This is a genomic window from Caballeronia eucalypticola, assembly GCF_047608185.1.
In the GTDB taxonomy this organism is placed as follows: domain Bacteria; phylum Pseudomonadota; class Gammaproteobacteria; order Burkholderiales; family Burkholderiaceae; genus Caballeronia.
In genome coordinates this window covers 1-91406 of the sequence record NZ_JBLKRU010000033.1, presented here as the reverse complement: position 1 = coordinate 91406, position 91406 = coordinate 1, and the positions used below count along the sequence as shown (strand labels likewise).

General features: G+C 58.5%; 84 protein-coding genes and 2 pseudogenes. 46 read left to right on the top strand and 40 right to left on the bottom strand.

What is annotated here, in order from left to right; genetic code table 11:
- Nucleotides 1-1259: IS110 family RNA-guided transposase (locus ACMX25_RS29275; RefSeq protein WP_414953438.1), on the bottom strand; the 1259-nt coding region annotated here is incomplete at its 3' end.
- Nucleotides 1260-1968: 709 nt separating this feature from the next.
- On the opposite strand from ACMX25_RS29275, the gene ACMX25_RS29270 reads away from it, so the two are divergent.
- From ACMX25_RS29270 to ACMX25_RS29260, 3 genes are all read left to right on the top strand, one after another.
- Entirely contained in the window at nucleotides 1969-3264 is a 1296-nt protein-coding gene (locus ACMX25_RS29270) for an MFS transporter (protein WP_414953437.1), read from the top strand.
- 182 nt (nucleotides 3265-3446) lie between these two features.
- Nucleotides 3447-4355, top strand: a complete 909-nt coding sequence (locus ACMX25_RS29265; RefSeq protein ID WP_414953440.1) for an SMP-30/gluconolactonase/LRE family protein — start codon at nucleotides 3447-3449, stop codon at nucleotides 4353-4355.
- A 145-nt stretch (nucleotides 4356-4500) separates the two neighbouring features.
- The gene (locus ACMX25_RS29260) at nucleotides 4501-5721 is read left to right on the top strand and encodes a porin (RefSeq protein ID WP_414953436.1); all 1221 of its coding nucleotides are present in this window, start codon (nucleotides 4501-4503) and stop codon (nucleotides 5719-5721) included.
- A 100-nt stretch (nucleotides 5722-5821) separates the two neighbouring features.
- Here the strand turns inward: ACMX25_RS29260 and ACMX25_RS29255 are convergent, their stop codons facing one another.
- Nucleotides 5822-6121: a VF_A0006 family four-cysteine protein gene (locus tag ACMX25_RS29255; RefSeq protein ID WP_414953435.1), complete on the bottom strand. Its 300-nt coding sequence runs from the start codon at nucleotides 6119-6121 to the stop codon at nucleotides 5822-5824.
- Nucleotides 6122-6565: 444 nt separating this feature from the next.
- Here ACMX25_RS29255 and ACMX25_RS29250 point away from each other — a divergent pair, with 444 nt between their 5' ends.
- Nucleotides 6566-8467: a putative bifunctional diguanylate cyclase/phosphodiesterase gene (locus ACMX25_RS29250; RefSeq protein ID WP_414953434.1), complete on the top strand. Its 1902-nt coding sequence runs from the start codon at nucleotides 6566-6568 to the stop codon at nucleotides 8465-8467.
- Nucleotides 8468-8604: 137 nt separating this feature from the next.
- Here the strand turns inward: ACMX25_RS29250 and ACMX25_RS29245 are convergent, their stop codons facing one another.
- The gene (locus ACMX25_RS29245) at nucleotides 8605-9492 is read right to left on the bottom strand and encodes an SDR family oxidoreductase (RefSeq protein WP_414953433.1); all 888 of its coding nucleotides are present in this window, start codon (nucleotides 9490-9492) and stop codon (nucleotides 8605-8607) included.
- A 277-nt stretch (nucleotides 9493-9769) separates the two neighbouring features.
- Here ACMX25_RS29245 and ACMX25_RS29240 point away from each other — a divergent pair, with 277 nt between their 5' ends.
- The 3 genes from ACMX25_RS29240 to ACMX25_RS29230 are packed head-to-tail and all read left to right on the top strand — an operon-like array spanning nucleotide 9770 to nucleotide 12997.
- Nucleotides 9770-10783 (top strand): succinylglutamate desuccinylase/aspartoacylase domain-containing protein, encoded by a 1014-nt coding sequence (locus tag ACMX25_RS29240; RefSeq protein WP_414953432.1) that lies wholly within the window; start codon nucleotides 9770-9772, stop codon nucleotides 10781-10783.
- A 14-nt stretch (nucleotides 10784-10797) separates the two neighbouring features.
- Complete coding sequence (locus ACMX25_RS29235) at nucleotides 10798-12120, top strand: MFS transporter (RefSeq protein WP_414953431.1); 1323 nt, start codon at nucleotides 10798-10800, stop codon at nucleotides 12118-12120.
- Nucleotides 12113-12997, top strand: coding sequence for an MBL fold metallo-hydrolase (locus ACMX25_RS29230; RefSeq protein WP_414953430.1), 885 nt, complete (start codon nucleotides 12113-12115; stop codon nucleotides 12995-12997). The genes ACMX25_RS29235 and ACMX25_RS29230 overlap by 8 nt, the downstream gene beginning before the upstream one ends.
- Nucleotides 12998-13001: 4 nt before the next feature.
- Here the strand turns inward: ACMX25_RS29230 and ACMX25_RS29225 are convergent, their stop codons facing one another.
- The gene (locus ACMX25_RS29225) at nucleotides 13002-13937 is read right to left on the bottom strand and encodes a LysR family transcriptional regulator (protein WP_414953429.1); all 936 of its coding nucleotides are present in this window, start codon (nucleotides 13935-13937) and stop codon (nucleotides 13002-13004) included.
- Nucleotides 13938-14180: 243 nt separating this feature from the next.
- Here ACMX25_RS29225 and ACMX25_RS29220 point away from each other — a divergent pair, with 243 nt between their 5' ends.
- Together ACMX25_RS29220 and ACMX25_RS29215 are read left to right on the top strand one after the other, a co-directional pair.
- Nucleotides 14181-14987 carry a DeoR/GlpR family DNA-binding transcription regulator gene (locus tag ACMX25_RS29220; RefSeq protein WP_414953428.1) on the top strand — a complete coding sequence of 269 codons (807 nt, stop codon included), beginning with the start codon at nucleotides 14181-14183 and terminating at the stop codon, nucleotides 14985-14987.
- Nucleotides 14984-16135, top strand: a complete 1152-nt coding sequence (locus tag ACMX25_RS29215; protein ID WP_414953427.1) for an MFS transporter — start codon at nucleotides 14984-14986, stop codon at nucleotides 16133-16135. Before ACMX25_RS29220 ends, ACMX25_RS29215 begins: the two co-directional genes overlap by 4 nt.
- 1028 nt (nucleotides 16136-17163) lie before the next feature.
- On the opposite strand, the gene ACMX25_RS29210 is transcribed toward ACMX25_RS29215, so the two are convergent.
- On the bottom strand, nucleotides 17164-17901 hold the full coding sequence (locus ACMX25_RS29210; protein WP_414953426.1) for a DUF2968 domain-containing protein: 738 nt from the start codon (nucleotides 17899-17901) through the stop codon (nucleotides 17164-17166).
- Between the two features lie 203 nt (nucleotides 17902-18104).
- Nucleotides 18105-18977: a LysR family transcriptional regulator gene (locus ACMX25_RS29205; protein ID WP_158938927.1), complete on the bottom strand. Its 873-nt coding sequence runs from the start codon at nucleotides 18975-18977 to the stop codon at nucleotides 18105-18107.
- A 271-nt stretch (nucleotides 18978-19248) separates the two neighbouring features.
- Between ACMX25_RS29205 and ACMX25_RS29200 the strand changes: the two genes are divergently transcribed.
- From ACMX25_RS29200 to ACMX25_RS29180, 5 genes are all read left to right on the top strand, one after another.
- The gene (locus tag ACMX25_RS29200) at nucleotides 19249-20223 is read left to right on the top strand and encodes a sugar ABC transporter substrate-binding protein (protein ID WP_414953425.1); all 975 of its coding nucleotides are present in this window, start codon (nucleotides 19249-19251) and stop codon (nucleotides 20221-20223) included.
- Nucleotides 20224-20422: 199 nt separating this feature from the next.
- Nucleotides 20423-22036 (top strand): sugar ABC transporter ATP-binding protein, encoded by a 1614-nt coding sequence (locus ACMX25_RS29195; RefSeq protein WP_414953424.1) that lies wholly within the window; start codon nucleotides 20423-20425, stop codon nucleotides 22034-22036.
- A complete protein-coding gene (locus ACMX25_RS29190; protein ID WP_414953423.1) occupies nucleotides 22033-23034 on the top strand; it encodes an ABC transporter permease in 1002 nt (333 codons plus the stop codon). The genes ACMX25_RS29195 and ACMX25_RS29190 overlap by 4 nt, the downstream gene beginning before the upstream one ends.
- A 226-nt stretch (nucleotides 23035-23260) precedes the next feature.
- Nucleotides 23261-24193 carry a ribokinase gene (rbsK, locus tag ACMX25_RS29185; protein ID WP_414953422.1) on the top strand — a complete coding sequence of 311 codons (933 nt, stop codon included), beginning with the start codon at nucleotides 23261-23263 and terminating at the stop codon, nucleotides 24191-24193.
- A gap of 207 nt (nucleotides 24194-24400) precedes the next feature.
- Entirely contained in the window at nucleotides 24401-25507 is a 1107-nt protein-coding gene (locus ACMX25_RS29180) for a nucleoside hydrolase (RefSeq protein WP_414953421.1), read from the top strand.
- Nucleotides 25508-26574: 1067 nt separating this feature from the next.
- Here ACMX25_RS29180 and ACMX25_RS29175 read toward each other — a convergent pair.
- Nucleotides 26575-27711 (bottom strand): acyltransferase family protein, encoded by a 1137-nt coding sequence (locus ACMX25_RS29175; protein WP_414953420.1) that lies wholly within the window; start codon nucleotides 27709-27711, stop codon nucleotides 26575-26577.
- A 316-nt stretch (nucleotides 27712-28027) separates the two neighbouring features.
- Between ACMX25_RS29175 and ACMX25_RS29170 the strand changes: the two genes are divergently transcribed.
- Entirely contained in the window at nucleotides 28028-28744 is a 717-nt protein-coding gene (locus tag ACMX25_RS29170; protein ID WP_414953419.1) for a ferredoxin reductase domain-containing protein, read from the top strand.
- Nucleotides 28745-28863: 119 nt separating this feature from the next.
- On the opposite strand, the gene ACMX25_RS29165 is transcribed toward ACMX25_RS29170, so the two are convergent.
- Nucleotides 28864-29187 carry a carboxymuconolactone decarboxylase family protein gene (locus tag ACMX25_RS29165; protein WP_414953418.1) on the bottom strand — a complete coding sequence of 108 codons (324 nt, stop codon included), beginning with the start codon at nucleotides 29185-29187 and terminating at the stop codon, nucleotides 28864-28866.
- A gap of 51 nt (nucleotides 29188-29238) precedes the next feature.
- Here ACMX25_RS29165 and ACMX25_RS29160 point away from each other — a divergent pair, with 51 nt between their 5' ends.
- Complete coding sequence (locus ACMX25_RS29160) at nucleotides 29239-29715, top strand: Lrp/AsnC family transcriptional regulator (protein ID WP_414953417.1); 477 nt, start codon at nucleotides 29239-29241, stop codon at nucleotides 29713-29715.
- 35 nt (nucleotides 29716-29750) lie between these two features.
- Here the strand turns inward: ACMX25_RS29160 and ACMX25_RS29155 are convergent, their stop codons facing one another.
- The gene (locus ACMX25_RS29155) at nucleotides 29751-30887 is read right to left on the bottom strand and encodes a branched-chain amino acid ABC transporter substrate-binding protein (protein ID WP_414953416.1); all 1137 of its coding nucleotides are present in this window, start codon (nucleotides 30885-30887) and stop codon (nucleotides 29751-29753) included.
- A gap of 369 nt (nucleotides 30888-31256) precedes the next feature.
- On the opposite strand from ACMX25_RS29155, the gene ACMX25_RS29150 reads away from it, so the two are divergent.
- On the top strand, nucleotides 31257-31622 hold the full coding sequence (locus ACMX25_RS29150) for a VOC family protein (protein ID WP_414953415.1): 366 nt from the start codon (nucleotides 31257-31259) through the stop codon (nucleotides 31620-31622).
- Between the two features lie 25 nt (nucleotides 31623-31647).
- On the opposite strand, the gene ACMX25_RS29145 is transcribed toward ACMX25_RS29150, so the two are convergent.
- Nucleotides 31648-32406, bottom strand: a complete 759-nt coding sequence (locus tag ACMX25_RS29145; protein WP_414953414.1) for a DUF4410 domain-containing protein — start codon at nucleotides 32404-32406, stop codon at nucleotides 31648-31650.
- Between the two features lie 167 nt (nucleotides 32407-32573).
- Between ACMX25_RS29145 and ACMX25_RS29140 the strand changes: the two genes are divergently transcribed.
- The 3 genes from ACMX25_RS29140 to ACMX25_RS29130 all read left to right on the top strand — a co-directional run bounded on the left by ACMX25_RS29140 (nucleotide 32574) and on the right by ACMX25_RS29130 (nucleotide 34893).
- Nucleotides 32574-32999 carry a nuclear transport factor 2 family protein gene (locus ACMX25_RS29140; RefSeq protein WP_414953413.1) on the top strand — a complete coding sequence of 142 codons (426 nt, stop codon included), beginning with the start codon at nucleotides 32574-32576 and terminating at the stop codon, nucleotides 32997-32999.
- Between the two features lie 391 nt (nucleotides 33000-33390).
- On the top strand, nucleotides 33391-34119 hold the full coding sequence (locus tag ACMX25_RS29135; protein WP_414953412.1) for a hypothetical protein: 729 nt from the start codon (nucleotides 33391-33393) through the stop codon (nucleotides 34117-34119).
- Nucleotides 34120-34434: 315 nt separating this feature from the next.
- Nucleotides 34435-34893, top strand: coding sequence for a hypothetical protein (locus ACMX25_RS29130; protein ID WP_414953439.1), 459 nt, complete (start codon nucleotides 34435-34437; stop codon nucleotides 34891-34893).
- 115 nt (nucleotides 34894-35008) lie between these two features.
- On the opposite strand, the gene flhC is transcribed toward ACMX25_RS29130, so the two are convergent.
- Both flhC and ACMX25_RS29120 read right to left on the bottom strand, forming a co-directional pair.
- Nucleotides 35009-35668 (bottom strand): flagellar transcriptional regulator FlhC, encoded by a 660-nt coding sequence (gene flhC / locus ACMX25_RS29125; RefSeq protein WP_414953411.1) that lies wholly within the window; start codon nucleotides 35666-35668, stop codon nucleotides 35009-35011.
- 74 nt (nucleotides 35669-35742) lie between these two features.
- Nucleotides 35743-35880 (bottom strand): hypothetical protein, encoded by a 138-nt coding sequence (locus ACMX25_RS29120; protein WP_414953410.1) that lies wholly within the window; start codon nucleotides 35878-35880, stop codon nucleotides 35743-35745.
- A gap of 636 nt (nucleotides 35881-36516) precedes the next feature.
- Here ACMX25_RS29120 and ACMX25_RS29115 point away from each other — a divergent pair.
- Complete coding sequence (locus ACMX25_RS29115) at nucleotides 36517-36897, top strand: hypothetical protein (protein ID WP_414953409.1); 381 nt, start codon at nucleotides 36517-36519, stop codon at nucleotides 36895-36897.
- A gap of 142 nt (nucleotides 36898-37039) precedes the next feature.
- On the opposite strand, the gene ACMX25_RS29110 is transcribed toward ACMX25_RS29115, so the two are convergent.
- From ACMX25_RS29110 to ACMX25_RS29095, 4 genes are all read right to left on the bottom strand, one after another.
- The gene (locus ACMX25_RS29110) at nucleotides 37040-37711 is read right to left on the bottom strand and encodes a flagellar basal body L-ring protein FlgH (RefSeq protein WP_414953169.1); all 672 of its coding nucleotides are present in this window, start codon (nucleotides 37709-37711) and stop codon (nucleotides 37040-37042) included.
- A gap of 161 nt (nucleotides 37712-37872) precedes the next feature.
- Nucleotides 37873-38019 (bottom strand): DUF6726 family protein, encoded by a 147-nt coding sequence (locus ACMX25_RS29105; protein ID WP_366144565.1) that lies wholly within the window; start codon nucleotides 38017-38019, stop codon nucleotides 37873-37875.
- A 70-nt stretch (nucleotides 38020-38089) separates the two neighbouring features.
- Complete coding sequence (locus ACMX25_RS29100) at nucleotides 38090-38374, bottom strand: hypothetical protein (protein ID WP_414953168.1); 285 nt, start codon at nucleotides 38372-38374, stop codon at nucleotides 38090-38092.
- A 146-nt stretch (nucleotides 38375-38520) separates the two neighbouring features.
- Nucleotides 38521-39240, bottom strand: coding sequence for a hypothetical protein (locus ACMX25_RS29095; RefSeq protein ID WP_414953167.1), 720 nt, complete (start codon nucleotides 39238-39240; stop codon nucleotides 38521-38523).
- Nucleotides 39241-39708: 468 nt separating this feature from the next.
- Here ACMX25_RS29095 and ACMX25_RS29090 point away from each other — a divergent pair, with 468 nt between their 5' ends.
- On the top strand, nucleotides 39709-39969 hold the full coding sequence (locus ACMX25_RS29090) for a hypothetical protein (RefSeq protein WP_414953166.1): 261 nt from the start codon (nucleotides 39709-39711) through the stop codon (nucleotides 39967-39969).
- Nucleotides 39970-40017: 48 nt separating this feature from the next.
- Here ACMX25_RS29090 and ACMX25_RS29085 read toward each other — a convergent pair whose 3' ends face one another.
- Nucleotides 40018-40230 (bottom strand): hypothetical protein, encoded by a 213-nt coding sequence (locus ACMX25_RS29085; protein WP_414953165.1) that lies wholly within the window; start codon nucleotides 40228-40230, stop codon nucleotides 40018-40020.
- 110 nt (nucleotides 40231-40340) lie between these two features.
- On the opposite strand from ACMX25_RS29085, the gene ACMX25_RS29080 reads away from it, so the two are divergent.
- Complete coding sequence (locus ACMX25_RS29080) at nucleotides 40341-40709, top strand: hypothetical protein (RefSeq protein WP_414953164.1); 369 nt, start codon at nucleotides 40341-40343, stop codon at nucleotides 40707-40709.
- A gap of 291 nt (nucleotides 40710-41000) precedes the next feature.
- On the opposite strand, the gene ACMX25_RS29075 is transcribed toward ACMX25_RS29080, so the two are convergent.
- Entirely contained in the window at nucleotides 41001-42251 is a 1251-nt protein-coding gene (locus ACMX25_RS29075) for an HD-GYP domain-containing protein (protein ID WP_414953163.1), read from the bottom strand.
- A gap of 512 nt (nucleotides 42252-42763) precedes the next feature.
- Here ACMX25_RS29075 and ACMX25_RS29070 point away from each other — a divergent pair.
- A complete protein-coding gene (locus ACMX25_RS29070) occupies nucleotides 42764-43321 on the top strand; it encodes a lysozyme inhibitor LprI family protein (RefSeq protein WP_414953162.1) in 558 nt (185 codons plus the stop codon).
- A 133-nt stretch (nucleotides 43322-43454) separates the two neighbouring features.
- Here the strand turns inward: ACMX25_RS29070 and ACMX25_RS29065 are convergent, their stop codons facing one another.
- Nucleotides 43455-43925 carry a hypothetical protein gene (locus ACMX25_RS29065; RefSeq protein WP_414953161.1) on the bottom strand — a complete coding sequence of 157 codons (471 nt, stop codon included), beginning with the start codon at nucleotides 43923-43925 and terminating at the stop codon, nucleotides 43455-43457.
- Nucleotides 43926-44210: 285 nt separating this feature from the next.
- Here ACMX25_RS29065 and ACMX25_RS29060 point away from each other — a divergent pair, with 285 nt between their 5' ends.
- The 3 genes from ACMX25_RS29060 to ACMX25_RS29050 all read left to right on the top strand — a co-directional run bounded on the left by ACMX25_RS29060 (nucleotide 44211) and on the right by ACMX25_RS29050 (nucleotide 47966).
- On the top strand, nucleotides 44211-45659 hold the full coding sequence (locus tag ACMX25_RS29060) for an NfeD family protein (RefSeq protein ID WP_414953174.1): 1449 nt from the start codon (nucleotides 44211-44213) through the stop codon (nucleotides 45657-45659).
- The gene (locus ACMX25_RS29055) at nucleotides 45659-46432 is read left to right on the top strand and encodes a slipin family protein (protein ID WP_414953173.1); all 774 of its coding nucleotides are present in this window, start codon (nucleotides 45659-45661) and stop codon (nucleotides 46430-46432) included. The genes ACMX25_RS29060 and ACMX25_RS29055 overlap by 1 nt, the downstream gene beginning before the upstream one ends.
- A 199-nt stretch (nucleotides 46433-46631) precedes the next feature.
- Nucleotides 46632-47966 (top strand): chloride channel protein, encoded by a 1335-nt coding sequence (locus ACMX25_RS29050; protein WP_414953160.1) that lies wholly within the window; start codon nucleotides 46632-46634, stop codon nucleotides 47964-47966.
- Nucleotides 47967-48163: 197 nt separating this feature from the next.
- Here ACMX25_RS29050 and ACMX25_RS29045 read toward each other — a convergent pair whose 3' ends face one another.
- Complete coding sequence (locus ACMX25_RS29045) at nucleotides 48164-49525, bottom strand: MFS transporter (RefSeq protein ID WP_414953159.1); 1362 nt, start codon at nucleotides 49523-49525, stop codon at nucleotides 48164-48166.
- A 354-nt stretch (nucleotides 49526-49879) separates the two neighbouring features.
- Nucleotides 49880-51034: a peptidyl-alpha-hydroxyglycine alpha-amidating lyase family protein gene (locus ACMX25_RS29040; protein WP_414953158.1), complete on the bottom strand. Its 1155-nt coding sequence runs from the start codon at nucleotides 51032-51034 to the stop codon at nucleotides 49880-49882.
- A 486-nt stretch (nucleotides 51035-51520) separates the two neighbouring features.
- Here ACMX25_RS29040 and ACMX25_RS29035 point away from each other — a divergent pair, with 486 nt between their 5' ends.
- Nucleotides 51521-52249 carry a DUF899 family protein gene (locus ACMX25_RS29035; protein WP_414953157.1) on the top strand — a complete coding sequence of 243 codons (729 nt, stop codon included), beginning with the start codon at nucleotides 51521-51523 and terminating at the stop codon, nucleotides 52247-52249.
- A 75-nt stretch (nucleotides 52250-52324) separates the two neighbouring features.
- On the top strand, nucleotides 52325-53530 hold the full coding sequence (locus ACMX25_RS29030; RefSeq protein WP_414953156.1) for a multidrug effflux MFS transporter: 1206 nt from the start codon (nucleotides 52325-52327) through the stop codon (nucleotides 53528-53530).
- Nucleotides 53531-53588: 58 nt separating this feature from the next.
- Here the strand turns inward: ACMX25_RS29030 and ACMX25_RS29025 are convergent, their stop codons facing one another.
- Nucleotides 53589-54035: a hypothetical protein gene (locus ACMX25_RS29025; RefSeq protein ID WP_414953155.1), complete on the bottom strand. Its 447-nt coding sequence runs from the start codon at nucleotides 54033-54035 to the stop codon at nucleotides 53589-53591.
- Nucleotides 54036-54851: 816 nt separating this feature from the next.
- Here ACMX25_RS29025 and glpK point away from each other — a divergent pair.
- Nucleotides 54852-56351 carry a glycerol kinase GlpK gene (gene glpK, locus ACMX25_RS29020; protein ID WP_414953154.1) on the top strand — a complete coding sequence of 500 codons (1500 nt, stop codon included), beginning with the start codon at nucleotides 54852-54854 and terminating at the stop codon, nucleotides 56349-56351.
- A 103-nt stretch (nucleotides 56352-56454) separates the two neighbouring features.
- Nucleotides 56455-57315 (top strand): MIP/aquaporin family protein, encoded by an 861-nt coding sequence (locus ACMX25_RS29015; RefSeq protein WP_414953153.1) that lies wholly within the window; start codon nucleotides 56455-56457, stop codon nucleotides 57313-57315.
- A gap of 266 nt (nucleotides 57316-57581) precedes the next feature.
- Here ACMX25_RS29015 and ACMX25_RS29010 read toward each other — a convergent pair whose 3' ends face one another.
- The 3 genes from ACMX25_RS29010 to ACMX25_RS29000 form a co-directional block, all read right to left on the bottom strand.
- Nucleotides 57582-57875, bottom strand: coding sequence for a DUF4148 domain-containing protein (locus ACMX25_RS29010; RefSeq protein WP_414953152.1), 294 nt, complete (start codon nucleotides 57873-57875; stop codon nucleotides 57582-57584).
- A gap of 710 nt (nucleotides 57876-58585) precedes the next feature.
- Nucleotides 58586-59293 carry an MgtC/SapB family protein gene (locus tag ACMX25_RS29005; protein WP_414953172.1) on the bottom strand — a complete coding sequence of 236 codons (708 nt, stop codon included), beginning with the start codon at nucleotides 59291-59293 and terminating at the stop codon, nucleotides 58586-58588.
- A 581-nt stretch (nucleotides 59294-59874) separates the two neighbouring features.
- Nucleotides 59875-61350, bottom strand: coding sequence for an aminotransferase-like domain-containing protein (locus ACMX25_RS29000; protein WP_414953151.1), 1476 nt, complete (start codon nucleotides 61348-61350; stop codon nucleotides 59875-59877).
- A gap of 213 nt (nucleotides 61351-61563) precedes the next feature.
- On the opposite strand from ACMX25_RS29000, the gene ACMX25_RS28995 reads away from it, so the two are divergent.
- On the top strand, nucleotides 61564-61926 hold the full coding sequence (locus ACMX25_RS28995; RefSeq protein ID WP_414953150.1) for a hypothetical protein: 363 nt from the start codon (nucleotides 61564-61566) through the stop codon (nucleotides 61924-61926).
- A 19-nt stretch (nucleotides 61927-61945) separates the two neighbouring features.
- Here ACMX25_RS28995 and ACMX25_RS28990 read toward each other — a convergent pair whose 3' ends face one another.
- Both ACMX25_RS28990 and ACMX25_RS28985 read right to left on the bottom strand, forming a co-directional pair.
- Nucleotides 61946-62401, bottom strand: coding sequence for an MEKHLA domain-containing protein (locus tag ACMX25_RS28990; protein WP_414953149.1), 456 nt, complete (start codon nucleotides 62399-62401; stop codon nucleotides 61946-61948).
- 129 nt (nucleotides 62402-62530) lie between these two features.
- On the bottom strand, nucleotides 62531-62947 hold the full coding sequence (locus tag ACMX25_RS28985; RefSeq protein WP_414953148.1) for a DUF302 domain-containing protein: 417 nt from the start codon (nucleotides 62945-62947) through the stop codon (nucleotides 62531-62533).
- Nucleotides 62948-63200: 253 nt separating this feature from the next.
- Here ACMX25_RS28985 and ACMX25_RS28980 point away from each other — a divergent pair, with 253 nt between their 5' ends.
- Together ACMX25_RS28980 and ACMX25_RS28975 are read left to right on the top strand one after the other, a co-directional pair.
- Complete coding sequence (locus tag ACMX25_RS28980) at nucleotides 63201-63887, top strand: glycerophosphodiester phosphodiesterase family protein (protein WP_414953147.1); 687 nt, start codon at nucleotides 63201-63203, stop codon at nucleotides 63885-63887.
- Complete coding sequence (locus ACMX25_RS28975) at nucleotides 63866-64102, top strand: PI-PLC domain-containing protein (RefSeq protein ID WP_414953146.1); 237 nt, start codon at nucleotides 63866-63868, stop codon at nucleotides 64100-64102. The genes ACMX25_RS28980 and ACMX25_RS28975 overlap by 22 nt, the downstream gene beginning before the upstream one ends.
- Nucleotides 64103-64140: 38 nt before the next feature.
- Here ACMX25_RS28975 and ACMX25_RS28970 read toward each other — a convergent pair whose 3' ends face one another.
- The 5 genes from ACMX25_RS28970 to ACMX25_RS28950 form a co-directional block, all read right to left on the bottom strand.
- A complete protein-coding gene (locus tag ACMX25_RS28970) occupies nucleotides 64141-64977 on the bottom strand; it encodes an amidohydrolase family protein (RefSeq protein WP_414953145.1) in 837 nt (278 codons plus the stop codon).
- The gene (locus ACMX25_RS28965; protein WP_414953144.1) at nucleotides 64974-65996 is read right to left on the bottom strand and encodes an NAD(P)-dependent oxidoreductase; all 1023 of its coding nucleotides are present in this window, start codon (nucleotides 65994-65996) and stop codon (nucleotides 64974-64976) included. The genes ACMX25_RS28970 and ACMX25_RS28965 overlap by 4 nt, the downstream gene beginning before the upstream one ends.
- Nucleotides 65993-67057 carry a LacI family DNA-binding transcriptional regulator gene (locus ACMX25_RS28960; protein ID WP_414953143.1) on the bottom strand — a complete coding sequence of 355 codons (1065 nt, stop codon included), beginning with the start codon at nucleotides 67055-67057 and terminating at the stop codon, nucleotides 65993-65995. The genes ACMX25_RS28965 and ACMX25_RS28960 overlap by 4 nt, the downstream gene beginning before the upstream one ends.
- Before the next feature lie 12 nt (nucleotides 67058-67069).
- Nucleotides 67070-69028 (bottom strand): TRAP transporter large permease, encoded by a 1959-nt coding sequence (locus ACMX25_RS28955; RefSeq protein WP_414953142.1) that lies wholly within the window; start codon nucleotides 69026-69028, stop codon nucleotides 67070-67072.
- Nucleotides 69029-69105: 77 nt separating this feature from the next.
- The gene (locus ACMX25_RS28950) at nucleotides 69106-70155 is read right to left on the bottom strand and encodes a TRAP transporter substrate-binding protein (protein ID WP_414953141.1); all 1050 of its coding nucleotides are present in this window, start codon (nucleotides 70153-70155) and stop codon (nucleotides 69106-69108) included.
- A gap of 563 nt (nucleotides 70156-70718) precedes the next feature.
- Between ACMX25_RS28950 and trpS the strand changes: the two genes are divergently transcribed.
- Together trpS and ACMX25_RS28940 are read left to right on the top strand one after the other, a co-directional pair.
- Entirely contained in the window at nucleotides 70719-71774 is a 1056-nt protein-coding gene (trpS, locus tag ACMX25_RS28945) for a tryptophan--tRNA ligase (RefSeq protein WP_414953140.1), read from the top strand.
- A gap of 192 nt (nucleotides 71775-71966) precedes the next feature.
- Nucleotides 71967-72776 carry a class II aldolase/adducin family protein gene (locus tag ACMX25_RS28940; RefSeq protein ID WP_414953139.1) on the top strand — a complete coding sequence of 270 codons (810 nt, stop codon included), beginning with the start codon at nucleotides 71967-71969 and terminating at the stop codon, nucleotides 72774-72776.
- A 63-nt stretch (nucleotides 72777-72839) separates the two neighbouring features.
- On the opposite strand, the gene ACMX25_RS28935 is transcribed toward ACMX25_RS28940, so the two are convergent.
- Nucleotides 72840-73835 carry an ABC transporter substrate-binding protein gene (locus ACMX25_RS28935; protein WP_414953138.1) on the bottom strand — a complete coding sequence of 332 codons (996 nt, stop codon included), beginning with the start codon at nucleotides 73833-73835 and terminating at the stop codon, nucleotides 72840-72842.
- A gap of 284 nt (nucleotides 73836-74119) precedes the next feature.
- Between ACMX25_RS28935 and ACMX25_RS28930 the strand changes: the two genes are divergently transcribed.
- The 8 genes and pseudogenes from ACMX25_RS28930 (at nucleotide 74120) to ACMX25_RS28895 (ending at nucleotide 80924) form a co-directional block, all read left to right on the top strand.
- The gene (locus ACMX25_RS28930) at nucleotides 74120-74827 is read left to right on the top strand and encodes a PadR family transcriptional regulator (protein WP_414953137.1); all 708 of its coding nucleotides are present in this window, start codon (nucleotides 74120-74122) and stop codon (nucleotides 74825-74827) included.
- Nucleotides 74828-74850: 23 nt separating this feature from the next.
- A complete protein-coding gene (locus ACMX25_RS28925; RefSeq protein WP_414953136.1) occupies nucleotides 74851-75669 on the top strand; it encodes a siderophore-interacting protein in 819 nt (272 codons plus the stop codon).
- Nucleotides 75670-75721: 52 nt separating this feature from the next.
- Nucleotides 75722-76974: pseudogene (locus ACMX25_RS28920) on the top strand (MFS transporter).
- A gap of 84 nt (nucleotides 76975-77058) precedes the next feature.
- Entirely contained in the window at nucleotides 77059-78042 is a 984-nt protein-coding gene (locus ACMX25_RS28915) for a GNAT family N-acetyltransferase (protein ID WP_414953135.1), read from the top strand.
- Nucleotides 78043-78173: 131 nt separating this feature from the next.
- Nucleotides 78174-78635 carry an SRPBCC family protein gene (locus tag ACMX25_RS28910; RefSeq protein WP_414953134.1) on the top strand — a complete coding sequence of 154 codons (462 nt, stop codon included), beginning with the start codon at nucleotides 78174-78176 and terminating at the stop codon, nucleotides 78633-78635.
- A complete protein-coding gene (locus ACMX25_RS28905) occupies nucleotides 78619-78984 on the top strand; it encodes an ArsR/SmtB family transcription factor (protein WP_414953133.1) in 366 nt (121 codons plus the stop codon). The genes ACMX25_RS28910 and ACMX25_RS28905 overlap by 17 nt, the downstream gene beginning before the upstream one ends.
- A gap of 472 nt (nucleotides 78985-79456) precedes the next feature.
- The gene (locus ACMX25_RS28900; protein ID WP_414953132.1) at nucleotides 79457-80326 is read left to right on the top strand and encodes a DMT family transporter; all 870 of its coding nucleotides are present in this window, start codon (nucleotides 79457-79459) and stop codon (nucleotides 80324-80326) included.
- 214 nt (nucleotides 80327-80540) lie between these two features.
- Nucleotides 80541-80924: a substrate-binding domain-containing protein gene (locus tag ACMX25_RS28895; protein ID WP_414953131.1), complete on the top strand. Its 384-nt coding sequence runs from the start codon at nucleotides 80541-80543 to the stop codon at nucleotides 80922-80924.
- On the opposite strand, the gene ACMX25_RS28890 is transcribed toward ACMX25_RS28895, so the two are convergent.
- The 5 genes from ACMX25_RS28890 to manD form a co-directional block, all read right to left on the bottom strand.
- Complete coding sequence (locus ACMX25_RS28890) at nucleotides 80917-81696, bottom strand: GntR family transcriptional regulator (RefSeq protein ID WP_414953130.1); 780 nt, start codon at nucleotides 81694-81696, stop codon at nucleotides 80917-80919. The genes ACMX25_RS28895 and ACMX25_RS28890 overlap by 8 nt on opposite strands.
- Before the next feature lie 209 nt (nucleotides 81697-81905).
- Nucleotides 81906-83204: an MFS transporter gene (locus ACMX25_RS28885; RefSeq protein WP_414953129.1), complete on the bottom strand. Its 1299-nt coding sequence runs from the start codon at nucleotides 83202-83204 to the stop codon at nucleotides 81906-81908.
- Between the two features lie 61 nt (nucleotides 83205-83265).
- Entirely contained in the window at nucleotides 83266-84303 is a 1038-nt protein-coding gene (locus ACMX25_RS28880) for an L-idonate 5-dehydrogenase (protein ID WP_414953128.1), read from the bottom strand.
- Between the two features lie 47 nt (nucleotides 84304-84350).
- Complete coding sequence (locus tag ACMX25_RS28875) at nucleotides 84351-85721, bottom strand: MFS transporter (protein ID WP_414953127.1); 1371 nt, start codon at nucleotides 85719-85721, stop codon at nucleotides 84351-84353.
- A 68-nt stretch (nucleotides 85722-85789) separates the two neighbouring features.
- Nucleotides 85790-86998 (bottom strand): D-mannonate dehydratase ManD, encoded by a 1209-nt coding sequence (gene manD, locus ACMX25_RS28870; RefSeq protein WP_414953126.1) that lies wholly within the window; start codon nucleotides 86996-86998, stop codon nucleotides 85790-85792.
- Between the two features lie 95 nt (nucleotides 86999-87093).
- Between manD and ACMX25_RS28865 the strand changes: the two genes are divergently transcribed.
- Complete coding sequence (locus tag ACMX25_RS28865; RefSeq protein ID WP_414953125.1) at nucleotides 87094-88611, top strand: mannitol dehydrogenase family protein; 1518 nt, start codon at nucleotides 87094-87096, stop codon at nucleotides 88609-88611.
- Here ACMX25_RS28865 and ACMX25_RS28860 read toward each other — a convergent pair.
- A complete protein-coding gene (locus tag ACMX25_RS28860; RefSeq protein WP_414953124.1) occupies nucleotides 88594-89523 on the bottom strand; it encodes a DMT family transporter in 930 nt (309 codons plus the stop codon). The two genes, ACMX25_RS28865 and ACMX25_RS28860, sit on opposite strands and share 18 nt — an antisense overlap.
- A gap of 123 nt (nucleotides 89524-89646) precedes the next feature.
- Between ACMX25_RS28860 and ACMX25_RS28855 the strand changes: the two genes are divergently transcribed.
- Entirely contained in the window at nucleotides 89647-90567 is a 921-nt protein-coding gene (locus ACMX25_RS28855; RefSeq protein WP_414953123.1) for a LysR family transcriptional regulator, read from the top strand.
- Between the two features lie 198 nt (nucleotides 90568-90765).
- On the opposite strand, the pseudogene ACMX25_RS28850 reads toward ACMX25_RS28855, so the two are convergent.
- Nucleotides 90766-91290: pseudogene (locus tag ACMX25_RS28850) on the bottom strand (spherulation-specific family 4 protein); the annotation flags it as partial.
- Between the last annotated feature and the right edge of the window lie 116 nt (nucleotides 91291-91406).

The window sequence follows — 91406 nt, the reverse complement described above, 5'->3', positions numbered from 1 at the left end:
ATGCTGCGCTGCCGTTGCTGTTCTTCGTAGTGCTGCTGGCCCTGATCGACGAAGGCTTCGCCCCGCGTGAGCATGAAGTACACAATACGGGCGAGCTTGTGGGCGACGGCGGTATTGGCGCGCGGCTTGTCCATGCGTGAGCACAACCGCCGATAAAACGCGCCGAGCGCCGAGTCGTTGCGCGACAGGCTCATGGCGGCCAGCTTGAGCGCCTGGCGCACCCGGTTGGTGGAGCGCCGGGTGCGCGCGCTGAGCACCTTGCCGCCGCTGACCTTGGTCCCAGGACACAGTCCGAGCCACGAACAGAAGTGCTTGACGTTGGCAAAGCGACTCAGGTCTGGGCCGATCTCCGAGAGGATCGTCATCACGGTGGTGACCGCCAGCCCGTTGATGCGCGTCAGGTCCACGCCCGCCCAGCGCGCCAGCGCGGTGCGTGCATCAAACTGCGGGGCGTTCTTGCCGCGCCGTTTGCCCGGCCCGTCCAGCTCGAGCTCGTGACGACCCAGTGGCACCAGCAACGCCTCGATCTTCGCGTCGCACTCGAGCACCCGCTGGGCCAGGCTGTCGACCATCGCCAGGGCCTGCCCGAGCACGAACAGGTGCTCCTCGCGCCAGTTGCCCGTCAGCGCCCGCTCGATGTCGGCCGCGCTGGCCTTGACGTGGCCGTTGCGATGCCGGGCCAGCACCCTGGGGTCACGCTCGCCGGCCACAATCGCCCGCACGATGGCCTGCCCGGTCATGCCCATCACGTCAGTGAGCACCTCGGTAAGCTGGAGGTTCATCTGCACCAGCGCCTTCTGCATGCGCATTACCCAGCTGGCTTGTTCGGCGAGCAGCACTTCGCGCTGACGCACTACCGCGCGTACCACGCAAACCTCATCGCCCGGGCGCCAGGCCGCGCGCAGCAGCCCCAGGCTCATCAGCTTCTGCAACCACTGGCAATCCTGCACGTCGCTCTTGCGGCCGGGCACGTATTTCATCTGCCGTGCATCGACCAGCCACACCACCAGTCCGCGCCGCTCCAGCACCTCGTAGACCGGGATCCAGTACACCCCGGTGGACTCCAGTGCGACGGTATCCACGCCACACGCGAGCAGCCAGTCGGCCATCGCGTTCAGGTCATCAGTCATCGCTCCGAATTCACGCACCGGCTCGTCATCGGCCTGTCGGGGCACCGCTACCCAGTGGCTCGAGCCGCCCACATCGATCCCCGCTGCGTTCGGGAACACCTCGTCTTCTTCTCGCTTGCGCATCGCCATGGCCTGCTCCAGAATCGTCAGTGAACGGCAGCGCCATGGGAGTCGTCGAAATTGACTCGATCTCCTGAACGGGATGCGGCTTGCGCCGCTCACCACTGTCGCCGACGAATCCCGGACCATGCTCTCTAGCGGGCTCACTGCGCGGCCTGCATGCCGCGAGCACGCACCATTGGTCTTGCGGTCATCGCAGCGCTGCCGTTCACCGGTATACCTCATCTCCGTTTCTCCGCCAACGCCGAGCCCGGCACGGGATTGGAATGCTCTTTAGCAATAGAGGCTTTACGAACGGCTTCCACCGGCGACCTGGATTACGAAATTCCAGGCTCAAACTGCCGCAGATTTCCGTTTGAAAGCCTCAGTAGAAGCCCGTTGTTGTCTGACATCATTTAACATTAAAGCAGCGTTCGCCCGCCCAAAACCCACGTCACACCACTCTCCGTCTGTGCAAAAAGCCCTAAAAATCCATGAAATTAAAAGCTTGCAGAAAATATTACTAGTGTAAACGCCGATACTCCGCGTATTGCGCGAGATAAGTCATCTGACATACGATGCGTTCACATTACTAACATAACTTACCGCGGCGATTGTTGCGCGTTGTCATCGCAACCCGAGTCGGTCGAATGAAGAACATCGAACGCGCACGCAGCGGTGTCAGCCAACCGAGCGGCCGACGAAAAAAAAGAACGCAAAGAAACGGAGACGAACCGACATGGCAATCAAGTTAAAAGGGCTGCGCTGGTGGATGATCGCCCTGCTGACCCTTGGCACCGTCATGAACTATCTGGCGCGCAGCTCGCTCAGCGTTGCCGCCCCCACGGTCATGCAGGACCTGCATATCAGCACGGCGCAGTACGGCTGGATCACCGGCGCCTTCTTCGTGATGTACCCGCTCGGCGGCCCGGTAACGGGCTACCTGATGGACCGCATCGGCTTGCGTTTCGGCTTCCTGATCTGCGGCGTCGCGTGGTCAGTCGTGTGTATCGCGCACGGCTTTGCAAACGGCTGGGTCGGCCTCTTCGTGCTGCGCGGTTTGCTCGGACTGGCCGAAGCTTCGTTCATCCCTGCCGGCATGCGCATGGCCGCGTTCTGGTTCCCGGCGCGGGAACGCGGGCTGGCTGCGGGTATCTTCAACATTGGCACATCGATAGGCGCCATTGCCGCGCCGCCGCTCATCGCCTGGTCGATCCTCAAGTACAACTGGGAAATGGCCTTCGTGATTGCCGGCTGTCTCGGCCTCGTATGGGCGGTGCTGTGGATCGTCTTCTACCGGCATCCGAGCGAACACAAGGCACTCACCGCGACGGAAGCGGCTTATATCGTCGAAGGTGAACACGCTGAACTCTCCGATAACGGCGCCAAACCCAACCTGCGCGCGATCTTCAAGCAACGCAACTTCTGGGGCATCGCCCTGCCGCGCTTTTTCGCCGACCCGGTGTGGACCACGCTCGTGTTCTGGATGCCGCTCTATTTGCATCAGGCACGCGGATTCGACCTCAAGGCGATTGCCATGACGGCATGGCTGCCGTTCGTCGCGGCGGACGTGGGCTGCCTGATGGGCGGATCGATTTCGCTGTTCCTTAACAAGCGCTTCAACATTGCCGTGATCAACGGCAAGCGCATCGTCTTCACGATCGGCGCAGTGATCATGACGGCCATGGCCGGCGTGGGTTATGTGAAAGACCCGGGCATGGCGATCTTCCTGCTGTGCCTTGGCGGCTTTGCGCACCAGACGCTTTCCGTCGCCGTCATTTCGATGTCCGCCGACTTGTTCCCGCGCCGCGAAGTGGCAACCGTGACGGGCTTTGCGGGATTGTCGGCGGGGCTCGGCAACCTGATTTTTACGCTCGTGATCGGCGGGCTGGTTGCGACCATCGGCTATGCACCGTTCTTCGTTGCGCTCGGCTTCGGCGACCTGATCGGCGTGGTCCTGCTCTGGACGCTGGTGCGCCCTGCGCTGGTCAACAGACGCGCCGACGCCAACCTGCCCAGTCCTGCCGGTGCCTAGCGCGCGGTCGCGGTACGTTGCCGGGCGTGAACCAAAACGTGCCTCGCACCCGCTGTCCTCCACCACTGCGCGACGCCGGTTTTGAACGCCGCGCGTGCGCCACATTCGCGCCGTATTCGTGCGACACCGCTCGCAGCAACGAGCGGGCTGTACTGGCTGCTGAGACCCTCGCCATGAACAACATGCAACCTGAAACACTGGCGTTCGAACGCCTCGAGGCCGCGGACCAGGCACCTTGCGAAGTGGGCGAAAGCCCGGTCTGGCGAGAACAGGAACAAGCGTTGTATTGGGTCGATATCCCTGCTCGAACGATCGCTCGCCTGATCGTGGGCGAAGCGAGGCGCACCGAGTGGCGCCTGCCTGAAAAGGTGGCCTGCATCACCTTCGACCGTCACGGCACCGTGCTCGCCGGATGCGAAACGGGACTCTTCGCGATTACGCTTTCTGACGCGCGCGAGGCAAGTGGCCGCAAGCTAGCCGCGCCCGTTTTTCCGCTGCCGGGCATGCGCTTTAACGACGGCCGCTGCGATCGTCAAGGCCGCTTCTGGGCCGGCACGATGGCGCAGGACATGGCTGCCGCCAACCCGTCGGGGTCGCTGTATCGATACGACGCTGAGGGCACACTTTCCGCACCTGTCGTCGACGGGCTGATCGTGCAGAACGGACTTGCGTGGTCGCCGCAAGGCACGACGATGTATCTCTCCGATTCGCATCCGGCGCGCAGGCTTGTCTGGGCTTTCGACTACGACATCGATACCGGCGAACCCCATAACCGCTGCGTCTTTGCCGACCTGAATCAGTTTGCGGGGCGCCCGGACGGCGCGGCGGTGGACGCCGACGGCTGCTACTGGACCTGCGCCAACGACGCGGGTCTGCTGCTGCGTTTTGCACCTGACGGCCGCCTGGACCGAAGCATCGCGTTGCCCGTCTCGAAGCCATCGATGTGCACGTTTGGCGGCCGCGAACTGGATACGCTCTTCATCACATCGATTCGTCCGTCAAGCGGCGCGAACGAACACGACGGTCATGTGCTTACGGTGCGTCCGGGTGTAAGCGGCGTGGCGGAATCCAGCTACGCAGGAGTTCTATAAGGATTACAGATGATTTTTCGGGCGGTTCGGGAGACATCGCCTGAAGGTTTTTGACGGTAAGAGATTTCGTTAAATGAGCAAGCAGGAAAACCCGCGACGTTGCTGGGCACGTCGCAATCAGTGATACAACAAGAGGAGATAAATCATGCAGTCACTTGATGTCAAGAAAGCGGTCAAAAAAACTGTACTAATTAGCCTCGCCACTCTCGCCTCGCCGGTCTTCGCTCAAAACAGCGTGACGTTGTACGGGATTATCGACGACTCCATTTCGTACCAGAGCAGCCAGACGTCGCTGGGTTCAAACAAGGGCGGACGCTCGAACATCAAGATGCTCTCCGGAGTCTGGGCGGGCAGCCGCTTCGGCCTCAAGGGGTCGGAGGACCTGGGTGGCGGAACCAAGACCATCTTCCAGTTGGAGTCGGGTTTTAACGCGGCGTCGGGTGGTCAGCAATACACGAACGCAATGTTCGGCCGGCAGGCATGGGTAGGCTTGACTAACCCGGTCTACGGTACGCTTACCGCGGGCCGCCAATACACGTCCTACTACAATCTGCTTTCGCCCTATAGCCCGACGACCTGGCTTACGGGCGCCTTCGGCGCGCATCCGGGCGACCTCGACGAAATGGACACCATTTATCGCGCGAATAATTCGCTCGTGTACACGTCACCGAAGTTCTTCGGCTTCACGGCCAGCGGTTCGTATTCGTTTGCCGGCGTTCCGGGCAGCGTGAACCAGGGCTCGACATGGAGCGGCGCGCTTCAATACATCAATGGTCCATTCGGGCTCGCAGCGGGCATTACGCGGATCAACAACTCGACCCCGGGCGGCGGCGCGTTTGGCGCAGATTCCACCACCAACTCTGCGGGCCAGTCCGGCGTATCGGCGATCACGAACGGTTATCAGACCGCTCAGGCACAGCAGCGCATTGCTGTCGCGGGCGGTTATACGTTCACGCAGACGCTGGATGTCTCGTTCACTTACTCGAACGTGCAATACATCCCGGGTATCAACTCGAACTTCAGGACCACGGAAATCTTCAATACGGGTGGCGCAGTGCTGCACTGGAAAGCACTGCCGCTGGTCGACCTCGCCGCCGGCTACAGCTACACGCGTGCGACGAAAGCCAACGGCATTACGAGTTCAGCGCAATACCAGCAATTCAACCTGTCCGAGTACTATTCGCTCTCTAAGCGCACCGGCCTTTATGCATTGCAGGCCTATCAGCGCGCGAACGGCAAAACGCTCGGCACGAGCGCGGGCAGCATCATCAATGCGACCGCATCGGTTGGCGACGGGTTCCAGTCTGCACCGTCGTCGTCCCCCAGCCAGTTTGCTGCGGGCGTAGGTATCATCCACCGCTTCTGATCGGTTGAAGTGACGCGGCGGGCTGCTCAGGCAGTGCGCCGCGTCTCCGTGGCGTATGACTTTGTTAAGCGTTCATCGACATGCTTAGGGCAACATCGACTCAACCGCCATTCGTCCGGCGACAGGCTAGCGCCACTTGTTGCGCAGCGTAGTCGTTCTCTATTCCTTGCAGGTTCTGAACCAGGCAGACGCGATAATTCTTTTCGTTGTTATTCAGGAAAGCGCTTTCCTTATAGAGCTTCCGGCACGACGATGTAATCAGATCGGTCGCTTGCCTGCTCCTTACTCCCTTGAGCGATTGCAGCACGCACTGGTTGTACGACGCGTCTCCGTCAAAGGCCATCGCGAGCCCCGGAGCTGCGATGGTGAACGCAATCAATGAGCAAATGCCACGCTTCATTTTTGTTCTCCAAGTCAAAATCCGTACGACAGGATGCGCCATTCGGGATCGCTAAAGCGCTAGCGTTCACGCAAGACCAAGCCGCCGCTTCATTCCTTGCATGTTACCTTCGGTCGCACGGAGCCTGTCATCAAGCCAATTCCGTCGTCATGCTGCGGCGCAAGACAAACGTCGATCCGTATTATTTCCCGGGGAGCTGATTTGCCTCTTGCAGACAAGGCCGCGCTAGAAATATCCCAGCTCACCCGCGTCCCTCCTAGGCTTGCCAAGCATTTTTGTCATAGCGCCGAATTGTTCCGCCCTCTGATACGCTTGCAACCCGCCTAAGTCATACAAGTGCAATATCATATTTATTCGGGCACCGGACACATTTACCGGGATAATCAAGCTCAGAAAAAAGCCAGTCGCGCCGATAACCAAGTACCTACCTATATTGCGCATGCTATGGCGTTTAGTGAACCGAGGTTGCCGTTTTTTAAATGGCTAGTAGGATCCGCTCAGGACCTGAGCGCAGAAAATCGACAGATATTGCTGTCGAACCTGTTCACCCGGACGGCGTCGATTGCGATGGCGTCAGTTTGCGAGATCAGCGTTTGCATCACCGCCTATTATCTTCATCCAAGCGTCCTCTACGCGGCATGGACGCTTGCAGTAATCGCGCTCCTGATCGTGCGCCTGTCCTTGATTGCCATCTGCTGCAGGCGCAGCGCACGTAACGAACCTACGCCAACATCGGCGTTCTTGCTTGCCAGTATCCTGTGGAGCGTGCTTCTCGGATTCGGCGCCCTCTTGTGCAATATCAGTGGAGACCAGACGCTTTTCCTGCTTGGCAACGTTTGCGCGGTTGGCGTGGTGGGCGGATTGGCCGGCCGTAACGCAGGCATACCCCGGCTTGTCCTGATCCAGATTTCTATCATCTTCACGCTGCTCGGCATCGGCGCCGCCATGTCCCCCGGCTCTGGGAAAATAGTCTTGCTATTCCAGGCACCGTTTTGCGCGGCTGGGTTTTTTACCGTTGCTGTCCGCAGCAACAAGGACACCGTTGCGCTGCTGCTCGCGCGGGAAACGAGTAATCGCCTTGCACGCCACGACAGTCTCACGGGCCTGCCAAACCGCGCCCGCATCAGCGAACTCCTGCTGAACCGTACCGATGCCGAACCCGCGGTCAGGCCCGGATCGTTCGCGGTGCTCCTGATCGATCTTGACGGTTTCAAGGCCATCAACGACAGCCTCGGGCACGCGGCCGGCGACCTCGTGCTTCAGGAATCCGCCAAGCGTTTGCGGGCGGTCTTGCGTCAGGGCGATGTAGTCGGCCGTCTCGCAGGCGATGAATTCGTCGCCATTTCCAGCGACTCTTCCATGAGCGAAGAGGTCCGGCTGCTGGCGGACCAGATTGTGAAAACCCTTGCGCGCCCGTTCGTACTGAACGAGGCGCTGGTGCGCATTGGCGCGAGTGTCGGGATTTCGCAGTATCCCGAGCACGGAGAAACGGGACCGCAACTCCTGATCTGCGCCGACCGTGCGTTGTATGCGGTTAAGCGTAGCGGCAAGAGCGCCTTTGCCGTATTCGATGCCAAGGCCCACGCCTCCGACGACAGCCTGAGCCTCCTGCGAAGCGACCTGGAAGGGGCGCTTCAATCATTTGGCAGCGGCTTGAGGATGGAATATCAACCCATCGTCAACCTGGCTAGCGGTGTAGTCACCGGACGCGAAGCGCTGGTTCGCTGGACCCATCCCACGAGGGGCGAATTGCCGCCCACGACCTTCGTTCCCATTGCAGAGCGGACGGGCCTGATCCTGCCGCTGGGGGAATGGGTGCTCCGACGTTCATGCGCGCAAGCGGCCTGCTGGCGCGAACCGGTTATCGTGGCGGTGAACGTATCGCCTGTGCAACTGCGTGAGGATTCGTTCGCGGACCTGGTTGCAACGGTCCTGCAGGAATCGGGGTTATCGCCTTCGCGGCTGAATATTGAGGTCACGGAAACCGTACTCATGAGCGACGATGTCCCGACACGGCGCAACGTGCAAAAACTTCGCGCGATGGGTATCGGGCTCGCGCTCGACGACTTCGGAACGGGCTTTTCGACGCTATCGAATCTATGCCGTTTTTCATTCGACACGCTGAAGATCGACAGTTCGTTTGTGCGTGAATCCGTGCATCGCCGAGAGTCGGCCGCAGTGATTCGCGGCATCGTCGCGCTGGCTCATGAGCTGGGCATTCCCACGACGGCCGAAGGTATCGAGACGCACGAGCAACTGAGCTTTGTCCGTGCCTCTGGATGTACCAGCGCACAAGGCTATTTCCTCGGCCGTTCCGAACGAGCGGAAAGCATCTCGCAAATTTGACGGGTTGGCGGGTACGCCGGACATCCGTTCTCAAACCAGATCCGCACGTGAAACGGTGAGCTTAGCGGCGTGAAGGGAATAAGCATGACGGCGTCCACGCAGGGCGCCGTCATGCTTCATGCTTTCAACGAACGTGCTTAGGCATACTGTGCTTCGTTAAGGTCAGCGATGAGAGTCGGACCGGTTGGGTGCCAGTCCAGCTTGTTCTGGGTCTGGGCACTGGAAGCCGGCATATCCAGACTGACGAACATTCCCATCCATCCAAAATGCGATGCTGCTTCATCCGGGGTGATCGACACTGCGGGCAAGTTCAGGCTCCGGCCAAGTGCCTCGGCAATTTCGCGGCTACTGATTCCCTCTTCGCCGACCGCGTGATAGCGCGCGCCCCGTTCGGCCTTCTCAATAGCGAGGCGGTACAGAAGCGCCACGTCGGAAAGATGGCCGGCGGGCCAGCGGTTGCGACCCTCGCCCACGTACGCGGAAACGCCTTTCTCGCGAGCGACGGCCACGAGCGGCGTGATAAGACCTTGCTTCAATGGGTTGTGAACTTGAGGGAGTCGCATCACCGACACGTTGACACCCGCTTCGAGGAGCACCTTGCCGGCTAATTCGGATGCGACACGCGGATTCGGATGATCGAAATTGCAGACATCCTCGGTCGCCAACTGGCCCGGTTCAGGGCTGCCCATGCCCGTCCCGGAGGTGATGATCAGAGGCCGGTCAGAACCCGCGAGCGCAGCGCCGAGCGCCTCGATTGCCCGCTTGTCCTTCTGGCAATTCTCCACGAATTTCGAAAAATCGTGATCGAATGCCGTGTGGATGACACCGTCTGCTTTCGCAGCGCCGCTGCGCAGGCTCTCCGGATCCTCCAGGGTTCCGTGATGCACTTCCGCCCCTGCGTTGATCAGCGCCTGAGCGCCCGCTTCCGAGCGCGTCATACCGATCACCTGATGACCGGCCTTGATAAGTTCGGGAACAATGGCCGCGCCAATAAAACCTGTCGCACCGGTAAGAAAAATACGCATGTTGAAATCTCCTGGGTTGTCGCCGCCACTATCCGGGCAATTCTGGTTCCATTGAAGTAGTGACATCATCCTATTAAAGGGATTAACAGGATCCCGGTGTCCTGCCGCGTGGTCGGATGCACCTTCTTGAGACCACCCTCGAAGCGTGATGCCTCCAGGGCATCACGCTCGCCATCAATCGGCATTGGCATAAATCACACCGATTTCCGATAGTACGGGCATCGCTGCGTCGTTTGCATTCGCCGCAGGCACTCAGCCCATACTCAGGAGACGAACCATGGCCACCGACCGATCCCGCATTTCGACGGATATCGATTTCGAACAAGAAGGCTTCCGGACCGGCACATTGCGCGTGCCGCATTCCGTCGACCGCTCGGCTTACGGGCACATTCCGATCCCGATCGTCGTCCTTAAACGCGGCGACGGCCCGACGGCGCTTCTCACCGGCGGCAATCACGGCGACGAATACGAAGGTCCGATTGCCCTGATGAAATTGCTGCAACGCATGCCGTCGATGCAAATCAGCGGTCGCCTGATCGTCGTGCCGGGTCTTAACTTTCCCGCGTTTCTCGCGGGGCGGCGAACCTCACCTATTGATGGCGCGAACATGAACCGCATTTTCCCGGGCCGTCGCGATGGCTCCATCACGGAGATGATCGCGCATTATGTGGACACCGAACTATTCCCCCGCGCCGATTTCGTCTTCGATATCCACGCGGGCGGTGCGTCGTTCGATCATCTGCCGACGCTGCTGGTGGCGCCACCCGTCGATGTTGAGCAACGGCGTGAATATAAGCGGATCGTCGATGCGTTCGCCGCGCCCAACGCGATGGTCATGGACCTGCTAGGCGAGGATCGTACCTATGGCGCCGCGATCGAAAGTCAAGGGAAGCTGTTTCTGTGCGGCGAATTCGGCGGCTATGCAACCTGCAATCCGCAAGGCCTGGCGATCGTGGAGGAAGGTCTGCAGCGGGTACTTGCGGCACTCGGCATCTGCGCCAGCGAACCGCTGCCGGCACCGCGTTACGACACACGATGGCTGCACGTTGACGGCGAGCGGCATTACGTCTTCGCGGCCACACGCGGGATCTTCGAGCCGGTATTCAAACTCGGCGACCGCGTGAGCGCCGGCGATCTGGCCGGACGCATCTTCGATGCGCATGCGCCGTGGGCCAAGCCCGTCGAATTGACGTTTCGCACCGAAGGCGTGGTCGTCATCGTGCGTTCATTTGCAAGCGTCGAGCCGGGCGATTGTGTTGCGCTCGTGGCAGCCGACACAGGCAAGCAATGAACCCGGAGATGCCCATGTCCGCCATCCCCCTGACCGAAGGCATCGACGCGCGCGACGCGCTGTACAGAAAGATCACGTGGCGCTTGCTGCCGTTCCTGACGCTCTGCTACATGCTCGCGTATCTCGACCGCATCAACATCGGCTTCGCGAAGCTGCAGATGCAAAGCCAGCTCTCGTTCTCCGACGCAGCCTACGGGATCGCGGCGGGCATCTTTTTTATCGGCTACGTACTGTTCGAGATTCCCAGCAACCTGCTGTTGCCGAGGATTGGTGCGCGAAAAACACTATCGCGCATCATGGTGCTGTGGGGCATCACGTCCGCATCCATGCTGTTCGTCCGCGACATCCGCACGTTCTATGCGCTGCGTTTCCTGCTGGGTGTGTTCGAAGCAGGCTTCGCACCGGGAATGGTGCTCTATCTGACGTACTGGTACGCGCCATCGCGCACCGCTCGCGCGATGGCCGTCGTGATGTGGGCTGGACCGATAGGCGGCGTTATCGGCGGACCGTTGTCAAGCTGGGCAATGACCACGCTGGCGGGCACGCATGGACTCGAAGGATGGCAGTGGATGTTTATCATCGAAGGCCTGCCGTGCTGCGTGCTGGGCGTGGTTGCATTCTTCTTCCTCGATGATCGTCCGCAACACGCAAGCTGGCTCTCCGATGAAGAAAAGGCCCTGCTTGGCCGCGATCTCGATGCACAACACCTGAACCGCGCGGCGAGCGAAGCGCGGCATCAATCATTGAGAACGGTTGTCTCCGACCCGCGCGTACTGACGCTTGCCTTCAGCAATTTTTGCGTCATCGCAGGAATTTATACGGTGAGTTTCTGGCTGCCTGCGATCCTCAAGACCGCAGGCGTTGCCGGCACCATGGCGATAGGTCTGTGGTCGTCCTTACCTTATGTTGCAGCCATTGTCGCGATGGGTTGGCTGTGCCGCAGCTCGGACCGTCGTAACGAACGCCGCCGCCATAGTGCGCTCGCCAGCATCGTGGGGGCTATCGCGCTTGCCATCGCCGGGTTGTACCCGGGCAAGCTCGGCATCGCACTGCCGGCCATTGCGCTGTCCACCGCCATGCTCTGGGCGTCATACACTGTCCTGTGGGCGCTGCCTGCGGGGTATCTGGGCACCGCGGGGGCTGCGGGCGGGATTGCCTTCATCAACATTTGCGGCGCGCTTGGCGGCTTCGCGAGTCCAATCATCATCGGCGTCGTGAAGACGCTCACCGGCGATATGCAGGCCGGCATGTTGACGATCGTCGCCATCGCGTTCGCCGGCGCGGTCGCGATGCTCCTTAATCCTATCGAGTCACGAACGGAGACCCCTCATGGATGAACCATCGACGACTTATCGCGTTGGCGACGCGTTGATCACGCGCGTGATTGAACAGCAGTTTCAGTTCAAGACGGACAAGCTGTTCGCCGATTTCGATCCCGCCGTGATTCAGGAACATCACGCTTGGCTCGCTGACGGACAAGTCGATGCAGCCGCCGAACACTTCGTTCTGAGCGTCAACACGTGGGTATTGCGAATAGGCGGCAAGGTCATTCTGGTGGACACCGCTAGCGGCAATCATAAGGACCGTCCATTCAGCGCCCTTTTCCACCAGTTGAATACGCCCTATATCGAGCGGCTTGCGCGCTCCGGAGTGAAGCCCGAAGAAATCGATTTCGTGCTGCTTACGCATCTGCATGTGGACCACGTAGGCTGGAATACTCGGCTCGATAACGGCCGTTGGCTGCCCACTTTTCCCAACGCGCGTTACGTTTTCCCACGCGCCGAGCGGGAGTTCTTCGACACGCCGGCTGGCGAGAGCCGGCGTATGGTTTTCGACGACAGCGTGCTGCCGGTGATCGACGCGGGCCTCGCGGAAGAAGTCGGTCCGGAGGGCGGCGAATATCTGCCGGGCATCCGCTTTCATCCGACACCCGGTCACAGCGCCGGACACATGTCGATAGAAATTGAGTCCGCGGGTGCGCACGCGCTTTTTAGCGGCGACGTATGGCATCACCCGATCCAGGTCTATCGCCCGGCGTGGAGTTCGGTGTTTTGTGCCGACAAGGATCGCGCAACTATCTCGCGTCGATGGGTACTCGACCGCGCGGTCGAAACGGACGCGACGGTGTTCACGCCGCACTTTGCCGGGACATCGGCGGGTGTTGTGGATGTTTCAGCGCAGAGCAAGGGCGGCTTTGCGTGGCGCTTCGTGTGACGAACTACTGCTGCTGTTTAACGGCCAAGTTATGACTCTCGTCGCTCAAATCGGGCTGCAGCATCGTGCCGAGAACGCGAAGCAATCGCTGCAATGCTGCATTTGGATTGGTCTCCAGATACGCGAACGCCAGCGGCATCTGCACCGATAGATCGGTGAAGCGCACGAACTGCGCACGCGCCGGCGGCCGCCCGAGATTCGCAGCATTGACGATAGCGGCGCCCATGCCCGCGGAGACAAGCGACAGAATTGCCGCCTCGGTCGGCACTTCCTGCACCACGTCTAATGTCAATCCTGCTTCGCTGCAGGCGCTGACCAGCATGTCGTAATACGCCGGGTACGTTGCCCGCGGAAAACAGACCACTGGTCGGCCATTCAGGTCACGCGCGGAGATGGGCTGGCCCTCCTGAAAATTCCAGCTTCGCGGTACGGCGGCCACCACATCGTCGAAAGCAAGAGGCAACACATGCAGCGCGCGCGGAAGCTCGCCGTAGGTGTAGATGAACCCGCCATCGAGCGTCCCGGCCAGGATCTCGGCAACCTGCTCCGGCGTGTTCATGGGCGCCAGATGGATGCTCACCTCGGGCGCTTCGCGCTGAAAATTGTTGAATGCATCGGGGACCAAGCCATCCCAACTTGCATTCTCGACTACCCCGAGCCGCAACGTTCCCTGAAGCCCTGATGCAACCAGTCGCACGGCGTGCGTCGCCGACTCGAGAATGCCGAGCGACTTGCGAACTTCGCGCAGGAATAGTTCGCCGGCGACAGTCAGCTTGACACCCTGCGGCGTGCGATCGAAAAGCCGGGCGCCCAGCATCTGTTCAAGATCCTGTATCTGGCGGGTAATCGCCGGCTGCGTGACATTGATGCGCTCGGCGGCCAGCCGGAAGCTCTGATTGTCGGCGACCGCCGCGAAATACCTCAGGTGTCGTAGTTCCACGTTTCTTCCCTTATCTGTCGCGCCCGTCCGTGCAAATGGCCGGATTAAGCTCGTCACATGATGATCGCATCCTAATCTCGCAGTCCCGCAGTCCCGCAGTCCGTTAGGTCGCGGTCAATGCGAACGCGTCGGCGAGGAAATACGGGCATCAAAATTCTTGCCGGCGCCTGCTCGTTCATGATAATTTATGCTCGTTTATGAGCGATATACGATGAATGAGCAATCCAAATAGAGACCAACAACATGCAAAGAACCCGGCGTGATGCCGTAGACGGGTTGCTTCCCGACGAACGCGCAAAGCTGATACTCGACCGTCTACGGTCGCATGGCCGCGTGCTGGCGGCCGGACTCGCGCTCGAATTCAACACCTCCGAGCACACGATTCGCCGCCATCTGCGTGATCTGGCCGACGCCGGTCATTGCAAGCGCGTGTATGGCGGCGCATTGCTGATCTCGCCCGCTGCGCCGGCCGGGTCCACTCGTCTGCGCGAAGCGGCTGATCGAAAGGCGCAACTGGCCGTTGCGGCGGCGTCCATTGTGCGGCCGGGGCAGCACATCCTGCTCGATGCCGGGTCGACCAACGTCGCTATTGCGGCGGCGCTTCCGGAAAACGCCGGCTTGACTGTAGTGACCAATTCCCCCGATGCCTGCTCGCGTTTGCTCGATCGTCCTGGCTTCGATGTCATTCTGATTGGCGGCCGAATGAGCGCGCGCGGAGCGGGTTCTCTCGGGTCCACTGCCCTTCTGCAGGTCCAGCAAATCAAGGCCGACCTCTGTTTTCTCGGTGCGTGTGCGATGGACCCCGACGAGGGCGTGGCTGCGTTCGAGGCGGAGGAAGCCGAGCTTAAACGCGCGATGGTCAAATCGAGCGGTCAGATCGCCATTGCTATGACGTCGGAGAAACTGATGACCGCAGCGCCTTTTTTTGTGGTGGCAAGCTCCGGCGTCGAGCATCTGATCGTGGAGGCGGACATCTCCGCGCAGCGGCTAAGCGAGTTCGAAAAGATCTGCGGCAATGTGATCGTGGCTCATTCAGGAGCTCAATCATGAGACCCGTTGCTGAACGTATTGCCACCACTGCTGTATTTCTCGCAAACGGGCTGGGCATTGGTGCGTGGGCCGTTGAAGTCCCACGGATCAAGGAAGCTTTATTGCTAAGCGATACCTCGCTTGGAATCGCATTGTTCTGTTTTGCGTTGGGCGCAATTGTCGCCATGCCGCTTGCGGGCAGGCTGGCGCCGCGATTTGGAAGCGGCCGCGTCACCGCATTCCTGGGCGTTGCATTCGTGGTTGCACTGCCCTTGCCTGCGCTGGTCCCGGACTTCGCTTTGTTATGCGTGGTGCTCTTTGCCTTAGGCGCTGCGAATGGGGCACTCGATGTATCGATGAACGGACACGCCAGCGCAATTGAAGGCGAATGGCGGGCACCGATCATGTCGTCGTTTCATGCAGCCTGGAGCATGGGCGGTTTGATAGGTGCAGCAGGAGGCGCGGCGCTTCAGGCCAACGGTATCGGCTCGATAGGCGGATTATTGCTGCCCGATGTTGTTATTGGTGCGCTTGTTTTGACCGGCGCTGTATTTGCGCTGAGGGATATTGGACCGAGGGTGTTGGCGTCGGCTAGCGGTTTTGTCTTGCCTAGCGCGGGCGTCATGAAACTCGCTGCCCTCGCCTTTCTCTGCATGTTGGTCGAAGGCGCGGTGGCGGACTGGAGCGCGGTGTTCTTACGCTCGGCACTCGATACGCAGGCAAGTGCAGCAGCGCTCGGCTATTCGTCATTTGCGTTCGCGATGGCGGCATGCCGGATAGTCGGAGATGTATCGGTTCGGCGCTTAGGCGCAAGTGTCGTGGTCGCGAGTGGCGGGTTTATTGCAGCCGTCGGGTTGGCGCTAGTACTTGGCTATCCAAACGTGGTTACCGCTTGTGTGGGATTTGCCTTGGTTGGAATCGGGTTGGCTAATATTGTGCCGGTCATTTTTAGTGCCGCGGGGCGCTCAACGGCAACGCCGGCGGTCGGTGTTTCCATGGCCGCCACGGCGGGTTATGCCGGCTTTCTGGTGGGACCGCCGCTGATTGGACTGGGCGCTGGTTTTGTGGGGCTGCGGTTAGCGTTGTGTGCGCTTTTGCTAGCCGTGGTCATTGTCTGTCTGGTGGGCGGCAAGGCCGTGAGTCGGGTTAGCGTCAAGGAAGCTTATTGATCATGCTGTTTTTTTCGTTCGCACTCGGGGGTGGGTGCGGGGTGGTTCTGAGGTTAGCGGGCAGGGTTCGGGGTGGGTGCCAAGTTCTTGCGTTAGCGGTCTGGTTCATTGCCGGGTTGCTGCTTTTCAGGTCTTCGCGAGTTATGTGCTAGCTGATCTCTTTATCACTATTAGCCACTGCGCGTGGCGGCGCGTCATTTCTTTGTCCAAAGCGACAAAGAAACGAAGCAAAGAAAACGCTTTCACCGCTCTAAAAATTAAGTGTCCACAGCGTGCAGTTCCATTTCATGGGTACCCCAAAAGCACGGTGCTCGCCAGAGCGGAGGATGTGTGAACCCCTCCTTCTCGCGAATCCTGACAGTAAAACGCTTCGCCCCGTACGCTCTCGGGCCAGCACTAGCGACTGAACCTGCCCAAGGAGCGCCCCGCGCTATCCGCGGAAAACCAACCTCCAAATTTGGATGCATGCCGAACCATTTTTTAAACCACCGAGAAATGGTTCGGCAGAATGCGTGAGGCCTAACCCGCAAAATAACAATGCAAACTCATAGCTAACCCGCGAAGCCCACAGCGGCAAATACGCGTGAGGCCCTGCGGGAACGTGGGGCACTGGTGCTTGCCCGAGAGCGTACGGGGCGAAGCGTGTTAATGTCAGGATTCGCGAGAAAGAGGGTTTCAAACATCCGTGGCTCTGGCGAGCACCGTGCTTTTGGGGTACCCATGAAATGGAACTGCACGCTGTGGACACTTAATTTTTAGAGAGGTGAAAGCGTTTTCTTTGCTTCGTTTCTTTGTCGCTGTGGACAAAGAAATGACGCGCCGCCACGCGCAGTGGCTAATAGTGATAAAGAGATCAGCTAGCACATAACCCGCGAAGACCTGGAAAGCAGCAACCCGGCAATGAACCAGACCGCTAACGCAGAACCCGTGCAACCTGGCATTGACCCCGACCGCTAACCCGGAACCTGCGGAACCGAGCACCGCCCCCAACCACTAAACCCAACACCCCGGAAACCAACCAAAACAAGTCACCTAGCCAACGGCATTAAATCCCCATCCGTCTGACGCTGAAGATCCTGCACCTTGCTCTGCAATGCCCGCAATTCAGCTTGGGCCGCATCCTGCTGCGTCCGCAACGTGACAATAGCTGCCTGCTGTTCCGCCTGCCGATCCACCACCTGGCTTTGCTGCGCGCGCGCCACATCGACATCAGCCTGCAAGCGGTTCGCCCGGTTCTGCTGCAAGGCAATCAACCGATCCGCGTACGCGTTTTCAGCCTCCAGCTTCTCGCGACTGATTTCCGAAGCAGCAAGCTGGGCCGTGGACTTAGCGAAGTCCGCATAAACCGCTTCGGCACGCGTATCGGTCTGCGTCTTGATCACCCGCCAAAACTTCTTTTGCTGAAACAGCGCGACGTAGTAAGTCATCTGATCCGGATAGAACAACATGCTCGCGCCATAACTGCCGTTATAGGTCGTGCGCATTTCCATGACCTTGCCATCGCGGATCATCTGCTGCAATTCGGTAATGCTGCCGTTAACGCCATTCCCCGACGCCTGCGGTTCGTCTGCCGCACCGTTGGCCAGCAAGCCGCGCCGCGCACTTGCGTCGCCAAGCGCATTCCCCGGCCCCGACGACGAATCCTGTCCCGCAGGCATCGCCGCCAGTGCAGAAGTTGTAGCGGTGAGAGCGGCGAGCGCCACCGTGCAGACCACCGCGCCAACCCACAGAACGCCCCCGCGCCGCCATTTATTTTTGTATTTCATGGATTTTCCGAGTTCTTTGAACAAAGCGAAACCGACCGGATTATGGCAGATAGAATGCCCCGATATTCATTGACCACATTCAAAAATCGCGCTCTTTGAATGGAAATCGAAGCACTGGATAATCGCCGGGTTCAGTGAACCGCTTGTGGCACGTGTGTGGAAACCCGCGCGCCTTAACGCAAGCCTTGTCGTCGCAGCCTAAGTCACCTGAAAATATCGGCGACCAGATTCGACACCGCCCGTATGCGCTCGCTGCCGCGCAGCGCCGGATGCAAGACCATCCATACATCCTGGTCCAGCTCCCTGATATGCGGTTCGATGCACACCAGATCACTGGTCGTGTCGCCCGCCAGTTGCGCGAGCACGCCCAGGCCCGAGCCGCCCAGCACGCCATCGAATACGCCCAGCACGTAACTGCTGCGAAGGCTCGGCGCGGGCGCGCCCGGCAATGTCTTGAGCCAGCGAGCTGCAGGATGATCGCCCCGACGCTCGTCGTAACCGACGAATGACAGCTTGCTCCATTCCTTCTTCTTGATCGCCACCTTGTGACGAAGGTAATAGTCCCGCGATGCATATAAACCAAAGCGGACCTTGCCGATCCGGCGTACATACAAGTCTCCCTCGTCCGGACACTCCGACCAGATGGCAATGTCCGCTTCGCGACGGGCAAGGTTATACGGCTGCTGCGAGGTCAGCACTTCAATGGCCAGTCCGGGAAACCTTTCCTGGAACGAACCCAGTAACTTCATCAGGATGTAGGACATCCACTCGACCGCATTGATCCTGACCGTCCCCTCAAGACCATGAGAACCGGTGACATCCCCGGCCCGTTCGATCTGATGCGCGAGCGTCTCCATCTGCTCGGCCCATGCAAGCACCCGCTGCCCGAACGCAGTCACAGCACACCCGGAAGGCACGCGGTCAATCAGGGGTTCACCTAGTCTTCTTTCCAGCTCCGTCAAGCGGCGCGACAACGTCGCCGCGCTAAGATCGCATGCCGCGGCCGCCGATCTCATGGTTCCTTCACGGGCGATGGCGAGCAAAAGCCGCAGGTCGTCCCAGTCAACGTGTTCCATTTTTGAAACGCTCGCTTTCGATTTTAGACGTAGCATATCGCGAATCGCGAGGATAGCATTAGACCCGGATGGGCTGGATTGCCGCTTGATTCACGCTACGGCTCATGCATCGGGTTTTCACGTATTGGCGTTAAAGCGATGCGGCAACGAGCATGGCCTTTCAACCTGATTTACTGACTCACCGACTTAGCGATTAATTGACTAACTGACTAAGCGACTCGACGGCTATTCCCTAAGTAGACCGAAGAGCGAACTAATTAACGGAGACTTTATGACCCGCAAGGCCAACCCAGCACGGCGCCGCGTACTCGCTGCAACCGCAGCAACTGCAGTCGCAGCCGCATTCTCGCTCTTGCCTGTCTCGTCGGCATTCGCTCAAACGGCGAAAAAACCCGTCGTCGCCCTCGTGATGAAGTCACTCGCCAATGAGTTCTTCCTCACCATGGAAACCGGCGCCAAAGACTATCAGGCTCATAACTCGAGCAAGTTCACGCTCATCTCGAACGGCATCAAGGACGAAACCGATACCGCGAACCAGATTCGCATTGTCGAGCAGATGATCGTCTCGAAGGTCGATGCGCTCGTGATCGCCCCGGCTGATTCGAAGGCCCTCGTTCCGGTCATCAAGAAAGCCGTGGATGCAGGCATCATTGTGGTGAATATCGACAACCAGCTTGATCCGGAGGTGCTCAAGTCGAAAGACCTGAACGTGCCGTTCGTTGGACCGGACAACGCAAAGGGCGCGCGGCTGGTCGGTGATTACCTGGTCAAGAAACTGAAGGCTGGCGACGAAGTCGGCATTATCGAAGGTGTGTCGACCACGACGAACGCACAGCAACGCACGGCCGGCTTCAAGCAGGCGATGCAAGCAGGCGGCATGAAAGTTGTTGCGCTGCAATCGGGCGACTGGGAAATCGACAAGGGCAATGCGGTGGCATCGCAGATCCTGAACGCGAACCCGAACATCAAGGCGCTGCTCTGCGGCAACGACAACATGGCGCTCGGCGCGGTGGCTGCGGTCCGGGCGGCCGGTAAAGCAGGCAAGGTGCAGGTCGTGGGTTACGACAACATCAACGCCATCAAGCCGATGCTCGCCGACGGCCGGGTGCTCGCGACCGCCGATCAATACGCCGCAAAACAAGCGGTATTTGGTATCGACACGGCTTTGAAAGCGCTCTCCGCGCATCAGAAGCAATCGGAATTGTCGAGCGTGGTGGAAACGCCGGTTAACCTCGTCACCAAGTAAGCGCGTCAAATTATGCGTCGTCGCGGTGAGCCGTGACGACCCATTCATGTATGCCTGAATGCTGCAAGCAGCGTAGAGTATTCCGACGCGCCCGGCTTTAGCTTCTGAGCTTCAAATGTTCAAACGCGTAGTGCGCCCCGGCCATCAACAGGCGGGGCGGAACTCGCATTCCAGTACCCGCCCTAGCCTCTCATAAGCGATGCCCAGTCCAAACGTTCCTCCCGCCGACATAGCGCCGGTGCTGACCATTCACGGGATCGGCAAGACCTACGTCGAGCCGGTGCTCGCGGACGTCTCGCTCCATTTGCGTCCCGGCGAAGTGCTCGCGCTGACAGGCGAAAACGGCGCCGGCAAGAGCACGCTCTCGAAGATCGTAGGCGGCCTTGTCACGCCCACCACCGGCTCCATGCAGCTCGGTGGCATCTCGTACGCGCCGGCAAGCCGCGGCGACGCCGAAGCGCTCGGCGTGCGCATGGTGATGCAGGAACTGAACCTGCTGCCCACGCTGTCGGTTGCTGAAAACCTCTTTCTGAATCGTCTGCCAAAACGCGGACTCGGCTGGATCGATCGCACGACGCTGCGCGAAGACGCGCGTCAGGCGATGGCCCAGGTCGGACTCGATGCTATCGACCCGGATACGCTCGTGGGCGAACTCGGTATCGGCCATCAGCAGATGGTCGAGATCGCGCGCAACCTGATTGGCGATTGCCGTGTGCTGATCCTCGATGAACCCACCGCCATGCTCACGGCGCGCGAAGTCGACCTGCTGTTCGAGCAAGTCGAGCGCCTGAAATCGCGCGGTGTTGCGCTGGTGTATATCTCGCATCGGCTGGAGGAATTGACGCGCATCGCCGAACGCGCGGCTGTGTTGCGCGACGGGCGCCTCGTGCACGTCGACGCCATGCGCAACCTCACCAGCGACAAGCTCGTCACGCTCATGGTCGGACGCGATATTGGCGAGCGCATCGACCTCGGCGAACGCCGGATTGGCGCGACCGCACTCAAGGTCCAAGGCATGACGCACGGCCACGCCGTGCGCGACGTATCTTTTGAAGTAAAAGCCGGCGAGATCTTCGGCATCAGCGGTCTGATCGGCGCAGGCCGGACCGAACTCATGCGGCTGATCTACGGCGCGGACCGGGCGGATAGCGGCAGCATCTCGATCGCGCATCGCGGTGCGGCGCTCAAGACGGTCAGCATCAAGTCACCTTCCGATGCTGTGAACCAGGGTATCGCGCTCATCACCGAAGACCGCAAGGGCGAAGGTTTGTTGCTGCCTCAACCCATTGCCGCGAACATTTCGCTTGGCAATATCGGGGCAGTATCGAAGCATGGTTTTATCGATGCCCGCCGCGAGACCGCACTCGCGCAGAAGCAGATCGACGCCATGCGAATCCGCACATCGAGCGCCGCGCAACCCGTGTCCGAACTCTCGGGCGGCAACCAGCAGAAGGTCGTGATCGGCCGCTGGCTCGCTCGCGATTGCACCGTCCTGCTCTTCGATGAACCCACGCGCGGCATCGACGTCGGCGCCAAGTTCGACATCTACGCGCTGATGGGCGCCCAGGCTCGCGAAGGCCGCGCGCTGGTGGTCGTCTCAAGCGACCTGCGCGAGTTGATGCTGATCTGCGACCGGATCGGCGTGATGTCGGCGGGACGCATGACCGGCGTCTTCGAACGCGATAACTGGTCGCAGGACGCGTTGCTCGCCGCAGCGTTCGCGGGTTATGCAGCCCGGGATAAAATCCTCAACGAATCTATTGAACCGGGCGCCGAGACGCCGGACACCCCTATCACGGAGCACCAGTCATGACTGCACAAACAACGACGCCAAAAACGCAAACGGAGCCGCCCAAGAGCGCGAAGCCGATCGGCACGCGGCTGGGTTTCTCGAACTACCTGGGCCTGATGGGTGCGTTGATCGCGATGATCGCGCTGTTCTCCGTGCTGAGCTCGCACTTCCTGAGCTACGACACCTTCAGCACCATCGCGAATCAGATTCCCGATCTGGTGGTGATGTCGGTCGGCATGACGTTCGTGCTGATAATTGCGGGTATCGATCTGTCAGTGGGATCGGTCCTGGCCCTGGGCGCGGCAGTGACCAGCGTCGCCGCGTTGCAATGGCACTGGGGAGCGCTGCCGTCCGCGTTGCTCGGCATGGCCGGCGCGGCGCTTACCGGCTGCGTGACCGGCGCCGTGACGGTGGGGTGGCGCATCCCTTCGTTCATCGTCTCGCTGGGCGTGCTGGAAGCGGCACGCGGTCTTGCTTACCAGATGACGAACTCGCGCACGGCGTATATAGGCGATGCCTTCGACTTTCTCTCGAACCCCATCGCGTTCGGCATTTCTCCTTCGTTCCTGATTGCTATCGCCGTGATGGTCGTGGCGCAGCTCGTGCTGACCCGGACGGTTTTTGGCCGCTACCTGGTCGGCATTGGCACCAACGAGGAAGCCGTGCGCCTGGCCGGTGTCAACCCGCGGCCGTACAAGGTCATCGTGTTTGCGCTGATGGGCCTGCTCTCGGGACTTGCCGCGCTGTTCCAGATTTCCCGCCTTGAAGCGGCCGATCCTAATGCCGGATCAGGAATCGAACTACAGGTGATCGCCGCAGTCGTGATCGGCGGGACGAGTTTGATGGGTGGACGCGGCTCTGTTATCAGCACATTCTTTGGTGTCCTGATCATCTCGGTGCTCGCAGCCGGCCTCGCGCAGATAGGCGCGAACGAGCCGACCAAGCGGATCATCACTGGCGCGGTGATTGTGGTGGCAGTCGTGCTGGATACGTACCGCAGCAAACGGCGCATCATGTAAGCGTGCGCCGCGCCCTCATTCGAAGCATTCGTGCGGTTGAGCTTTGGATCGTTGATTTGCGCTTGGCACGCACACCATGGATGCCTGAAGAAATGCATCCCTATTATTCGCGATATCGGTAGCGTCCCGGCTTGATCTTAGTGTGCTTGTTGCGTGTACTGATTGCGCATCCTCAGCAAACGCCCAAGCCCGGTGACCCGCCGGTTCGCCAGCAGGAGAAATTGAAATGTCCAAAGAAACCAAGCAGGGTTCCGTCCTCATCATGGGGAGTATCAATACCGATCTGGTCGCGCGATCGCCGCATTTGCCGCGTCCGGGCGAAACGATCAGCGGCCACGAGTTCTCGCAAATCTCCGGGGGCAAGGGAGCTAACCAGGCGGTGGCTGCAGCCCGAATCGGGGGGCGCGTGGCGATGGCCGGATGCGTGGGCGGCGACGCCAACGGCGCATTGCGGCTGGCAGACCTCGAGGCCGAAGGAATCGATTGCAGCGCGGTCGAAACCGACCCGTCAGTGCCGAGTGGCGTTGCGATCGTCACCGTTGCGGACGACGGCCAGAACACGATCGTGGTGGTGCCCGGCAGCAACGGCCAGGTTACCCCCGAGATGGTCAAGCGCCACGAGGCGGTGATCAAGGCTGCCGATGTGGTGGTATGTCAGCTCGAGACGCCATGGGACTCGGTCTATGCCACGCTGGTCACTGCCCGGCGATTTGGTAAGCTAACCGTATTAAATCCGGCGCCGGCTACTGGTCCGCTTCCGCCCGAGTGGCTGCCGTTGGTCGACTATCTGGTCCCGAACGAAGTCGAGGCGGCCATCCTCGCCGGATTGCCGGTCGAATCGCAAAGCGGTGCACGCAGGGCGGCCAAAGAACTTCAGCGAGCGGGCGCGCGTAACGTCATCGTGACGCTGGGTTCGCAAGGCGCGTATCTGTTGCCTGAAGCAGGCGAAGGGACGCACTACTCCGCGCCCAAGGTGAACGCGGTGGACACCACTGCTGCCGGCGATACTTTCATCGGTGTCTTCGCCGCCCAGTTGGCCGCGCGTCAACCCATAGAAGCGGCGATCAGTCTTGCCCAGCGGGCGGCCGCTATTTCCGTTACACGCGCCGGCGCACAGCCCTCCATTCCGACTCGCCAGGAAGTCGACAGCGCTCCCTGACCTTCGCTGTCCGGAACGCATCAAGTGTGCCGGACAATAGATTTGGATATCCGATCTAGTTACGCGATTCAGTTACGACATTGAGTTTGAAGCGTCGAAACCGTGCTGCCCCGTTGCAGGGGCTGGTCACGCCATCGCCCAAGCTGCTGCATGGTTCTCCGCGGCAGTTGTTTTTCGTCATCCAACTAACCTTTAATGGGAAAAGCAATGAACTCAAAACCCGCGTTTGTCCTGGTGGCTTCCGTGTTTTTGACAGCTTGCGGTGGAAGCGGAAATTCGAACTCCGGGCCTTTGGCGACTGCGCCAAAGGTCATCATGGATTCAGACTTCAATACGATGGGCGATGACGGCCAGCTCTTTGCCATGACCACGCAATTGATGGCGCAGGGGAAAGTGAATTTACTCGGCTTGACTGTAGTCACGGGCAATGACTGGCTATTGCAGGAACAATCGGACGCACTCAAAGCCGTGGAGCGGATGGGTGTACAGAACACCGTGGGCGTCTACGCCGGTGCGGATTATCCGCTGCAATACGATGTCGCGAGTATTCGCGCGCAGCAAGCCGCCAATCCCAACGGTTATTTCGGCGCCTGGAGCCGCCCCGAACCCACGCAGGCTTCGCAACTTATCGCCCCGCCGGACGGCTTTGCCACGAGTACGAAACTGCAGGTGGAAAACGCGTCTGATTTCATGATCGATACGATCAAGCGTTATCCGAATCAGGTCTCTATTCTGGAAGTCGGGCCGCCGACCAATCTTGCGCTTGCACTGAAAAAGGCGCCGGAAATCGCACCGCTGATCAAGCAGATTATTTATATGGGCGGTGCGATGGCCGTGCCGGGCAATGCGAATGCCGTGGGCGAACTGAACTGGTGGTTTGATCCGCTAGCCGTGCGCACGGTGCTTCAAACGACGATTCCTCAAGTCGTGATTCCGCTGGATGTAACGAATACCGTGCCGCTGACGCAGAGCGTCTATGACCAGATCTCCAACAATCCGAGCAAGCAGACCGCCGTTACGAAGATTTATGCGACGACCAATGCGAACGCGCTTAGCACTAACACGGACATCTACGACACGCTGACTATCGCTTATTTTACGGATCCGACTTACGCGACGCAGACGAAGAGCGCGTACCTGGATATCGATACGAGCAGCGGCGAGAATCAGGGTCATGTGATGGTCTATCCGGATCAACCGGCGGCCGGTGCTTCACCGCAGAAAATTGCCTATGTCACTCAGTTCGATAACAACCGGTTCTTTAGCCTGTATGTGGATTTGTTGACGCGGCCGGTGCCGGTTACCCTTCCATGAGGGGGGCGTTCGCACTCGGGGTTTGGTGATGGCTGGTGTGGGGATCGGGGGGCGGCTTGGGCGGTGAGTCAGGGGGTGGGCGGACAAGTGGATTGCTAGGTTTTGGGGTTGGTGGTCTGGTTCATTGCCGGGTTGCTAGGTTCTGGCGTTAGCGGTCTGGTTCATTGCCGGGTTGCTGCTTTCCAGGTCTTCGCGCGTTTAGTGTTAGCTGATTTCTTTATCACTGTTAGCCACTGCGCGTGGCGGCGCGTCATTTCTTGGTCCTTAGCGACAAAGAAACGAAGCAAAGAAAACGCTTTTAACAGCTCTACCCTAAGTGTCCACAGCGTGCAGTTCCAATTCATGGGTGCCCCAAAAGCACGGTGCTCGCCAGAGCTTAGGATGTGTGAAACCCTCCTTCTCGCGAATCCTGACAGTAAAACGCTTCGCCCCGTACGCTCTCGGGCAAGCACTAGCGACTGAACCTGCCCAAAGAGCGCCCCGCGCTATCCGCGGAAAACCAACCTCGAATTTGTACGCATGTCGAACCATTTTTTAAACCACCCAGAAATGGATCTGCAGAATGCTTAAGGCATAACCCGCAAAATAACAATGCAAACTCATAGCTAACCTGCGAAGCACCACAGCGGCAAATACGCGTGAGGCCGTGCGGGTTTCTATGGCAAGGGCGCTTGCCCGAGAGCGTACGGGGCGAAGCGTGTTAATGTCAGGATTCGCGAGAAGGAGGGTTTCACACATCCGTGGCTCTGGCGAGCACCGTGCTTTTCGGGTACCAATGAAATAAAACTGCACGCTGTGGACACTTAATTTTTAGAGAGGTGAAAGCGCTTTCTTTGCTTCGTTTCTTTGTCGCTTTGGACAAAGAAATGACGCGCCGCCACGCGCAGTGGCTAATAGTGATAAAGAGATCAGCTAGCACATAACCCGCGAAGACCTGAAAAGCAGCAACCCGGCAAGGCACCAGACCGCTGACGCCAGAACCTAGCAACCCTGCAATGCCCCTGACCGCTAACCCCAGAGCCCGTGCAACCCGCCCCGCCCCCGCCCGACAACTCTAAACCCAACCCCTAATGCGCATGCTCAGGTTGCCGAATTGAACGCGGTGAGCGCGAGCTCTTATAAACCTTACGAAGATACCCACACAAGGGCTTTTCAATAAACAGAAAGCTAGCAATCGACATTGCCGTCAACACGAGCAAAAATCCCAGAAATGGCACAAGACCCGTCGCGACGCTCGGAAACAGCATCTTTGCATACCTGAAAAACGGCACATGCAAAATATAGAATGCGAAACTCGCTTCCCCAAGCAGGACCATCGTTTTGCTCCCAAGCCAGCCACTAAACAGCCCTTTCGCGCGCGCCAGACTGTAGAGAAGCAGGACAAAAGCGGGAAACAGCAACGCCTTCGCCAACACATGATTGGCAAACACAATAACCGCAACTGCTGCAGCCAGAGCTGCAAAAGCAGCGACATCGAAGACACCCGTTTTACTCAGCCCCTGGCTTAGATAAAGCCGCGCCATGCATATCCCGGCAATAAACTCGCCTATCCGAAGCACCGGCATGAAATTCACCATCTCTCGCAGCCAATACGCCTGACCCAATGCCGGCGGCAGGAACAATAACGTCAACGTCGGAATAACGGAAAATAACCAGCACGCCCCGATCAAACTCAACAGCACCGCAACGCTGCGATTTTTAAGGAAAGCAAACAGGAAGGGAAACGACGCGTAAAAGACCGCTTCCGCAGAGAGCGACCATCCGGGCGTATTCCAGGCGTTCGCAGTGGCAGGCGTCCAGGCTTGCAACAACGCCAGGGAAATCACGCCGTAAAACACGAGCCGCGCATATAACCCAGCCGAGTGTCCGTGCAAGGCCGCAAGGTTCGAATAGACCAACGGCGCGAATACGATCCAACCCAATAAATAGATTGGGTAGATTTTTGCGAACCGGGAAAAATAGAACTGTCGTACGGCAGGCGCCTCTGCCCCACCCATTTCCGGATGCGTATAAGTAAGGATGAACCCCGAAAGAATGAAGAACAATTCGACAGGGTCGCCCGAATTCTCATAGAAATAAAATGGTGATATTCCTAACGATGCGGCGACATCAGGCGAAAGGTGATACAGCGCTACGCTCAACGCTGCCAGGAAGCGAACGCCGGTTAACGCGGGAATAACGGGCCTTCGTGCAACTGTTGTCATCGTTCATTGAATTCGCCGCGTGCCCCAGCGCGCCTGGCGGCCTCATGGTGCACGTTAAAAAATTGGAAAATTAATGCGGAATGGCGAATTTTCCGGAAAATAAAGCGCTATCGCGAGTTAAGTCGAAGCCATGAAATCGGCGCTCACTATCGCTCAACCCATATAAAAGTCATTCGCTCAGCCCGTCTTGTGCTCGTTCTGGACCCGCCCTACTCTGACTTCGACGCATCACTCTCAACTTTCGCACGCCAGCCTATCTCCCCAACTACTAGCAGGCGGCGCCTCTCTACAGTACCGGGTTCCTATTGGAGACGATATGGACGACAGCATGACCGCAGCCTTTGTGACAGGAAAGTGGCAGCTTGCGCAGGGATATTTCGCCGTTGAAGTTGAGATTGAATCGGCATCGCAATTGCAACCGTTTGATGACGGCGCATTGATCGATGCTGTCCCGAGAGGCCATGACGGTGTCGTCAAAACCTACCCCTTGTTTCGCTCGTCATCCAGGCGTGATGCCTATGTTCTCGGAATCCGCCATGATGTGAGCGGGGAACCAGCGCAGCGAGATTTCGACATCCCCTGGAATCACGGGGACGAGATCCTTGTGGGGAAGCCACAGACCACACCTGTCACTGTCGACACCAAAGCTCGATATATCCTGCTTGGTGGCGGCCTTGGCATCGCAGTCATCGCCGGCGTCGCCAGAAAACTTGCATCGAGTGGCAAGAGTTTTGAACTGCACAACTTCGCGAGAACACCCGCACGAGCTGTTTTCCTGGAGGAACTGTGCGAACTTGAACGATGTGGAAAGATCGCTCACCACTTCGAGAGGTCTGCCGAGCAACTTGCCCGGAACATCTGCCACGCCATCAGTCCAACCCACGCCAACTCACAGATTTATTGCAGCGGACCGCCGGCATTTATGGACTTGATACAGCAGCGTGCCCGTGAGTGGGTCTATGACGCTAACATCCACAAGATTTTCCTGGGTGATATTAGCCGGGCAAAGGCTGATCCGCGCATGGAAGCTTGATCCAGCCATGGCAGGGATTGATCAGGTCGGCGTCGTGGTCGTTTCCAACCGCGGCCGCGACCTGTGTGCTGGTGTGATCTGAAGCACCAATCGGACTGGGATCTCTACAGACCACTAATCTAAGCAATTGCATCCATCACGCGGGCTAAATAGACCATCGTAGCGCCAGCATCAAGCGCGATTGCTACGCCAAGCGCCTCTGCGATCTCTTCTCGTGTGGCGCCCAACTTCACGGCCTCGGCGCTGTGCACGGCGATACAACCGTCGCATCGAAGCGAAACCGCGACTGCAACCACGATGAGTTCGCGCATTTTCGCGTCCAGACTGACTTCGTAGGCCATCGAAGTTTTTTCGTCACCCAGCGTTGATTCCGTGCCGAATGACAGCTTGACGCGCAACCGATGCGTTAATAATATTGCGTGCGATGAGCAATTTCGTCCCATGTTGAGGGACGCGACGCAAAAATTTATCTACTTGAGGTTGGACGCAATTCCATGGCCACTGCCCTCGATGACTTCGATCGCAAGCTGCTGGCCGAAGTCCAGCGCGACGCTCATATCCCCCAGAACGAACTCGGTGCCCGGGTGAATCTGTCGACTGCGGCGGTTAATCGCCGTCTGCGACGGATGGCCGACGACGGCGTGATAGACCGATACACGGCCGTCGTTTCGCCGGAGAAAGTCGGCTTCCCCCTTACTATCATGACAACGGTAGAAGTTGAAAGCGAACAGATCGACCTGCTGGACACGATGAAGCGGACCTTCGAACTATGTCCGCAGATCCAGCAGTGCTACTACGTCGCGGGCGAATGGGACTTCGTGCTTATCCTGACAGTGCAGAACATGGAACAGTACAACGACCTCACCCGGCAGCTCTTTTTCGCCAATAACAACGTGAAGCGCTTTAAAACACTGGTGAGCATGAGCCGCGTGAAGGTCGGGCTGAGTGTGCCCGTGGACCTGGATGAATAAGCCGACGTTTAATGGCGGGAAGACGAGCGCGCTTATTATCGGACGACGCTCCGGTCATGCCAGTCGCCCTGCCCGAACTGCCGAACCGTAATCGCCCCGTTGCGAATGTCACCCTTCTCATCGAACTGGATCGGGCCAGTCACGCCGTCCAGCTTCAGGGTTTGCAGTTTTGACAGATAGACCTTCGGGTCCGTTGAATCCGCAGCCTGCATGGCGCTTGCCATCGCCATCACTGCATCATAGGCGTACGGTGCATAGAGTTGCACTTGCACGCCGAATCGCTGCTGATAGCGTTTAAAGAAAGCGTCGCCCTGAGGCATCTTTGAGGGAGGCACGCCGGCAAGTGTGCAGTACGTATCGCTAGTCATGGACGCGCCTGCGAGCTTGATGAATTGAGGGGTGCATGCCTCGTCGCCGGCGATCAGTTTGGCTTTCAGACCAAGTCGCTGAGCTTGCTGCGCGAACGCTGCGGCTTGCGTGTCTCCGCCCGTGAATACGATGCCGTCGGGAACACGACTCTTGATAGTCGTGAGAACCGCCATCCAGTTAGTCGTTTTGTCAGTTCCATATTCACGGTCTACCACCGTACCGCCCGCAGCCTTGACTGCCTTCTCGACTTCATCGGCCAGGCCCTGTCCGTAGGCAGTGCGATCATCGACAATTGCAATCTTCCTGGCCTTCAGGTCCTTCACGAGATACGTTCCAATGACAGTCCCTTGCCGGACGTCGTTAGCGACCATGCGAAAAACGCTCTTGTATCCTTGAGCGGTCAGTTTCGGGTTGGTCGCAGACTCGGTAATCATCGGGATGCCTGCATCCGAATAGATTTTGGAAGCAGGGATCGACGTACCTGAATTGGCGTGTCCAACAATGCCCGATACACGGTCATCAACGAGTTTCTGGGCCACGGTCACAGCGGTCTTCGGGTCGGCTGCGTCATCCTGCGAATCGAGCACGAATCTAATTGGCTGTCCGCCAATGTGGATTCTCTCGGCGTTAAGGTCCTCGATCGCGAGTTGGACACCGTTTTCATCGTCCTTGCCGATGTGGGACAGTTCACCCGTCAGTGGCGAAACTTGTCCAATCTTTACGGTTACGTCGGCTTGCGCCACAAGCGGTTGTGCCGCAGCTAACAGGGTCAGCAAAACAGGGGTGAGTTTTAGGTATTGCATGGTCGGGCGCTCGCTCAGTTGCGTTGGCGGCTTCAGGCAGTGATGCCGCTAACGATGTTGGCCCCGGACAATTGCGAAGGGCTGTGATGATGGTAGAAGAGCGCCGCAATCGCCAAAATCGGGTGCTAGCCCGTTTGTGCAATTTTCAATCGATTAAATGTGGTTCAAGGAGTTTTTTTCTCGACATCAAGGATCTGCCGTCCCTTCACCTCCAAAGAAGGCTTCGTCTGATCGATATCGGGGAAGGGCTCCATCATGCTTCATGCCACCGGTTGGTGCGGGCTACGCGATGCCCTGCAGCTTGATAAAATTTCTACGCAGTCTCGCCAACAACGGCGGCACTAACATCTTCGGGAGTGACGAATCATCATGGATCAGATCCTCGCCATTCGACCTTTCGTGCCTGCGAAAGACTTCGATGCTTCCAAGCGTTTCTACCAGGCGCTAGGTTTCACGCTGACCCATGAAGATGAAGGCATTGCGATATTAAAGCTAGGCAGTTTCAGCTTCATTCTCCAGAATTACTACGCCAAGGAATTTGCCGAGAACTGCATGATTCAACTGCTGGTCCGGGATGTGGATTCGTGGTGGCGGAAAACGAAACCTGAAGAGCTTGTCGAGCAGTTTTCTGTCAATGCCCCACGTGAGCCAGTGCTGCAAAGCTGGGGCATGAAAGTCGGGTTCGTCTTCGATCCTTCCGGCGTGCTGTGGCACGTAGCTGAAGTACCGTTCTGAACCTCCGGGTTTTGCCGCCGAATCTTTAGCCCTTGATCCGGTCAGGCGTCATCCAGCCCTCGCTCACGCCAATCTGCGCAACCTGCTTCGCAACGGAATCGGCCAGGCGCTTCGCGTCTTCCGATACCCCGGCGTGTTTGGTCTCGGACACCGCATGCAGACCTACCGCGGCCGACGTCGCAACGTGCCCGGCAGCGGCGCCAATACCTGCTGTTTCCACGACGCCGGGCGCCTTGCCGCTGTCCGCCTTTGCATCGAAACTCTGAACCAGCCTCGGCATTTCGCCAGCCGGCTGATACACGAGCTGCACGGATGTGCCGACCTGGCTTTTCCCCGCGCCCAGACCAACCAGCATCCGGCGGCGGCGATTCCCGGCATCGATCGTATCGAAGCTGCCTTGCACGATCAGGGCGTTCCGGTCGGTGGGCGCAGGCGAATCTGCCCGTACTGCATGCAGGCCCATTGACTGTAGTTGCTTGACGATTTCATCGGCAACTTGCTCGCGCACTTCCACTGCATCGTCGGCTTGCTTCTTCATGGTCGACCCGCCGTCGAATTGCGTCTTCACTTTCTGAAGCAAACCACCGTCGAGTTTCACTTGATCCGGCGAGCTTTCAAACGCATAGACGTAAATGGTTTCCGGCCGCACTTGCGCCGCTGCGGGAAAAGCACTTACGTTGGTGACGCCACTAGCGCAGCCGGTCAGCAGAACGGCACAAAAAGCCAAGGCGGACAGTGCACGAAATACGCTGCGTCCGGCTAACATCTTAAGAAGGTTCAGCATGTTCATCCTTTCATCGACACCATCGTGTCTCGATTATTCAAACACGTCGTCCGATGAGATAAACAAGTATGGATAGCTGATCATCGGCGCTCGAATGTGTGCGGAAAGCGCCTGGTTGAATCTGCGTTAGATCGGCTCGTTCTGGCGTTCCTGCAACGAAGTGAAGTATGAATGAACGGGCGCCCAATCTCTATTCAACAATTATGTCGCGACATGTCACGCGCGACATGTTGTACGTCTCATCAGATGATTGGAAAGGCTCGCCCAGCTTGGCGGGCATCCGTTCAACCGTCGAATCGATAGAGCACGCTATCTACACGAAAGCGCACGTCCCCTGCCAGCGCGTTGCTGACGAGAAGATAGCGCTCTTTACCGAGCACTTCAAAGCAGATCCGGAGGCACGCTCCACGATCGTGCGAAGCGCGGCCGATGGTGACCTCGTGTTTCTTCATGTTCATTCGACCAGTAACCCGCAGGATCGCGGCAGCGCCATCGTGGATATCTCCCGCGTCGACCACGGCAAGATTGCCGAGCATTGGGATGTGATCCAGCCAGTGCCCGAGCATGCCGCTAACGACAACACAATGTTCTAACTCGACGTCCGTCCGGAGAACGTCCCGCTAAAAATTGGTAAGCGGCGGCAACAGCTCGTAAGCACTGCGGGAAACCGCGCACTCCTTCTCACATCGCACGCCTAAACGCGGTGCGATGATTCGACACGTAATACGCTTTGCCGCGCATCGATCACCCGGAAACGGGGGTTTCCATGCGCGGTGTCGAATAGAAGCTAGGAATCAGCGCTACGCGAGGCTTGTCATGACTCTTCACCGCAATCCAAAACTTGCTGGTTTTTCAAACCAGCTTCATGTGTCCGCGATGGCCCAATGCAGTCAAAGACCTTTAGCGACACCGCCAAGAGTCAGGTTCGCGGAACGAACCACATGCATTGAATTCGACATGCGCGCGCTGGCGATCAACTGAGTCATGAGACCTGCTCTGTTTGTCTGCGCTCTTGCGCTCGCTAGCGGCGTGCTGTCGCTCACTCCGTTTGTCACTGCCCACGCGGACCCCGCTGCCAACGATGTGGTCGGCCCCAGGGGCAAGGGCGCCGATCAGAAGAGGCGCCCTCAAGATACGCCCTTCGAGTTTCGCGGCATCCCGCTAGGCATAACACTCGATGAATTCCAGGCAGGCGCGACCGTCAGGGCGACGCCGATCGACAGCGTACCCGTGTGCGAGACCGATGTCATCGCCGGCTCTCTCGGCATGAGCCTGAAGACGCGTGAAAGCCTGACGGTGGCTTGCCGCTGGGCGCATCAACAAGCCAATGGATGGGCGATATCGCGTGCCGTGGTCGACGGTGCACCGGCGCAAGATCACATGCTGCGCTTCGCACGCGTCGGCGGACAATCCACCTTCAGGCTGTATGAAATGTCGTTCGTCATAGACGAAGGCACCGCAGCCGATCTGCGTCACGCGCTTGCGGACCGCTATGGCGCGCCGCGCGCTAGCGCTCGTGCAACTGCCTCCGCCTCTGCCTCTGCGAGCAACGCTCTGCCGGTCTACGAATGGGAAAACGCGGTGAGCTCGATCACTCTGCGTTTCTCGCCGATAACCCATAACGCCACGCTCGTTTATCTGCTGAAAGCGCCCGACGCCTGGGTGAAGTCTGTTGTGCAGCAATGGAAAACCAGCAGCGTCGATGCAAGTTAGTGCAAGTTGGTTGGCACCGCTCGCGTGAAAAGTCGCGTAATTTTCGAGTGTCACGGAAAAGGTTGAGAAGAGAGTGTGCCTGCTCTCGACCCGCAGAAGAATGCAAAACAGGAGTGGCGGCGTCATGGTTAGCTCGATCGAATGCATGACCGAAGGATACGGTTCGCCTTTTGCCGAAACCGCCATTCGACTCGGCATGACGAACGTCGCAAACCAATGAAAATCCTCGCCCGCCGGGCTAAAAAATCGCTGCACTATGCTTCGCTCATCTGCACTGTGCTCAGTCCATGCTTGTTATCAGGTTGCGCATTGACCGTGATATCCGCCGTTGATGCGGCCGGTTCCGTTGTGCAGGCCGGGATAAGCATTGCGTCGAACCATTCGTCGCCTACCGTCGTCAATGGTGATCAGGCATCCCTCCACGCCGTGTGCATCGAGTGGAATTCCTTGGTCCCCGTTGGCGACTTTGTTCCGGCGTTGCAATACGCTTTGCATAAACGCGGGGTGGAGTCGACCGTGTATGCACCCGGGACTTCACCTCCCGGTTGCGAAGCGACGCTCGTCTACAGTGCGGCCACGGATTGGGGGCATCGGACATTCACCGACGGATACACCGAATATCTATCGGCCATCAACCTCACGTTGATCCAACGGGGAAAGATCGTGGTCGCCGCCAGCTATGCGACGAGCGGCGCGAAGCTCGACCGTTTCGCGAGCACGGCGACGAAGGTCAGCGCACTCATCGACAAGATGGTGGTTGCAACGGCGGATTGACCAGAGATTGAAACAACAACGCGGCCAGACAGGCTGCGGCATTATGGAGAGTCCCGTATTCCAGTGACGCAAAGCCGGGACTCGCAGACTCTATAACCTCGCTCGGTTAGCCAACTCAGGCAGCTTGCCTGCACGATGCCTCGTCACAGGCCGGCTCCACACCAACGCATCCAGATAGCGTCGAATTCAATGCCTCGACGGGCTCGGGCCGTACGGTGCTGTGTTCACCCACGGTTTCATCCTGCGTGACGCGAGGCTCGGTTTTGGCGCTCTTACCGGCCCGCGACGGCGGCTGGCAATTCCCGCACACCGTGCCCTGCGCTGCGTCTTGCTTGCGCGTGACGAACTTGCCCGTGCAGCTGCAGCAACGGGTCAACTGGAGAATGCTGGCGTCAAAGAACCGCACGAGCGTCCAGGCGCGCGTGAAGCTCAACATGATGTAGATGTCGTGCCGCTCGCAATGCTCGAGATAGAGCTTGTAGCCTTTCGTCAATGCGTCGAAATGCGAACATCCCGCGAGATCCGTCAGAAATCTATAGATGTTGTAGAAGAGCGATGCGTGAATATTTGGCGCCCACGTCAGGAACCAGTCGACTGAGAACGGCAACATTCCCTTCGGCGGCGACACGCCCTTTACTTCCTGATAAAGGCGAATCATGCGGTCACGCGAGAGATTGACTTCGCTTTCCAGAACTTGAATTCGGGCACCAAGCTCGATCAGGATGGCCGCCCGCATCACATCTTGAGCGTCTTCAGCAATGCTCTTCTTCGCCATTGGCGTAATCCTCTTCTTATATAAAAACGCTCGACTGCCACGTCTGTCAGCGCTATGGGACTAAGCCCAATAATTCACGCCCGGGAACCGAGCACTCGCAAGAACGTCTCCGCGTTCTGCGTCGCCGCGTTAGCCGGACGGTGCGTGATCAGTGCGCCGGGGAGATCGATTACCCGATCCTCAGGCGCGCGGTGTCCAAGGAGGAAAAGCATGAGCAACACTCCGGACATAAAACCTACGGCACCGCCGATTAGCAACATGCTGCCTCCGTGAATTTTACAGAGCTCAAAAAGGGATCGTCGATGAATTGGTCATTGATCCTTTGACGAAAACGTTTAGGAGAAGCGTCGCATTGTATTAGCAACACCCTATCCTGAACGCAATGATCCTCCTTTTCCCTCAGGTAAATAGCGTGGAAAAGACAAGGCTTTATCCTAAGGCTTACGGAATATTTCCTTTAATTGCTAACCGTTTCTGAAATGCGCGCTCTCTCTTTAGTGATTTGAATAAACGGGGCGAAATTTTTTATAAGATTCAGGAAGGACTTGGCGAACGTACATGCTGCTCGGCGTTTCGTTGCTAGCGAAAGTGCGCAATCATAACGCTGCACATTGACGAAGCAATGAGGATGAACTGCTTGGTTGCAAGCGTTCTTCTTCGTCAGTTGATAAACGGTAATAGAAGATTGCTTAGTACGATCGTGCAGCCTGACGCCCATTCGCCATGCTTTGCCGCTTGCTTCGAAGCAAATGAATAGCAGCGTTGATCAGCTTGTCACCTGTCAAAGGTGAGGTTGCATTGTCATTTTCTAATCGACTTTCGCTTGAGGGAAGTCCTACTCGTCAATCATGAAACAACTTACCCAAACTCTCCTTCTCGCAAGCGTGTTTGCAACCAGCGCTAGCAGCGCGCTCGCCCAAAGCACTTTGCCAGCCAGTCTGGACGGCGGCCGCATTGGCCGCGGTGGCTTTGAGCCGGGCTTTGCGGTCGTTAATGATCTACAGCATTTGCAAAGGCTATATGACCTTAACGGCCGCGAAAGCGAAATGCGGGATATCTACCACGACGTCCTGCTAAAGACGCAGGTTCCCGCGGTCCGTCAATACGTCTACGAAGCACTCGCCCGCAACCTGCTCCGCCCGGCCAACGTCGACCAGGCAATTACGACTATTCGCACGAGTCTGGATGAAGATCTGAGCACGTTGGCGAAACATCCATCCGCTCCGTGAAGCACGTGCGGCGCCCAAGAGGGCGCCAGGTGTTTAGCTGAAGGAAAGATAAGAACGCCGCCAACTCGAAGCGGTCAGCACTGATGCAGTTGCGCTCAGTTCCAGGAATCCTGGCGCCGATCTCGCCCCTACCATCGCAGAATTAGAACGTCAGCACGCTAAGAAACATTCGTTGCAACCAGCCTACCGTCGTTGCATCGGCCAGCATGCCGACACCTGCCTGCTCAATTCGAGCATTAGCGACTTTACTTGACGATACGTAGTTTCCAACCTCGATGTCTTTGGGGTTCACGATACCCGACAACCGCAGGCGATCGCGGTTCTGGTTCATCGCAATGATCTTGTCTCCCGCAATCACGAGGTTCCCCGTCGGCAGCGTGGCGATAACCGATACGGCAAGCGTCCCGGTCATCCCTGTCGTGTTCGACACAGCCCCCTGACCTTTGAAAGTCGTGCTAGCCGATCCAATGTTAAACAACTTGGCTAGTCGCGCTGCTGCGCCGCTAGATTGATCGGCGGCTTGCGCGCTAATGTCGCTCGATCGATTAGCCGAGGCATCGCCGCTGTTATTAGCCGAGTAGGATTCAGAGAGACGGATCGTCAATACGTCGCCCACGTGTTGCGCACGCGGCGTTTCGTATAAGGTCAACGCATTGCCGCCCTGGAAGATCGCGCCGCCCGTTTCTATGTTCAACGGACTTGAGACCACGACCGGCGCAAACGTCGGCATGTCGACGATAGAATTCGAGCCGCCTGAGCATCCGGCTAACGAAACCATACCGCTAGCCAGAATCACAAACTTTAACGAGTTCATGTTTTTATTGGTTCGCCAGATTAAGGTTCTCGGCCGCGCGTGGCATGACAAGATAATGAACGGCGCCTGAGTTGCCGGCTTGTGGCTAAGCGCTAAGTCCGACGCCTAAGCCGTCCTCGCCCGCTCGTCACTCGTCGGTTTGCGCGGCGAATCGGACATGCTCAATCGATGGCGTCGGCGCATGTATCGAACGGCGCGGCAGCGGCATGACCCACTGCCGGCACGATCTTGAGCGTGGCCGATACCAGGCGGCACGGCAGTGCAGCTACGGCACAACCCTCCATCGGCAATATGACCACGCCCGCCATGAGGCATACCGCTAGCCGGACGCAGCGTTTATAAAACTGCAGATTGAACATAAATAAGGCCGCTACCCTTTCAAGCACTGGTGTTGATACGTGTGCCAACCAAGCCGTTCGATGGCAGCGCGGGCGGAGTCGCTTGCTCGATCGGCAGCGACGGCAACTCGGTCTTAGCGCTATTTCCGGCTGCGCTGCCCGAGTTGCCACCAGTTGGACGCATGGGTGTTGGCGCTATACGTTCAGCGGGGCTGTAGTTGTTAACATTCATGATCAGGCTCGCTTTCAATAAAGATGAAGGGATCGAGGCAGCGTCAAGATAGCCTTGCGCACATGCCAGGTCGCTAGAACTTTCTTTCGACACTGAATGATCCTGCTTAAGGGCTAGCATCGATTAATGAATGATCACGGCTTTTTCTCGACTCCTTACCAGCACTTACCGCGCTATCGCAGCCGCAATCAATGCAGCACTCGACTCATTCCGTCGATCAACATTCGGCGCCGGCAGACCTAGATCTTCACGTCGACGAACAGCCCGATCGGATCCCATCGAACGCCCTTGGTCTCTTCGCTCAGGCCATCCAGAACATCGGCTAACGGCACCTCTCCCGCATGGCCATCAGGCGCTACATAGGATTGCAATGCGTTGTCGAGGGTGCTGACAGCCCCAGCAAGTGTGGTGCTGTCGCTCGTACCAGCATCACTGCCGGATGTGGACGCTTGGGGATCATCTAGCTGCCAGTCCCAGACGTCAGATGGATCATTACCTTTCACGGAGGTTGACCGGACAGTTTTCGCAAGCTCTTCTATGGAAGAGCCGAGATCGACATAGGCTGATGTCACCTGGTCTGCTTGCGCCGGATCGCCGACTTGTTGGGCTGTCGCATTGAGACTGTGTTGCAGGACAAGCGCCTGATATAGCGCCACCAGGAATTGCTTGCCTGCGCTTTTGTTTGCGTCTTCGCGCGCGAGGGCTCCAGCCGCGGTGCCGGAGTGGTCAGAAAATGAATCAGTATCGGTGACGTCGCTACTGGCCGACGTCAACGCGCTCGGGTCTAACCCCATTCGTTGCAACGTCAGCTTGAGTGCCGCCATCAAGGCGTCACCGCTTCCGGGCGATGTCGCCGACGTCCGCTCAGGGAGCCCGCTGCTGGGCGCACTGGCCGGTTGCTTGGCCGTATTGCCGGGAAAGTCCGATGATGAAATTGACATACTGGAATCGAGTGCCATGGTGTGCCTCTGTTCGTTGTTCCGTGACGCCGAATCGGCTGCGTAGAGCAGATTCGCAGGTTCGCAGGGGTGCTGATGATTGAGTGGCGAGCGCACGGATTCATTCGCCCAGACGTCATATCGACCCGGCTAACAAGAATCTGTAGTGCTGGAAAGGCGAGGTAAGAAGCCTAGCCTGATGAGCTTGCCGACAGTCTTACGGACTAAGCGCTGTTGCCGCGACAATGAAAGATCCGGTAACGAAATCATCACCTTCCCCCTAGTCGTTAGCTTGAAAGCGAGTGCGATTCTTATCTTTATTGCAAGCGTTCAATGCAAGCAACGTAACTTAACGGCGCACCATTTGATGGCCTTTCCGCTTAGACAAATGGCGTCACTTAGCCAACTCTCTTACCGGCTCTTTCGTAACCTAAGGTTGTTCGCACCGCTGACGTTATCACTAAGTATTGAATGTACTTGGAGGATGAAATGAATTTTTCCACGACCGGCGATATTGCTTGCAAAGTTCGGATCAACCCTATCATGCTTGTTAGCGGTCAAGGTATAGCAAGCCGTGCAATACGGTATCGCGGCAAACACACGCTGCGGGCCGTGCTTGGATTCCTGGATAGTCAGCGGGAGGTTCGCGCACTCGTTTTTAGCCACACATTCGACGGAGATATGTTGTGGGTCGACATCCAGACTGGAGAGCTACGAAGCTTTGAGGAGTGGCGATTCGAAGCGGCATGATCCACGCGCAAAGAGGCCGGCTTCTGCGTGGTCAGCGAGGCACGGCATTCAGGTAATAAACACGATCCGGTCGCCCACCGTCGAACCGCATTCCACGAAATACGCGGTACGGGCGGCCCTGACGTCGAGAAGAACGCGTTCGATGCCGTCAACACCTGGACTTTCATGAAGATGCGTTTTAACAACGACTTCCGAGCTTCGTCTGGCTAACGCGTCAAGCCGGACTTCCACGAGATACTTGATAGCATCTCGTTGGTTCATGAAATACAGAATCATTAACAACGTGTCCTTACTGCAGATAAAGCGGCGCTCTGTTACCGGGCCGATACTTCTCCCGACATGACGTCGATCCAGACAGGACCCTCTTCAGCTTGATGGCTAAAGACAAGCGCCCGTACTTGCGGCCCCGCTATTCTCAAGAAGCGCAGTACGTCGCTCCTGCGTTGCTTGCCGCGATACGGGACGCTGCATACTCCTTGATCGCATTCCTTCAGCAATACAACGTCGTTACGCTTAAGAAGCCGCTCAATCATTGTTTCAACCAACTCATGCGAAAGCCGAGCGACACTCCCCTGCACCTGACTCGCAAGCGCAGGCTGGCAGGGATCGGTGCGGATATTTGTATGCTTCGCGGCACCAGTCATTTACACCCCACCGCACAGACGATGGCCGATGCGCCCGCTACGGCACCGGCAATTCCGCCAAGGGCAAACGTCTCCACCGAACTGGCGCAAGCTTGAAGATTGAGTGTGCAAAAAAGCATCGCAATGTAAACGCAGCGGCGCAAGATTTTTCTCCCTCAACAGTCATTGCTGCGGTCTGGACCGGACAAAACGCCGAGGCACTTGACGCAGCTTCCCGTTGTGGGCCCGACGTGTGTTTGAAGGGGCCAACGCATCAACGCAGAGGACCCCCATGCACGCAGAGAGAGATTAGAGTGCTTTGAAGCGGAGCATTTCGGCAAGCACGGGCTGTAGACACCGTCTGCTTACGAGCCATTACCTGGGGCTGGAGAACGCGGCCTGTTTAGCTTATGCAAAGGGGACAGTCTGACTCAACCAAAGGTCGTTGAATTGCGGCAGGTTCCACTGTTTAGGGTCTTCAATTGCCACTATCCGATCACCGCCCTTCAATTTCTTCAGGTCTACTACTTGTGGAAAGACCGGTTGATTCGACCTGCATGAGAAGAATGTCTTGACGATCGGCGAGAGGATTGACCCACTGCCTTGATCGAGCACGACAGCCAGGAATCCAGACTCCAGCCGGACCAGCGAGCCCACCGGATAAATGCCTACGGTGCTTATAAAAGCCGCGAGAATAGTCTTGTCGAACTGTCCCTCCCACGACGCCATGCTGCGAAGCGCCTGAGTCGGATGCCAGGAAGATTTATATGACCGCTCGGATGTAACGGCGTCGTACACGTCGCAGACTGCGCCCATCCTGGCCAACAGGGGAATGGCCTTGTCTTTGAGCCCATGCGGATACCCGCGGCCATTTATCTTTTCATGGTGGTGCAACGCAACCTGCAGCACCCCGGCACTGACATCGGCTGACTGCAGCATTTGCCATCCATCGTAGGAGTGTTTCTTGGCGACCTCGTACTCTTCCACACTCAGCTTTCCCGGTTTGTTCAACACGGCGAGCGGCATGAGTGCCTTGCCGAGATCATGAAGCAATCCGGCCACGCCGGCCTCCAGTACATCCGGTTCGTCCAGTTCAAGTTCGCGCGCGAGCGCCGTCATCAACGCGCAGACGGCGACGGAATGCATATACGTGTAGCCGTCGTGGTGCTTCAGGCGCGCCACGCTGGTCAATGCGTAAGGGTTGCGTATAACGGACGCAGCAATGCTCTTCACCAGCGGCATCATGCTGGCGCCGGACACCGCGCGTCCCATGCGGGCCTGTTGAAACACAACCTTCATTTCATTGGAGGCTGATTCGAACAGTCGCTTTGCGTGTTCAATTTCCTCGCCTACCGGTCTTCGCGGCAATTGCGCGCGCGGTACGCCGCCTGCAATGCGTTGCTCGCCATCCCCCGTCTGCGCAGTGGAGCTCGCCGCAACGAACGGGTCAACCGGCTCTCCCAGGCCGTCATCAGGGCACGACAGACCTCGATCCGTGTCGATCACAATGGACGTTATTCCGCTTTCGACGATCTTCTCGATATCGATAGCGGTGAGCAAGAACGAGCTCTTCCAGAATGGGTGATCAAGCCAGCGCCGATCCAGACTGTGCAAGAACATGCCAGGACGCAATACAGAGGCTGCGACCGTTTTCAACATAGCCAACTCCGATGAGCCTTGATTTGGAACTAGCGAGGGAGAAGCCACATCACCTTCAGCTCCGGCCTACACTTACGTGCTCCACCAATGTACTGATCAGATCCTTGATTTCTTTCTCGCAGCGCCTTGTTACATCGTTAGCGCCAAGGTACAGCGCCAACACGTGCTAACCCGCCAACTCGTCTTCCTACATCGAATGATCGCGCGTAACTGCCTGTGATCATCAAAGAATGACCGCAATATATTCCAGACTCCTTACCCTGACTTACCGCCCATTTTAATGGGGTCATCGTAAGCCTCAAGTAAAGTCCTGGACCGCTAGCCGGCTGCCCCTAGCGTACCTCACGCCGCTTGAAAATAAACACAGCCAGCCATTTGCGCGCGCCTGGAACAACGTCCGGTTAATTTGAAATATTTGGTAAGTACTGACCGATCCCTAGTTCTTTTCCTTGCATTCCAGGCATCGAATCCAGTCGAGTATGCGTGAAAGTCCCATTCTTCCTGCGATAACGATGACCCTCTTCAAGTCCACCCTGATCTCTGTGTTTCTATTGGGCAGTCCGCTCGTGGCGCACGCTACCAGCTTCGATTGCAACCTCGGTCGCTCAGCGACGGAAAAGCTGATTTGCCACAACGAATCTTTATCGAAGCTCGACGATGAACTCGGAAAACTGTATTGGAAGGCGCGCCACGCGGTTGCAGATAAGCGCTCATTCCGTGCTGACAGCGATGCCAAATGGACCTGGCGGGAAACGCATTGCACGAATGAAACCTGTCTCACGACCTGGTACTCCGGCCGTATCGAAGAACTTCAGCAAATGGTCGATGACCTGCAATCCTTCTCGAAGCCGTCGCCCGTTCGCACGGCCTCCGTGAGTTTATTGACGGAGGCCACGATTGCCATAGGTCGATGCACTTTTGCCGAGCCCGGCATGATCTCGCTCGACAACTGCAGGTCGCTGATGAAATCCAATATGCGTTGGAAATATGACGTGCATGGAGGCGACTGGTTCTGCGGAGTCGCCGTGCTGAAGGACGAACAAAAATTGCCTACGGTCGCCCTTCAGTGAGCAAGCAAAAGCAAGCGGATTTGCGCCCGGCTTAGTACTTGTTACCGGCGATAGAACACGCGGAAGCGGTTGGTTAGCCGGACGTGTTATTTAAAAATTTCAATACTCGCCCTTCCAGGTTCCAAGCTTTAGCTTAGCGCCGGTGACCTCCCCAGAACCCGTGTGAGCCACTGCTAAATCGCGACGGTCCGCCATGAAAGCCGGAACCCATCGGCGCACCGACGCGTATGTGACCCATTTGATGAAAATGGTCGAAGTGCGAATGGTGATGGAAACGATCGACGAAAATAAAACTCACGCCCGCGCCAATGAACAGCGGCGGCCCCCAGTACCATGGGTCGGGATACGGATAATACGCGACCGGATACAGAAGCATGCTGCCGTCGGGGTTCTCGACCATTTGCCACGTTCCATCGCTTTGCAGGCACGCCCGTCCCACGACTTGCTGCGCCGAGCCGTCAATATCCGCTTGTCCCGCTACGGCGCGGCAATTGGCTCCAGAGTCGGCATCCAGACCTACGGTGTCGTCGTACAATTGTGCGAGCGCGGGCGCCGCAAACCCCAGTGTGGCAAGCACTATTCCTAACCTGAATAACTGGCGCATCGTCGTCTCCTGCGTGAACCTGGACGCATCGGCATCGTTCGCCTCATGAGTCCGGTTATAGGGGTTAAACGATCGAAGCCATGGAAATATTCCGGCGCATGCACTCGGAAACACTCAGGCGATGCTTTTGCGCGCACTTGATACCGCGCGAGCGCCTAAGCGGCTTTATTGTGGAAATCCTTAGAGGGGACACACTTGGTATGTGCCTAATTTGGCATAAGCTTAATATCAGGCAACCCTCGTTGAGCCGGCGTCATTTTGTCTGCAAGCGCCGCTCTTATCGTGATGGAACGCTATCAGTCTTGTTTGTTTCACCCGGACGCAGTGCGCGCCTTTTCCGGCACAGCAGGTTCACTATTGCGCAAAGCGCTAGCCCTGTTCGCGGGACTGCTGCTCTGCGGTGCGGCAGCCGCAAACCCGGTTGCCGTGGTCATTCCGCTTAACGGCGCTGTCGGACCGGCCAGCGCCGACTTCGTCGTTCGCGCGCTTGCCCGGGCCGCTGAAGAACGCGCGCAACTGGCCATTCTCGAGATCGATACGCCTGGCGGACTTGACCAGTCGATGCGCTCGATCATCAAGGCCATCCTCGCATCGCCCGTTCCCGTTGCGGCGTTCATTGCGCCGGGCGGAGCTCGAGCGGCCAGCGCCGGCGCGTACATTGTCTATGCGAGCCATATAGCCGCCATGGCGCCGGGCACCAACCTCGGCGCCGCCACACCTATCCGGCTCAGCGCAGGCGGCGGCTCCACCGAGACTGAGCCGGGCCACGCGAAGACGGACGCAGGCGCGTCAACGTCTGCCGGTGCGAATGCGGCATCCACCGAGACCACCAAGCAAGTGCAGGATGCCGCAGCCTATATACGCGGCCTCGCGCAATTGCGCGGTCGCAATGTGCAGTGGGCCGAGCGCGCGGTGCGCGAAGCAGTCAGCCTGTCAGCGAGCGAAGCACTCGCGCAAAACGTGGTCGACATGAACGCATCCGACGTACCCGACTTGCTCGCGAAGCTCAACGGCAGGCATGTTCAAACGATCACGGGCGATCATGTCCTGACGACCTCCGGCGCGGTGGTCGTGACGATCCAGCCCGACTGGCGCAGCCGCTTTCTCGCGACCATCACCGACCCAAGCGTCGCGCTCATTCTCATTACGATAGGCATGTATGGGTTGTTCTTCGAGTTCGCCAATCCCGGTCTCGCGTTACCCGGTGTAGCAGGCGCGATCAGTCTGATGGTGGGCCTGTTCGCATTGCAATTGCTGCCCGTCGACTTGGCTGGTCTTGGCCTGATCCTGCTTGGCATCGCCTTTCTTGTCGCCGAGATTTTCCTGCCCACGTTCGGCACGCTCGGCTTCGGCGGCATCGTCGCGTTTGCAATGGGTGCGCTCATGCTGTTCCGTACCGATGCCCCCGGCTATGGCATTCCCGTGGCACTCGTAGTGGGCCTCACCATTGCCACCGCGCTGTTTGTGTTTGTCGTGTCCAGCGTCGCGCTGAGGGCACGCCGGCGGCCCGTGGTCAGCGGAGCGGAAGCGCTGCTTGGCAGCATCGGCGAGATGCTGGAAGACGTGCCGCCGAGTGACAGCGGCTGGGCTCGCGTGCACGGTGAACGATGGCGTGTGTGCTGTCACGAGACTCAAGCCATGCTCGCGCGCGGAGAGCATATACGCGTGCTCGCGCGTCATGGCCTGACGCTGAGCGTGGCGCGGCTTGACGATATAAAACAAGGAGAGAAATGATGGTCGGATTCACGTTTGGCTTTAGCGGTATCTTGCTGGCGTTAGTCATCCTTATCGTATTTTCGTCGATCCGCATTTTTCGCGAATACGAACGCGGTGTTGTCTTCATGCTTGGCCGCTTCTGGAAGGTCAAGGGGCCGGGCCTTGTCCTGATCATTCCTGCGGTGCAGCAAGTCGTGAGAATGGATCTGCGCACCGTCGTCTTCGACGTGCCGCCGCAAGACGTGATCACGCGCGACAACGTGTCGGTGAAGGTGAACGCGGTGGTCTACTTTCGCGTGGTCGATCCGGAAAAGGCTGTGATCCAGGTCGCCCGTTTCCTCGAAGCAACCAGTCAGTTGTCGCAGACGACCCTGCGCGCGATCCTCGGCAAGCACGAACTCGACGAGCTGCTGGCGGAACGCGAACGCCTCAACATGGACATTCAAAAGGTGCTCGATTCGCAAACCGATGCATGGGGCATCAAGGTATCGAATGTTGAGATCAAGGACGTCGACTTGAACGAGACCATGGTGCGCGCGATTGCCCGGCAAGCTGAAGCCGAGCGCGAACGGCGCGCGAAGATCATCCATGCAGAGGGCGAACTGCAGGCGTCGGAAAAGCTGCTGCAGGCCGCGCAAATGCTCGCACAAGCGCCGCAAGCCATGCAGCTGCGTTATTTGCAGACCCTGACCAACATCGCAGGCGACAAGAATTCGACCATTGTTTTTCCCATGCCGATCGATCTGATCAGTTCGCTTCTTGAGCGGCTTAAGGGACCCACCCAAAGCTGATTGCAATTTAAAGCGCCTAAGAAGGAGCCCGATGCTAATCATCCGCTAATTGCATTAATGCGAAAAATAAATGAATTTGACGCCTGATTGCTCAAGCGGTAGATTCGGGTTCACGCTAATTGAAATTTTTTGATCATCCTCTACGACAAGCATCTGGGCGCTAACTCAGCTATTTCTTTCATACTGCTAACATTCCTCGATGCTTGCTCGACCACCCCGCCCCGGCATCCCCGCAAACCCACTAATCAAATTTGCGGTGGTCACCGCTCTTACAGGGATCGGCGCCGGCTTGGGCGGCATGGGGTTGGCTCTCCTCCTGCATTTAATCCAGCACGTCGCCTACGGCTACAGCCTCACGCATCTGGTCGGGCAAGAGAGTTTCTATGAGGGTGTCGAGGCAGCATCGGCTGGCCGCCGGGTTGCCGTGCTCGCGCTCTGCGGTCTCATTGCGGGCTGCGGCTGGTTCGTCATCTATCGCTATGGACGGCCGCTGATCAGCATCAAGAAGGCCGTTGCCTCCGACGACCCGCGCATGCCGGCCGCCACCACGACGGCGCATGCACTGCTTCAGATCATCACGGTTGCGCTCGGCTCGCCGCTCGGCCGCGAGGTTGCGCCCCGCGAGATCGGATCCCTGATTGCAGGATGGCTGTCGCATTACGCCGGTCTCACGGTTGAGCAGACCCGCTTGATGGTGGCTTGCGGCGCAGGCGCCGGGCTCGCCGCGGTGTACAACGTTCCGTTTGGCGGAGCGATCTTTGTGCTCGAAGTCTTGCTTCGGTCGTTCGAGCTGCGTGTGGTGATTCCCGCGCTGGTCACCTCGGTCATTGCAGCCGTGGTCGCGTGGCTCGGCCTGGGAGATGAATCGCAATACGTGGTGCCGCACTTCGGCTTGAGCGTGAACCTCGTGACGTGGTCCATTGTCACCGGCCCCCTGTTTGGCGTGGCCGCTTTCGTCTTTGTCCAGTTGACGACGAAATCCCGCGCAGCCGCACCGAAGGGATGGACGCTGCCGCTTTTCTCGCTCGTCAACTTCGTGATCGTCGGCTTGCTCGCAGTGTCGTTCCCGCAGATCCTCGGCAACGGCAAGACACCCGCGCAACTAGGCTTCAGCAATGAGCTCACTATCGGCCTTGCAGGAACGCTGCTGGTCATCAAGGTAGCCATAACCGCCAGCAGCCTGCGCGCGGGCGCTCAAGGCGGCCTGCTCACGCCCGGCATGTCTAACGGTGCGCTGCTGGCTATCGTGCTGGGCGGGATCTGGACGTTGATGTGGCCGGGAACGCCCATGGGGGCTTTTGCGATTGTCGGGGCAACGGCCTTTCTCGCTTCGTCCATGAAAATGCCGATCACCGCGCTCGTCCTCATGGTCGAGTTCACGCGTGTCGATCATGATTTCATCGTGCCCATGTTGTGCGCGGTTGCAGGATCGATCGCGACCAATCGCTTGCTTGAACTCAGGATGCAAGCGCAGCAAGCGCGATCTCCAAACGCGAGTTCCGAACTCAAGGGTGGCGCCATATCGCAAGGCTGACGCGGTTCATCCCGTTCGCGAACAAGGCGTCCGCAGCAGTCGGTAAGAAATCGATATATGAGGAAAGACCTGTTTCAGTCCGAACCGCTTATGCTTGACTACGTCGCGCCAAGACCCCCTCTCCTGGCGAGGACGCTCCGTAAGCTTTATCCCGCGCTTTCGAGAGGGGTGCGGGCTTTTTTTTGCACGTCATTCAACTAATGCGAAACCGTTCCTATGTCGTTGACCTCGACGTTCGATGATCGCGGTTGAACGGCTTGCTTGATCAGCAACGCAACGCATGCGATCACGCCGGGCACCGCCACGACAGCAAAGATGTTTTCAAAACTGAAGTGCTGCCGGGCCAGTTCGGCAACGAGGAACGAGCCCGCGATACCACCGAAGCGTCCAATGCCCAGCATCCATGCAACGCCGGTACCGCGCCCCTGAGTCGGATAGAACGCCGCTGCTAACGCCGGCATGGAAGACTGCGCGGTATTCATCAGCACGCCGGCCGCAAAAACAACCACGATCAGCAAGCTGATATTGCCGGCTGAGTGCCCAATGCAATACACGGTGACAGCGGTCAACGCATAGCATGCGGCGATAATCCGGTTCGGATTGAACCGGTCCATCAGGACTCCACATAGTACGGCGCCCATGCCGCCAAGCGGGAACAGCGCGGAAATCAACGTCGCGCGCTGCGGGCTCAAACCTGTTTCTTTTAGCAGGATCGGCATCCAGTTGATCGATGCATAGAAGATCACCAACCCCATGAAATAGGTCAGCCAGAGCATCACCGACCCGACGATATATTCCCGCGACAGCACCAGGCGGATACCGCTTTTCCCAGGCACGGGTTGAGCCTGTTCCGTCATGACGAATGAGGCGGCGTCAGCGGCGCTGCGACCAATGCGGCTAAGCGTAGCCCGAATCCTTTCAACGGAATGTGCATGGGCAACCCGGTAACGCACCGACTCCGGGAGGGCAATAAGCAGCAGGACCGCCAGCAAAAGCGGAGTCGCACCGCCGAGCAGCAAAACGCTGCGCCATCCAAGAGCGGGAATCATCCACGCCGCGAGGAAGCCGCCGAATGCAGCACCCAGCGGGAAGCCGCAGAACATCAGGTTGATCAGCGTTGCACGTCGGCGATCCGGGCAGAACTCGCTCATGATCGTCACTGCGTTCGGCATGGCTGCGCCCAGTCCGAGTCCCGTGATGAAGCGCAGGATCGTCAAGTGCGTCAGGTCGCCGGAGAAAGCGGAAGCGAGGCACGCGACGCCGAAGATCACGACCGATGCAATCAGAAGCACACGCCGTCCCAGGCGATCGGAAAGTGGACCGGCGAGGAGTGCACCGAACGCGAGGCCGAACAATGCGGCGCTCAAGACCGGCGCAAGCGCGGGCCGGCTGATATTCCACTCGGTGATCAGCGAAGGAGCAATGAAGCCGATAGCGGCTGTGTCAAATCCGTCCAGCAGGACGATGACAAAGCACATGGCGAAGATCAACCACTGAAACCCGCCGAACGGGTGTTCATTAATGAAAGTCTGGACGTCGACTGACGGACTCCTGCTCATGTCTCTTCCTTATATTTTGTTAGGTCGTCACCGGGCGTGCGATTCTTTCAGTTTATACACGCCACGTGTCTGCGGCGGCGATACTAGTAGCGGGACATCGGCGTCGACTATGCGGGGCAACCCCTAGGTCCAGGCAAGCGCATTCGGAGCATCGTCTTTGACCCGCTTCGCATAACGCATCTCAAGGACTATCCAGGATTTATATAGTGGATATCGCCAGGGCTAGCAATTGTCTAAAGACGCTAGAGGCGCCTTTAGAATCAGATCAACGTCGCCCTGCAATTGCTAACGCACGATCGCAGTCATCAATCAAGTGGCGAGCGTCAGCCGGCCACTGCAATGATTCAATCAACGTCACGCATGGAGCACCAGCTTCTGTACGCGCCAATTCAGCAATTCGGCAACATACAGCACGTTCTCCGACGGACAAGCCATCTGGTGAATCCAGCCGAACTGCTTGAGCTGCTTGCCGGACTCGCCGAGTACTCCCAGCACCTCACCCTCGAGCGACAGTTTATAAATGCGCCCCGGAAAGGCGTCTGAGCTGTACAGCACCTGGTTAGGCCCCGGCGAAATGCAGATGGCCCACGGCGAGCCGGGTGCGAATGTACCAGCGGCTATGGCGGCCTCATCGGGCGCATAACCAATCGCCGGTCGCGCACCGGGAGGCACCGGCACGTCGATAGTGAACTGGCGCTGAAAATTGCCTTCGCCATCGAACACCTGGATGCGCCGGTTACTCCGGTCCGCTACATAGACAAGCCCCTTGGCGTCAAGCGCAATACTATGCGGCGTGTGGAACTGCCCGGGGCCGGTGCCGCGCTCACCCCAGGACTTAAGCCAGTTACCGTCCTTGTCGACTTTTGCCACTCGCGAGTTGATATAACCGTCGCTGATATAGCTGTTACCGGCAGCGTCCCAGGCCACATCGGTTACCTGGCGGAAACGGCCCGGCTCGGCGGGAAGCGGCGGATTCGGGTGCTTGAGCGGACCGGTCTCCTCGTCTGCCGCCTCTTGCTTGCGGCCGAAGACCATTGCGACGCGACCGTCAGGCGTGAACTTGATGACCATGTCCGAGCCCTTGTCCGTCACCCAGATATTGTCCTGGCGATCCACCTTGACCATATGCGCGAAAGACCATGCGTATAGATTGCGGCCAATCTCGCGGACGAACCGGCCGTCGGGTGCGAACTCGAGAAGTTGAGCTGCCGCGGCAGCGTACGCGGGTCCATTGGTATTGCCCCGTGACAGCACGAAGATATGGCCCTTGGAGTTCAGCGCGATGCCAGAACATTCGCCGAAATAGGTATCGCGCGGCAAGTGCACTGGGTTAGGGACCGAGTCGTAGGCAATGATTCGAGTTGGATCGGTGTCGGCATAGGCGGAGTGCGGTAGCAAGGCGAGTGCCGCGGCGCCCTCGGCTGCAAAGGCCAGGAAACGGCGGCGGGTCAGCACGCGAGTGGCTGGGTCGCCGCAGCATGGGCAGGATAGTGGATGTGCCTCAAACATTAAATCTCGCTCCTTGTTGTTCTTGACGATGGCGCTAAGCGCCATGTTTATTGAACGCGACCCGAAGGCAAGTTACGCATGGTTAGAGCCTTCCAATCGTCCCCTGCGCCGGCGCATGGTCTTTTGGTGACCTGAGCGCGCCAGCGTGGCTTTCACTATAGTGCACATCATGAGCGGCAGATGCAGAGTTCGCGTCCGCTTGATGCCGGGGCCGCGAACCCGCGCGCTTATTTAACTTCGTTTGGCTTTAGCCGCTGTATCCGCCTCTGCGCCACCCGACTCTCTTGCCCGATGTAACAGCCTCGCGTCGCTGCGTGCATCCGGGTAAATATCGAAAGAAATGAAGCGGGCGATGTCGAATTCTCAAGGCGTCGTTCGTCATGCGTATAGGGCCGTAATCCGGCAATGCGCTTTTGGACGCGCCGCATCGTGCCCCCATTTCCGATCGTTCCAGTCAATTCCCCCTCAACCACGAGGAGAGCATTCATGTCTTCCGTAAATGGCTCTGAACAGACGTTGCAGCCGGTCGCGGCACTGGCTCAATCAACGCGCCGGTTCCCGGGCGAAAGTACGCAGTACCGCACCGCACGCGACGCGCTCCTGGCAGAGGAGATCGAGTTACGCCGACACATCGAGCGTGTGGCTGCCCTGCGCCGGGCATTGCCAGCCGGCGGCGAGGTGCCACAGGATTACCGCTTCGAGGGCGAGCATGGTCCGGCCACGCTCTCCCAGCTATTCGGCGATCATGACACCCTGATCACCTATAACTGGATGTTCGGTCCCAAGCGCGAACGGCCTTGCCCGATGTGCACGTCATTGCTTGGCGCCCTTGACGGCGAGATGGCCGATATCTTGCAGCGCGTCGCTTTTGCGGTGATCGCCCGCGGGCCAATCGAACGCCTGATAGCATTCAAGAAAGAGCGCGGCTGGCGCCACCTGCGGCTTTATTCGTCGGGTGGCAACAGCTTCAATTGCGATTACGCTAACGAAGATCCGGATACCGGCGACAATCCTGCGTTTAACGTTTTCACGCGTTCAGGTGGTACTGTGCGCCACTTCTGGGGCGACGAGATGGGACCGCAAACGGCCGACCCGGGGCAGGACCCGCGTGGTGCGCCCGACCCCATGCCGCTGTGGCTCATGCTCGACCTGACGCCCGGCGGCCGCGGCAGGGACTGGTATCCGAAACTGGAATACGCCGCCAAGCGCGCTTGAGCCGGGCACCTGACTCGAGCACTTGAGCGGCATGACATCGAGTACCATGCCGCCATTCTTCCTTACCGATAAATAATGACACGACGCTTTCTTCAACTTGCCATTGTGCTGGGCCTCATTACCGCTGTAGGCCCGTTTGCCATCGACATGTACCTGCCCGCCCTGCCTTCAATCGGGGGAGCGCTGCACGCCACTCCGGCCGAAGTGCAGATGAGCCTGATGGTATTTTTCATCACGCTCGGCGTCTGTCAGCTCGTGTACGGACCGCTCTCGGATATCTTCGGCCGCAAGATGCCGATCTATGTCGGCCTCGCGATCTTTACCGTCGGCAGCGTGGGCTGCGCGTTTGCACCAGACGTCCACGTGCTGATTGGTTTTCGCGTGCTCCAGGCGTTGGGCGCGTGTGCCGGCATGGTTGTTCCGCGCGCGATTGTCCGTGACCTGTACACCGGTCACGATGCCACCCGGCTCATGTCGCTGCTTATGCTTGTTGTGAGCGTCTCTCCGCTACTCGCGCCGCTGACCGGCAGTTTCATCATTGCGGCGTTCGGCTGGCGCGGGGTCTTCTGGGCGCTGACGGTGGCCGGCGGACTCGCCCTCGTGCTTGCGGCTACGCAGTTGAAGGAGACCCGGGAGATTCATCATCGCGCCGGCAGCTCGTGGGCAACGGCATTCGCGGGGTATCGAAAATTGCTTAGTGATCCGACGTTTCTTGGACTCACGTTTGTTGGTGCGTTCGGCGTCTCGTCCTTTTTCATCTACCTGGCGAGCGCATCGTTCGTCATCATTAACCATTACGGCTTGTCGCCCACCATGTTCAGCTTGTGCTTCGCGCTCAACGCGGCGGCGTTTTTCGGCTTCAGCCAGTTGACTGCGCGGCTCACTGCCCGATACGGCCTGCCGCGCGTCATTCGCGTTGCCGTTACGGGCTTCGCGATTTCGATGAGCATCGTAGCGGTGCTGTTCCTGGCAGGCGCCGACAGCCTCGCGCTGATGATGGTTTTCCTGTTTATCGGATATGGTTTCCTGGGACTGGTCTTGCCGACTTCCGCGGTGTTATCGCTTGAAAATCATGGCGCAATTGCGGGTACGGCTTCGGCACTGATGGGTGCATTGCAGTTTGTCGTTGGCGCGGCGGTGATGGCCGTATCCGGTTTATTCGCCGACGGCGCGCCAAAGCCGATGGTCGTCGGAATCGCGCTCTCCGCGCTGGTGGCGTTTGTCATTGCCCGTCTCACGCTGCGCGCCGAAAATGCGAGGTTGCCAGCGGCGGCAGAGTAAACAGAGAATGCGGAATTGAGAGCAGATGCGCGCGTGGTATATCCACGCACCTTCCTCTTCAATGTGCCTTGCAAAGAATCGCGGTCATCACCGGCGTGACTTCGTGAACAATAGCGTCGCTGCCCATTTGATGCAGGCGATCCTTGACGTCGTCTGAACCGCCTGTCACCACGACGCCGTAAGCCCAGTCCCCAACGGGATCTCCCTTGCCCGGCTTGAAGAGCGGATCATCCTTCTCATAGCCGAGCACGACAAAGACCGGGAATTCGAACGCCGTGAGCTTCACGCCATGGGCCGGCCTGAATGCGTTGATTGAATTCTTCTCGACATGCATTGGCTTGGACTGTATTTCGCCACTGTTCATCAGCGCGCTGATAAACACATGGCCCGTCGATTTGCAATTGAGTTGTTCTTCTACCGCGCTTCCATGTGCAAGTGTCGACAACAATCCGCAAGGCGCGAGCGCAACTACGCTGACGATCCGAATAAGCTTGGTGACCCGCATGGTTGGCCTCTATTTTTTTCGACGTTGCATCAGCCGCGACGTTTTGGTCGCGGTGTTTCACTCTACCTGCACCCGTAAATTATTGTCGGATTGCCAATATCTTTAGCTGCCCCGAACAAACAATCTTGATTGAGTGGCAGGCGTGAACGCCGCCGCGCCGCTTCAGCGTCCATGAAATCGGCGCCGTCGCCAGATGCAAACCTCCGCTTACAGCGTCACCCTCATTGCGGGCGCGATTGCCAGCTATGTCCGTTCTCTTTCGAACTTTCAAAAGATTTCTAACGACGCCGTTTCGAGGTTTTCTACTAAACCGGATGCGCCGGCTGCCTCTCTTCCATCCGACACAAATGAGCCTTTACATTTTCGAATTTGTTCACTAGCATTCGAATTCGAACATTATCGATTCGATAGATTTTCTTAATTGATGTTGGAAATTGAAGTGAGCTAGGGCGGAACGATCGATCTGGCAGCGCTGAATCTATGTATTGATCAGCAAACAACATGTGTGATATCGCGGGATGTGACTTCGGCGGTGTTCTTTTGCGAACAAAGTGGATTTGTTTTCCCTCAGCTGGAGTTGCGGATCGGAGCGATCACCGGCGGCTCGCACTAATCGGGCTCCAAGGCATTCATTCCGCCCCTTGGCAGGTCTTACTCCAACCGCATGAAGTGGTTGGCCTAACTAACGCCGCAATCAAAACGTAATATTCGTAGAAGCGCCTGCCTCACGGAACCGCAGTCAAAACAAGAAGTCAGCAACGTCGCGAGGCATCATGCACAAAGCGGCGATCCATCTAAAAACCAGTGGAGAAGACAATGCAGGAGCAATACATTCTCGCGCTCGATCAGGGCACGACAAGTTCACGCGCCATGGTGTTCGATCGCCAGGGCAACGTAGTGTCGGTAGCCCAGAAAGAGTTTGGCCAGATCTATCCGCAACCGGGCTGGGTCGAGCACGATCCACAGGAAATCTGGTCGACCCAGGCGGGCGTAGCCGCTGAAGCCGTCACCCGCGCGGGCCTGAACGGTGCATCGATTGCCGCTATCGGCATTACCAACCAGCGCGAAACCACCATCGTCTGGGATCGCGAAACCGGGCAGCCGATCTATAACGCCATTGTCTGGCAAGACCGACGCACCGCCGACTTCTGCGACCAGTTGAAGGCGCAGGGACTGGAAGAAAAATTCCGTGCCAAGACGGGCTTGCCTATTGATTCCTACTTCTCCGCAACCAAGATCCGCTGGATCCTCGACAACGTGGAAGGCGCGCGCGAGAAAGCGAAACAGGGACGCCTTGCCTTCGGTACGGTCGATAGCTGGCTCGTGTGGAACTTCACGAAACACGGCTTGCATATCACCGACGTCACCAACGCGTCGCGCACCATGCTCTTCAATATCCACACGCTCAAGTGGGACGACGAACTCCTCGACGCCCTCGATATTCCGCGCAGCATGCTGCCCGAAGTGCGTGCCTCGTCGGACGTGTACGGCCCGACCAAGACCACGGTCTTTGCCTCCAAGATCCCGATTGCCGGCATTGCAGGCGACCAGCACGCCGCCCTCTTCGGCCAGATGTGCACCGAGTCCGGGATGGTGAAAAACACCTACGGCACGGGCTGTTTCCTCGTGATGAACACAGGCGACAAGCCGATCGAATCAAGCAACAACCTGGTCACCACCATTGCATGGCAGATCGGCGACCAGGTCAACTATGCGCTGGAAGGGAGCATCTTTATTGGTGGTGCAGTCGTGCAATGGGTACGCGACGGTCTTGGCATCATCAAGAGTGCCAATGAAATCGAAGCGCTCGCGCGCAGCGTGCCGCATAGCGATGGCGTTTATATGGTGCCCGCCTTCGCCGGCCTGGGCGCACCGCACTGGAATGCGCGCGCACGGGGCACGCTGTTCGGCGTGACACGCGGTACGACCTCCGGCCACATTGCACGGGCGGCGCTCGAAAGCATTGCGTTTCAATCAATCGATGTATTGAAGGCCATGGAAGCCGACTCCGGCATCCGGATTGGCGAGTTGCGCGTGGACGGCGGAGCGGTCGCCAATAACCTGTTGATGCAATTCCAGGCCGACATGCTGGGCGTGGACGTAGTTCGTCCGCAGATCAGCGAAACCACTGCATTAGGCGCGGCGTATCTGGCCGGGCTGGCAGTCGGTTACTGGAAGGACGTGAATGAACTGCAAAGCCAATGGAAGCTGGACCGCCGCTTCTCGCCGGATGTTGCGGCTGACGAGATCAAGCGACAGATGCACGGCTGGCAACGCGCGGTAAATGCCGCCAAGACCTGGGCCGACGCCACCTGAAAGAAGGGTGAACTCACGTTGAACCTGCGTTCAACGTGAGTCCCCGTCGCGTCCTTCCAAACGTGTTTACTGCCTCGCAATTCATCCTTTAGGAATCCTCCTTATGTCATCAACTATCACTAAACCGACCGGCAGGCAATTTGTCGGCGAACTTATATCCGAAGCTATCGCCGTCCTCATCATCATCGCGTTCGGGGACTCAGTGGCGTGCATGTACGTGCTGTACGATCCCAGCCCGTATGTGAATGCCTATTGGGGTGTCTGCATGTCGTGGGGCCTGGCGGTGACGCTGGCCATCTATGTGACCGGCTCTATTTCCGGCACCCATGCCAATCCTGCGGTGACACTGGCGCTCGCGTTATTTCGCGGTTTCTCGTGGAAAAAAGTCTTGCCCTACTGGGTGGCGCAACTCGTTGGCGGCATTCTGGGCGCGGTCATTGTTTATGCGCTGTTCGGGCCGGTGATCGACCATTACAATCTGGTTCATCATTTGTCACGGGCGGACGGCGGCGCGGCGGGCGTGTTCTTCACGCATCCGGGCCTGGCCATTACCCCCATGCACGCGTTCTCCGATGAAGTCATCCTGACGGCGTTTCTTTTGTTCGGGATTTTCGCGATCACGGAGCAGTTCAACGAGATGGCGCCGCAGGCAAATGCGGGCGCGCTCATGATCGGATTCCTGGTGGCAATCCTTGGATCGTCGATGGGCTATCTGGAAGCATGGGCAATGAATCCCGCCCGCGATCTTGGCCCGCGTCTGTTTGCCTACTTTGCAGGCTGGGGTTCGTCCGCGCTGCCTTCGCCGGACAACTACTGGTGGATTCCGGTGGTCGCTCCGTTGATAGGCGGCGTGATTGGCGGCGGCGCTTACCAACTGCTGATTCATCCTTTCCTGCCGGCGCGCGTGCGCGCAGCGCAAGCTGAGGCCAATGGCAAGGACTGTGAGGAAGGCCAACGCGTCTGACAAATTGCCAGGCTGACTTAGCCCCTAGCTCAGGCAGCAGCTAAGTGCCGGACGTTGGTTAGTCCGGTGCTTAGCTGCTCAATTCCACGTTCGATGCTGATACCCGCACCGTTGCGTCTTTCAGTGGCCGCAACTTTTTGATGCGCGGGGATACCCGCTTAGCGACCCTCAGCAATCCAGTTGCCGAGCCGGAAACTTCGTTGCTCACGCTTGTTGCTGACAGACACCACGGCTATTCAAACTACCCATGTACTCCAAAGCCCGAATCACTGTCCCTTGACCACTGCTCCGCTCGTTGATGGCTGCGACATCGTCGTTCCGTTCTCCGTGGCTCCGCCGTAGCCAGTAGCGGCGTCTCCTGAATGCACGCGCGCTTCAGCGGCCTGAATATCGCTCGGATAGTAAGCGTCCTGCGAGTTCGGGCGCCATCCCGCGTTCTCGAGCTGGATGAGATCGGCGCGCACCTGGGCACGCGTCACGGGATGGTCCGTGGTTTGGGCGAACGAGATGGCGGGAGCAGCCAGGACCAGGGCAAGTGTCGTGCAGATCAGTGTTTTCATGATGGGTAGCCTCTTTGAAAAGTGGCTTCACTCTCGATGAATGAAGCGCATGCTTCATCGCCCGGTAAGGGACGGTAAGCAACTTCATTCTGCGCGGCGTGCACTGACTCTAAGCTGACGCCCAGATGACAAGATCGCCATAATGAGCACCCCGAGATTCGAAGAAAACGACTTTGTAATCTTGCCGTCAGTGCCGGGTAAAGACCGGGTCATCACACTGGTTGCACGTGTCAGAGTCGCCGCTTTCTAGCACGTGTCCTATACCTTCATTGTGCTTGCGATCCTGCTCGCCCTGATCGGACCGCTTGGCCGTCATACGGACACCTACGGATATTTTTTTGAAAATTAATATTCCGACGGTCAGGATTTTCTGGTCGTATAGCGGATTCTCTGCGGAATCGGCAAGGGCTTGCGTCAGGATGAGCGCTTGCGCCGCGTGAGTTGGGGCTTACTGCCTGCGTTCATCGCCCCTTGAATGGGCGTGGTCATCATGCTCTAGCGATTCGTGCCGGGAATGCTTCCGTGCGTCGAAGATTCCCCAGATGGCAATGGCCAATCCAATCCCGAATCCGCAACCCAACAACACATAAGTACTCATCTGCGACCTTACAATGGGTGAAGCGATACTTGATGCGTGCGCCAGACATCGCTGTCCCGGATACTACCGATGCATTCTTTCAAAACGCATGCCATGCCCTACGCGGGCATCATCAGTCAGGCTCAGGCACGGTATCGAGCGCGGCCCAGCTAACGCTCGATACGCCCTTGTCCATGCTAAGCCGGCTCGCAACGGCTTCAACCTTCGATTGATATTTCGGATGCGTTTCGAGCGTTGCGATCACTTCCACTCGCTGCGAACCGTCGTCGACATCCGTGCTGCTGAGTTCCTGGAACGAGAGCGGCGCAGACACCATCGAGTTGGTGATCAACGCGCGGATATCCACTTCATCCTCCGCGCGGCAGACGACCGTCAGCACGTATTTGCGCACGAGGTCGGCGGAAGCCACCGGAGCAGTATTGATTGCGCGCCCGATCTCACGCAGCACGGTGTTGGTGAACAGGATAACCACGGTTCCCGCGATGGCGGGTCCATAGTGTGTCGACCCGCAAAGAACGCCAACGGCCGCCGAGCACCACAAGGTGGCCGCCGTATTGATTCCCTGGATTGCTCCCTGCTCGCGCATGATGACGCCGCCACCCAGGAAGCCCACGCCGGACACCACGTATGCCGCCATTTGCGTCACGGTCGCGGTCCCGTCCCCAGTCAAGGTGCCAAGGATCACAAACAGGCAGGCGCCACTGGTCACCAAAGTAATGGTGCGCAAGCCCGCCGTTCGCTGCCGCATCTGTCTCTCCAGACCGATGCCGATGCCGCACGACAAAGCCACTATCAGAGGGAGAATGTACTCGTAGATCATGAAGCGATTCTTTGATTTGTATTGTTCGTGCACATTGCCTGACGAATACCGCTCAAGCACTCTCGATGGCCGTGCCGTCGCCATGCCGGCGCGGCTCACCGTATTGTCTGCGTGTGACAGTCCGATGACAGCGAGCAAACTACTCCGTTTGCTGGGGCTTAAGCGGTCACTGCCATTGTCCGTCGCCACGGCTGCTTTTCGTGCTTAGGACACTGCGTGATAAGCATCCGGCGAGCACATGTCGATCCATGCCCGCGCCATTTCCTTGGAAGGCACAAGTGCCAAGCGAAGTTGCCACGAGTATTGACTCGCCGCAACGCTCCGTTCAAGTGCGGACAAGGGGCGCGACTGATTGGCGCTGATAGAAGATAAGAGATGCACGGAAAAAGTACTGCGACGCGCACCATCTGCCTGCTGGCAAGACGGCGGCTAGGAATTCAAGCGCGGGGTCTTGCTGGTCAGGCAGCTAAACAATCCAGGGGATGACGACTACACGTGTCCAAGGCATTAGCCCGATTAATCATAATGAGCGAATTTTAGGCAGCCGCTAAATCGCAAGTCAACACAATTCGCTATCGCCCTTAACCAATTTCGCTAGCCAGCTTCCCTAGGCGTTGCAATGCATCGTCAAGGGTTTGATCGAATGGCTGCGGACAGCTCAACCGAATGAAGGAAGCGAAGCGCCGGGAATTGGAGAATATGGTCCCGGGCGCAATGCGAATGCCGCGCGTCAACGCCTCTTCAAACAGCCGGCCCGAATCCGTACCGGCCGGCAGTTCTACCCAAAGCACGATACCGCCAACCGGCACGCTAAGGCGAGTACCGGTTGGAAAATAACGAGCAATAGCATTGGCGGTCGCTTCCCGCTGCGTCCGCAATCGCTCCCTTAACTGGAACAAATGCCGGTCGTACGCACCCGATCCGATGAATTCCGCGGCAACGAGTTGAGACAAGCTTTCGTTGTTCCGGCTCTGCGCATACTTGAGCATCTTGACGCGTGCGTGCCATCGCCCTGACGACATCCACCCTAACCTCAAACCCGGCGCCAGGACTTTATTCAACGACGCGCAATGAATCACGCCGCCGTCACGGTCCCATGCCTTCAGAGGCTTGTTTTGCGCAGCGTCATCAAGCAATTCCCGATAAGGCTCGTCCTCGATCACCGCCACCTTATGCCGCGCGCAAAGCCGGACAAGCCCGGCCTTTCGTTCATTAGGCATCACACTGCCCAGTGGATTTTGCAGATGCGGTACGACCACCACGGCCTTGATGTTCCCATAGGCGTGCATCGCCATTTCCAGTGCTTCGAGCGACATCCCGGTTGTCGGACTGGTCGAAATCTCGAGCGCGCGCAAACCCAGGCTCTCGATAATCTGCAATAAACCAAAGAACGCCGGGGATTCAATCGCGACAGTGTCGCCTGCCTGAGTCACCGCGCGCAGCGCCAGGTTCACCGCTTCCACGCCACCCGTCGTAGCAATCACCTCATCGGGCGAAAGCGTCATTCCCGCTGAAAGAGCCCGCTTTGCAATGGCTTGCCGAAGCGCGGCTCCCGCAGCGTCTCCTGCGGCTTCCGTGAGCAATGTCGGCTGATGCCGCAGAATCTTTATGGTCAGCGCTTGCAGCCGGGCGGTCGGATAAAGCAATGCAGCGGCCGTCGCTCCGGCCAAGTTCAGCGCGTCGGGAAACCGTTGCGCTTGCGCGATCACTTTCGAAATGGATTCGTGCAAACCGACGAATTGCGCTTCCATTGGTACCGATGGATTGTCCGGCTCACCAACACTGGGTAACAGCGGCGCGGTCCGCCGGCGAACGAAATATCCGGAGCGTGGCTTGGCTTGCAGCCAGCCTGCATCTTCGAGTTGCCTGAAGACTTGCAGCGCTGTCGAGAGGCTGACCTGATGCCGCTGCATCAATGCCCGGACAGAGGGCATGCGATCACCCGGCGCGAGCGTCCCCGCGGCGATCACCCGGCGGTAGTGCTCGGCAAGACGCTCATACAGCGGCTCCCCGGCCATGGGCAAGTCGCGCGGCGTCGGTTCAATGGGGAGGGTCATTGTGCAGATGCTGCGGCTAACCCGGCGCTCGCGCCAGATACAGAGAACAGGAAATTGGACGGATACAGATAGCGTTTAGCGGATCTGTTACGCAACAGATTATACCGCGCTGAATCTGTCGCTAAGCGAAGCACATCACTAAGCTTGAGACGTGCTTAAGCCTTTTCACAATGGGCTTGGCGAAAATCCTGAGAAACTTGGAAGGTGACCCTCATGCAATCGATCAGGCAATGTTTCTACCCCGGACAACGGAGCGCCCGGCATCAGCACGCGGGAACGCGGATCATTGCCATCGATGGCATGCTCCGGTTGACCTACCGTGATCCTGCTCTGGATTGGCTTTTAGACGTGACGACCCCCGTGGTGGTCAAGATAGAGGAAGGGGAATGCCACGTGCTGCCTTGCGACACGTTCGTGGAAATCGAAGCGGTCGGTTTTGCCTCGGTCAACGGGCTTGTCCACGTGCCCGGGCGAAGCGATACGGTCGTTGCGATTATTGGCAGCGGCATCGCATGGCTTGCATCATGTGTGCGTGCTCTCGGTCAAAGATCGGGCAAGCGGAGAACACAAGGCTGATGTCTGCAATTTACATCGCCTAAACGTCTTTCCATTGGCGATACGTAGCGGCCTGTCCGCAATAGACTCCCTCACGATTGACCAGGTTCCACACCGTCACATTCTCGATCCAGAAGCGCCTGCCCGACTTGGCTATGCGAAGGCCGCGGTATCCGCTTGCATAGCCTTTGGTTCGCACGGATTCCAGCAATCCATCGCGTTCCTCGCGGTTAGGATGTTCCGCCGATAACCGGGAGCGCAGCGCCGTCATTTCGTCCCACGTGTATTCGAAACAGTGCTGAGCCGCGCGGTTTGCGTAGACAAACCGCGGGTCAGCGTCCGTGTTATGCGCGACCACGCAGAATGGCGCGTCTTCGTACAACCATCGTGCGGCATCAGCAGGCTGGATGCCCGGATCGAGCAACGGCGTACCGACGATCCGAAGGTGACTGTCCGTCAGCAGGGTGCAGAAGCCGGGGTCTTGAGCGAGTGACATCGTCATGGGTCGAGTGTTAGGAGATTCGAATTCGAGCCGCGATATTACCGCGCTAGTCAAAAACCCGTCCCTGCACCGGCAAGACAGACGCCATTTTCTTAATGCCCGTTAGTGTCACTTTGCAAGTGGCTAAGCCAACGCTCCGCTTAGCAACTTCGGCATCTGCTTGAGCGGAGCGATATGATTCGCGTCGACCTTATAGTCCAACTCAAGCGTTGTTGTCACGTCCTGATAGTCCACCCATACCCCGCTCCCGGCGTCTTCCCACACTACGGCCTTTAGCGGTAGCTCAAGCGCTGCGTGCGGGTTGGCTTCCATGACCGGCGTGCCCGCCTTCGGATTACCGAATAAAAGGAGCCGCGTCGGTCTTAAGCTTGTACCGGCCTTGGCAGCGGCGGCGCTCTGGTCGATATCGGCGAAGAGCGTTACGCCATGCGCGGCCAGCGCAGCCTTGAGCCGGGCAACGGTCGCCTCGAAGTCGTATTTGCTCTGCAACATAACCACCGATGAAGGGAATGCTGCGGGAGCGTCGGTTCGTGCGGTCATGGTATGAGTCATCCGGTCAGTGGCAAAATCAAGCGGTTCATCATGCTACCCGCACCAACGATTTCTCTATAGTGCGCCTCACCCAAGCTTCGCGGCAATCGAATAGCGGGTTCTTGCGTCCCCTCAATACAGCCGATTCAAGCCGGTTATAGAGTCGTTTTCCACGTACTGCGGATGACAAATTAATGACACGAACGACCCATGGTAACTCTAGGCTGACGGAAAAAATTGCCGTCCGGTTCAACCAAATTTCATGGCCGTCATGTATGCGCGTCGCTATGCTTGCACTCGCGATCATCTCCGCGCTCTCATTAACGCCCGCGCTTGCGGCGCGCTTATCATCGCGCATCGGGGCGGCACTGGGGACACGCCGGAGAACACGCTGCAAGCGTTCAGCATCGCTCTTGAGAATGGCGCCGACGCGTTATGGATGACTGTGCAGGTAACGAAGGATGGCGTTCCCGTTCTCTATCGCCCGGCGGACCTCGGCTCGCTGACCGATGGAAAAGGTCGTCTGGACGAGATCACGCTTAGCGACCTTCGCAAGCTTAACGCGGGTTATTCATTCAGTCGCACGGATGTATCGGGACAACTCAGCTATCCGTATCGCGACAATCCTCTGCCCATTCCTACGTTGCGTGAGGCACTGGATGCGGTGCCGCAGAATGTACCAATCATGCTCGACATGAAGCAAACGCCCGTAGCACCCCTGGTCGACGCGGTCGCGAAGGTATTGGATAACGCAAATGCGTGGTCGCGCGTGCGTTTGTACTCCACCGATGCTGAAGCAATCCAGTTAATGAAGGCGCACCGCGGGGCGCAGGTGTTCGAGACACGCGATGCAACTCGCAATCGTCTGGTGGATCTATCGCTGGGTGGTACGTGCGACAACCCGCCGGAAGCTGGGTGGGAATCGAGTTGCATCGTCAAGTTGAAGTGATCGAGCGCTTCACATTAGGGACCGGCGTGTCGAAAGTAGATGCGAAGTGGTGGACGCCCGCCGCAGTCGAATGCTTCAAGACAAACGGCGATGTGAAGATCGTCGCATTCGGTGTTGATTCAGCCGATGCTTATGCAACCGCTGCCGCTCTGGGTATTGACGCAGTGATGACCGACTCGCCGCGCGCCATGCGCATCGAAAAGAAATCGCAGTAGCGAAGCAATATTGCGGCTTGAGGTCAACACGCGGCAACTCATTTATCGAACCCGTACAAGCGCCCCGGATTGTCGACCAGGATCTTCCGGCGCACGGCGCGGTCGGGTGCCCAGTATGAGAGCAGCGCAAGCATCTCTTGATCGTCCGGCACGGGCTTGCGCCCTGGATGCGGCCAGTTGCTCGCCCACAAGCAACGCTCCGGGTGTGAGGCCGTCAGGGCGCTGGCGAGCTTGCTGACGTCATCGTAATGAGGCGGTCCAAGCTTCGAGGTTTCATACGGCGCAGATTCCTTCACCCAGGTCCGGCCCGCATCGAGCAGCGCAAGCAGGCTTCGAAAACCAGGGTGGTCTGTTGCCACCGGCTCGAGAAACTTGCCGATATGATCGATCGTCAGCAAGCAAGGCAGCGCGCGCAGACGCGCTTCATACTGCGCGAAATCGCGGCCATCGAGTTGAAGGTTGATCACCCAGCCAAACTCCGCGATACGGCTTGCAACGACTTCCAGATCGCCCCATCCGAGCAGGCCGCCACTCCCGGGAATCATCATGAAGCGAACGCCTCGCACCCCTGCGTCGTGCATGGCCTGCAGCTCGCTGACAGACGTGTCGGGCTTGATCACTACAACGCCGCGAGCCGTTCCGCCGGACTGTTCTAATGCATCCAGCAAGCAGCGGTTGTCAAAACCGTAACCCGTCGGCTGCACGAGGATCGCGCGTGTGAGACCCAGTTGGCGTTGCACCGCCGTGTAGTCACTCCACGACGCCTGCGGTGGCCCAAAAGTCGCGGTGCCGGCAAGCGGATAACGATCGAGTTCATAGATATGAACGTGGCAATCGCACGCGCCTTCATGCAAATTCAACGAAGCGCCGTTCAAGATTGATCTCCTTGCAAAGCGTCGGAAAACCCCGGCAAACGCGTGAGTCGCGCAGCGCATTCCGCGTTGACCGCGTGCTCCGGCATGACACCATCGAGCAGCGCGCGAACCTGGCGCACCGTATCCATCGCCTGGTGCTCGATGGCCGGCGGCGTGAGCCCACCCACGTGCGGACTCGCGATAAGTTTCTGGTGCGCTGCGAGCGCCGCGCTCGGCATCTGATCGGCGGCACGGCCCACATCGACCGCTGCGCCGGCGATCAAGCCGGCATCGAGCGCATGAAGCAGCGCAGTGTCGTCGACAAGTTCGCCGCGCGAAGCGTTGATGAAAAATGCTTCGGGCCGCATCCGCGCGAACGCTGCGGTACTGAACAAGTCCGCCGTCTCCGGTGTGGCAGGCGCAAGGCAGACAACGTAGTCGCCGCGCTTCAACACATCGTCAAATGAAGCCTGTTCAATTCCCGGCTGCGTGATCGTTGCCAAAGGATCAGTCACGACTACCCGCATGCCGAGCGCCATGCCAAGCTCCGCCAGCCGCCGCCCAATAAAGCCATAGCCGACAATGCCCAGCACCGCGCCACGCAACTCGCGTCCCATTGCAATAACAGGTGCGCGATGCTGCCAGTACGCCGCGGCCGCCGCGCTAATGCCCCGGCTCAGGTCGATCATCACGCCCAGGACCCACTCCGCGACCGATGTATCGAAGCCCGGCGTTGCGCGCGTCACGAGCACACCGTGACGGCTCGCGGCGCCTACATCGATATTGCGGATATCCACCGCCACGCGGCAGAACGCAATTAGTTCGGATAGCTGATCGAATAGCGCAGCGGGCGCAGCCGAATCGCGACTCGCGACCACAATGTCCTGCCCTTGTGCTTCGCGAATAAATTCGTCGAGTGACAACGGCCGGTCGAACGGATTGAGTTTCACCTCACCCAGCGTGCGCAATTCCGCCAGCGCCCGGTCGCCGTAATAGTTCTTGAGCGCATCGGGCGAGTGGGTCAAATAGATCTTCGTCATTTTGATGAGGTCGCCTTTTTGGCGCGCGCCGGTTTGGCAACCGACTGACGCACGATTAACGTAGGTTGAAAAAGGAAATCGGCAGCCGGCAAATCAGGTTGCGTCGAACGGGCGATGGCGCGTTCGACCATGGTGCCGGCCATCTCCGTCAAGGGCATCGCGACCGATGTCAACGCCGGATTGGTGAAGGCTGCGACCGACAAGCCGTCCATGCCAACGACGGATACATCGTCAGGGACACGCAAGTTCAGTTGCTGCAGCCCGGACATCAAACCGATCGCGAGCATGTCGTTGACAGTCACGAGTCCCGTGGGCATGGGTTGCATAGCGGCGACCTGGCTTGCCATCGCGAAGCCCAGGTCGGGCAGTTCTGAATCACCGAATGCTTCGGAGACGCGGCCTTCGACCACGCTTGCGTTATAACGCGGACCTTCACGTGACACACGTTCGCGGAACCCCTCGATCTTCTCGCCGCGGCTAAGCGTCTTGCCGCCGGGCACGAGGAACGCAAGCCGCTTGTGGCCATGCGCGATGAGATGGTCGGCAGCAAGATAGCCTGCCTGGTAGTTATCGGCCGACACGTGGTCGACAAGCGAATGGCTGCCATCGTTCGCGCTGCGGTCATAGCTGACCACGGCCAGGCCGCGCGCGACAGCTTCGTCCAGATGGCGCTCGTCATTGAGCGACGACACCACGATCACCGCACGCACCCCGAACGAAAGCAGGTCCTCGAACATGCGCGCTTCCTGCTGCTTGTCCCGATGCGTATTGCCGAGCAGCAGCCGGTAGTTGAACCGCGACTGCGCTGCCGCTTCCACGTTCAGCGCGAGTTGACCGTACATCGGATTCGCGGTGGACGGCACGAGCAAGCCGAGCATCGGCGTATGACCGGTCTTCAACTGGCGTGCGGCGCGATTGGGCCGGAACGCGAGCTTGCGGATGGCTTCCTCCACGCGCGAATACGTCTCGGCACTCAGCTTCTCGGTGCGTCCGTTAAGCACGTTCGATACCGAACTCGTCGACACCCCCGCGAGCGCCGCAACGTCATGAATCGTAGCCATGGTGTGTCCGTGTCAGGCCATGTTGAAATGCCGCGGCAGCCACAGCGAAATGGACGGCACGAGGATCAGCAGCACCAGCATCACCACGAGCAGCGCCAGGTATTTGAGCATGCGGCGCGAGACGTCTTCGACCCGCGTACCGGTCATTGCGCAGGTCGCGCATAAGCCCAGACCGAAGGGCGGCGAGAACAGTCCAAGCCCCATTGCGGTGACCGCGACCGTACCGAAATGCAGCGGATTGATGCCGGCCTGCACGGCGATCGGCACCAGCAAAGGACCGAAGATGATGAGCGCGGGCGCGCCCTCCAATACCGCGCCGAACACAATCATGATGAACACCGATACCGCCAGGAACGCCACGCTTCCGTAGGTATGCGCAAGCGCCAGCATGCCGGCCGACAGCATGGAAGGGATCTGCAGGATGGTCAGTGCAAACGCAACGCTGGACGCTGCGGCGATGATGAACAGGATGCCCGCCGCCATGGCTGAAGCGCGTACGAACAAGCTCGCGATTGCTCGCGGCGTCAGTTCACGGAACGTAAGGCCACCGACCACGAGCGCATAGACCACGGCGAACGCGGAGACTTCGGTGGATGTCGCGATCCCCGACGTCACGCCCTTGCCGATCATGACGACCATCACGAGCGCGACCAGTGCACCGCCGAGCAGCCGGAAAATCGGCTTGCGGCTGGCGAAGGCTGTGCGCGGATCAACCTTCTTGCCGAAGATCACGACCATGGTGGCGAGCGCCATCGCCATCACGACCGCCGGCACGATGCCCGCCAGAAACAGGCCGCCTATCGAGATGTTGGCAACGAAGCCAATGATGATCATGTTGATGCAAGGCGGAATGGTTTCGGCCATCACGCCCGACGCCGCCAGCACGGCGGCGGTCTCGTTCGGGTCCTGGCGCGTACGTCGGACCGCGGGCACGACGATGCCCCCGACTGCAGCAATATCAGCCAGCTTGGAACCTGACACGCCGGAGAAAAACGCGGTGGCAAGAATGGCGATGAGATTCATGGAACCACGCACGCGACCGAAGATCCGCACCAGCAACTCGATCAGCCGCGACGACATGCCGTTCACTTCCATCACCAGGCCGGCCAGCACGAAGAACGGAATAGCGAGGAGCACGAAGTGATCCATGCCGGCCATCACCTGCTGCGAATAGATGATCATGGGCAAGGTCGGGTCGCTGATGAAATAAAGCAGCGCCGACAACGCCAGCACGAACGCGATGGGCACGCCGACCACCAAGCCGCCGATAAAACCCGCCAGCAGCAACGCCCACGGCGCGACAGCGTATTCCGGGAGGACCGTACTCCAGCCCCATAGCGCGGCGGCGGCCGCGCAGCAGCCAGCCAAGGTCAGCCATGTGGTACGGGTCGCGCCGGTGATCGCACTGGCTACCGCCACGGCGGTCATCAGCAAGGCGCCCAGCATCACCGGCAACACGTTGATCCACTGCGGCAAGCCCATCGGCGTGGTCACGTTCGCCGAGTCTTCCAGCAGCAGCCATGCCGAATACGCGAGGCCGCCCGCCGTGCCTGCAATGACCCAGTAGCCGGTCTGTAGTGCGGCCGCACGCCATGATTGCGGCAGCAACGCGCGGAAGAAATCGATATTCACATGCTGCCGGCGTGCGAGCACCGTCGCGCCGCCCAGGAACACCATCGTCACCATGAGACCGCGCGCGATCTCCTCCGCCCAGTCGACGGGGTGGTGCACGAAATATCGAAGGATCACCGAGATGAACACCACCAGGACATCGACGGCAAGCACCACGCCGCACAGGCGTTCTATGAACGTACATAGCGTGGCAAGCAACTGTCCGCTGGTGGTCAGCGTGCCGAAGCCCCACGTGCTTGCGCTGATGACCGGGCCTGCAACCGCTGGCCCTGCTGCGTCTTGCGGACCATCCGCGATGCGCAACTCGTGGCCTGCCAGCTTGCTGAGTGATTCATTCATCGTTCGGTTCTCGTCTCATGTTCCCGTGAGTTCCCGTGATCCGGAAGTCCTGTGCTGAATGGGGCATATCACGCACGTCACGCACGGGCGGCGTCGATGGCAGCCAGTACCGGTGCAGTCACCGGATTGCTTTGCGTGAATGGCACCCACAGCCTGTCACGCATCAGCTTGCGAACGTTGTTGCGCTCCGCGTCGGCCATCGGATAGAAAGTCATGCCGGCCTTCTTGAGGGCGCCAAGGGCATCTGCACCCTTCGTTGCAGCCTCTTGCCGCTGATACAAGCTCGCCTCGTGCGCGGCCTCCAGGAACTGGGGCTTGATGGCATCGGGAATCTTCGAGAGTCCCCGCTTGCCGATCACCGTGATGCATGGGCTGAACAAGTGATTGGTCTGCCAACTGTTCTGCACGACTTCATTGAGCTTGTTGGAAAGCACGCTGGCTGCATCGTGTTCAAAACCCTCGACCACGCCCGTCTGCACGGCGGTGTACACCTCGTTGAACGCAATCGGCGTGGGGATGGCACCCATCAACTTGAAGGTTTCGATGAAGGCCTGCGTGGGCAGCACACGCAGCTTGACGTTCTTGAGCGCGCTCAGATCCTTGATCGCGGGCTTGGTGTAGACGCTGCGCGCGTTGAAGTGCGAACCCCAGCCGATGATTGAACATCCGGTGCGCGACAGCATCAGCTTGTTGTAGACATCGGCCACGCCGTGGTCAACCGATTTACCTACATGCGCCCAGCTGTCGAAGAGAAAACCGAGATCCAGCAACGCGAGTTCCTGAAGCGCGGTTGCCCAGATCGAGCTGCCCGTGATCATCATGTCGATCGAACCGAGTCGAACCTGCTGAACGACATCGGCCTCCTTGCCCAACTGCCCGTTCGGAAAAAAGTCGACGCGAATCTGGTCGCCCACGCTCTTCTTCAGGTTCGCCTGAAGGCGTTCGAAATAGATGTAGTGCGCGGAATTTTCGTCGGCGGTCATGGTGGATGAAAACCGCAGTTGGACAGGCGCCGCCGCGCGCCCGATCGCCGGAAACGCGAGCGTGGAAACTGCAGCGCCAGCGGTTTGCACGAAGCGTCGGCGCGATAAGGAACGACGTGGCGAACAACGATCTGATCCGGGCATTTCATGTCTCCGTCTAGTTACCTGTCTAATTTCTCGACTGGTTTTTTGATTTGGTAGAACGTTTTACTAAATCGTTTTACGGATCATAAGGACATTCCCACGACGCTTCAATATCCTGGGGTTAACACGGTTAACTGGGGAATACCCCCGGGTTGAGCGACGGAATTTCTATCGGCCTGAGCACGCCAGGAATCTGCGAGCTGCGCCGCCGTCCAGGTGCCGCTCGGTACTCCATGCACAATGACTCGCTGTAGGAAATGCGGTCCGTGACGGTTTTTAATCGACCGATATTTACCAAGCATTCCTGACTATTTAAACCGGGTTTGATATTCTCGTCGATCGAGACGGCGCGCTCAAACGCCGGGCGTTGTCGGGCATCCCCGCTCTATGGCATTCTTATGCCATGTCTGCGATCAACCCCGCTACTGCGCGCATCTGGTGCCGCTCTTGAAGGAGCGGCATTGTCACGTCTTTTTTAATGACCATGATCGCCGCAGTCCGGCCGGAATGGATTAAATCCCCGGTTCGCTTGTCCTGCGGCAGTTCTTCAAGAGAATCCGACTATGCACGATCTTCATGACTCACACGACGCCCCGTCGTCCGTTCCGCGTCTGACCGTCCTGACCGGTGACCGCCCTACCGGACCGCTGCATCTGGGCCATTATGTTGGCTCGCTAAAGACCCGGCTCGCGCTTCAGGAAACACACACGCAATACCTCCTCGTCGCCGATACCCAGGCCATGACCGACAACGCTCATGATCCGGACAAAGTGCGCCGTAATGTATTGGAAGTCGCGCTGGATTATCTGGCCGTCGGTATTGATCCGGGCAAGACGACCATCGCCGTGCAGTCAGCCTTGCCGGCCCTCGCGGAATTGACCCTGCTGTACATGAACTTCGTCACTGTCGCGCGCCTCGAACGCAATCCCACGATCAAGGAAGAGATTCAATCCCGCGGTTTTGGGCGCGATATTCCGGCGGGCTTTCTCTGCTACCCCATCGCGCAAGCGGCCGATATCACCGGGTTCAAGGCTCACTTTGTTCCAGTGGGAGAAGACCAGGCGCCGTTGATAGAACAAACCAACGAAATCGTTCGGCGTATTAATCGCCAGGCGGGTATCGACGTTCTGCCGGAAGCCGAAGCATTGATCCCGGCGATGGGCCGCCTTCCCGGTGTCGACGGCAAAGCCAAGATGAGCAAATCGCAGAACAACTCGATTGCGCTTTCTTCTTCGCCCGACGTCATACGTGAAGCGGTGAAGCGCATGTACACCGATCCAAACCATCTGCGTGCATCTGATCCGGGAACCGTGGAGGGCAACGTAGTTTTCACGTATCTGGACGTATTCGATGACGACCGCGCCGAAGTTGAACGCCTGAAGGCGGCGTATCGCGCAGGAGGGCTCGGCGACATGGCGCTCAAGCATCGGCTGGAGGATAAGCTGCAGGCACTGATCGCTCCTATACGGGAACGGCGAGAACGATTTGCCCAGGACCCGGCATACGTCTTTAGCGTGCTTAAGGAAGGAACCCAGCGCGCGAAGACTGTCACGCAGGAAACGCTGGATGAGGTACGCAGGGCGCTAGGAACATTTTCGTTTGAATCCGTAAGCTCCTAGAAATGATCAAGTGTCATTTGAGGGTGCCGACCCGCCGATCGATATGGTTATCTCCATTTGATATTTAACCTTTGCAGGCCCGGGTGCTAGCCTTTGAGACTGTTCATTCGCCGGGACTGGCCTTAGCCGCTAGCCGCACAAGGGCACCCGGGCGAGTCAGAACGTCGCTTGATCGCCAAAGGACATCAAACAATGAGCACCCTCACCGACGCGCCCGGTCTCACCCTGCACGACACGCCCGTCCGCAAATTCTGGTTCGACGAAGTCCCTCCTCCGGCTACGCCCGCGGCTGAACGCAGGCATCGTCTGGAGCGGCTTGCCGGCGCGTTTCGCCTGTTCGCCCAACGCGGCTTTGATCAAGGTCTGGCCGGCCATATCACTGCACGCGATCCTGAATGGACCGACCATTTCTGGGTCAATCCCCTTGGCAGGCACTTCGCCCGCATGCGGGTTTCCGACTTGCTGCTGGTGAACAGCGCTGGCGAGATCGTGGTTGGCAAGGGACCGGTTAATCAAGCTGCGTTTGCGATTCATGCGGCCATCCACGAAGCTCGTCCAGATATTATCGCGGCTGCGCATACGCATTCCCTCTACGGAAAAGCCTGGTCGACGCTGGGACGCAAGCTCGATCCGCTAACGCAAGACTCCTGCTCATTCTATGAGGATCACGAACTATTCGATGACTTCCAGGGTGTGGTGCTCGACACCAAGGAAGGTGCACGCATTGCCGACGCGCTGGGTTCGAGCAAGGCGGTGATCCTGAAAAATCACGGCATCCTCACCGCGGGCCCGACGGTCGAAGCCGCCGCGTGGTGGTATCTCGCACTCGATAACGCGTGCCACACGCAACTACTTGCCGAAGCCGCCGGTACGCCTCAGCGCATTCCGCATGACGTGGCCGCGCTCACGCATGAAAGGGTCGGCCGTCCGGGAGGCGCGCTGTTTTCGTTCGAGAGCTTGTATGAAGGTCTGGTCGAAGCAGAACCTGATCTGCTTGATTGACTTGAAACGGTATGGAGCAACTAAGGCGATGCATCACGCATCGCCTTAGTCAACCATTCACCATCAAGCTTTAGCGATCTGCGTATCCGAGATAGCGCGTACATCTATTCTTCTTGGAAGGATGGCATCGCGGAAAGCACTATCTGCGACTCGCTGCAACGCGACAATATCGTTCTCGGCAACAAAACGTTGCTTCAGCGCTGAGCGCGCGGTAATGGTCTTTGCAGCATCGAGTGGCAGACGGGTTAATGACGCGTAGACCTGAGCGTACGCATCGGGATTGGCGACGGCCCACTCGCCCGCGCGTTGCAAGCGCTGGAGCAAGTCTGCAATGGCGAAGCGCTTCAGGGGATCGGCCGCTGCCGTGCCAGACGCCGTCACAAAGCCCAGTCCGCTATTGATGCCAGTGCCATCCCTTAGCACCCGCGCACCCCGTTGAACTGCGGTTCCGAAGTACGGATCGAACGTCGCCCAGACATCGATACGTCCCGATTCAAACGCGGAGAACGCGTCGACCGGCAATACAAACCGCACTGACACGTCCTCGCGCGAAAGACCGGCTTCGGCCAGCGCACCATAGAGCTGGAATTGCGAAATGCTCCCACGCGCCGACGATACAAACACCGTGCGTCCCTTGAGCTCCGCCACGCTGCGCAGCTTCGAGTCCGCCGGAACGAGGATGCCCAGCTGCGCGCCGGAGCCAACGCGCGTCGCCACGATCTTGAGCGTCGGATCGCCAACGGCTGCAGCCAGCACCGGCAAATCACCGGCAGGCGCCAAGTCGACAGCACCCGCGCGCTGTGCTTCGAAGAGCGGTGCCGCGCCCTGGAAATTAGCCCACTTGAAGGCATACGGGGTGCCGCCGAGCACTTTGGCAGCCTCGGCTAGCGCGCGCGTTCCGCCCGCCTGATCGCCCAGAATAAGCGTGACGGAACGCAAGGCCGCGTCCTCCGCCCTCGCCTGCCGCGATGCAAAACCTCCTAGCCCGGCGACGGCCGGCGCGGCGCCTAGCAAGCGCAATGCGCGCCGCCGTCCATCGAAAACCTTGGAACCATCCATCTGTATCAATCCTCGCGGGCGAAATCAGCGCCCAGAGTAGCGACGCTGCGACGCCTTGAGAATTATTCAATTCCGATATGGTTATGAGCGCCCGAGACTTAAGCATTGCAGGTTTGAGGGCTTCGCTTGGGGCTCGTAACAAAGCTTGCAAAGGTGTCACGATCCGCCAAAACACAACGCCGGAACCTGCCCGCCGGGCCAATCTCGCTCCGAAAAAAACATTGACAACGTATCTTAAGATATATATCTTAAGATGTGTTTTACGATATCTACGGAGTTCTACGATGCAACATCACCGCAACCGCGAGTTCGCTCGCACCCACGCTGGATTTGAATCTTCAGACCATTTTTCCATGCATGCCATGTGGCATGCGATCGGCCGCCATCACCGCCATGACGACGATGGCCGCTTCCCAGGCGGCCCCGGAGGCTTCGGCGGCCGCGGCGACGACGGCATGCCGCGCGGCCGCAAATTCACCTCTGACGACCTGCAATTGCTCCTGCTTGCTCTTCTAGCCGAAGCACCGCGCCATGGCTACGAACTAATCAAGGCGCTTGAAGTTCGATCGAATGGTTTTTACAGCCCGAGTCCCGGCATGGTCTATCCGGCGCTGACCTACCTGGAAGAACTGGGCTATGCAACGGTTGAAGTGGAAGGCAATCGCAAGCGTTATGCGCTAGCCGAATCCGGACGCAATTACCTCGCGACTAATCGCGAGCGCGTCGATGTAATGCTAGCCAAGCTAAGCCATTTTGCACGCAAGATGGATTCGGTGCGCCGCGCGTTTGCAGGCGAAACCGGCGATGAAAACGCGGACGCCAACGGCGACAGCAATGCATGGTTGCCCGAGTTCATCCAGGCACGCCGCGCGCTCAAGCACGCGTTGCTAATGCGTACCGACGCACCCGTCAGCGAGCAACGCCGTATTGCCGCGATCCTTGTCCGAGCCACTGCCGAGATCGAAGGAAAAACCGCAGGAGATCCGGCGTGAATCAACACTCAAGAGAACACACAATGCAAAACAGCAGGCCCGATCTGACGGTCGGCCGCGTCCGTCATCAACTCAAATTCCGCCTGGCTCAAGTCAAGCGCCTTCAACCGCTTACGCCGCACCTCGTGCGCATCACGCTAGGCGGCGACGATCTTCGCGACTTTGAATCGGCATCCTTTGACGACCACATCAAGGTCTTCTTTCCACAACCCGGAGCCGACAAGCCGGTCATGCCGACGGCCGGCCCGAACGGTCCGGTCTTCGCCGACGACCAGCCGCGGCCAATTGCACGCGACTTCACCCCGCGTCGATACGATCGCGAAGCATGCGAGCTCGATATCGAGTTTGCGCTGCATGAGGCAGGACCTGCCGCGACGTGGGCAGCGCAAGCGAAGGTCGGACAGTATTTGGGAATTGGCGGTCCGCGCGGTTCCTTCATGATCCCCGAGGGATTCGACTGGCACCTGCTGATTGGCGACGAGACGGCGCTCCCTGCCATCGCACGCCGCCTGGAAGAGCTGCCGCCGGGAACGCGCGTGGCCACGCTGATTGAAGTGGAAGATCCATCTGCACGTATCGACTTCACGACGCAAACCGACCTGTACGCCGAATGGCGCTACCGCAGCGAATCGGACTTCCCCGGTGCAGCCTTGTTACTGGCGTTGCGAGAAATGTATTTGCCGACTGGCGAAGGCTATGTGTGGGCCGCCGGCGAAGCGACGGTCATGCGTGCGGTTCGCCAGCACCTGTGCACGGAACGTGGTGTCGACAAGAGCCGGATTCGCGCGGCAAGTTACTGGAAACTCGGCGCGGAAGCGGTTCACGAATCCATTGACGACTGACCTGCGCCTTGTCTGCTTTAGCCGTTAAAAGAAATCTAATCAGGATGACTATATGTATAGTCTAGACGCGAGTCGCGAGCGGCGCCTTCTCTGGCTGCTTGCGCTTACACAGTTCACCATCATCATGGACTTCATGGTGATGATGCCGCTCGGCCCGCAAATCATGGGGAGCTTTCAGATATCACCGGCCGCGTTCGCCACCGCCGTTTCAGCCTATTCGTGGTGTTCGGGTCTCTCAGGTTGCTTGCCGCCACTTACATTGATCGCTTCGATCGTCGCCGTATCATGTTGACGGTCTATGCGCTGTTCGCGCTGTCGAACCTCGCGTGCGCCTGCGCCACCAGTTTTCCCATGCTGCTGATCGCACGCGCTTTTGCGGGCATCACCGGCGGCGTGCTGGGGTCGGTCATCATGGCGATCGTCAGCGACGTTATTCCCGTCTCGCGCCGCGGCGCCGCGACCGGCACGATCATGACGGCCTTCTCACTTGCCGCGGTGGCGGGCGTGCCGGCAGGCGTTCTGTTAGGCGCGCATTTCGGCTGGTTCACGCCGTTCATCTTGCTGGTGGGTTTATCGGTCTTGATCTGGCTCGCCGGAATGAAGCTTGTGCCTTCACTCACGGAGCATTTAAGCCGCACGCCGCCTCCGTTACGAAGTGTCATGCCTACGCTGTGGAGGCTGATATCGAACCCGCGCTACGCCAATGCATTCGCACTGACGTTCATTGTCATGGGGTCGCAGATGCTGGTAATCCCGTTCATCTCGCCCATGCTTGTGGCTAATCACGGCGTGGCCCCGGCGCAGTTGTCGTGGTTATACATGGCGGGCGGCGCCGCGACGTTCTTCACAGCGCGGCTCGTCGGCAGGCTTTCCGATCGCTATGGCAGCCGCCGGATGTTCCGCCTGCTGGTAGTGCTATCGCTCGTGCCCGTGCTGTTCGTCACTCACCTGCCGAACCTGCCGTTCATCGCAATGGTCCTGCTGTTTCCCGTGTTCATGGTGATTGTGTCCGGCCGCATGGTGCCGATGCAAGCGTTGCTGACGACCGTTCCCGAACCGTCCAATCGCGGCGCTTTCTTAAGCACGAACAGCGCACTGCAAGCACTCGGCGCCGGTTGCGGTGCATGGCTTGGTGGACTGTTTCTATCGTTCGATGCGCACGGGGCGATCCGGGGATATGGCACCAACGGCTTGTTGGCGGTCGCGCTCGTATCGTTCGCGGCGATCTGGGTCGGCCGCGTGAAAGCGGCGTCGGAAAGGGCTGTTTCGCCGCCTATTGCTGCAGAGCCGGTTGGGGAAGTCTAGTCGTTTTAGCAAGGTTCAAGTGAGCTTGAAAAAGTTGCGCCTCGCAAGTATATTGGTTGCGAGGCGCAACTGTTTGGAGCAACCATGGACTATGTCGATTTACTCGAACAATCGCGGGATCACACCATCCTCGAGCTTCGCGACTTTTCGCGAAAGCTGGTACGCGAGCTGGGTTTCATGCGCAATACGCTGGCCGACAGCGACCTCGCGCCATCGGCCGTTCACGCGGTCATTGAGATCGGGTTGGCGCCGGGCCTTCAGGCGCGCGACCTGGCCGACACGCTACGGCTCGATAAATCGAACACCAGCAGGCAGTTGGCAAAACTCGAATCCTTGGGACTAGTAACACGGGAAACCGCGAGCGACGACGGCCGGTCGTCACGGCTGTTCCTGACGGCAGCCGGCAAGAAGTTGCGGCAAAAGATCGACCGCTTTGCGACCGATCAGGTCTCCAATGCCCTTAGGCGACTGGTGCCTGCGGACCAGCAAACGCTGGTCCGCTCGCTTGCGCTTTACGCGGATGCCCTGGCGCAGGACAACGTCAACAAGACACCTCGAGCGGCGGCATCGATAGACGAGAAAATCCTTGAGGGCTATCAACCGGGATGCATTGGAGACATAGCGAGCCTGCATGCACGTTTCTATTCGCAAGCAGCCGGCTTCGGTGTTTTCTTTGAAAAGAAAGTCGCCACCGAACTGGCGGAGTTTGCCATGGCCTTGCCGTCTCCCGGTAAGGCGCTGTGGCTCCATGTCGAGAACGGCAGGTCACTCGCTTCAATCGCCGTAGACGCGGACGACGCCGATGACCGGCTTGCTCATCTGCGATGGTTTATTGTCGACGAGTCATTGCGCGGCTCAGGTGTGGGACGCCGCCTCCTCTCCAAGGCGCTGGATTTCGTCGATCGTGAATTCGATGAAACCTATCTTTGGACTTTCAAGAGCCTTGACGCCGCGCGTCATCTGTACGAGTCGTCCGGATTTTATTTGACCGAGGAAGCAGAAGGCTCGCAATGGGGCACTCATGTGATCGAGCAGAAATTTAATCGGCGTTCGAGCGAGAGGTCTTAGTCTTAGGCCCTAGTCCCGGTGTCAGCAAATCCTCTCATAAAGACCAAGCGCCCGCTAAGCCCATGAAGACATGCAGTCAATTACTTGCATTTCCACGTCTCGCTGACTAATATGCAGTCAGGAGGCTGCATATGACATCGTCAACTGATCGAATAGAAAAACAGAGCCTTGTCGAGGCCCCGCGTTCGCGCGTCTGGCGCGCGTTGTCGAATGCCAAAGAATTCGGAAAATGGTTCGGCATGGATTTCAAAGGCGAAAGCTTTGTCGCAGGCACGGCCGTCCATGGACGCATTACCCACCCCGGATACGAACATCTTGTCTGCGAGATGTTGATTGAACGCATTGAACCTGAGTGGCTATTTTCCTGGCGCTGGCATCCGGGCGCCATCGATCCGGCCATCGACTACTCCGGCGAGCCCACCACCCTGGTCGTATTCGAGCTTGAAGAAGTTGGCTCAGGTACGTTGGTGCGCATAGTCGAAACCGGCTTTGACAATATTCCGCCCGAACGCCGCGCGGATGCATTCCGCCTGAACAACCAGGGATGGGAAGCGCAAATGACGAACATCGAAAAACATGCTGGCAAGGGCTAGGTCTCCGTCGAATAAAGCGCTGCTCAAGGGCCCGGCGCAACGAAACGCGGCGGCGGTTTTTGCGGCGCTAGGCGACGAGACGCGCTTGCGTCTCGTCGCTGTGCTGTGCGCCGGCAGCGCGATGTCAATTGCGCAACTCACTGCCGGGACGGACATCACGAGGCAGTCGGTCACGCAGCACTTGCAGGTGCTGGCGAACGCCGGGCTGGTGCGCGACATCAAGATCGGGCGCGAGCGCTTGTGGGAATTTGAACCGACGCATCTGGAAGCCGCCCGGCGGTCTCTTGAAACGATCGCACAGCAGTGGGATCACGCACTGATGAAACTAAAGCTCGCCGTGGAGCGTTGACATGCAAAGCGATACGGCCGGTTTGTCGTGCGTGGCAATTTAAGATCAAGCGGGGTTCTCTATGGATTGGCCAAGCAACTAATGAATCACTCTTATCAGCTAAGTCCCCCGCCTAAGCGTTGCGCAACCTGCGACTTAGCGTTAATCTTGCATCCTTAGCACGCGACTCTATTCAATCCGCTTTCCATGACAAACCCTACGCACATTCACCTTGCCGCTATCGAGCCCGACTCGACGGCTGGTCATGCGCGTCTTAGCGGTCCCAAGGATTTCGGTTTCTCTGTTTCCCCACCTGTCGTTTCTCCTCCGAACACCGTCGCGGCTGGCGCAGTAGCGCCGCCGCACACGGGCGTTCCTGGCTGAACTTTTTCTCCTCAAGTCTTAGGCTTCCGGCCTGACCGCAGCACCTGCTGGTGCCTGGCGGCTTGACCGCGCTCGCCTAAGTCCTTATTCCCCCGACAGGTGAATACTCATGGCTTTTGTAAAATCCGCCGTCGCCGCTTATGGTTCGACGGCACTCTTTGTCCTGCTGTGGAGCAGCGGTGCAATCGTTTCGGAACTGGGACTCGATCACGCCCCGGCCTTCGCTTTCCTTGTGCTGCGTTTTGCCTTGGCGTCGAGCGTCCTTGCGATGCTGGCTGTATGGCGCGGGCGCTGGTTGCCAGCTTCTGGAACGCGTTTGCAAGTCGCGATCACCGGCGCATTGCTGACCGGTGGTTATCCGATTTGCTATCTGCTCGCGCTCGATCGTGGATTGACGCCCGGCATTCTCGCAACGCTCCTGGGCGCACAGCCCATCCTCACACTTGTGCTGGTGGAGCGTCGCTTGACCCCAGCACGCTTGGGCGGCCTGCTCCTTGCGTTGGGTGGTTTGTCTCTCGTTGTATTCGCAGCCGGTAGTGCTAAGCGCTTTTCTCTAGCGGGCGTGCTTCTTGGCGCGGGCGCGTTAGCGTGCATGACAACTGGCGCCATCCTGCAGAAGCGCCTGAAGCAGCAACCGATCGATGTCCTGCCGCTTCAGAACGTTGTTGGCCTCGTGCTCGCCATGTTGTTCGTACCGTTCGAGCCCGTCAGGTTCGTACCTAGCGTGGATTTTCTTATACCGTTGCTATGGCTAGGCATTGTGATATCTGTTTTCGCACAGTTGCTGTTTTATCGGCTGATGCGGGCCGGTAATCTCGTCAACGTGACGAGCCTCTTTTATCTTGTGCCCGTGGTCACCGCCGTGATGGATTACCTCGTGCTAGGCAACCGTCTTGCGCCTCTTGGCGTAGCAGGAATGGCGTCGATCCTTGCGGGCCTGGTACTGGTATTTCGCGCCACGCCGACAACGAAACGCTAAGCGCTAACCGCTGCATTAGCAACTCGAATACGCGGTTCGCATACCGGGTATTCGAGCCGAGTCCACAACTAGCCAGTACACGCCTGATCGCTTCGTTATATGTTGCCGAACATATCGAAAATTGTTACCGGCAATGACTCCACTACAAGAACGATGCCTCGCCACACGTCGACACCCGCGGCTGATCCCGGTGGAGACTATGCAAGGATGTTGTTTGCCAAAGCCGACACGGTACATCCCCAAGGCCCGCAAAATCCTGGAGAAAAAGGCGCAACAACTGGTGGGCGGCTGCGTGACGCCGGACGTGCCTGCCGGGAAAAATCCGGTAAAGTACTTTATGGAAACGCGGCGGGTGGATGTGTTTATCGGCTATTGCAGCTCACATGAAACGACGCCTGATACGAGCGTCACACAAGTTGAGTTGACGACAAATCTGGCCATCTCGGCCGACTACGGCATGACCGTGCTCGACGATTCGCAGAATAAGTCGACATGTGATGCGGCTTATCGATCGGCCATGTACCTGATGAATCCGCAAGCGCAAGCCATATTGCCTCGCTACGGTTTCAGCGCGGTCGCGATGAGCTTACCTAGCTAGCAAGGTGGGCACGTTCGCCGTCATCCGGTTCAAACCAGTCCGGATTGCGTTCGGCGACCTGCTTTAGCGAGACCAGTATCTCGCGCAAATGCGCGCGCATGGCTTCTTCCGCGGCATCGGCATCATGCGCTTTCAATGCACTCACAATGCGTGCATGTTGCTTGATCAGCAATTCAAGCGGCGACACTTCCGGCAAGCTCAGATAACGCACGCGGTCCATCTGAGCCTTGATGTCCTGAATAGTGTCCCATGCCGCCACGCAGTCAATCGATTGTGCAATCAGGAAATGAAAACGCTCGTCGAGTGCAAGGAAGGACGTGGTGTCGTGCGCTTTCGCGGCAGTCTTCTGATCGCGTAGATTGTCGGCAAGATCGGCGAGTTGCGCCTCCGTGATTTCAACCGCGGCCTTGCGAGCCACTGCAGCCTCGATCGCTTCGCGGATGAACCTGCCTTCCCGGACGCGTCGCGGTGAGATCTTCTTAACGAAGGTCCCTCTCTGCGGCAGCACCTGCAGCACACCCGATTCGACCAGCTTGATAAACGCTTCCCGAACCGGTTGCCGGGAGACCTGGAACATGTCTGAAACTTCCGTCTCGGACAGCGGCGTGCCCGGCACCAGCGCGCCCGAAAAAATGGCTTCACGCAGGGCACGAAAGATTTGCTTGCCGATGGGTTCGTGCGATTCAACGCGCAGCTGACCGCGCAGGTTGGGCAGTGCAACACGCGGTTCAATCGTGCGAGCGCGGCCACGGGCAGTGGCGGCCGGTGGCATGGAAGAAGCTGTTCTTTTGTTGCGACCAGCGCCGTCAGACGAAGACGCGTCACGTTGCAACGGTGCCGGCAAGACGTTTTTCGTGACCATGACGCACACCTGACCGAGGAGTAAAGAGAGGACAAGATGAAGCCTGGACTTCATCTTGTAACCTACCATACTACCACGCCATTGCAGCTGTTCGAAGCCTCTTGGGAGTTCTAAACCCGCTAGGAAACGAATGCGCGCCGCGCCTTCAATCTGTCGCCACGCGGTTCGCGAATCCATATCAGCGAGCAAAGCGATCCCAGCACCGCAACAGCGCCCGCCAATACGAACGCGCTGCCATACGCACCGTGAGTCGCTTGCACGATGAAGCCCGTCACCGCAGGTCCTATTACGCCGGCGAGGTTCGCCAGCAGGTGCACGAAGCCGCCCACGCCACCTACATTCTCCCGTCGGACGGTGTCCGCGATCACGGCCCAATAGACCGCGCCCGTGACGTACAGGAAGAAGATGGATACGGACATCAGCGCAACTGCCCCCTCCATGCTGACCACTCGTCCGGCAAATCCGACACACACGGCCGCGACCCCGAGGCAAACCGATAAAACGATCCGCCGCGCAAGCAACGGCTTACCCGTGATACGCAAGATCAGGTCCGTGATAAAACCGCCAGCGGCAAGGCCGATACTGCCGAGCACCCAGGGAATCACGGTCGCAATGCTCATGTCATGGAGCGACATGTGATGGGCTTCTGTCAGGTACGTGGGAAACCACGACAGGAAGAAAAATAGCACGTAGTTGTAGGCAAAAAAGGCGAACGCTGTTGCAAGGATGATCGGTTGCTTCAGGTAGAACTTCAGCCCCATTTTTTCGCCTTCGGGCGCATGCTCCATCGACGAAGCCTGCTGCTGGCCGGCGACAATCAACGCAAGCTCCTCGGGTTTCACGCGCTTGTCCTGCTGCGGTTGCTCAGTCGTGGTCAAGGTCCACACCACGAGCCACGCGAGACCAAGCACCATGATTGCAACGAACGCCCAGCGCCAGCCAAAGCGGATCGCCATGTAGCCGACCACCGGTCCCGCCAGCGCGCCGCCCAGTGGCGTACCTGAACTGATCACACCAATGGCGCTGGCCACCTCGCGGCGTGGAAACCAGTTGTTGACCATCTTGCTGTTCGATGAACTGAACGGACCCTCGCCCATGCCGAACAGAACCCGCAACACAATCAATGAAAACAGGCTGCTAGCCAGCGCAGTCGCTCCGCAGAAGAGCGACCAGATACCCATCGACGCGCCAAACACTTTCTTTGCCCCGATCTTGTCGGACAGCACGCCGCCGACAAAATTAAACAACGCATAGCCGATGAAAAAACTGCTGAACACGATGCCCATCTGCGCATGCGAAAAATTGAGGTCCTTCTGGATCAAGGGCGCTGCGATCGAGAGCGCGGCGCGATCGAGATAGTTGATCACGCCAGCAAGAAACAGCAAGCTGACCACGAACCATCGCTGGCTTCTGAACATGAATGTCTCCTGAAATACGCCTCTTTGTGATCGGGCGTTCGGGCAATGCAGTAATAGGGATTCAGTCGAACTGCAAATGCACCTTCATCGACTGGTTGCGGTCATGCGCCACTTCGAACGCATGGTTTGCATCCGCGAGCGGAAAGACATGCGTCATCAACGGGCTCAGGTCGATCTTCCCTGTGGCGATTTCTTCGGCGGCGACCGCGTATTCATCGGTGAAACGGAACGACCCCTGATAACGTAACTCCTTCGCCATCACGAGATTGGCTGCAACCGGCGACTGCCCTGCCGGCAGGTTGCCCACCTGGATCACGGCGCCACCCGCGCGTGCGGCCCGAAGCGCGGTGTCGAGCCCGGCAGGGCTGCCGGATGCTTCGATCACGATGTCGAAGGTGCCGCGCGACTGGGACCACGCTTCGACCTGTCCCTGGTCAGTGGCGAGTACGGTCTGATCGGCACCCAGGGCCGCGGCCATTTGCAGCGCTTTGCCGGCGAGGTCCAATGCGACCAGACGATGCGCTCCAGCACGCCGGGCGACCGATAGCAAAATGCAGCCTATGGGTCCGCAGCCGATCACCAGTACCTGGGCGCCGACCAGCGATCCAGCGTGCCGCAACGCGTGCAATGCAACCGCTAGAGGCTCGGCCATCGATGCCTGCGCAAAGTCGAGTGCGTCGGGCACAGGCACGCATTGGCGCGCGGCCACGGCAATGTATTGGCGGAACATTCCTTGCATGTGAGGGAACGTCGAAGCGCTGCCCATGAAGCGCATATTCAGGCAGTGATTAGTCATGCCCTTCACGCAAAACCGGCACTCGCCACAATTCAGCCCCGGGTTCACGGCAACACGCTGACCCACGCGCAAGCCGCTCACGCCCTCCCCGAGCGCTGCGATTTCACCCGCGACTTCGTGACCCAGGACGAACGGTTCCCGGACTGCGAAATCGCCGCTCTTGCCCTTGAAGTAATACGACAGATCGGACCCGCAGATACCGCCTGCGCGTACGCGGATCTGGACCTGACCCCGTAGTGGCTGAGGTGCATCGACTTCATCGATACTCAGGCGTTTCGGTTCGTGAAGGACGGCTGCAAGCATGAGAAGCTCCGTTAAATAATATGCATGCCGAAGCACTGCACTCAGGGCTAGCGGCGCGCCGCAAAAACAGGGGATGCATGCGCTTCGCTGGAAGCAATAGCGAGTGGTTGCGTACCCCAGTCGTGAAGATCACCACCACGACGCAAAGGCGCCGTTTCAGGCAAAAGATAAATACACAGCGTGGACACAATGCCCAGTGCCATGACGTAGACAATCAATCCGACGGAGCTTCCGCCCGTGATTTGAAGCATCTTCACGGCCACCAGTCCGAGTACGCCGCTCCCGACCAACGATCCGATCTGCCAGATCAGCGCAATGCCGCTACAACGCACGCGCGCCGGAAAGAGTTCGGGAAAGAGCGATGCCTGCGGTGCATAGCAAAGACTGTGGCCGACTGTAATCGCGAGAATCATGACTGTCTGGATCGCCAGACGACTGCCGCTGTCGACGGCATGAAATAGCGGCACGACCAGCAGGACCTGCAGCACGCTGCCGGCAATAAACGTGGCGCGTCGGCCGATCCGGTCCGATAGTGCGCCTGCAAGCGGAATCGCGATCAGTTCAAGCGTGACTGCAACGATGATCGTCTGAAGCAGCAGGCTCTCACTAATACCGTGCACACGGCCGTAGGCCAGCACGATCATTGTGTACATCGCAAACGTGCAGGCTTCGATCAGCTTCGCTCCAACACCCTTCAGGATCGTGGAGCCGAATTGCCGGACGACTTCCACGACCGGGCGCGACTCGACCGCCTGCGTCTTGCGAATCTCCGCGAAGACCGGCGACTCCTCCGTACGCAACCGGATATACAGGCCCACGACAACCAGCACGATGCTGCCGAGGAACGGCAGCCGCCAGCCCCAGGCGAGCAGTTGCTCATGCGTGAGCGTGGCAGTGAGGATGGCGAAGATGCCCGCCGGAATCAGGAAGCCCGCAGGTGCGCCGAGCTGGACGAGGCTGGCGAAGAAACCCCGCTTAGGCGGCGGCGCATATTCGGCCGTCAGCAACACGGCGCCCGCTTGTTCTCCGCCAACGCCAAAACCTTGCAGTACGCGGATCAGGATGAGCGACGCCGGCGCCCAGATGCCGATCTGCGAATAGTCAGGCAGCAGCCCAATCAGGAATGTCCCAAGGCCGACAATCAGTATGGTGACGATCAGCGCCTTCTTGCGGCCAATGCGATCACCAAAATGTCCGAACACAATGCCGCCTAACGGCCGCGCGATAAAACCCACGGCGTAAGTCGCGAATGCAGCAAGTGTCCCGATCAGCGGGTCACTGCTCGGGAAAAATTTCGTGCCGAACACGAGCACTGCAGCCGTGCCATAGACGAAGAAATCGTAGTACTCGGCAGCGGTTCCTATAGTCGATGCGAAGGCGACGCAGCGTAACATCGCGCTACTGTTCTGAGCTGCCATTGCCTGTCTCCTTGTTATGATGCCGCGCAGTTAAGCCGCAGTTAAGCGCCGCAATTAAACACCGCCGCTCACCAGTTCCAGAGCGTGCCGTCTCCGAGTCGCGCGACCGGCAGGTAAGCCGGGTCGTAGGGATAGCGCGCCGCGAGTTCTTCGTCGATATCCACGCCATGGCCGGGTGCATCCCCGGGATACATCGTGCCGCGATCGAAGGTCCACGCATGGGGGAAAACATCAAGCGCTTCCTTCGGGAAACCCATGTATTCCTGCACACCGAAATTCGGTACCCACAAGTCGAAATGAAGCGCCGCGCCCATGCAGACCGGCGACAAATCCGACGGCCCGTGGCAACCGGTGCGCACCTGATAAAGCGAAGCGAAATCCGCAATACGCTTCAGGTGCGTGATGCCGCCCGCATGCGTGAGCGTGGCGCGAATGTAGTCGATCAACTGCTCTTCAATCAGTTGCTTGCAGTCCCAGATGCTGTTGAATACTTCGCCCACCGCGATCGGCGTCACCGTGTGCTGGCGAATCAACCGGAAGCCGGCCTGATTCTCGGCCGGCGTTGGATCTTCCATCCAGAACAAACGATGCGGCTCGATTGATTTACCCAGGCGGGCGGCTTCGATTGGCGTGAGACGGTGATGAACATCGTGGAGGAGATGAGTGTCGAAACCGAATTTATCGCGTACTGCTTCGAAGAGTTTCGGCACGAAGTCGAGATACTTTTCCGACGACCACGTTTGCTCTTCTACCGCGCCTTTGGTCGCCGGCTCATACATGCCCGCGCCCTTCGATACGCCATACACCGAACGCATGTTGGGCACGCCGCATTGAATGCGGATAGCCTGGTACCCCTCCTCCACATGCTCCGCATAACGGTCGAGGGCTTCAGGAATATCTCGTCCGGTCGCGTGCCCGTAGACCATCACGCTTTCACGCGACGCGCCGCCAAGCAGCTTGTACAAGGGCAGATTCGCAACCTTGCCGAGGATGTCCCACAGCGCCACGTCCACCGCGGCGATGGCGGTCATGGTCACCGGCCCGCGACGCCAGTAAGCGCCTTTGTATAAAAACTGCCAGATGTCTTCTATTCGTCCTGGATCACGACCGATCAGCAGCGGACACACGTGGTCTTTCAAATAAGACGCCACCGCAAGTTCGCGGCCATTGAGGGTGGCGTCGCCAATTCCATAGACCCCTTCGTCGGTCACCACTTTCAACGTGACGAAATTGCGTCCCGGACAACTGACGATGACATCGGCGCGGACGATTTTCATGGGGATTTCCTTGAGGTGCGATCAGTGGAATTGATGCTACCATACAAGTAGACTTAATCGTCAACCAAGGGTTTTCCCGCTTCAGGCTATTTAAAATGTCCGATAAATCCGTGCTTTGCCGCAAATCGCTCCCATTGATCCAGGATCATCTGCTGACGCCCGAGTGGCGCGATCCACGCATTGGCATTGTTCATTTGGGCATCGGAAATTTTCATCGGGCGCACGAAGCGGTTTATACGGAAGAGGCCATGCTTGCCGCAGGTGGTGACTGGGCAATCTGCGGCGTCACGCTTCAAGGCGATGTGACAAAGCGCGATGCGTTGATGGCGCAGGATGGCTTGTATAGCCTGGTGGAGCGTGGGGCGGAGGGTGTGAAGACAACGGTTCTCCGGGCGCTGCGTGAAGTGCTTGCGCTACCGCATGACCGCGCGCGCCTGTTCGAGTTGCTCGCCGACACCAATGTACGGATCGTCTCGCTGACAGTCACGGAAAAAGGCTACTGCCGCGATACGAAGACCGGCGATGTCGACCTCGGCCATCCCGGCATCGCATATGATCTGGCGCATCCTGGCGAGCCCGGCACGGTACCGGGCATCCTCGTCGCTGCATTGAGAATGCGGCGCGATGCCGGCATCGCGCCGTTCACAGTGCTTTCTTGCGATAACCTTTCGCACAACGGCGCAGCATTGCGCCAGGTGGTCTGCTCCCACGCTCGCATGCTCGATGAAGCGCTGGCAAGCTGGATCGAACGCGAAGTCGCTTTCCCGTCAACCATGGTCGACCGCATTGTTCCTTCGACCACGAACGCAGACCGCGATGCCGCTACCGCTGCGCTTGGGCTACGCGACGAAGCGCCGGTCCCGTGCGAGCCTTTTCGTCAATGGGTAATCGAGGATTGCTTCCCTGCCGGACGACCCGCGTGGGACCAAGCAGGCGCGCAACTCGTGGATGATGTAATTCCATTCGAGCTTGCCAAGCTGCGCATGCTTAACGGCACCCATTCGACACTCGCGTATTTGTCGATGCTGGCGGGGTTCGAGACAATCGACGAAGCAATTTCATTCGGACCCCTGCGCACGCTTATCCATTCGATGATGACGCAAGAGATTGCACCGACTTTGAGTGTTCCGGCTTCGTTCGACCTCATGGCGTATCGCGATGCACTGCTGGACCGTTATACGAACCCGGCGTTGAAACATCGCTGTGCGCAGATTGCCATGGACGGTAGTCAGAAAATTCCGCCGCGTCTTCTCGCAACGATTGCAACGCGCCTGGAACACGGCGAGTCAATAGCGAGGCTGGCACTTGGCATTGCAGCGTGGTTCGTTTTCCTGTGCGGACGCGCCGACGACGGGACGACTTTCGTTATCAGCGATCCGCTGGCCTCGCAGTTGACTGCGCTGGCTACCCATTCGGGCGGCGATCCGAAAAGTCTTGTCGATGCGATGCTTGGTTGCCGCGATGTATTTAGTCTCGAACTTGCTTCGAACGAAGTGTTCCGGCGCGCTCTGATTGAGGCCGTCACGCAGTTGAAAACCGGAGCAAGATCGGCGATCGAGAAAACCAACCACAAGGCCTCCGAGACCAAGTCAGCGTCACGGCAAAACCTCTGAAGCACGAGGGACATTCACCTCCACCGCCTTGCGCCAGCGCACCGTCGCCAGCATGGACGCGACGACGATCAAACCACCGCCGACCCATGCAACAAGCGATATCTTCTCGCCCAGCCACATCCAGGCGAACAAAGCGCCGAATGCGGGTTCGCTACCCATCAGCAACGCAACGCGGGTTGGACTGCTGCGTTTGATCGCGTAGTTTTGCGCGAAGAACGCGAACAACGTGCACGCAAAAACCAGATAAAACACGCTGCCCCAAAACGACTCATGTCCGGCGAACGACGGCACGTGCTGCCACTGCTTCGGCGCAAACACAAGCGCCACCGCTGCACTGCCAAACGCGACCACACCCGACTGCACGGCCGTCACTGACAAAGGCGGCAGCGAAGAATCACGCATCACACGTTTCGTCACACAGACATTCAGCGCACGCAGCAAAGCGGCAAACAGGATCAGTGCATCGCCGGGATTTAACGCGACCGAACCGTCACCGGCAAGCAGCCATGCGCCTAACAACGAGAGCGCGACTGCTGCCCATTCAATCCGTCCGGGCCGGCGCTTGAGCAGCATCCACTCGACCAGCGGCGTCAGCACCACGCAGAGGCTAATCAGGAACGCCGCATTAGATGCGCGCGTCATCAGCACGCCAAATGTTTCGCTTAGGAAAATGCCCAGCAGCAGCAAGCCTGCTATAAACACGCCGCGCAGCGTTCGCGCGTCGGCCTGACGCAAACTTCGCAACGCCGGCGATAACATCACGAATGTAATGCCGAATCGCAGCGTCAGCAGGCCCAGCACCGGATAAAACACGAGTGCGCTCTTGACGACTCCATAACTGGTTCCCCACACCACCGCGACCACCAGCAACATGAGATCGGACAATAAGAGCAGGCGGTCTTGCTTGGGCATGATCGGACCTCAGTAGATGAGTCCGTATTGTCGAGCGTTGCACATGCGACGATAATCGGGTCGATGCGCAAAGCCTTTATGTCGCAGATGCATTAATCCTGCGCCCCAACTCGCGACGGCCCGATGAATCAAACCGAACTCTTTGCATTGCTGCCCGACATGGCGGTATTCGCCCGTGTCGTCGATGCCGGCAACTTTTCCGTAGCCGCGCGCCAACTCGGCAGCACACCGTCAACGGTCAGCCGCCAGATCAAACGTCTTGAGGAAGCGCTTGCCACGCGGCTGCTTGAACGATCCACGCGCAAGGTGAAGGTGACAGAATCAGGCGAACAGGTGGTTCGATTCTGCCGCGACATCGTGAGCGCGGCGTCGGGCGCCGTGGATGCCGCCGGTTCACTGGTCGGCCGGCCGCAAGGGAAAGTCAGCGTGAGCGCGCCAACGGCCTTTGCGAAAACAGTCATTCATCCGCTCGTGCCGGGCTTTTTGCGCGCGTATGAAGAAGTCGACTTGCAGTTGCTTTATGCAGATCATGAAGTCGATCCGCTTGAGAACGATCTCGATCTCGTGATCCGCCTAACAGATCATCCACCGCCCGGTCTGGCGGGACGGCGGCTGGGTTCGGTCCGCTGGATGTTGTGTGCTTCGCCCGCGTATCTGCATGCGCGCGGTACACCCAAGCACCCACGTGATCTCACGCAGCACGACTGCCTTTATCTCGGCGAAACCGTCGACGACAACCGCTGGCGTTTTCGGCGCGGCACGGAAACGCAGACCGTGGAGGTGAGCGGGCGATATATAGCGAACCATGCAGGCGCGCGACTCGAAGCGGCGCAGCAGGATTTCGGCATTGCAAGCCTGCCGCAGTTCAGCGCAGCCGAAGCGTTAGAAAGTGGCGAGCTCGTGCAAGTGCTCGCCGACTGGGATCTCGAAGCACTCGCTTATGTAGGCTCGGTGTGGTTGCTGTATCCACCGAATCGTTTTCTTCCGCCCAAGGTACGGGCGTTGATCGATTATCTGGTCGAGCATATACGCGACAGCAAGTGACATTGGCTTGGCGCGTTGCTTAAACGCTTAAGGATGCGTTCTTGGGCCCGCTAGCCCATGTCAGAAGTCGAGCCGACCTAACAATTCGTCGAACGGGCCATCACATGCGAAACACAAGATGTGGGCAGGCTCCTTTCCCACACCTTGGTAATTCTGATTAGCTACGAGATTTTTTTCGGCGAGTCAAGGCGCGATCACTCACTTTCCCAGTAGCGATTTCTCAGCTTTCCAATAACCAGGCGTGTAGTTCCAAGTAGCCCCGTTGCCGGGTTGGTCGGTTACATACACATAGTTTGCTGTCGTTCCATTGACTGTGGTTTGCATTTGAGCTTGAGTCGCGGCGTAGGTCAGCAACCAAGTCTTAACCCCAAGCGAATTTGCCGTACTTTGAGCCGAATTGAGGTTGGTGAGATTTTTTTGGTATGCGGTATAGGAGTCTTCAAGTATCACTATGTGCTCACCCTTTTGTGCGCCGGAGATAAAACAATTATTATTTCCCCATGTACCCGCATTCCAAACTACTGTGCCGGATATCCCCACGTCTTTCATTGTCGAACGGATCGCACTCCATTTAGGTGGAGTGCCTGAGCATTTTTGCTGATCAGTCAACTGAGGCTTCTCACTCGTACTATCATTATCGTAAGCAGCCTCATCGAAGAAAATTCCATCAACGCCACCGAGCGTGGTTTTGTAAGCCTTTAAGTTGGCAGAAATATCGCTGTAAGTGTTGCTGGTAAACGCGTTTGAATTTTGTTAACTTTCGGCGTCGTCATTACGCCGGGGTACCGATGAAGTGTGTCGTAGAGCTGACCGAAGCCGAGGATCAGACGTTGCAACAG

Bases quoted from the DNA above. Each gene is read 5' to 3' on its own strand.
- ACMX25_RS28980 (WP_414953147.1), top strand. From the start codon at position 63,201: ATGGCCGTCATGTATGCGCGTCGCTATGCTTGCACTCGCGATCATCTC.
- ACMX25_RS29055 (WP_414953173.1), top strand. From the start codon at position 45,659: ATGGTCGGATTCACGTTTGGCTTTAGCGGTATCTTGCTGGCGTTAGTC.
- ACMX25_RS29025 (WP_414953155.1), bottom strand. From the start codon at position 54,035: ATGCGGGTCACCAAGCTTATTCGGATCGTCAGCGTAGTTGCGCTCGCG.
- ACMX25_RS28995 (WP_414953150.1), top strand. From the start codon at position 61,564: ATGCAATCGATCAGGCAATGTTTCTACCCCGGACAACGGAGCGCCCGG.
- ACMX25_RS29175 (WP_414953420.1), bottom strand. From the start codon at position 27,711: ATGACAACAGTTGCACGAAGGCCCGTTATTCCCGCGTTAACCGGCGTT.
- ACMX25_RS28865 (WP_414953125.1), top strand. From the start codon at position 87,094: ATGTCCGATAAATCCGTGCTTTGCCGCAAATCGCTCCCATTGATCCAG.
- ACMX25_RS28990 (WP_414953149.1), bottom strand. From the start codon at position 62,401: ATGTCACTCGCTCAAGACCCCGGCTTCTGCACCCTGCTGACGGACAGT.
- ACMX25_RS29215 (WP_414953427.1), top strand. From the start codon at position 14,984: ATGAGACCCGTTGCTGAACGTATTGCCACCACTGCTGTATTTCTCGCA.
- manD (WP_414953126.1), bottom strand. From the start codon at position 86,998: ATGAAAATCGTCCGCGCCGATGTCATCGTCAGTTGTCCGGGACGCAAT.
- ACMX25_RS29045 (WP_414953159.1), bottom strand. From the start codon at position 49,525: ATGAGCAGGAGTCCGTCAGTCGACGTCCAGACTTTCATTAATGAACAC.
- ACMX25_RS29015 (WP_414953153.1), top strand. From the start codon at position 56,455: ATGTCATCAACTATCACTAAACCGACCGGCAGGCAATTTGTCGGCGAA.
- ACMX25_RS28910 (WP_414953134.1), top strand. From the start codon at position 78,174: ATGACATCGTCAACTGATCGAATAGAAAAACAGAGCCTTGTCGAGGCC.
- rbsK (WP_414953422.1), top strand. From the start codon at position 23,261: ATGTCCAAAGAAACCAAGCAGGGTTCCGTCCTCATCATGGGGAGTATC.
- ACMX25_RS29255 (WP_414953435.1), bottom strand. From the start codon at position 6,121: ATGAAGCGTGGCATTTGCTCATTGATTGCGTTCACCATCGCAGCTCCG.
- ACMX25_RS29060 (WP_414953174.1), top strand. From the start codon at position 44,211: ATGGAACGCTATCAGTCTTGTTTGTTTCACCCGGACGCAGTGCGCGCC.
- ACMX25_RS29170 (WP_414953419.1), top strand. From the start codon at position 28,028: ATGGACGACAGCATGACCGCAGCCTTTGTGACAGGAAAGTGGCAGCTT.
- ACMX25_RS29155 (WP_414953416.1), bottom strand. From the start codon at position 30,887: ATGCAATACCTAAAACTCACCCCTGTTTTGCTGACCCTGTTAGCTGCG.
- ACMX25_RS29265 (WP_414953440.1), top strand. From the start codon at position 3,447: ATGCAACCTGAAACACTGGCGTTCGAACGCCTCGAGGCCGCGGACCAG.
- ACMX25_RS29200 (WP_414953425.1), top strand. From the start codon at position 19,249: ATGACCCGCAAGGCCAACCCAGCACGGCGCCGCGTACTCGCTGCAACC.
- glpK (WP_414953154.1), top strand. From the start codon at position 54,852: ATGCAGGAGCAATACATTCTCGCGCTCGATCAGGGCACGACAAGTTCA.
- ACMX25_RS29180 (WP_414953421.1), top strand. From the start codon at position 24,401: ATGAACTCAAAACCCGCGTTTGTCCTGGTGGCTTCCGTGTTTTTGACA.
- ACMX25_RS29050 (WP_414953160.1), top strand. From the start codon at position 46,632: ATGCTTGCTCGACCACCCCGCCCCGGCATCCCCGCAAACCCACTAATC.
- ACMX25_RS29165 (WP_414953418.1), bottom strand. From the start codon at position 29,187: ATGGGACGAAATTGCTCATCGCACGCAATATTATTAACGCATCGGTTG.
- ACMX25_RS29120 (WP_414953410.1), bottom strand. From the start codon at position 35,880: ATGCTTTTCCTCCTTGGACACCGCGCGCCTGAGGATCGGGTAATCGAT.
- ACMX25_RS28950 (WP_414953141.1), bottom strand. From the start codon at position 70,155: ATGCCCGGATCAGATCGTTGTTCGCCACGTCGTTCCTTATCGCGCCGA.
- ACMX25_RS29090 (WP_414953166.1), top strand. From the start codon at position 39,709: ATGAATTTTTCCACGACCGGCGATATTGCTTGCAAAGTTCGGATCAAC.
- ACMX25_RS28925 (WP_414953136.1), top strand. From the start codon at position 74,851: ATGCAAAACAGCAGGCCCGATCTGACGGTCGGCCGCGTCCGTCATCAA.
- ACMX25_RS29035 (WP_414953157.1), top strand. From the start codon at position 51,521: ATGTCTTCCGTAAATGGCTCTGAACAGACGTTGCAGCCGGTCGCGGCA.
- trpS (WP_414953140.1), top strand. From the start codon at position 70,719: ATGCACGATCTTCATGACTCACACGACGCCCCGTCGTCCGTTCCGCGT.
- ACMX25_RS29135 (WP_414953412.1), top strand. From the start codon at position 33,391: ATGAGACCTGCTCTGTTTGTCTGCGCTCTTGCGCTCGCTAGCGGCGTG.
- ACMX25_RS29210 (WP_414953426.1), bottom strand. From the start codon at position 17,901: ATGAAATACAAAAATAAATGGCGGCGCGGGGGCGTTCTGTGGGTTGGC.
- ACMX25_RS29260 (WP_414953436.1), top strand. From the start codon at position 4,501: ATGCAGTCACTTGATGTCAAGAAAGCGGTCAAAAAAACTGTACTAATT.
- ACMX25_RS28965 (WP_414953144.1), bottom strand. From the start codon at position 65,996: ATGACGAAGATCTATTTGACCCACTCGCCCGATGCGCTCAAGAACTAT.
- ACMX25_RS28905 (WP_414953133.1), top strand. From the start codon at position 78,619: ATGCTGGCAAGGGCTAGGTCTCCGTCGAATAAAGCGCTGCTCAAGGGC.
- ACMX25_RS29095 (WP_414953167.1), bottom strand. From the start codon at position 39,240: ATGGCACTCGATTCCAGTATGTCAATTTCATCATCGGACTTTCCCGGC.
- ACMX25_RS29105 (WP_366144565.1), bottom strand. From the start codon at position 38,019: ATGGCGGGCGTGGTCATATTGCCGATGGAGGGTTGTGCCGTAGCTGCA.
- ACMX25_RS29065 (WP_414953161.1), bottom strand. From the start codon at position 43,925: ATGCGCCAGTTATTCAGGTTAGGAATAGTGCTTGCCACACTGGGGTTT.
- ACMX25_RS28960 (WP_414953143.1), bottom strand. From the start codon at position 67,057: ATGGCTACGATTCATGACGTTGCGGCGCTCGCGGGGGTGTCGACGAGT.
- ACMX25_RS29150 (WP_414953415.1), top strand. From the start codon at position 31,257: ATGGATCAGATCCTCGCCATTCGACCTTTCGTGCCTGCGAAAGACTTC.
- ACMX25_RS29040 (WP_414953158.1), bottom strand. From the start codon at position 51,034: ATGTTTGAGGCACATCCACTATCCTGCCCATGCTGCGGCGACCCAGCC.
- ACMX25_RS29220 (WP_414953428.1), top strand. From the start codon at position 14,181: ATGCAAAGAACCCGGCGTGATGCCGTAGACGGGTTGCTTCCCGACGAA.
- ACMX25_RS29230 (WP_414953430.1), top strand. From the start codon at position 12,113: ATGGATGAACCATCGACGACTTATCGCGTTGGCGACGCGTTGATCACG.
- ACMX25_RS28855 (WP_414953123.1), top strand. From the start codon at position 89,647: ATGAATCAAACCGAACTCTTTGCATTGCTGCCCGACATGGCGGTATTC.
- ACMX25_RS28860 (WP_414953124.1), bottom strand. From the start codon at position 89,523: ATGCCCAAGCAAGACCGCCTGCTCTTATTGTCCGATCTCATGTTGCTG.
- ACMX25_RS29085 (WP_414953165.1), bottom strand. From the start codon at position 40,230: ATGAACCAACGAGATGCTATCAAGTATCTCGTGGAAGTCCGGCTTGAC.
- ACMX25_RS29195 (WP_414953424.1), top strand. From the start codon at position 20,423: ATGCCCAGTCCAAACGTTCCTCCCGCCGACATAGCGCCGGTGCTGACC.
- ACMX25_RS29160 (WP_414953417.1), top strand. From the start codon at position 29,239: ATGGCCACTGCCCTCGATGACTTCGATCGCAAGCTGCTGGCCGAAGTC.
- ACMX25_RS28880 (WP_414953128.1), bottom strand. From the start codon at position 84,303: ATGCTTGCAGCCGTCCTTCACGAACCGAAACGCCTGAGTATCGATGAA.
- ACMX25_RS28935 (WP_414953138.1), bottom strand. From the start codon at position 73,835: ATGGATGGTTCCAAGGTTTTCGATGGACGGCGGCGCGCATTGCGCTTG.
- ACMX25_RS28985 (WP_414953148.1), bottom strand. From the start codon at position 62,947: ATGACCGCACGAACCGACGCTCCCGCAGCATTCCCTTCATCGGTGGTT.
- ACMX25_RS28955 (WP_414953142.1), bottom strand. From the start codon at position 69,028: ATGAATGAATCACTCAGCAAGCTGGCAGGCCACGAGTTGCGCATCGCG.
- ACMX25_RS29190 (WP_414953423.1), top strand. From the start codon at position 22,033: ATGACTGCACAAACAACGACGCCAAAAACGCAAACGGAGCCGCCCAAG.
- ACMX25_RS29205 (WP_158938927.1), bottom strand. From the start codon at position 18,977: ATGGAACACGTTGACTGGGACGACCTGCGGCTTTTGCTCGCCATCGCC.
- ACMX25_RS29115 (WP_414953409.1), top strand. From the start codon at position 36,517: ATGAAACAACTTACCCAAACTCTCCTTCTCGCAAGCGTGTTTGCAACC.
- ACMX25_RS29070 (WP_414953162.1), top strand. From the start codon at position 42,764: ATGACCCTCTTCAAGTCCACCCTGATCTCTGTGTTTCTATTGGGCAGT.
- ACMX25_RS28930 (WP_414953137.1), top strand. From the start codon at position 74,120: ATGCAACATCACCGCAACCGCGAGTTCGCTCGCACCCACGCTGGATTT.
- ACMX25_RS28885 (WP_414953129.1), bottom strand. From the start codon at position 83,204: ATGTTCAGAAGCCAGCGATGGTTCGTGGTCAGCTTGCTGTTTCTTGCT.
- ACMX25_RS28875 (WP_414953127.1), bottom strand. From the start codon at position 85,721: ATGGCAGCTCAGAACAGTAGCGCGATGTTACGCTGCGTCGCCTTCGCA.
- ACMX25_RS29250 (WP_414953434.1), top strand. From the start codon at position 6,566: ATGGCGTTTAGTGAACCGAGGTTGCCGTTTTTTAAATGGCTAGTAGGA.
- ACMX25_RS29245 (WP_414953433.1), bottom strand. From the start codon at position 9,492: ATGCGTATTTTTCTTACCGGTGCGACAGGTTTTATTGGCGCGGCCATT.
- ACMX25_RS29145 (WP_414953414.1), bottom strand. From the start codon at position 32,406: ATGCTGAACCTTCTTAAGATGTTAGCCGGACGCAGCGTATTTCGTGCA.
- ACMX25_RS29030 (WP_414953156.1), top strand. From the start codon at position 52,325: ATGACACGACGCTTTCTTCAACTTGCCATTGTGCTGGGCCTCATTACC.
- ACMX25_RS28940 (WP_414953139.1), top strand. From the start codon at position 71,967: ATGAGCACCCTCACCGACGCGCCCGGTCTCACCCTGCACGACACGCCC.
- ACMX25_RS29110 (WP_414953169.1), bottom strand. From the start codon at position 37,711: ATGAACTCGTTAAAGTTTGTGATTCTGGCTAGCGGTATGGTTTCGTTA.
- ACMX25_RS29005 (WP_414953172.1), bottom strand. From the start codon at position 59,293: ATGATCTACGAGTACATTCTCCCTCTGATAGTGGCTTTGTCGTGCGGC.
- ACMX25_RS28890 (WP_414953130.1), bottom strand. From the start codon at position 81,696: ATGCCACCGGCCGCCACTGCCCGTGGCCGCGCTCGCACGATTGAACCG.
- ACMX25_RS29075 (WP_414953163.1), bottom strand. From the start codon at position 42,251: ATGTTGAAAACGGTCGCAGCCTCTGTATTGCGTCCTGGCATGTTCTTG.
- ACMX25_RS29000 (WP_414953151.1), bottom strand. From the start codon at position 61,350: ATGACCCTCCCCATTGAACCGACGCCGCGCGACTTGCCCATGGCCGGG.
- ACMX25_RS29240 (WP_414953432.1), top strand. From the start codon at position 9,770: ATGGCCACCGACCGATCCCGCATTTCGACGGATATCGATTTCGAACAA.
- ACMX25_RS29010 (WP_414953152.1), bottom strand. From the start codon at position 57,875: ATGAAAACACTGATCTGCACGACACTTGCCCTGGTCCTGGCTGCTCCC.
- flhC (WP_414953411.1), bottom strand. From the start codon at position 35,668: ATGGCGAAGAAGAGCATTGCTGAAGACGCTCAAGATGTGATGCGGGCG.
- ACMX25_RS29270 (WP_414953437.1), top strand. From the start codon at position 1,969: ATGGCAATCAAGTTAAAAGGGCTGCGCTGGTGGATGATCGCCCTGCTG.
- ACMX25_RS28900 (WP_414953132.1), top strand. From the start codon at position 79,457: ATGGCTTTTGTAAAATCCGCCGTCGCCGCTTATGGTTCGACGGCACTC.
- ACMX25_RS29235 (WP_414953431.1), top strand. From the start codon at position 10,798: ATGTCCGCCATCCCCCTGACCGAAGGCATCGACGCGCGCGACGCGCTG.
- ACMX25_RS28915 (WP_414953135.1), top strand. From the start codon at position 77,059: ATGGACTATGTCGATTTACTCGAACAATCGCGGGATCACACCATCCTC.
- ACMX25_RS29140 (WP_414953413.1), top strand. From the start codon at position 32,574: ATGAATGAACGGGCGCCCAATCTCTATTCAACAATTATGTCGCGACAT.